Origin of the sequence: Streptomyces sp. NPDC051662 (genome assembly GCF_040681655.1) — a bacterium.
Lineage (GTDB): Bacteria > Actinomycetota > Actinomycetes > Streptomycetales > Streptomycetaceae > Streptomyces.
Genome location: NZ_JBFAZD010000017.1, coordinates 1 through 112883 on the forward strand (window position 1 = coordinate 1; position 112883 = coordinate 112883).

Annotated in this window: 106 protein-coding genes, 2 tRNA genes, 1 pseudogene and 1 riboswitch; of the genes and pseudogenes, 62 read left to right on the forward strand and 47 right to left on the reverse strand. The window is 69.9% G+C overall.

Going from position 1 to position 112883, the window contains the following annotated elements:
- Positions 1-90: 90 nt before the first annotated feature.
- On the reverse strand, positions 91-2829 hold the full coding sequence (locus AB0M67_RS26280; protein ID WP_365749253.1) for a lysylphosphatidylglycerol synthase domain-containing protein: 2739 nt from the start codon (positions 2827-2829) through the stop codon (positions 91-93).
- 251 nt (positions 2830-3080) lie between these two features.
- On the opposite strand from AB0M67_RS26280, the gene AB0M67_RS26285 reads away from it, so the two are divergent.
- From AB0M67_RS26285 to nudC, 7 genes are all read left to right on the forward strand, one after another.
- The gene (locus AB0M67_RS26285; protein ID WP_365749255.1) at positions 3081-3560 is read left to right on the forward strand and encodes an MGMT family protein; all 480 of its coding nucleotides are present in this window, start codon (positions 3081-3083) and stop codon (positions 3558-3560) included.
- A gap of 206 nt (positions 3561-3766) precedes the next feature.
- Complete coding sequence (locus AB0M67_RS26290; protein ID WP_365749257.1) at positions 3767-7207, forward strand: ATP-dependent DNA helicase; 3441 nt, start codon at positions 3767-3769, stop codon at positions 7205-7207.
- A gap of 93 nt (positions 7208-7300) precedes the next feature.
- A complete protein-coding gene (locus AB0M67_RS26295) occupies positions 7301-7573 on the forward strand; it encodes a type II toxin-antitoxin system Phd/YefM family antitoxin (protein WP_365749259.1) in 273 nt (90 codons plus the stop codon).
- On the forward strand, positions 7570-7821 hold the full coding sequence (locus tag AB0M67_RS26300; protein WP_365749261.1) for a type II toxin-antitoxin system RelE/ParE family toxin: 252 nt from the start codon (positions 7570-7572) through the stop codon (positions 7819-7821). The genes AB0M67_RS26295 and AB0M67_RS26300 overlap by 4 nt, the downstream gene beginning before the upstream one ends.
- A 59-nt stretch (positions 7822-7880) precedes the next feature.
- On the forward strand, positions 7881-11552 hold the full coding sequence (locus tag AB0M67_RS26305) for an ATP-dependent DNA helicase (protein WP_365749263.1): 3672 nt from the start codon (positions 7881-7883) through the stop codon (positions 11550-11552).
- A gap of 19 nt (positions 11553-11571) precedes the next feature.
- Positions 11572-12984, forward strand: coding sequence for a dipeptidase (locus AB0M67_RS26310; RefSeq protein ID WP_365749265.1), 1413 nt, complete (start codon positions 11572-11574; stop codon positions 12982-12984).
- A 59-nt stretch (positions 12985-13043) separates the two neighbouring features.
- A complete protein-coding gene (gene nudC, locus AB0M67_RS26315; protein ID WP_365749267.1) occupies positions 13044-14006 on the forward strand; it encodes an NAD(+) diphosphatase in 963 nt (320 codons plus the stop codon).
- A gap of 112 nt (positions 14007-14118) precedes the next feature.
- On the opposite strand, the gene AB0M67_RS26320 is transcribed toward nudC, so the two are convergent.
- The gene (locus tag AB0M67_RS26320) at positions 14119-14361 is read right to left on the reverse strand and encodes a mycoredoxin (RefSeq protein ID WP_249954276.1); all 243 of its coding nucleotides are present in this window, start codon (positions 14359-14361) and stop codon (positions 14119-14121) included.
- Between the two features lie 218 nt (positions 14362-14579).
- Here AB0M67_RS26320 and AB0M67_RS26325 point away from each other — a divergent pair, with 218 nt between their 5' ends.
- The 4 genes from AB0M67_RS26325 (at position 14580) to AB0M67_RS26340 (ending at position 18172) form a co-directional block, all read left to right on the forward strand.
- Positions 14580-16799: an ATP-dependent DNA helicase UvrD2 gene (locus tag AB0M67_RS26325; protein ID WP_365749269.1), complete on the forward strand. Its 2220-nt coding sequence runs from the start codon at positions 14580-14582 to the stop codon at positions 16797-16799.
- A 167-nt stretch (positions 16800-16966) separates the two neighbouring features.
- A complete protein-coding gene (locus AB0M67_RS26330) occupies positions 16967-17311 on the forward strand; it encodes a hypothetical protein (protein ID WP_365749271.1) in 345 nt (114 codons plus the stop codon).
- Between the two features lie 172 nt (positions 17312-17483).
- Positions 17484-17852 carry a WhiB family transcriptional regulator gene (locus AB0M67_RS26335; protein WP_365749272.1) on the forward strand — a complete coding sequence of 123 codons (369 nt, stop codon included), beginning with the start codon at positions 17484-17486 and terminating at the stop codon, positions 17850-17852.
- A complete protein-coding gene (locus tag AB0M67_RS26340) occupies positions 17849-18172 on the forward strand; it encodes a hypothetical protein (RefSeq protein ID WP_249954279.1) in 324 nt (107 codons plus the stop codon). Before AB0M67_RS26335 ends, AB0M67_RS26340 begins: the two co-directional genes overlap by 4 nt.
- 291 nt (positions 18173-18463) lie before the next feature.
- Here AB0M67_RS26340 and AB0M67_RS26345 read toward each other — a convergent pair whose 3' ends face one another.
- Together AB0M67_RS26345 and AB0M67_RS26350 are read right to left on the reverse strand one after the other, a co-directional pair.
- Positions 18464-19882, reverse strand: coding sequence for an AarF/ABC1/UbiB kinase family protein (locus tag AB0M67_RS26345; RefSeq protein ID WP_365749274.1), 1419 nt, complete (start codon positions 19880-19882; stop codon positions 18464-18466).
- A gap of 43 nt (positions 19883-19925) precedes the next feature.
- Entirely contained in the window at positions 19926-21074 is a 1149-nt protein-coding gene (locus AB0M67_RS26350; protein WP_365749276.1) for a TOMM precursor leader peptide-binding protein, read from the reverse strand.
- 226 nt (positions 21075-21300) lie between these two features.
- On the opposite strand from AB0M67_RS26350, the gene AB0M67_RS26355 reads away from it, so the two are divergent.
- The 4 genes from AB0M67_RS26355 to AB0M67_RS26370 all read left to right on the forward strand — a co-directional run bounded on the left by AB0M67_RS26355 (position 21301) and on the right by AB0M67_RS26370 (position 25121).
- Positions 21301-21924, forward strand: a complete 624-nt coding sequence (locus AB0M67_RS26355; RefSeq protein ID WP_365749278.1) for a M48 family metallopeptidase — start codon at positions 21301-21303, stop codon at positions 21922-21924.
- Between the two features lie 135 nt (positions 21925-22059).
- A complete protein-coding gene (locus tag AB0M67_RS26360; RefSeq protein ID WP_365749280.1) occupies positions 22060-23652 on the forward strand; it encodes a TerD family protein in 1593 nt (530 codons plus the stop codon).
- A gap of 13 nt (positions 23653-23665) precedes the next feature.
- Entirely contained in the window at positions 23666-24346 is a 681-nt protein-coding gene (locus AB0M67_RS26365; protein WP_365749282.1) for an AIM24 family protein, read from the forward strand.
- Positions 24347-24362: 16 nt separating this feature from the next.
- Positions 24363-25121 carry an AIM24 family protein gene (locus tag AB0M67_RS26370; RefSeq protein ID WP_365749284.1) on the forward strand — a complete coding sequence of 253 codons (759 nt, stop codon included), beginning with the start codon at positions 24363-24365 and terminating at the stop codon, positions 25119-25121.
- A gap of 100 nt (positions 25122-25221) precedes the next feature.
- Here AB0M67_RS26370 and AB0M67_RS26375 read toward each other — a convergent pair whose 3' ends face one another.
- Positions 25222-25749: an NUDIX hydrolase gene (locus AB0M67_RS26375; protein ID WP_365749286.1), complete on the reverse strand. Its 528-nt coding sequence runs from the start codon at positions 25747-25749 to the stop codon at positions 25222-25224.
- Entirely contained in the window at positions 25746-27206 is a 1461-nt protein-coding gene (locus AB0M67_RS26380) for a zinc-dependent metalloprotease (protein WP_365749288.1), read from the reverse strand. The genes AB0M67_RS26375 and AB0M67_RS26380 overlap by 4 nt, the downstream gene beginning before the upstream one ends.
- 309 nt (positions 27207-27515) lie before the next feature.
- Here AB0M67_RS26380 and AB0M67_RS26385 point away from each other — a divergent pair, with 309 nt between their 5' ends.
- From AB0M67_RS26385 to AB0M67_RS26400, 4 genes are all read left to right on the forward strand, one after another.
- Entirely contained in the window at positions 27516-28628 is a 1113-nt protein-coding gene (locus AB0M67_RS26385; protein ID WP_365749290.1) for an SDR family oxidoreductase, read from the forward strand.
- A gap of 110 nt (positions 28629-28738) precedes the next feature.
- Positions 28739-29197: a molybdenum cofactor biosynthesis protein MoaE gene (locus tag AB0M67_RS26390; protein WP_365749292.1), complete on the forward strand. Its 459-nt coding sequence runs from the start codon at positions 28739-28741 to the stop codon at positions 29195-29197.
- A gap of 166 nt (positions 29198-29363) precedes the next feature.
- Positions 29364-29552 (forward strand): hypothetical protein, encoded by a 189-nt coding sequence (locus AB0M67_RS26395; RefSeq protein WP_365749294.1) that lies wholly within the window; start codon positions 29364-29366, stop codon positions 29550-29552.
- A gap of 132 nt (positions 29553-29684) precedes the next feature.
- On the forward strand, positions 29685-30773 hold the full coding sequence (locus tag AB0M67_RS26400) for a PDZ domain-containing protein (RefSeq protein ID WP_365749296.1): 1089 nt from the start codon (positions 29685-29687) through the stop codon (positions 30771-30773).
- A 59-nt stretch (positions 30774-30832) separates the two neighbouring features.
- Here AB0M67_RS26400 and AB0M67_RS26405 read toward each other — a convergent pair whose 3' ends face one another.
- Entirely contained in the window at positions 30833-31390 is a 558-nt protein-coding gene (locus AB0M67_RS26405; protein ID WP_365749298.1) for a PPA1309 family protein, read from the reverse strand.
- Between the two features lie 150 nt (positions 31391-31540).
- Here AB0M67_RS26405 and AB0M67_RS26410 point away from each other — a divergent pair, with 150 nt between their 5' ends.
- The 4 genes from AB0M67_RS26410 (at position 31541) to AB0M67_RS26425 (ending at position 36891) form a co-directional block, all read left to right on the forward strand.
- Complete coding sequence (locus tag AB0M67_RS26410; RefSeq protein WP_365749568.1) at positions 31541-34462, forward strand: UPF0182 family protein; 2922 nt, start codon at positions 31541-31543, stop codon at positions 34460-34462.
- A gap of 42 nt (positions 34463-34504) precedes the next feature.
- Positions 34505-34578 (forward strand) — tRNA-Met (locus tag AB0M67_RS26415).
- Between the two features lie 201 nt (positions 34579-34779).
- Positions 34780-36729, forward strand: coding sequence for a tetratricopeptide repeat protein (locus tag AB0M67_RS26420; RefSeq protein ID WP_365749300.1), 1950 nt, complete (start codon positions 34780-34782; stop codon positions 36727-36729).
- An 88-nt stretch (positions 36730-36817) separates the two neighbouring features.
- A tRNA-Met gene (locus AB0M67_RS26425) sits at positions 36818-36891 on the forward strand.
- Positions 36892-37051: 160 nt separating this feature from the next.
- Here AB0M67_RS26425 and AB0M67_RS26430 read toward each other — a convergent pair.
- Positions 37052-37468 (reverse strand): Fur family transcriptional regulator, encoded by a 417-nt coding sequence (locus AB0M67_RS26430; protein WP_030352843.1) that lies wholly within the window; start codon positions 37466-37468, stop codon positions 37052-37054.
- 127 nt (positions 37469-37595) lie between these two features.
- On the opposite strand from AB0M67_RS26430, the gene AB0M67_RS26435 reads away from it, so the two are divergent.
- Positions 37596-39065, forward strand: coding sequence for a catalase (locus AB0M67_RS26435; protein ID WP_365749303.1), 1470 nt, complete (start codon positions 37596-37598; stop codon positions 39063-39065).
- Between the two features lie 96 nt (positions 39066-39161).
- Here AB0M67_RS26435 and AB0M67_RS26440 read toward each other — a convergent pair whose 3' ends face one another.
- Together AB0M67_RS26440 and hisN are read right to left on the reverse strand one after the other, a co-directional pair.
- The gene (locus AB0M67_RS26440; RefSeq protein WP_365749305.1) at positions 39162-39566 is read right to left on the reverse strand and encodes a CBS domain-containing protein; all 405 of its coding nucleotides are present in this window, start codon (positions 39564-39566) and stop codon (positions 39162-39164) included.
- Between the two features lie 210 nt (positions 39567-39776).
- Positions 39777-40577 carry a histidinol-phosphatase gene (gene hisN, locus AB0M67_RS26445; RefSeq protein ID WP_365749570.1) on the reverse strand — a complete coding sequence of 267 codons (801 nt, stop codon included), beginning with the start codon at positions 40575-40577 and terminating at the stop codon, positions 39777-39779.
- 132 nt (positions 40578-40709) lie between these two features.
- On the opposite strand from hisN, the gene AB0M67_RS26450 reads away from it, so the two are divergent.
- Positions 40710-41453, forward strand: a complete 744-nt coding sequence (locus tag AB0M67_RS26450; protein ID WP_365749307.1) for a TetR/AcrR family transcriptional regulator — start codon at positions 40710-40712, stop codon at positions 41451-41453.
- Here the strand turns inward: AB0M67_RS26450 and AB0M67_RS26455 are convergent.
- The 4 genes from AB0M67_RS26455 to AB0M67_RS26470 form a co-directional block, all read right to left on the reverse strand.
- A complete protein-coding gene (locus AB0M67_RS26455; protein ID WP_365749309.1) occupies positions 41419-41742 on the reverse strand; it encodes a multidrug efflux SMR transporter in 324 nt (107 codons plus the stop codon). The genes AB0M67_RS26450 and AB0M67_RS26455 overlap by 35 nt on opposite strands.
- Before the next feature lie 100 nt (positions 41743-41842).
- A complete protein-coding gene (rsgA, locus tag AB0M67_RS26460; RefSeq protein ID WP_365749311.1) occupies positions 41843-42853 on the reverse strand; it encodes a ribosome small subunit-dependent GTPase A in 1011 nt (336 codons plus the stop codon).
- Between the two features lie 4 nt (positions 42854-42857).
- Positions 42858-44222 (reverse strand): 3-phosphoshikimate 1-carboxyvinyltransferase, encoded by a 1365-nt coding sequence (gene aroA / locus AB0M67_RS26465; protein ID WP_365749313.1) that lies wholly within the window; start codon positions 44220-44222, stop codon positions 42858-42860.
- A gap of 161 nt (positions 44223-44383) precedes the next feature.
- Positions 44384-45097: a M50 family metallopeptidase gene (locus AB0M67_RS26470; RefSeq protein WP_365749571.1), complete on the reverse strand. Its 714-nt coding sequence runs from the start codon at positions 45095-45097 to the stop codon at positions 44384-44386.
- Between the two features lie 415 nt (positions 45098-45512).
- Between AB0M67_RS26470 and AB0M67_RS26475 the strand changes: the two genes are divergently transcribed.
- Positions 45513-46289 (forward strand): SDR family oxidoreductase, encoded by a 777-nt coding sequence (locus tag AB0M67_RS26475; RefSeq protein ID WP_365749315.1) that lies wholly within the window; start codon positions 45513-45515, stop codon positions 46287-46289.
- An 84-nt stretch (positions 46290-46373) separates the two neighbouring features.
- Here AB0M67_RS26475 and AB0M67_RS26480 read toward each other — a convergent pair whose 3' ends face one another.
- Complete coding sequence (locus tag AB0M67_RS26480) at positions 46374-47321, reverse strand: LysR family transcriptional regulator (protein ID WP_365749317.1); 948 nt, start codon at positions 47319-47321, stop codon at positions 46374-46376.
- 166 nt (positions 47322-47487) lie between these two features.
- On the opposite strand from AB0M67_RS26480, the gene AB0M67_RS26485 reads away from it, so the two are divergent.
- The gene (locus tag AB0M67_RS26485) at positions 47488-48135 is read left to right on the forward strand and encodes a methyltransferase domain-containing protein (protein WP_365749319.1); all 648 of its coding nucleotides are present in this window, start codon (positions 47488-47490) and stop codon (positions 48133-48135) included.
- On the opposite strand, the gene pcaB is transcribed toward AB0M67_RS26485, so the two are convergent.
- From pcaB to AB0M67_RS26510, 5 genes are read right to left on the reverse strand one after another with little or no spacing between them, the layout of a single operon-like run.
- Positions 48132-49568 (reverse strand): 3-carboxy-cis,cis-muconate cycloisomerase, encoded by a 1437-nt coding sequence (gene pcaB / locus AB0M67_RS26490; protein ID WP_365749321.1) that lies wholly within the window; start codon positions 49566-49568, stop codon positions 48132-48134. The genes AB0M67_RS26485 and pcaB overlap by 4 nt on opposite strands.
- Complete coding sequence (gene pcaG, locus AB0M67_RS26495) at positions 49555-50163, reverse strand: protocatechuate 3,4-dioxygenase subunit alpha (protein ID WP_365749323.1); 609 nt, start codon at positions 50161-50163, stop codon at positions 49555-49557. The genes pcaB and pcaG overlap by 14 nt, the downstream gene beginning before the upstream one ends.
- A complete protein-coding gene (pcaH, locus tag AB0M67_RS26500; RefSeq protein ID WP_365749325.1) occupies positions 50163-50930 on the reverse strand; it encodes a protocatechuate 3,4-dioxygenase subunit beta in 768 nt (255 codons plus the stop codon). Before pcaH ends, pcaG begins: the two co-directional genes overlap by 1 nt.
- Positions 50931-50934: 4 nt before the next feature.
- Positions 50935-51696: a CoA-transferase gene (locus AB0M67_RS26505; protein WP_365749327.1), complete on the reverse strand. Its 762-nt coding sequence runs from the start codon at positions 51694-51696 to the stop codon at positions 50935-50937.
- Positions 51693-52532, reverse strand: a complete 840-nt coding sequence (locus tag AB0M67_RS26510) for a CoA transferase subunit A (protein WP_365749329.1) — start codon at positions 52530-52532, stop codon at positions 51693-51695. Before AB0M67_RS26510 ends, AB0M67_RS26505 begins: the two co-directional genes overlap by 4 nt.
- A gap of 139 nt (positions 52533-52671) precedes the next feature.
- Between AB0M67_RS26510 and AB0M67_RS26515 the strand changes: the two genes are divergently transcribed.
- From AB0M67_RS26515 to def, 9 genes are all read left to right on the forward strand, one after another.
- Complete coding sequence (locus tag AB0M67_RS26515) at positions 52672-53112, forward strand: MarR family transcriptional regulator (protein WP_365749331.1); 441 nt, start codon at positions 52672-52674, stop codon at positions 53110-53112.
- A 67-nt stretch (positions 53113-53179) separates the two neighbouring features.
- Positions 53180-53995, forward strand: coding sequence for an SOS response-associated peptidase (locus tag AB0M67_RS26520; RefSeq protein WP_365749333.1), 816 nt, complete (start codon positions 53180-53182; stop codon positions 53993-53995).
- A gap of 110 nt (positions 53996-54105) precedes the next feature.
- Positions 54106-54789, forward strand: coding sequence for an alpha/beta family hydrolase (locus tag AB0M67_RS26525; RefSeq protein ID WP_365749335.1), 684 nt, complete (start codon positions 54106-54108; stop codon positions 54787-54789).
- 266 nt (positions 54790-55055) lie between these two features.
- Positions 55056-55715 (forward strand): sigma-70 family RNA polymerase sigma factor, encoded by a 660-nt coding sequence (locus AB0M67_RS26530; protein WP_249953940.1) that lies wholly within the window; start codon positions 55056-55058, stop codon positions 55713-55715.
- Entirely contained in the window at positions 55712-56032 is a 321-nt protein-coding gene (gene rsrA / locus AB0M67_RS26535) for a mycothiol system anti-sigma-R factor (RefSeq protein ID WP_249953939.1), read from the forward strand. The genes AB0M67_RS26530 and rsrA overlap by 4 nt, the downstream gene beginning before the upstream one ends.
- 288 nt (positions 56033-56320) lie before the next feature.
- Positions 56321-57832 (forward strand): HD-GYP domain-containing protein, encoded by a 1512-nt coding sequence (locus AB0M67_RS26540; RefSeq protein WP_365749338.1) that lies wholly within the window; start codon positions 56321-56323, stop codon positions 57830-57832.
- Positions 57829-59130 carry a metal-dependent phosphohydrolase gene (locus AB0M67_RS26545; protein WP_365749340.1) on the forward strand — a complete coding sequence of 434 codons (1302 nt, stop codon included), beginning with the start codon at positions 57829-57831 and terminating at the stop codon, positions 59128-59130. The genes AB0M67_RS26540 and AB0M67_RS26545 overlap by 4 nt, the downstream gene beginning before the upstream one ends.
- 93 nt (positions 59131-59223) lie before the next feature.
- Positions 59224-60228, forward strand: coding sequence for a hypothetical protein (locus AB0M67_RS26550; RefSeq protein ID WP_030352828.1), 1005 nt, complete (start codon positions 59224-59226; stop codon positions 60226-60228).
- A gap of 175 nt (positions 60229-60403) precedes the next feature.
- Positions 60404-61063 (forward strand): peptide deformylase, encoded by a 660-nt coding sequence (gene def, locus AB0M67_RS26555; RefSeq protein ID WP_365749342.1) that lies wholly within the window; start codon positions 60404-60406, stop codon positions 61061-61063.
- Here def and AB0M67_RS26560 read toward each other — a convergent pair.
- On the reverse strand, positions 61036-63048 hold the full coding sequence (locus tag AB0M67_RS26560) for a transglycosylase domain-containing protein (RefSeq protein WP_365749344.1): 2013 nt from the start codon (positions 63046-63048) through the stop codon (positions 61036-61038). The two genes, def and AB0M67_RS26560, sit on opposite strands and share 28 nt — an antisense overlap.
- A gap of 220 nt (positions 63049-63268) precedes the next feature.
- Between AB0M67_RS26560 and AB0M67_RS26565 the strand changes: the two genes are divergently transcribed.
- Positions 63269-64006 (forward strand): D-Ala-D-Ala carboxypeptidase family metallohydrolase, encoded by a 738-nt coding sequence (locus AB0M67_RS26565; RefSeq protein ID WP_365749346.1) that lies wholly within the window; start codon positions 63269-63271, stop codon positions 64004-64006.
- A gap of 42 nt (positions 64007-64048) precedes the next feature.
- On the opposite strand, the gene AB0M67_RS26570 is transcribed toward AB0M67_RS26565, so the two are convergent.
- The 3 genes from AB0M67_RS26570 to AB0M67_RS26580 form a co-directional block, all read right to left on the reverse strand.
- On the reverse strand, positions 64049-65014 hold the full coding sequence (locus tag AB0M67_RS26570; protein WP_365749348.1) for a helix-turn-helix domain-containing protein: 966 nt from the start codon (positions 65012-65014) through the stop codon (positions 64049-64051).
- Positions 65015-65171: 157 nt separating this feature from the next.
- A complete protein-coding gene (locus AB0M67_RS26575) occupies positions 65172-65666 on the reverse strand; it encodes a DUF2809 domain-containing protein (protein ID WP_365749350.1) in 495 nt (164 codons plus the stop codon).
- Positions 65667-65688: 22 nt separating this feature from the next.
- Positions 65689-66312, reverse strand: coding sequence for a TetR/AcrR family transcriptional regulator (locus AB0M67_RS26580; protein WP_365749352.1), 624 nt, complete (start codon positions 66310-66312; stop codon positions 65689-65691).
- Positions 66313-66425: 113 nt separating this feature from the next.
- Between AB0M67_RS26580 and AB0M67_RS26585 the strand changes: the two genes are divergently transcribed.
- The 4 genes and pseudogenes from AB0M67_RS26585 (at position 66426) to AB0M67_RS26600 (ending at position 69456) form a co-directional block, all read left to right on the forward strand.
- Positions 66426-67454, forward strand: a complete 1029-nt coding sequence (locus AB0M67_RS26585) for an aldo/keto reductase (RefSeq protein ID WP_365749354.1) — start codon at positions 66426-66428, stop codon at positions 67452-67454.
- Positions 67455-67547: 93 nt separating this feature from the next.
- The gene (locus tag AB0M67_RS26590) at positions 67548-67805 is read left to right on the forward strand and encodes a hypothetical protein (RefSeq protein WP_365749356.1); all 258 of its coding nucleotides are present in this window, start codon (positions 67548-67550) and stop codon (positions 67803-67805) included.
- A complete protein-coding gene (locus AB0M67_RS26595) occupies positions 67777-68301 on the forward strand; it encodes a DUF6879 family protein (protein ID WP_365749358.1) in 525 nt (174 codons plus the stop codon). The genes AB0M67_RS26590 and AB0M67_RS26595 overlap by 29 nt, the downstream gene beginning before the upstream one ends.
- Before the next feature lie 139 nt (positions 68302-68440).
- A pseudogene (locus AB0M67_RS26600) lies at positions 68441-69456 on the forward strand (IS630 family transposase).
- 153 nt (positions 69457-69609) lie between these two features.
- On the opposite strand, the gene AB0M67_RS26605 reads toward AB0M67_RS26600, so the two are convergent.
- The 4 genes from AB0M67_RS26605 to AB0M67_RS26620 all read right to left on the reverse strand — a co-directional run bounded on the left by AB0M67_RS26605 (position 69610) and on the right by AB0M67_RS26620 (position 71733).
- A complete protein-coding gene (locus tag AB0M67_RS26605) occupies positions 69610-69987 on the reverse strand; it encodes a nuclear transport factor 2 family protein (RefSeq protein ID WP_365749360.1) in 378 nt (125 codons plus the stop codon).
- Positions 69988-70105: 118 nt separating this feature from the next.
- On the reverse strand, positions 70106-70627 hold the full coding sequence (locus AB0M67_RS26610; RefSeq protein ID WP_365749362.1) for a DUF6879 family protein: 522 nt from the start codon (positions 70625-70627) through the stop codon (positions 70106-70108).
- Between the two features lie 48 nt (positions 70628-70675).
- Entirely contained in the window at positions 70676-70897 is a 222-nt protein-coding gene (locus AB0M67_RS26615) for a DUF397 domain-containing protein (protein WP_365749364.1), read from the reverse strand.
- Complete coding sequence (locus AB0M67_RS26620; protein ID WP_365749366.1) at positions 70894-71733, reverse strand: helix-turn-helix transcriptional regulator; 840 nt, start codon at positions 71731-71733, stop codon at positions 70894-70896. Before AB0M67_RS26620 ends, AB0M67_RS26615 begins: the two co-directional genes overlap by 4 nt.
- 175 nt (positions 71734-71908) lie before the next feature.
- On the opposite strand from AB0M67_RS26620, the gene AB0M67_RS26625 reads away from it, so the two are divergent.
- Positions 71909-72424, forward strand: a complete 516-nt coding sequence (locus AB0M67_RS26625) for an ATP-binding protein (RefSeq protein ID WP_365749368.1) — start codon at positions 71909-71911, stop codon at positions 72422-72424.
- Here AB0M67_RS26625 and AB0M67_RS26630 read toward each other — a convergent pair.
- From AB0M67_RS26630 to AB0M67_RS26660, 7 genes are all read right to left on the reverse strand, one after another.
- On the reverse strand, positions 72413-72763 hold the full coding sequence (locus AB0M67_RS26630) for a transcriptional regulator (protein ID WP_365749370.1): 351 nt from the start codon (positions 72761-72763) through the stop codon (positions 72413-72415). The genes AB0M67_RS26625 and AB0M67_RS26630 overlap by 12 nt on opposite strands.
- Complete coding sequence (locus AB0M67_RS26635; protein WP_365749372.1) at positions 72760-73194, reverse strand: hypothetical protein; 435 nt, start codon at positions 73192-73194, stop codon at positions 72760-72762. The genes AB0M67_RS26630 and AB0M67_RS26635 overlap by 4 nt, the downstream gene beginning before the upstream one ends.
- Before the next feature lie 241 nt (positions 73195-73435).
- Positions 73436-74464: a ribonucleotide-diphosphate reductase subunit beta gene (locus AB0M67_RS26640; RefSeq protein WP_365749374.1), complete on the reverse strand. Its 1029-nt coding sequence runs from the start codon at positions 74462-74464 to the stop codon at positions 73436-73438.
- Complete coding sequence (locus AB0M67_RS26645) at positions 74464-76854, reverse strand: ribonucleoside-diphosphate reductase subunit alpha (protein WP_365749376.1); 2391 nt, start codon at positions 76852-76854, stop codon at positions 74464-74466. Before AB0M67_RS26645 ends, AB0M67_RS26640 begins: the two co-directional genes overlap by 1 nt.
- A 151-nt stretch (positions 76855-77005) precedes the next feature.
- Positions 77006-77148: riboswitch (cobalamin riboswitch) on the reverse strand.
- A gap of 126 nt (positions 77149-77274) precedes the next feature.
- A complete protein-coding gene (gene mctP, locus AB0M67_RS26650) occupies positions 77275-78909 on the reverse strand; it encodes a monocarboxylate uptake permease MctP (RefSeq protein WP_365749378.1) in 1635 nt (544 codons plus the stop codon).
- The gene (locus AB0M67_RS26655) at positions 78906-79163 is read right to left on the reverse strand and encodes a DUF3311 domain-containing protein (RefSeq protein ID WP_365749380.1); all 258 of its coding nucleotides are present in this window, start codon (positions 79161-79163) and stop codon (positions 78906-78908) included. Before AB0M67_RS26655 ends, mctP begins: the two co-directional genes overlap by 4 nt.
- A 144-nt stretch (positions 79164-79307) precedes the next feature.
- Complete coding sequence (locus tag AB0M67_RS26660) at positions 79308-80072, reverse strand: GntR family transcriptional regulator (protein ID WP_365749573.1); 765 nt, start codon at positions 80070-80072, stop codon at positions 79308-79310.
- A gap of 289 nt (positions 80073-80361) precedes the next feature.
- Between AB0M67_RS26660 and AB0M67_RS26665 the strand changes: the two genes are divergently transcribed.
- The 4 genes from AB0M67_RS26665 to AB0M67_RS26680 all read left to right on the forward strand — a co-directional run bounded on the left by AB0M67_RS26665 (position 80362) and on the right by AB0M67_RS26680 (position 85287).
- Positions 80362-81660, forward strand: a complete 1299-nt coding sequence (locus tag AB0M67_RS26665; RefSeq protein WP_365749382.1) for a sugar ABC transporter substrate-binding protein — start codon at positions 80362-80364, stop codon at positions 81658-81660.
- Positions 81661-81791: 131 nt separating this feature from the next.
- Positions 81792-82787, forward strand: coding sequence for a sugar ABC transporter permease (locus tag AB0M67_RS26670; RefSeq protein ID WP_365749384.1), 996 nt, complete (start codon positions 81792-81794; stop codon positions 82785-82787).
- Positions 82784-83698 carry a carbohydrate ABC transporter permease gene (locus AB0M67_RS26675; RefSeq protein ID WP_365749386.1) on the forward strand — a complete coding sequence of 305 codons (915 nt, stop codon included), beginning with the start codon at positions 82784-82786 and terminating at the stop codon, positions 83696-83698. The genes AB0M67_RS26670 and AB0M67_RS26675 overlap by 4 nt, the downstream gene beginning before the upstream one ends.
- 8 nt (positions 83699-83706) lie before the next feature.
- Positions 83707-85287 (forward strand): glycoside hydrolase family 3 N-terminal domain-containing protein, encoded by a 1581-nt coding sequence (locus AB0M67_RS26680; RefSeq protein ID WP_365749389.1) that lies wholly within the window; start codon positions 83707-83709, stop codon positions 85285-85287.
- A gap of 85 nt (positions 85288-85372) precedes the next feature.
- On the opposite strand, the gene nagB is transcribed toward AB0M67_RS26680, so the two are convergent.
- Complete coding sequence (gene nagB, locus AB0M67_RS26685; protein WP_365749391.1) at positions 85373-86155, reverse strand: glucosamine-6-phosphate deaminase; 783 nt, start codon at positions 86153-86155, stop codon at positions 85373-85375.
- Between the two features lie 213 nt (positions 86156-86368).
- On the opposite strand from nagB, the gene AB0M67_RS26690 reads away from it, so the two are divergent.
- A complete protein-coding gene (locus AB0M67_RS26690) occupies positions 86369-87439 on the forward strand; it encodes an SIS domain-containing protein (protein ID WP_365749393.1) in 1071 nt (356 codons plus the stop codon).
- 350 nt (positions 87440-87789) lie between these two features.
- The gene (locus tag AB0M67_RS26695; protein ID WP_365749575.1) at positions 87790-89286 is read left to right on the forward strand and encodes a PAS domain-containing sensor histidine kinase; all 1497 of its coding nucleotides are present in this window, start codon (positions 87790-87792) and stop codon (positions 89284-89286) included.
- Positions 89287-89466: 180 nt separating this feature from the next.
- Here AB0M67_RS26695 and AB0M67_RS26700 read toward each other — a convergent pair whose 3' ends face one another.
- The gene (locus AB0M67_RS26700) at positions 89467-89724 is read right to left on the reverse strand and encodes a WhiB family transcriptional regulator (RefSeq protein ID WP_004937597.1); all 258 of its coding nucleotides are present in this window, start codon (positions 89722-89724) and stop codon (positions 89467-89469) included.
- A 317-nt stretch (positions 89725-90041) separates the two neighbouring features.
- Positions 90042-91010: a diacylglycerol kinase family protein gene (locus tag AB0M67_RS26705; RefSeq protein WP_365749395.1), complete on the reverse strand. Its 969-nt coding sequence runs from the start codon at positions 91008-91010 to the stop codon at positions 90042-90044.
- A gap of 103 nt (positions 91011-91113) precedes the next feature.
- Here AB0M67_RS26705 and AB0M67_RS26710 point away from each other — a divergent pair, with 103 nt between their 5' ends.
- On the forward strand, positions 91114-91551 hold the full coding sequence (locus AB0M67_RS26710; RefSeq protein WP_365749397.1) for a hypothetical protein: 438 nt from the start codon (positions 91114-91116) through the stop codon (positions 91549-91551).
- Between the two features lie 95 nt (positions 91552-91646).
- Here the strand turns inward: AB0M67_RS26710 and AB0M67_RS26715 are convergent, their stop codons facing one another.
- The 3 genes from AB0M67_RS26715 to AB0M67_RS26725 all read right to left on the reverse strand — a co-directional run bounded on the left by AB0M67_RS26715 (position 91647) and on the right by AB0M67_RS26725 (position 93561).
- On the reverse strand, positions 91647-92591 hold the full coding sequence (locus AB0M67_RS26715) for an RNA polymerase sigma factor SigF (protein WP_240045806.1): 945 nt from the start codon (positions 92589-92591) through the stop codon (positions 91647-91649).
- Between the two features lie 35 nt (positions 92592-92626).
- The gene (locus tag AB0M67_RS26720; protein WP_249953912.1) at positions 92627-93040 is read right to left on the reverse strand and encodes an anti-sigma regulatory factor; all 414 of its coding nucleotides are present in this window, start codon (positions 93038-93040) and stop codon (positions 92627-92629) included.
- Positions 93041-93300: 260 nt separating this feature from the next.
- Positions 93301-93561, reverse strand: a complete 261-nt coding sequence (locus AB0M67_RS26725; RefSeq protein WP_365749399.1) for a UBP-type zinc finger domain-containing protein — start codon at positions 93559-93561, stop codon at positions 93301-93303.
- A 35-nt stretch (positions 93562-93596) separates the two neighbouring features.
- Here AB0M67_RS26725 and AB0M67_RS26730 point away from each other — a divergent pair, with 35 nt between their 5' ends.
- Positions 93597-95192, forward strand: a complete 1596-nt coding sequence (locus AB0M67_RS26730; RefSeq protein ID WP_365749401.1) for a Na+/H+ antiporter — start codon at positions 93597-93599, stop codon at positions 95190-95192.
- Here the strand turns inward: AB0M67_RS26730 and AB0M67_RS26735 are convergent.
- Positions 95174-96184: a pyridoxal-phosphate dependent enzyme gene (locus AB0M67_RS26735; RefSeq protein WP_365749403.1), complete on the reverse strand. Its 1011-nt coding sequence runs from the start codon at positions 96182-96184 to the stop codon at positions 95174-95176. The two genes, AB0M67_RS26730 and AB0M67_RS26735, sit on opposite strands and share 19 nt — an antisense overlap.
- Before the next feature lie 47 nt (positions 96185-96231).
- The gene (locus AB0M67_RS26740) at positions 96232-96822 is read right to left on the reverse strand and encodes an N-acetylmuramoyl-L-alanine amidase (protein ID WP_365749405.1); all 591 of its coding nucleotides are present in this window, start codon (positions 96820-96822) and stop codon (positions 96232-96234) included.
- Between the two features lie 175 nt (positions 96823-96997).
- Here AB0M67_RS26740 and AB0M67_RS26745 point away from each other — a divergent pair, with 175 nt between their 5' ends.
- The 5 genes from AB0M67_RS26745 to AB0M67_RS26765 all read left to right on the forward strand — a co-directional run bounded on the left by AB0M67_RS26745 (position 96998) and on the right by AB0M67_RS26765 (position 101482).
- Complete coding sequence (locus tag AB0M67_RS26745) at positions 96998-98404, forward strand: family 2B encapsulin nanocompartment shell protein (RefSeq protein WP_365749407.1); 1407 nt, start codon at positions 96998-97000, stop codon at positions 98402-98404.
- A 117-nt stretch (positions 98405-98521) separates the two neighbouring features.
- Positions 98522-99562, forward strand: coding sequence for a family 2 encapsulin nanocompartment cargo protein polyprenyl transferase (locus tag AB0M67_RS26750; RefSeq protein WP_365749409.1), 1041 nt, complete (start codon positions 98522-98524; stop codon positions 99560-99562).
- A 117-nt stretch (positions 99563-99679) separates the two neighbouring features.
- Positions 99680-100276: a GNAT family N-acetyltransferase gene (locus AB0M67_RS26755; protein WP_365749410.1), complete on the forward strand. Its 597-nt coding sequence runs from the start codon at positions 99680-99682 to the stop codon at positions 100274-100276.
- Between the two features lie 134 nt (positions 100277-100410).
- Positions 100411-100995, forward strand: coding sequence for a dihydrofolate reductase family protein (locus AB0M67_RS26760; RefSeq protein WP_365749412.1), 585 nt, complete (start codon positions 100411-100413; stop codon positions 100993-100995).
- A gap of 43 nt (positions 100996-101038) precedes the next feature.
- Positions 101039-101482 carry a DUF6304 family protein gene (locus AB0M67_RS26765; protein WP_365749414.1) on the forward strand — a complete coding sequence of 148 codons (444 nt, stop codon included), beginning with the start codon at positions 101039-101041 and terminating at the stop codon, positions 101480-101482.
- 85 nt (positions 101483-101567) lie between these two features.
- Here AB0M67_RS26765 and snpA read toward each other — a convergent pair whose 3' ends face one another.
- Positions 101568-102224 (reverse strand): snapalysin, encoded by a 657-nt coding sequence (snpA, locus tag AB0M67_RS26770; RefSeq protein ID WP_365749415.1) that lies wholly within the window; start codon positions 102222-102224, stop codon positions 101568-101570.
- Between the two features lie 191 nt (positions 102225-102415).
- Here snpA and AB0M67_RS26775 point away from each other — a divergent pair, with 191 nt between their 5' ends.
- The 3 genes from AB0M67_RS26775 (at position 102416) to AB0M67_RS26785 (ending at position 104921) form a co-directional block, all read left to right on the forward strand.
- Positions 102416-103411, forward strand: coding sequence for a LysR family transcriptional regulator (locus AB0M67_RS26775; RefSeq protein WP_365749417.1), 996 nt, complete (start codon positions 102416-102418; stop codon positions 103409-103411).
- 142 nt (positions 103412-103553) lie between these two features.
- A complete protein-coding gene (locus tag AB0M67_RS26780; RefSeq protein WP_365749419.1) occupies positions 103554-103952 on the forward strand; it encodes a RidA family protein in 399 nt (132 codons plus the stop codon).
- Between the two features lie 153 nt (positions 103953-104105).
- Complete coding sequence (locus tag AB0M67_RS26785) at positions 104106-104921, forward strand: metallophosphoesterase family protein (RefSeq protein WP_365749421.1); 816 nt, start codon at positions 104106-104108, stop codon at positions 104919-104921.
- Between the two features lie 371 nt (positions 104922-105292).
- Here the strand turns inward: AB0M67_RS26785 and AB0M67_RS26790 are convergent, their stop codons facing one another.
- The 3 genes from AB0M67_RS26790 to AB0M67_RS26800 form a co-directional block, all read right to left on the reverse strand.
- Entirely contained in the window at positions 105293-107506 is a 2214-nt protein-coding gene (locus tag AB0M67_RS26790; protein ID WP_365749423.1) for an AAA family ATPase, read from the reverse strand.
- Between the two features lie 196 nt (positions 107507-107702).
- Positions 107703-108242 (reverse strand): NUDIX domain-containing protein, encoded by a 540-nt coding sequence (locus AB0M67_RS26795; protein WP_365749425.1) that lies wholly within the window; start codon positions 108240-108242, stop codon positions 107703-107705.
- Position 108243: 1 nt separating this feature from the next.
- Positions 108244-109599 (reverse strand): tetratricopeptide repeat protein, encoded by a 1356-nt coding sequence (locus tag AB0M67_RS26800; protein WP_365749427.1) that lies wholly within the window; start codon positions 109597-109599, stop codon positions 108244-108246.
- Positions 109600-109821: 222 nt separating this feature from the next.
- Here AB0M67_RS26800 and AB0M67_RS26805 point away from each other — a divergent pair, with 222 nt between their 5' ends.
- From AB0M67_RS26805 to AB0M67_RS26820, 4 genes are all read left to right on the forward strand, one after another.
- Positions 109822-110571, forward strand: a complete 750-nt coding sequence (locus AB0M67_RS26805) for a hypothetical protein (protein WP_365749429.1) — start codon at positions 109822-109824, stop codon at positions 110569-110571.
- 77 nt (positions 110572-110648) lie between these two features.
- Positions 110649-111560: an aminoglycoside phosphotransferase family protein gene (locus AB0M67_RS26810; RefSeq protein WP_365749431.1), complete on the forward strand. Its 912-nt coding sequence runs from the start codon at positions 110649-110651 to the stop codon at positions 111558-111560.
- 1 nt (position 111561) lies between these two features.
- Entirely contained in the window at positions 111562-112254 is a 693-nt protein-coding gene (locus AB0M67_RS26815) for a class I SAM-dependent methyltransferase (RefSeq protein WP_365749433.1), read from the forward strand.
- A 15-nt stretch (positions 112255-112269) separates the two neighbouring features.
- Complete coding sequence (locus AB0M67_RS26820; protein ID WP_365749435.1) at positions 112270-112836, forward strand: HAD domain-containing protein; 567 nt, start codon at positions 112270-112272, stop codon at positions 112834-112836.
- The last annotated feature ends 47 nt before the right edge of the window (positions 112837-112883 follow it).

The following is a 112883-nucleotide window of genomic DNA, read 5'->3' on the forward strand; positions in this document are numbered from 1 at the left end:
AAGTACGTCCAGTACGAGGCCGATCCTCCGCCTTGCGATGCACGGCACCAGACGCCGCGGGCTGATCCGCGAAGATCGACCGGACAGGACCTAGAGCGCTCCCTTGCGCGTGAGGTGGCTGAAGCTCAGCCAGCCGGGCAGCACGGGCAGCCACAGCGTCAGCAGCCGGTAGAGGAGCACGGCGGGCGCGGCGACCTCCTTCGGCAGCCCGACCGCCAGCAGACCCAGCGTCAGCGCGCCCTCGACCGCGCCCACACCGCCCGGCGTCGGCGCGGCCGAGCCCAGCGCGTTGCCCGCCAGGAAGACCACCGCGATGCTCGCGTAGCTGAGCTGCTGATTGCCGTTGTCGAACGCCCGGATCGAGGCGTCCAGACACATCACGAACACACCCGTCAGTAGCAGCATCCCGCCGATGCCGGTGAGCAGCTTCATCGGCCGCTGGAGTACGTCGAGCATGCGGGGCACCACCCCGGCGAACAGCGAGCGCAGCCGCGTCACCAGGAACTTCCGCAGGAACGGGATCGCGGTCACGACCAGCACCAGCACCGCGACCGTCAGCAGACCCGCGATCACCGTCCTGGACGGGGTGAGCGACGTCGACTTCTCCGTACCGGTGAGATAGCCGAAGGACAGCAGCAGCAGGATGTGCGCGCCGAGCCCGAAGAGCTGCGACGCGCCGACACTGGCGACGGCGAGCCCCGGGCGTACCCCCGCGCGCTGGAGGAAGCGCGTGTTCAGCGCCACGCCACCGACCGCCGCGGGTGTGACGATCTTGACGAAGGAGCCGGCGACCTGCGCGACGACCGTACGCCGGAAGGGCACCCGTTCCGGTACGAAGCCCAGCAGGCTCATCGCCGCCGCGACATAACTGAGCGCCGAGAACGCCACGGCCGCGGCCACCCAGCCCCAGTGCGCCCGGCTGATGACCGTGCCGAAGTCCACCTGCGTGATGGTGGTGAGCAGGAAGTACGCGGCGACGGCCCCGGCGATGAAGCTGAGCAGCGTACGGGGCTTGATGCGCTCCAGCCGGACCGGCTCGACCGGCGCCTGCGGCCGGATCCGCAGCACCTGCTTGCGCATCTGGGAGAGCAGATCCTCCTCGCGCGCCTCGTCGAGGGCCTCGTCTATGGCGCGCTTCTCCGCCTGCTTCTCCGCGCGCAGGGATCTTCGTACGGCCTTGCGGTCGCCGTCCACCGCGGCGGCCTCCGCCACCTTGGCGCGCTTGTTCGCCTCGGACGCCTCAAGTACGGCCTCGCGCTCGCGCTGCGACCGCTCACGGGCGAGCCGGCGCAGCGTCGCGCGCGTGGAGCGGCTGAGCGCGATCGGCTGGAGGAGCGGCAGACAGTCGGCGATGGCGTCGGGCCCGAGGACCTCGACCGCCGCGGCCACCGAGCGCTCCGCGCCCACTCGCAGCCCCATCGTCGTGAGCAGCTGGGCGGTGTCCATCCGCAGCACCAGATCGCCCGCGGCGATCTCGCCGCCGCGCAGCTCGGTGAGGATCACCTTGCCGGAACGGTCCACCAGCAGCGCGTCGCCGGTGAGCCTGCGGTGCGCGATCCGGCGCGACTGGAGCGCCTTGACCTGGCGCCAGGCACCCCGTACCAGCTCGTCGGTGATCTCCTCGTCCGGCAGCGAGTCAAGCGACCGGCCGCCCAGGTGCTCGTACACGAGCATGACGGCGTCGGGGCCCAGCTCCGAGGTGGCGATCAGCTTGGGGGCGTTGGCCCCGGCGGCGATGGCCGCGTACGCGAGCAGCGCTTCCTGTTCGAGCGCCTGGCGCAGGGAGGGGATGGACCGGCGGGTGGTGATGGAGCGCAGTGTCAGCTGCCGCCAGACCCGGTAGAAGAAGCCCTGCGCCTGCTGTTCGCGGTCGACGACGGTGACATCCAGCGGCGGACCGTCCTCCAGGGAGACCAGATAGCGGCGGCCCCGGTCGCCCTGCTCGGCGGAGTCGGCGACATCCTCGGCGCGCATCGCGTTGACCGGACGGAAGCCGACATGGCGCAGACCCGCCATCAGGGTCTGCCCGGTGGGGCGTACGTTGGGCGAGCCGACGGTGTAGAGCGTGCCGTACGCGACGCTCCAGCCGATCAGTACCGTCAGGATGATCGAGAACGGTGTGGTGTACCCCGCGACCAGCATCGCGAAGGCGTCGAGCAGCAGCACCACCCACAGCACGACCCGCCAGCGGGGTCTGCGTGCCATCCCGACGGCCGTCATATACGCGATGACGGGCGCCAGATAGCCATGGACGGGGTCGGTGAGCCCGGCGCCCGCCTGGGGGCGGGTCAGCGCGTCCTGGATCGACTCCGGGGCGGCTCTGGCGACCCAGAGATCGATGGCGAGGGTGACGCCGTGTGCCAGGACGGCGGCGAGCACCCCGTCCGCGATCCGCAGTCCGTCACGTTTGATCAGCCGTTCGATCGCGAAGGCGACCGGGACGAGCAGCACGGCGATGCTCGACACCAGGCCGGCCACCTTGACCATCAGGTCGGGTGCCTGGCCCGTGCCCTTGCTGATGTCCTGTTCCAGACCGGAGGTCGTGCCGTGGGCGAAGGCGGAGAGTCCGAGGACGAGGGCGATGGCGAGGACGCCGATGAGCAGACGCAGCAGATCGGAGGGGCGGTGGACGCGGGCCGAGAGCAGCGGCTCGTCGCCGGAGACCCGGTCGGCGCGGGTGGCGCCGGTGGCGCAGTGCTCGCCGTCGAATGCAAGGCTGTCGCCGGCGTCCGGCCCGGCGTCCGGCCCGGAGCCAGGACCGATGCCCGTGCCGTCCGCGTCAGGGCGCGACTCAGCGCCAGAGGTGGGCGTCGCCGCCTGAGGCCGCACGTCCCGCTCCTCTGTCGAATCCGTCTCTTCTTGATCTCGTATCACCAGTCACCGCCCGGATGATGGTGGCACGAGCCGCCGACAGACGGGGGCATCAGGGTGCATTGCGGGGACCGCGTGCGCGCGAGATGCGTCCCTTTGTGTGCGTACGTACATACGGTGACCACGCGTACGCGCTCCGATGCGGGGTCGGCGTGGCCCCTCGCGGCCGGGCGGGGCCGCTGTCGGTGGGGTGCGGCAGGATGGACCGGATGAGGAGCGAGGAGTCCCGGAAGCCGACCATGAACGCGAGCGGCGGAGTGAGCGCAGACGCGGAGGGCGACGCGAGCGCCGGAGTGAGCGCCGACGCGGAGGGCGAGGCGAGCACGGACGCGGAGGGCGAGGCGGCGCGGCTGCCCGACTACGCGGAGCGCGTGCTGGACGTGGCCGAGCTGATCCCGCCCGGCCGGGTCATGACCTACGGCGATATCGCGGAGTGGCTCGGCGAGGGCGGCCCGCGCCAGGTCGGCCGCGCCATGGCGCTCTACGGCGGGGCCGTGCCCTGGTGGCGCGTGGTCAGGTCCGACGGCGTACTGCTGCCGGGACACGAACTGAGCGCGCTGGACCACTACCGCGAGGAGGGCACACCCCTGCGCCTCGCCGCGCGGAGCGCCGAGGGGCATGTGCCGCGCCTGGACATGAAGCGGGCGCGCTGGGACGGCGCGGACACGGGCGAGGGGGCTCACATATGACAGCTTCCGCCATCCGGGCGTCCGACGGGCCGGGCGCCGCCTTCGTGGCCGCACATGAGGATGACGGAGCGGAGCGCATGCGTCCCGGCCGCCCGACGGCGTAGCGTCACCGGCACGCGCCACACGCGCCCCGGCCGGGGCACGGGCCACCGTCAGCGCCCCCGGCACCGTCACCACCAGCACCTCCTCCAGGACCGGCGAACCACGTGAGCTCCTCCTCTTCCACCGGGCGTACCCCGCACCGTCGGGTACGGCAGCGGACTCCGGGCGCGTACCGACTGGTGCGTACCCCGCCGGTCCCGGTGGACCCTCCTTGGCTGGACGCAGCGCAGCGCGGGGTGGTTGACCATGAGACCGGACCGTTGCTTGTGCTGGCCGGTCCCGGTACGGGCAAGACCACGACGCTCGTGGAGTCGGTCGCCGCACGGGTCGGCCGGGGCGTCGACCCCGAACGGATCCTGGTGCTGACGTTCAGCCGCAGGGCCGCCGTGGAACTGCGCGACCGGATGGCGGTCAGGCTCGGCGGCAGACGCGGCCCGCAGGCGACCACCTTCCACTCCTTCTGCTACGCCCTGATCCGCGCCCATCAGGAGGCCGAACTCTTCACCGAGCCGCTGCGGCTGCTCTCCGGTCCCGAGCAGGACGTCGCCGTACGCGATCTCCTCGCGGGCCAGCTCGACCTGGAGCGTGCGGGGCGCGGTCGCGTCCGGTGGCCGGACGAACTGCGGGCGTGCCTCACCACGCGCGGCTTCGCCGACGAGGTACGGGCCGTGCTCGCGCGCAGCAGGGAACTGGGGCTCGGCCCCGACGCGCTGGCCGTCTTCGCGCGGCGCACGGGCCGTCCCGACTGGTCGGCCGCGGCGGCCTTCCTCGCCGAATATCTGGACAACCTGGATATGCAGGGGGTGCTCGACTACGCGGAGCTGGTCCACCGGGCGGTACTGCTGGCGGCCCGCCCGGAGGTCGGGGCGCGGCTGATGGAGCGGTACGACGCGGTGTTCGTCGACGAGTACCAGGACACCGACCCGGCGCAGGTCCGGCTGTTGCGCGCGCTGGCGGGACAGGGGCGCACGCTGGTCGCCTTCGGCGATCCGGACCAGTCGATCTACGCCTTCCGCGGTGCCGATGTGAACGGCATCCTCGACTTCCCCTACGCCTTTCCGCGGCGGGACGGCCGGCCGGCGCCGGTGGAGGTCCTGATCACCTCCCGGCGCTCCGGTGCTCGACTGCTGGCGGCGACCCGGCTGCTGACCCGCCGTATGCCGCTTCCCCGGCTGCCCGCGGAGAAGGTACGGGTCCATCGCGAGCCGGCGACGGTGCGCGAGGGCGGCACGGTCGAGACGTACACGTTCCCGACGCCGTCGACGGAGCTGGACAACATCGCGGACATCCTGCGCCGCGCGCATCTGGAGGACGGCGTTCCGTGGCGCGACATGGCGGTGCTGGTGCGCGCGGGCGGCCGTACGATCCCGTCGATCCGGCGCGCCCTGACCTCGGCGGGCGTCCCCCTGGAGATAGACGGCGACGATCTTCCCCTGCGCCATGAACCGGCGGTGGCTCCGCTGCTGACGGCGCTGCGAGCGGTGGCGGAGGCGGCGGTCCGCCGGCCGCCGCGGGATGTGAAGGGCGGGGATACGGCGGTGGTTGCCGCGCAGGAGGCCGCGCCCGGCGCGCAGGGCGACGGCGGGGCCGGGGTGGCGGACGCGGCCGAGGCCCCTGGTCCCGTCGTTCCCGTCGTTCCCGTCGCTCCCGTCGTTCCCGTCACTCCTGTCACCTCCTGGCTCGATGTCGAGACGGCTCTCGTCCTCCTCACCTCTCCCCTCGGCGGTATGGACGCCGCCGATCTCCGTCGGCTCGGCCGGGCGTTGCGCGACGAGGAACGGGCCGGTGGCAACCGGCTGCCCGCCGCGTCGGACGCGCTGCTCGCGCGGGCGCTCGCCGAGCCCGAGCGGCTCGTGGCGCACGACCCCGCGTACGCCCGTGGCGCGCAGCGGCTCGGCGCGCTGCTGCGCAAGGCGCGCGAGCTGCTCGAAGGCGGCGGCACCGCCGAGGAGGCCCTGTGGGAGCTGTGGGACGGCACCCCCTGGCCGGGCCGGCTCGAACGCTCCGCGCTGCGCGGGGGCGCGGGCGGCCGTAACGCCGACCGCGATCTCGACGCCGTGTGCGCCCTCTTCGACGCCGCCGCGCGCGCAGAGGAACGCACCGGCGGCCGGGGCGCGCTGAACTTCCTGGAGGAGCTCGACGCCCAGGACATCGCCGCCGACACGCTCAGCCGCAGGGCCGTACGCCCCGACGCCGTACGGCTGATGACGGCGCACCGCTCGAAGGGGCTCGAATGGCGCCTTGTCGTCGTCGCCGGTGTGCAGGAGGGCCTCTGGCCCGATCTGCGGCGGCGCGGCTCCCTCCTGGAGGCGGACAGGATCGGCCGCGACGGACTGGCCGAGCCCCTTTCCCCCGGCGCGCTCCTCACGGAGGAGCGCAGGCTGTTCTATGTGGCGGCGACCCGCGCCCGCGACCGGCTGGTCGTGACCGCCGTCAAGGCCCCGGCCGACGACGGCGACCAGCCCTCCCGTTTCCTCACCGAACTCGGTGTGGAGCCCAGGGACATCACCGGCCGCCCCCGCCGCCCGCTCGCCGTCGCCGCGCTCGTCGCCGAACTGCGCGCCACCACGGTCGACCCGGAGGCGTCCCCGGCGCTCCGTGACGCCGCCGCCCGCCGGCTCGCCCGGCTCGCGGCGCTCAGCGACGAGGACGGCCAGGCGCTCGTCCCGGCCGCGCATCCGGACCGCTGGTGGGGCCTGTACCAGCCGACCCACAGCACGGTCCCGCTGCGCGACCGTGACCAGCCCGTCGCGCTCTCCGGCAGCGCCCTCGACCAACTGGCGAACACCTGCGCGCTCCAGTGGTTCCTGGGACGCGAGGTGAGGGCGGACGCGCCCGCCACCTCCGCCCAGGGCTTCGGCAACGTCGTCCATGTCCTGGCCGACGAGGTGGCGTCCGGCCGCACCCCCGCCGATCTCGATGTCCTGATGGAGCGGCTGGACTCCGTATGGGACGCGCTCGCCTTCGACGCACCCTGGAAGTCCCAGCAGGAGAAGACGCAGGCGAGGGTCGCGCTCGAACGCTTTCTGCGCTGGCACGTCATGGACCGCGGCCGTACGCCCGCCACCACGGAGCACGGATTCGACGTCACCCTCGAAGCGGGCGCGTACGAGGTGCGCATCCGGGGCTCCATGGACCGGGTCGAGCAGGACGCGGAAGGCCGCGCCTATGTCGTCGACTTCAAGACCGGGAAGCAGGCCCCGACCAAGGACGAGGTCGCCCGCCACCCCCAGCTCGCCGTCTATCAGCTGGCAGTACGCGAAGGCGCGCTGGACGAGATCTTCGACGGCCGCCGCCCGGAGCCGGGCGGCGCGGAACTCGTACAGCTGCGCCAGGCCGCGCCGAAGAAGGAGGGCGGCGAGGAACTCCCCAAGATCCAGGCCCAGGAGCCGTTGGCGGGGGAGTGGGTGGGCGAACTCCTGACGACCGCGGCCGGCCGCGTACTCGACGAACGCTTCACCCCGACCACGGGCCAGCACTGCGGCCACTGCGCGTTCCGCGCGTCGTGCAGCGCGCAGCCGGAGGGGCAGCAGGTCGTGGAATGAGGATAAGGTGACAAATTAACTCGCATGGGCGAATATCTCTGAGGTCGGACCGTTCTGGGGCTGGGCCCACCTGCCGGTCTGTACGGTTTCCGCATGGAGACATATCCCCTGGTCGAAGCCCGCAACCAGCTCGGGCAGCTCATCGGCCGAGTGCGGTACGGCCACGCGGAGATCGTGATCACCGAATACGGCCGGCCTGCGGCTGCCCTGGTGTCGATAGAGGAACTGGAAGAGCTGCGTCGCATCCGCGACGAGGTCGATATCGCGGAACTCAAGGCGCGCAAGGCCGAGCCCGGTGTGACGATGACGCATGACGAGTTCATGGCCCAACTGGAAGCCGAAGAGGCCCAGGCACTTGCGTCATGACGTACACCATGGTGTGGAAAGAACGTGCCATGGCCGAGTACCGCCGATTACAGCAGATCGACCCCATTGGAGCGAAGAACTGTGTGGTAGCGGTACGTGCACTGGCGGACGACCCGTGTCCTGAAGCGGCCCGGCAGATGGGCTCCTCGGGCTTCTGGCGGCTGCCGGTCGGTGACTGGCGTGTGCTCTACGAGGTGGACGGCGGGACCATCAGCGTCCTCGTCATAATGGTCGGCCGCGTCACCTGAGGCCGCGCCCGCGAGGCCGCCCCAGCCCACTGTCAGTGGTGCCGGATAGCCTCCCTCGGGTGTCCGTACATCTCACCGATCCCGAGCAGCTCAAGGAGCTTCTCGGCATCCCCTTCACCCCGGAGCAGACGGCCTGCATCACCGCGCCGCCCGCCCCGCAGGTCATCGTGGCCGGAGCCGGTTCCGGGAAGACGACGGTGATGGCCGCCCGGGTGGTGTGGCTGGTGGGCAGTGGACAGGTCGCCCCCGAGCAGGTCCTCGGGCTGACGTTCACCAACAAGGCGGCGGGTGAGCTGGCCGAGCGGGTGCGCAAGGCGCTCGTACGGGCCGGGGTCACCGACCCCGACGTCATCGACCCCGAGCACCCTCCCGGCGAGCCCAGCATCTCCACGTACCACGCCTTCGCGGGCCGGCTGCTCACCGACCACGGTCTGCGGATCGGTCTGGAGCCGACCGCCCGGCTGCTCGCGGACGCCACCCGCTTCCAGCTCGCCGCGCGGGTGCTGCGGGACGCGCCTGGACCGTATCCCGCGCTGACCAAGACGCTTCCCGCGCTGGTCAGCGATCTGCTCGCGCTCGACGCCGAGTTGGCCGAGCATCTTGTCGGGCCCGCTCGGCTCGGCGCGTACGACACCGACCTGCTGCGCACCCTGGAGGGCGCGCGGCTCAGCAACGCCGAGCTGCGCAAGGTCCCCGAGACCGCCGTCGCCCGCGCCGAACTGCTCGAACTGGTCGGGCGCTACCGCGCCGCCAAGCGCGCCCGCGACCTCCTCGACTTCGGCGACCAGATCGCCCTCTCCGCCCAACTCGCCACCACCAGGCCCGAGGTCGGCGCCCTCCTCCGGGAGGAGTTCCGGGTCGTCCTGCTCGACGAGTACCAGGACACGTCGGTCGCGCAGCGGCTCCTGCTCTCCGGGCTCTTCGGCGGCGGCACGGGACACGCGGTCACCGCGGTCGGCGACCCCTGTCAGGCGATCTATGGCTGGCGCGGCGCCTCCGTCGCCAATCTGGACGACTTCCCCGCGCACTTCCCGTACGCCGGCGGCCGCCCGGCGGCCCGCTTCTCCCTCAGCGAGAATCGCCGCAGCGGCGGCCGTCTCCTGGACCTCGCCAACGGCCTCGCGGCACCGCTGCGCGCGATGCACGAGGGCGTGGAGGCGCTGCGCCCGGCTCCCGGCGCCGAGCGCGACGGCGGGGTGCGCTGCGCGCTGCTGCGTACGCACGCGGAGGAGATCGACTGGCTCGCGGACTCGATCGCCCATCTGGTGCGTACGGGCAAGGAGCCCGCCGAGATCGCCGTGCTGTGCCGTACGGCCGGGGACTTCCCGCGGATCCAGGGCGCCCTGGTGGCCCGCGATGTGCCCGTCGAGGTCGTCGGCCTCTCCGGGCTGCTCCATCTCCCCGAGGTGGCCGACCTCGTGGCGATGTGCGAGGTCCTTCAGGACCCCGGAGCCAACGCCTCCCTCGTACGGCTGCTCACCGGACCTCGCTGGCGCATCGGCCCGCGCGATCTGGCGCTGCTCGGCCGCCGGGCCCGGCTGCTCGTCCACCGGGGTACCGGCGCGGACGGGGACGACGATCCCGACGCGCGGCTGGCCGCGGCGGTCGAGGGCACCGACCCCGCCGAGGTGATCTCGCTCGCCGACGCCCTGGACACCTTCCTGGAGTCGGCGGGCACGCCGGAGGACGGACTGCCCTTTTCCGCCGCCGCCCGGGTCCGGTTCGCCCGGCTCGCCACCGAACTGCGCGAGCTGCGCCGGTCGCTCGCGGACCCCCTGATGGACGTCCTGCACCGGGTCCTGGCCACGACCGGCCTTGAGGTCGAGCTCTCCGCCTCCCCGCACGCACTGGCCGCCCGCCGCCGGGAGACGCTGGGCAACTTCCTCGACATCGCCGCGTCGTTCGCCGCGCTGGACGGTGAGGCCGGGCTGCTGGCCTTCCTGGGATTCCTGCGTACGGCAGCGCAGTACGAGAAGGGTCTGGACAACGCGCTGCCCGGCGGCGAGAACACGGTGAAGGTCCTGACCGCCCACAAGTCCAAGGGCCTGGAGTGGGATGTCGTCGCCGTGCCGGGGCTGGTCGCCGGACAGTTCCCCAACGCCAAGGCGCGCGAGGCCTGGACCTCCCAGCCGAAGGTCCTTCCGCACGCGCTGCGCGGCGACGCGCCGACCCTGCCGGAGATCACGTCCTGGGACGCGAAGGGGCTCAAGTCCTTCAAGGAGGCGATGAAGGCGCATCAGCACACCGAAGAGCTGCGCCTCGGTTATGTCACCTTCACGCGCCCGCGCTCGCTGCTGCTCGGCTCGGGTCACTGGTGGGGGCCCACGCAGAAGCGCCCGAGGGGCCCGTCCGATTTCCTGCACGCGCTGTACGACCACTGCGCGGCGGGCTTCGGCGAGATCGAGGTGTGGGCGGACGAACCGGAGGAGTCGGAGGACAACCCCGCCCTGCGGACGGAGGGTGTCTCCCACGCCTGGCCGCTTCCGTTGGACGGGGCGTCCCTGACCCGCCGGCGCGCGGCGGCGGACACGGTGCTGGCGTATCTGGAGGAGCTGGGGAGCGACGTAGACGGGCCGGTCGGGCCGGTCGGGTCTGCCGGGTCTTCCGGGTCGGTCGGGTCGGCCGGGTCTTCCGGGTCGGCTGACTCGATCGATGAGCCCGACGTTCCGGAGCCGTACGTTCCGGAGCGGTACGTCGCTGACCTCGCCGACCCGTTCGACGGCGATCCGCCGGACGAGGACGCGGATGGGGATGAGGACGGGGACGGGGACGGGGATCTGTCCGACTGGGACGCCTGGACGGCCGCCCCCGCTGCCGCCGATCCCGCCGCCGACCCTTCCATCGCCGTCCCCGGCCCCCGGCGGGCCGGGGAGACGCCCTCCGACCCACCACCCTCCGACCGCCCCCACCTCACCCCGGAGGAGATCCGTACCCTCGCCTCCTGGGACCGCGATCTCGATGCCCTCGCCGGTGAGCTGCGCCGCGCCCGCACCACCGTCCGCGATGTCCCCGTACCGCCGTCACTCTCCGCCTCCCAGCTGCTGCGGCTCGCCGCCGACCCCGACGGCTTCGCCCATGAGCTTGCGCGGCCCATGCCGCGTCCGCCGCGGCCCGCCGCCCGCAGGGGCACGCGGTTCCACGCCTGGGTGGAGTCGCGGTTCGAGGAGCTGCCGCTTCCGATGCTCGGCCCCGACGAGCTGCCCGGCGGCGAGGACGACGAGCCGGAGATCGCGGACGAACGCGATCTGGCGGCGCTCAAGGAGGCGTTCGAGCTCACGCCGTACGCCCGGCGCACGCCGTACCGCGTGGAGGCATCGTTCCAGCTCACCCTCGCGGGCCGGGTGATCCGGGGCCGTATCGACGCCGTCTACCGCACTGCCCGGACCGACCCCGAGACCGGCGCGGAGACCTTCACCTACGAGATCGTCGACTGGAAGACCGGTCGCACCGGGACCGCCGACCCCCTCCAGCTCGCCATCTACCGGCTGGCCTGGGCCGAGCGGCACGGCCTCCCGCCGGCCGCGGTCACGGCGACCTTCCTGTATGTCAGGACAGGGGAGGTCGTCCGCCCCGAAGGCCTCCCCGGCCGCCCGGAGCTGGAGCGCCTGCTCACCGAAGCCCCGGACGGCCCGGACAGCCCCGCGGAGTCCGCCCCGGAAGGTATGCACGAGACCCGGGACACACCCACGGAAGAGCGATCCTCACAACCGGCAGACGGGACCGCGCTCTGAGCCCGTTAGGCTCGACATCATGAGCGACACTCCGGACAGCGTCGTCCGTACGTACATCCAGACCCACCGCGCCGCCTTCCTCGCCGACCTCGCCGACTGGCTGCGCATCCCCTCCGTATCCGCCCACCCCGACCACGACGCTGACGTGCGGCGCAGTGCCGACTGGCTCGCCGCGAAGCTCAAGGAGACCGGTTTTCCGGTCACCGAGATCTGGGACACCCCGGGCGCCCCCGCCGTTTTCGCGGAGTGGCCCTCCGAGGACCCGGACGCCCCGACCGTGCTGGTCTACGGCCACCACGACGTCCAGCCCGCCGCCCGCGAGGACGGCTGGCACACCGACCCCTTCGAGCCGGTCGTACGGGACGGCCGTCTGTACGCGCGCGGCGCCGCAGACGACAAGGGGCAGGTCTTCTTCCACACACTCGGCGTACGCGCGCATCTCGCCGCCACCGGCCGCACCACCCCCGCCGTCCACCTCAAGCTCCTCGTCGAGGGCGAGGAGGAATCGGGCTCCCCGCACTTCCGCGCACTGGCCGAGGAACGGGCCGGCCGCCTCGCCGCCGATGTCGTGATCGTCTCGGACACGGGCATGTGGTCGGAGGACACCCCGACCGTCTGCACCGGTATGCGCGGACTCGCCGACTGCGAGATCGAGCTGTACGGCCCCGACCAGGACATCCACTCCGGTTCCTTCGGCGGAGCCGTCCCGAACCCGGCCACCGTCGCCGCCCGCCTCGTCGCCGCCCTGCACGACGAGCACGAGCGCGTCACGGTCCCCGGCTTCTACGACGGTGTGGCCGAGCTGACCGAGGCCGAGCGCGCCCTGATCGCGGAGCTGCCGTTCGACGAGGAGGAATGGCTCCGTACGGCGAAGTCGCACGGCACCCTCGGCGAGGCGGGCTTCTCCACCCTGGAGCGCGTCTGGGCCCGCCCGACCGCCGAGGTCAACGGCATCGGCGGGGGCTACCAAGGCCCCGGCGGCAAGACGATCATTCCGTCCTCCGCGCAGCTGAAGCTCTCGTTCCGGCTGGTCGCGGGGCAGGACCCGGACCGTATCGAGCGGTCCGTACGCGACTGGGCGGAGGCCAGGATCCCGGCCGGCATCCGGCACAAGATCAGCTTCGGCGCGGCCACGCGTCCCTGTCTGACCCCGCTGGACCACCCCGCCCTCCAGTCGCTCGTCCGGGCCATGGGCCGCGCCTTCGGCCGGAAGATCCGCTTCACCCGGGAGGGCGGTTCAGGACCGGCCGCCGATCTCCAGGACGTGCTCGGTGCCCCGGTGCTCTTCCTGGGCATCTCCGTACCGTCCGACGGCTGGCACGCGCCGAACGAGAAGGTGGAACTCGACCTGCTTCTCAAAGGTGTGGAGACCACGGCCCACCTCTGGAGCGAGCTGGGCGCCCCCGAGCGGGACTCGCACCGCACGACCTAGGCCCGCCGCACACTCCGCTGATCAGAAACCCTATCCATCCGGGGGAGTTGGAAGTACCTGTGAGCACCATCAGCAGTGACGCCATCGCACACCGACCCATCGGCCTCACCGCTCCCAGCGGTATCGACCGCGCGGCCCACCACCGTCTCGACGAGGCCTGGCTGGCGGCTGCCTGGAGCCATCCCACGACCCGCGTCTTCGTGGTGTCGGGCGGCCAGGTGCTGATCGACGACACCCCTGACGGGCGTACCGAACTGGTCATGACCCCGTCCTTCGAGGCCCCCCTCACCGAGACCCACCGCTACTTCCTCGGTACGGACCAGGAGGGCGTCCGCTACTTCGCGCTCCAGAAGGACTCGCTCCCGGGACGGATGGACCAGTCGGCGCGGCCCGCGGGGCTGCGCGAGGCCGGGATGCTGCTCTCCCCGCGCGACGCGGGCCTGATGGTGCACGCGGTGGCGCTGGAGAACTGGCAGCGGCTGCACCGCTTCTGCTCCCGCTGCGGCGAGCGCACCGTGATCGCGGCGGCCGGCCATATCCGCCGCTGCCAGGCCTGCGGCGCCGAGCACTACCCCCGTACCGACCCCGCGGTGATCATGCTCGTCACCGACGAGAACGACCGCGCGCTGCTGGGCCGCCAGGTGCACTGGCCCGAGGGCCGCTTCTCCACGCTGGCGGGCTTCGTGGAGCCCGGCGAGTCGATCGAGACGTCGGTGGCCCGCGAGGTCTTCGAGGAGGCGGGGATCACCGTCGGCGAGGTCGAGTACATCGCCAGCCAGCCGTGGCCGTTCCCGTCGAGCCTGATGCTGGGCTTCATGGCCCGCGCCACATCGTCCGAGATCACGGTGGACGGCGAGGAGATCGAGGAGGCGCGCTGGTTCTCCCGGGAGGATCTGCGGACCGCGATCGAGACGGGCGAGATCCTTCCCCCGGTCGGCATCTCGATCGCCGCGCGCCTGGTGGAGCTCTGGTACGGCAAGCCTCTGCCGAAGCCGCTACCGAAGCCGCAGCCCCGGCCCTGAGCACCCCGCCTGTCGGTACCGCCGGTCAGTACGGCGGAGCTACGACAGAGCTACGACAGAGCCCCCGCGGACGGTGGTCCGGCGGGGGCTCGTGTCGTGCGGGGCCGTGTCCTCAGACCCCGACCTTCTGCTTGACCTGCGCCAGCGAGGGGTTCGTCAGCGTGGAGCCATCGGGGAACAGCACGGTCGGCACCGTCTGGTTGCCGCCGTTCGCCTTCTCGACGAAGGCCGCCGACTCCGGGTCCTGCTCGATGTTGATCTCGGTGTACGCGATGCCCTCACGGTCCATCTGGCCCTTGAGCCGACGGCAGTATCCGCACCACGTGGTGCTGTACATCGTCACAGTGCCCGGCATGTCCTTCGGCTCCTCTGCCTCGATATCTCGGAGGGTCCCGCTGAACGCGTCGCCCGCATTCTGTCGAACGCGCGTAACACGGCCACCATTCCCGTACGTCTCCCGTACGTCACGAGGCCATCCACAGGGCCGGGCGTACGAACGTATCGATACGACCGGTGCGGCACCCCTGTGGACAACCGCCGCACCTGTCCCGGGAGACCTGGCAGCATGGCGGGGTGACAGCAGCAACGCACTCCTCACTGTTCCCGCGGGAATCCGACGGCGGTCAGATCGTGACCCCGCCGCGCGACGCCGACGCGGTGCTCGACGGGCTCGACCCCGAGCAGCGCGAGGTGGCGACGGCCCTGCACGGTCCGGTGTGCGTGCTGGCCGGCGCCGGCACGGGCAAGACCCGCGCGATCACACACCGGATCGCGTACGGCGTGCGCGCGGGCATCCTCCAGCCCGCCAGCGTGCTGGCCGTCACCTTCACCAACCGCGCCGCGGGCGAGATGCGCGGCAGGCTGCGCCAGCTGGGCGCGGGCGGGGTGCAGGCGCGTACGTTCCACTCGGCGGCGCTGCGCCAGCTCCAGTTCTTCTGGCCCAAGGCGGTCGGCGGAGAGCTGCCGCGGCTGCTGGACCGCAAGGTGCAGCTGGTCGCCGAGTCCGCCGCCCGCTGCCGGATCCGGCTCGACCGCAATGAACTGCGTGATGTCACCGCCGAGATCGAGTGGGCGAAGGTCACCCAGACCGTGCCGGCCGACTATCCGGCCGCCGTGGCCAAGTCCTCCCGCGAGGCCCCGCGGGACGCGGCCGAGATCGGTCAGATCTACGGGATGTACGAGCAGCTGAAGCGTGAGCGCTCGGTGATCGACTTCGAGGATGTCCTGCTGCTCACGGTCGGCATCCTCCAGGACCGCCATGACATCGCCGACCAGATCCGCCGTCAGTACCAGCACTTCGTGGTGGACGAGTACCAGGACGTCAGCCCCCTCCAGCAGCGATTGCTCGATCTGTGGCTGGGGGACCGGGAGAGCCTCTGTGTGGTCGGTGACGCCAGCCAGACCATCTACTCCTTCACCGGCGCCACCCCCGACCATCTGCTGAACTTCCGTACGCGGCATCCGAGCGCCACCGTCGTGAAGCTGGTCCGTGACTACCGCTCCACCCCGCAGGTGGTGCATCTCGCCAACGGCCTGCTCAACCAGGCGCGCGGCCGGGCCGCCGAGCACCGTCTCGAACTGATCTCGCAGCGCGAGCCGGGCCCCGAGCCGGTCCGCACGGAGTACGCGGACGAGCCCGCCGAGGCCGAGGGCACCGCCCGCCGTATCCGCGATCTGATCGCCGCGGGCGTCCCGGCCGGCGAGATCGCGGTGCTGTACCGGATCAACGCCCAGTCGGAGGTCTTTGAACAGGCCCTCGCCGACGCGGGCGTGCCCTACCAGCTGCGTGGCGCCGAGCGATTCTTCGAGCGCCAGGAGGTACGGGAAGCGGGCGCCGCGCTGCGTGGCGCGGCCCGCTTCGGGGGCAACGACTCCTTGCTCGACGATGTGGTCGAGCTGCCGTCGCAGGTGCGGGCGGTGCTCTCCACGAAGGGCTGGACCACCGAACCTCCCGCGGGCTCGGGCGCGGTCCGTGACCGCTGGGAGTCGCTGGCCGCTCTCGTCCGGCTCGCCGAGGACTTCGTACGGGCCAAGCCGTCGGCGACGCTCGCCGATCTGGTGGCCGAGCTGGACGAGCGCGCGGCCGCCCAGCACGCGCCGACCGTGCAGGGCGTCACGCTCGCCTCGCTGCACGCGGCGAAGGGCCTGGAGTGGGACGCGGTGTTCCTGGTCGGTCTCACCGAAGGCATGATGCCGATCACCTACGCCAAGACCGACGAGCAGATCGAGGAGGAGCGCCGGCTTCTCTATGTCGGTGTCACCCGGGCGCGCTCGCATCTCTCCCTCTCCTGGGCGCTCTCCCGCTCTCCGGGCGGCCGGGCCTCCCGGCGGGTCACCCGTTTTCTCCATGGGCTGCGTCCGGGCTCGGTGGCCTCGGACGCCCGGGGCGCGAGGGCGGGGGCCGGCGGTGGCGCGGGTGGGACCGTGGAGCGCGCGGGCGCGACCCGGCGCAAGCGGCGTGGCCCGGTGCTGTGCCGGGTGTGCGGCAAGACGCTCACGGACGCCGGCGAGATGAAGCTGATGCGCTGCGAGGACTGTCCTTCGGACATGGACGAGGCGCTCTACGAGCGGCTGCGCGACTGGCGCGCGGGCCAGGCAGAGCGGCTGAGCCAGCCCGCCTTTTGCGTGTTCACCGACAAAACACTGATGGCGATCGCCGAGGCCGTGCCCGCGAGCGAGGGCGAGCTGGCCGGGATCTCCGGTGTCGGCAGCCGCAAGTTGGACCGGTTCGGAGCCGATGTGCTGGCCATCTGCGCAGGTGAGGAGCGCGCGGAAGCCGATCGGGACAGCTGAGGCAAACTCGACCCAAAAATAGTTTGCGCCCGCCCCGGGAATCCCCATAGGTTCTTAACCACGGAAACAACGGCTTCTCCGAAGCCCTGTTACCGTGCTCTACTTGTCCGCATACGTGTGACGGGCCTTCGGGCCGGTCCTTGAGACGCCGAGAGGAGGCGATTCCAGTGATCAGCATCAACGCCAGCTTTGTCAGCACCGCCAAAATGACCGATCTCTCGGTCGTCTCCGTCTGCCCGCTCGGCTTCTCCGGTTCCGAACTCATCGCCAGTGGTCTGTCCGGCGCCTCCGCCGTTCGTCCCGCAGGTACCTCGGCCCTTCCCGTCCGGGAGCGCGCCGGCGTTGTCCTGGAGCGCAATGAGCGACCGACCAAGGCACTGGAAGCAGGAGTAGCGGCGGCAGAGGCCAAGGCCTATGCCTTCGCGGCGACCGGTGCCGAAACCAAGAAGCAGACGCAGCACCACACGATGTGGGCCTTCCGTGGGCTCGAACCCTGGAGTGATCCAGCCTGATTCACCATCAGGCCGGCGCCTTCAGGGCCGCGGAACCCCACCCGGGATCCGCGGCCCTTCTGTTTGTCCCGAACGGGAGAGACGGAGCGAAGGGGCCTCGGGACACGCACCACCCGGTACCAGCCGACACCCGGCCAACAGGCCGGACCGACCAGACGAGGAACGACACCCCGTGCAACTCGAAGCGCACGCCCCGTCCGTACCGCCTTCCGAGACGATCCCCCCGCCCGGCCCCACGGAGGACTCCACCTTGACCCCGCTGACCGCGCTCACCGCGCTCGACGACGCCATCGAGAACCTCGGCGTACCCGTTCCCTGCCGTGCCTACGACCCGGAGGTCTTCTTCGCCGAGTCCCCGGCCGATGTCGAGTACGCCAAGGCGCTCTGCCGCACCTGCCCGCTGATCGAGGCCTGCCTCGCCGGCGCCAAGGAGCGGCGCGAGCCGTGGGGTGTCTGGGGTGGGGAGCTCTTCGTCCAGGGCGTCGTGGTTGCCCGCAAGCGGCCTCGTGGCCGTCCGCGCAAGAACCCGGTCACGGCATGAACGTCTCCGGAACCATCGACCGCCCCCTCACGCACGATCCCCAGAAGCAGGCTCCGATGACCTCTTCCCCGAGCGAGCCGTCCGGCTCCGCCACCCCAGTTGTCACCACCATGGGCGCGAACGACTCGCGTCAGAACAGGACCCGCGAGATGCAACTCATCCCAGAAGCCCTGGCACGCGCGCATATGAACGAGCGCATGCGGGAAGCCGACGCGGAACGCCGGGCCGTGCGCCTGGTCGCCGCTCGGCGGATGCAGCGCCGCGCCGAGCGCGTATCGATGCGCGCCCGCCGCGCGCTCGCCATGGCCGTTATGCAGTAGGCAACACCTCAGCCGACGCCAGTCGCGCTGTCACTGCGCGGGGGCCGGTCCCGACGGACCGGCCCCCGCGGTGCGTTCTCCCTCCAGCCGGGAGCCGGCCGGGGCTATCGTCGCCACGTGCTCAGTTCTCGCGGGGACGATCCCCGCACCCCGGAACGGCCTGATCGCCCCGAACCGCCGGGCGCCGAGCACGTGGTGTGCGCCCGGTGCGGTGCGAAGGACGAGGGCCCACCGGTCACCTGGAGCTGCTCGGTCGAGGACGGGAGCCGCCAGTACCACTGCGGTGACTGCTCACGCGCCCATATCAGAGCGATCGAGGGCAGGCTCGGCTCCGACCGGTGGTGAGGGCGCCTCTTCCTCCTTGCCCGGCTCGGGCAGGAACCCGGGCAGCCATGCCTCCAGCTCCTCCCGGAGCCGTACCGTCGCGCTCAGCTGACAGAGCACACCGATGGTGCTCAGCGTCACACGGTGGATCAGCAGATACGACGGCGGCAGATTCAGCTGCTTGCCCAATTGATTGGCGGGGGAGCGCGGGTCGGCGATCCGTGCCGCCTGGGCGCGCATCCAGGCGCGGGTGAAGGTGAACTCCTCCACCACCGCGGGCTCGATGATCGGCAGCAGATAGTCGAGCACCGCGTCCGGGTCGAGATCGATGGAGTCCTTGACGAACCCCTCGTCCCGCAGCAGCCCGTACACCGCCTGGGCGTCACCCTCCAGCGCCAACCGCAGCGCCTCACCGATGGTGTCGGGCAGCCCGCCGGGCAGCCGGTCCACCGTGCCGAAGTCCAGCACCCCGAGCCGCAGTTCACCGCTCGGGCCGTCCTCCTCATCCGACCCGGGCAGCAGCCGGAAGTTCCCCGGATGCGGATCCGCGTGCAGCAGACCCGTACGCGCCGGGCCCGAGAAGAGGAACCGCGCCAGCAACTGCCCCGCCCGGTCGCGCTCCTCGGGCGTGCCGTCGGAGATCACCTCCGCCAGCGGTGTCCCGTCGATCCACTCCGTGACCAGCACCTGATCGCCCTGGTGCACCACATCGGGCACCACCACATCCGGATCGTCCGCGAACTCCTCCGCGTGCGCCCGCTGAGCCTCGGCCTCCAGGCCATAGTCCAGCTCCTCGGACACCCGCTCGCGCAACTCGTTGATCAGCGGCTTGATGTCCACGCCCGGGATGAGCGGTCCCAGCAACTTGGCAAAACGGCTCAATTGGGTCAAATCCGACAGCAGTGCCTCACCCGCCCCCGGATACTGCACCTTGACCGCGACCTCGCGCCCGTCGTGCCACACCGCCCGGTGCACCTGGCCGATCGAGGCCGCGGCCGACGGCTTGTCCTCGAACTCCAGGAACAGCTCACGCCACTCCTCGCCCAGCCGCTCCGCCAGCACCGCGTGGACCGTGCGGGTCGGCATCGGCGGCGCCGCTTCCTGGAGCTTGGTGAGCGCCGCCCGATAGGGGCCCGCGATCTCCTCGGGCAGTGCGGACTCGAAGACCGACAGAGCCTGCCCGAACTTCATCGCCCCGCCCTTCAGCTCCCCGAGCACCTTGAAGAGCTGGTCGGCCGTGCGCTGTTGCAGCTCCCGCGCGACGATCTCCGCGGACTTCCCGCCGATGCGCTTGCCGAGCCCCCAGGTGGCCCGGCCTGCGAAGCCCAGCGGCAGCGTGGCCAGCTTCGCGGTACGGGTGACCGCCTTCCGGGGAAGATCAGACATTGAGCCCCTCCTACATCCCAGACAGCCATGCCGCGTACGGCGATTACCCCGCCATTGTGTCCTGCGACGCCCCCGCCCCGGCCATGCGCTCCCCCACTCTTTGGCCCGCCGCTCCGCAGGGGCATTCCGGATGTGGCGCGATCCGCTCCGATCGCCAGTCCAGCAGCGGCAGTGACGCCTCCCATCGCGCACCCGTACTGGCCGGCAGCTCCCCGTCCAGGAACGACAGGGCATGGGCCGCCGCCAGCCCCGCCACCGCCGTGGCCAGCGCCAGATCACAGGCGGGTACGGCGTCGGCGCCGCGCCCCGAGCGCCACTGCGCCAGCATCCTCGGCCATCCCGGATCGCGGTCCGCGCGCTCCCCGGCGATACAGCCCGCGCAGGCCGTGCCGCCCGGCAGCACCAGCGGGCCGACCACACCTGTGGCCTCGATCACTCCCGTATAGAGATGGGGGGTGCCGGTGGAGATCCAGGGCTCGGCCGACGCCGGATCGGGGGCGTAGGCCGCGAGCCCGTCCCGCGGGGCGACGATCACCAGGGAGAGACCCGGCTCACCCTCACCGGCCGACTCCGCCAACTCCGCGGCCCGCGGCGCGCGTCCCGGCGCCGATTTCCGTACCAACTGCCGGGCCGCCGTGTCCCGGCGCTCGCCCACGGAACGCGCGGGCAGCCCGCCGGGTGACACATCCCACACCTGGGCGCACCCGCTGTCCAGCACATCGACCCGCCCGACCCCGGAGGCCGAGAGCACCGCCGCGAGGGCCGCCCCCACCCGCCCGGCGCCCCGGACCCGCACCCGCATCGTGCGACGCGCCGCCAGCCGTCGCGCCCCCGCCCCCGGCTCCGGATGGACGACGGAGAGCGATGCCAGATCGGGCCGCATCCGGTCGAGCACCGCTGTCCGCTTCCGCAGCGCGTCGGCCGCGCCACCGCCCGCGTCCTGATCGTCGATCAGCCCCGCCCTGGTCAGCCGCGTCACCAGTGAATCCGCCAGGCCGTCCGGCAGCCCCATCGCACGGGCCTCCTCCCGCAGCAGTGGCAGCCCGCGAGTCCCGTCCAGCAACTCCAGAAAGCTGCCCGTGGCCGTATCGACCGGACCTACCAGCACCGCGTGCGCGGGGGTGATCCCGAACTGCACGGTCTGCCGCTCCCGCCACGCGCGACGCAGCGCGGGCTTCACCGTCGGATGCATATCGGCCTCCCCGTTCTTCCTTCTTCTCTCGTGCTCTCTGATCACTCCGAAATGTCCAGGGCCCCCGGATTCGTGTTCCCAGAATGCAAGACACCGGTCGACGGTGCGGAAAGTTATCCACAGCGGCCGGCATTAGTCGTTCAAATCCCCTCGCGCAAGAAGTGGATCACGTGAGAACCCTCGCGGAGGCGGGACTTCCTCCACACACAGCGGGTAACGTCGTGGCGTGTCCGCCGATCCCTCCCCTCGCCTCGCGGGGGAGCCCCCATCGCACAGCGCCGGAAGTGACGAGCGGCGCGTGCCGGGCCGCCCGCCCCGCGGCCCGGGGGCCAGCGCTGTCGAGGTCCGCAGGAGCACCCGCCGCAGCAGAACGGTCTCGGCCTACCGGGAGGGCGACCGGACCATCGTGCTCATCCCCGCCCGGATGTCCGAGGCGGAGGAGCGGCGCTGGGTGACGGTGATGCTCGACAAGCTCGCCGCGCAGGAGAGCAAGCGCGTCCTCGGCGACAGCGAGCTGACGGAGCGGGCCGAGCGGCTGTCGGACCAGTACTTCGGCGGCAGGGCCCGGCCCGCCTCGGTCAGATGGGTCACCAATCAGAACACCCGCTGGGGCTCCTGCACCCCCGCCGAGGGCAGCATCCGGTTGTCGCACCGGCTGCAGGGCATGCCGGAGTACGTCGTCGACTACGTACTCGTCCACGAGCTGGCCCATCTGCTCGTGCCCGGACACGGCCCGCGTTTCTGGCGTCTGCTGGAGGCCTACCCCCGTACCGAGCGGGCCCGCGGCTATCTCGAAGGCGTGGTCGCGGCCGACCGGCTGCCCTATCTGCCTGTCGCACGCGGGGAATGACGGCCGCCGACCGCCGGGACCTCTGTCCCATTCGGCGATCCTGTACCGAGTGTGTACCGACTTGGCCGATTGTCAGCCTCAGCCGTTAGCCTGACGCGACGCAATCACCATCCGGATGGGGGACGGTCGTTACGCATGGCCAGGGAATTCCAGCGCGGCCACAAGGCCAAGATCAGTGATCTCACGGCGGGGACGGATCTGTACGTAGGTGTGCAGATCGCCGGCCCCGGGCTGAGCTTCGACATCAGCTGTTTCGGCCTCGACGCCAACGAGCAGCTCTCGGACGACCGTTACTTCATCTTCTTCAATCAGCCGAAGTCACCGGAGGAATCCCTTCAGTTGCTGGGCGCGCAGGCCGGCGACACCGAATCGTTCCGGGTGACCCTGGACCGTATTCCGGCGAATATCCACAAGCTCTCGTTCACCGCCACCCTTGACGGCGCCGGACAGATGTCCCAGGTCGGCCCCGGATACATCCGTATCGTCGCGGGCGGCGAGGAAGTCGTCCGATACGCCTTCACCGGCGCGGAGTTCACCACCGAGCGTGCCGTGATGCTCGGTGACTTCTATCTCAAGGACGTATGGCGGTTCGCCGCCGTCGGCCAGGGCTTCGACGGCGGTCTCGACGCGCTGCTGAAGAACTTCGGCGGCGAGGTCGCCGAGGAGGAGCCGGCCGCGCCGGAGCCGGAGGCCGGTGGGGCGCCGCCCGCCTTCGCACCTCCCGCCTTCGCGCCACCCGCGCAGAACACCCCGCCTCCCGCCTTCGGCGCTCCGGCCGGACCGCCGGCGCCCGCCCCGGTACCGCCGCCTGCCCCAGCCCCCGCCCCGGCGCCCGTGCACAGCGCGCCGACCATCGTGGCGCCGATGACCCCGCCGGGCGGCGCGGTTCCTCCGCCGGCGCCCGCACCGTCCCCGTACGGCCAGCCCGCGCCCGTCCCTGCCCCCGCGCCCTACGGTCAGCCCGCCGCCCCGTTCGGCCAGCCGGCCCCGGCGCCCTACGGTCAGCAGCCGCCGGGACCGCCCCCAGGCGCCCCTCAAGGTGTCCCGCAGGGCGTGCCTCCCGGTGGCGCCGGTCTCCAGGCGGCTCTTCAGCCGTACAGGGAACTGCCCACAGGCCAGCGCTGGACCCCGCAGAACGGCCAGCTGATGCGCGTCGACCTCGGCGAGGGCGGCAGTCCCGTCCTCGCCCGCCAGGGCAGCATGGTGATGTATCAGGGCAAGGTCGACTTCGGCTACAAGGGCGCCGGTTTCGCCGGCCGTCTCGTCGGCAACGCCACCGGCCAGGAGATGCAGCTGATGCGCTGCACCGGCAAGGGACAGGTCTTCCTCGCCGAAGAGGGCGCGCATCTGCACCCGGTCGAGCTCCAGGGCGACGGCATCTGCGTCTCCGCCGAGAACGTCCTCGCCTTCGACGAGAGCCTTCAGTACGAGGTCCGTCGTATCGAGGGCCATGGCATCCCCGGCGGGGCGCTGTTCACCATGCTGTTCCAGGGGACGGGCACGGTGGTGGTGAAGACCCATGGCATCCCGGTGGTCCTGCCCGTCACGCCCACCACCTTCGCCGATTCCAACGCGGTCGTCGCCTGGTCGGCCGCGTCCCAGGTGATCATCTCCAGCCAGGTCAGACTGCGCCGCAACGCGTATCCCGGCCACAGCGGCGAGACCGTGAACCTCCAGTTCCGGGGAGCCCCCGGGAACTTCATCGTCGTCCAGCCGTACGAGGTCTGAGGGAGCCCGGACAATGAACCAGCAGCTCGCGGGCTTTGCCCCCACCCCTGTCGCGGCCCGGATGGAGAACCACGGCCGCGCCATGCTCAAGGTCGCGATGGCCTCGGGCCAGGACCTGTTCGCACGCACCGGCTCGATGATCGCCTACGAGGGCTTCATCCAGTACGAGCCGAACCCGCCCGCCATCCGTCAGCTCGCCTCCCAGTGGGTGACCGGCGAGGGCACGCCCCTGATGAAGTGCTCGGGTGACGGTCTGCTCTATCTCGCCGACTACGGCGCGGATGTCGTGGTCATCAATCTCGACAACGACGCGCTCTCGGTCAACGGCACCAATCTGCTGGCCTTCGACGCGCACCTTCAGTTGGGCGTCGAGCGGGTGAAGGGGCTGGCCAAGTTCGCCGGCCAGGGGCTGTGGAACGTACAGATCTCCGGCACCGGCTGGGTCGCCCTGACCTCGCGCGGTACCCCGATCGTCGTCGACTGCGGCCGGGGCGAGGACGAGACCTATGTGGACCCGGACGCCCTCGTCGCCTGGTCACCGGCTCTGAAGGTGAAGGGCAAGCGCAGCTTCAAGGCATCGGCGCTGATCGGCCGCGGCAGCGGGGAGGCCTACCAGATGGCCTTCTCCGGCTCGGGAATCGTGGTCGTACAGCCCAGCGAGGACAGCACCGACCGCCTGCGGGTCCAGGGCTGAGGGGGGAGAACACACCATGCAGAGTCCGCTTTTCGCCTATACCGAGCAGCAGTCCCAGGACCGCTACGCGGTACAGAACCCGCAGCTGCTGCGGGTCGTGCTCACCGGGCAGGACGATGTCCTCGCCCGCAAGGGCGCGATGGTCGCCTACCAGGGGCTGATCGACTTCGACGGGGAGTATCAGTCGCAGAGCCGGCGCCAGTCCCACGCGCACACCGGTGAGGGACTGGAGCTGATGCGCTGCACCGGACAGGGCACGGTCTTCCTGGCCAATCTCGCCCAGTACATCCATGTGGTGGACGTCGACCACGAGGGAATGACGGTGGACAGCGCCTATGTGCTCGCGCTCGACTCCACGCTGCACACCGAAGTGATCGCGGTGGACAGTCAGTACGGGATCTCCGGCTCGGGCAAGTACCAGCTGAGCATCTCCGGCCGGGGCAAGGTCGCGCTGATGACCTCGGGCCAGCCGCTGATGATGCGGGTCACGCCGGAGACATACGTCAACGCGGACGCCGACGCGGTCGTCGCGTGGTCCTCCGGCCTGCGGGTGCAGATGCAGGCGCAGACGCACTCCTCGGGGGTGCTGCGACGACGCGGCAACACCGGCGAGGGCTGGGAGCTGAGCTTCCTCGGCCAGGGGTACGCGCTGGTCCAGCCCAGCGAGGTCATGCCCCCGCAGCACGCGGTGATCGGGCAGGGCCTCGGGGCTCAGTACGGGGTCGGCCAGCAGGGCGTCCACGGCCAGAACCAGAACAACGTCTGGAGCCGTTGACGCGGGTGAGACGGGACCGGCGGAAGGGGCCGCCCTCATGGGGCCGCCCCTTCTCAGCCGTTCTCCAGTCCTCCAGCTCTCACCGAGCGCTCTCCCGCTCTCAGCGGTGGAGCGCGGCCAGGCCGCGCTCCACCAGCCGTACGACCGAACCGTCGGCCACCGCCGCGGCCTCGTCGTAGGAGAACCAGCGCAGATCCAGTGACTCCTCGCTGATCGCCTCGACCGAACCGGACGGCGCCAGCGCCACGTACTGGACATCGAGATGCCAGTGGCACGGCGCCGGGATCGCGTGCCGGTCCAGCTGTACGGGACCGCCCGCCAGCAGCGTCAGCCCCTCGATCCCGGACTCCTCCGTGGCCTCGCGCAGCGCCGCCCGCTCCAGCGAGGTGTCACCCGGCTCGCAGTGCCCGCCCATCTGGAGCCACATGCGGAGCTTCTTGTGCAGGGTCAGCAGGACCCGGCCGCGCTCCGGATCGATCACCAGCGCGCTGGCCGTCAGATGCCCGGCCTCGCAGGACTTCCACATCGCGTCGGGATGAGCGGCCAGCTGGTCCAGATAGAGCTCGCGCAGCTCATGCTGGTCCTCGTAGCCCTTCAGCACGAGGACCGCGTCGTCGTGCAGGCTCACTTCTCGCTGTCACCCTTGTCGTCGTCGTGCTTCTCGCCGTCATCCTTGGCGCCGTCGCCCTTGCGCAGGTCCGGCTTGCCGTCCGCGGCCTCGCCGAGCATCTTGTCCAGCTCGGAGAAGTCCAGCTGCTCGTGGTGGACGAAGCCGTCCGGATCGTCCAGGTCGGAGGCGGTCGGCAGCATGTCCGGGTGCTCCCACAGACGGTCGCGGCCGTCGACGCCCCGCGCGTCCGTGAGCGAGGCCCACAGCCGCGAGGCGTCCCGCAGCCGGCGCGGGCGCAGCTGGAGACCGATGAGGGTGGCGAAGGTCTGCTCCGCCGGACCACCGGAGGCGCGCCGCCTGCGCAGCGTCTCGCGCAGCGCGTCGGCGCCCGTGAGCCTGGACTTCGCGGCCTCGTGCACCACCGCGTCCACCCAGCCCTCGACCAGCGCGAGCGCCGTTTCGAGACGGGCCAGCGCGGCCTTCTGCTCGGGTGTGTCCTCGGGCTGGAACATGCCCTGCTGGAGAGCTTCCTGAAGCTCCTCGGGATGGGTCGGGTCGAACTGGCCGACCACGTCCTCCAGCTTGGTCGTGTCGACCTTGATCCCCCGGGCATAGCCCTCGACCGCGCCGAACATATGCGACCGCAGCCAGGGCACATGGGCGAAGAGCCGCTGATGGGCGGCCTCGCGCAGCGCCAGATACAGCCGGATCTCGTCCTTGGGCACTCCGAGGTCCTTGCTGAACGCCTCGATGTTCAGCGGCAGCAGCGCGGCCCTGTTCGCCGGGCCGAGCGGGAGCCCGATGTCCGTCGAACCGACCACCTCGCCCGCGAGCACGCCCACGGCCTGTCCGATCTGCTGGCCGAACATGGCGCCGCCCATGGAGCGCATCATGCCGATCAGCGGACCCGCCACGGACTGCATCTCCTCGGGCAGCACCTCGCCCATGGCCGTACCGACCCGCTCCGCCACCGGATCGACGAGCTGCTGCCATGCGGGCAGCGTCGCCTCGACCCACTCGGCGCGGCTCCACGCCACCGCCGTACTGGCACCGGAGGGCAGGGATGTCACGCCGTCGAGCCAGATGTCGGCCAGCCGTACGGCCTCCTCGACGGCGGCGCGCTCTGAGGGCCCGACGCTCGCGTCCTTCGTGCCGTCCGGGGTGCCCTGGGCGACCGTCTGGCGGGCGATCTGCTTGGCCATGTCCCAGTTCACGGGACCGCCCTCATAGCTCAGCATCTGGCCGAGCTGCTGGAAGGCCGCGCCCAGGTCGTTGGGGTTGAGCGAGCCGAACATCGCGGCGAACGGATTGTCCCCGCCGCCCGCGCCGCCCGGCAGCCCGAACCCCGCGAAGGGGTTCACGGGACCGCCACCGGCACCCTGTCCCTGACCACCTCCGGCGGGGTCCTTCTTCTTGCCGTCGCCGTCCTCCGGCTCCTCCGGCGGAAGGCCGAATCCGAATGGGGTGTCACTCACGGGGTTCCTCGGCTCGTAGGGCCACCGGCTTGCTGCCGGCGGCGGCTGCCCGACTACACCACCCAGCCTAAGCGGCACCGGGCGGGTGAGGCTGGCTTCGCGGGCCGCGGGCCGCGCCCGGCCGTACTCCCCGGGAACCTGCCTTCGACCTGCTGTGTCTCCCGCCTCCGACGGCCGCATACCATTTCGACACCCGGGCGGCTTCCGGGCTCGCTGCTCCGCCGGACCATGGCCTGCGGCAGGATGGACATCACCTGGTACGTACGCGTCGTTCACGTACGTACTGAAGACAACCGCTGGAGACGCCCGGTGAGTTCCCCAGATCCGCAGGTTCGCGCAGCGCGAAACCGCTCAACCACGCCCCCGTCCCGGGGCCCCGTCGTCGCGGTCACCGGCGCCGCCTCCGGGGTGGGTGACCTGCTCACCCGCCGTCTGGCGGCGTCCGAGGAGATCAAGCAGGTCATCGCCATCGACGAGCGCAGGGGCGAGGTCTCCGAGGTTCAGTGGCATGTCCTCGATGTCCGCGACCCGGCGATCGCGGAGAAGTTGCGCGGGGCGGATGTGGTGGTACACCTCGCGCTCGATCTCGATCTGGAGACCGACGCGACCGCGCGTACGGCGTACAACGTGCGCGGCACGCAGACCGTGCTCACGGCCGCCGCCGCCGTGGGGGTGCACCGCGTCGTGCTCTGCACCTCCGCCATGGTCTACGGCGCGCTGCCCGACAACGACATCCCGCTCTCCGAGGACGCGGAGCTGCGTGCGACCGCCGAGGCGACCGGCGTCGGTGATCTGCTGGAGATCGAACGTCTCGGCCGCCGCGCGCCCCGCGCGCACCCCGGCCTCAATGTGACGGTCGTACGCCCCACCGTCCTGGTCGGCGGCACGGACACGGCGCTCACCCGTTACTTCGAGTCGCCGCGGCTGCTCGTGGTCGCGGGATCCCGCCCCACCTGGCAGTTCTGCCATGTCGACGATCTGGTCGGCGCACTGGAGTACGCCGCGCTGGAGAAGGTCGACGGGGAGTTCGCGGTCGGCTGTGACGGCTGGCTTGAGCAGGAGGAGGTCGAGGAGCTGAGCGGTATCCGCCGGATGGAACTGCCGTCGGCGGTCGCCCTGGGGGCCGCGGCCCGGCTGCACCGGATCGGTCTCACCCCCTCGCCCGCCGGCGACCTCGCCTACACCATGCATCCCTGGGTGGTCAGCGTCAGCAGGCTGCACGACGCGGGCTGGCGGCCACGCTGGACCAACGAGGAGGTCCTCGCCGCGCTCCTGGAGGAGGTGGAGGGCCGCCACACGGTCGTCGGCCGACGGCTCGGCCGCAAGGACGCCACCGCGGCGGGCGCGGCGGGCGCGACGGTGGCACTGCTCGGTACGGCCGCGCTGGTACGCCGGGCTCGCAAGGCACGGCGCAGGCTCTAGAACCCGTCGTCCCGCGAGGATCCGCCGGACAGGCTCCGGACCCGGACAGGCTCCGGACCCTTCTCCGGCCGCCGTTCCGCGATGTCGGTGCCGTACGGCACGATGGGGCCATGGCGAGCACGCATTCCCACCCCGGCGAGCGGGCGGCGCAGGATCCGATCCGGCTGCTGGCGATACGCGACACCCCGCTGAGCGTCGACGAGGTCTTCCGCGCGGTCGGCGACGACGCGGCCGGCGGCACGGCGCTCTTCGTCGGCACGGTGCGTAACCACGACGGCGGCGCCGATGTCGACACCCTCGGCTACTCCAGCCATCCCACGGCCGAGACCGAGCTGCGTCGCGTCGCGGAGAAGATCGTCGCCGAGTATCCCGTGCGCGCGCTGGCCGCTGTCCACCGTGTGGGTGATCTGGCGGTCGGAGATCTGGCGGTCGTCGTGGCGGTCTCCTGCCCGCATCGGGGGGAGGCGTTCGAGGCCTGCCGGAAGCTGATCGACAACCTCAAAAACGAGGTCCCGATCTGGAAGCACCAGAAATTCTCGGACGGCACGGAGGAGTGGGTCGGCGTCTGAGGCAGGTCCTCACGCGCGCTTCGCACGACCGGCGCCGTCTGAAACCCGGTCAGTACACCTACGGTCCGATTTGCGTAACCGTCCCCAGGCCAGCAGCGTTGTCTCAGCAGATGGTTATCTGCTGATCGGGCAGTGACAGACGCTCACTTGAGGTCGGGAGATGGTAATGGCCGCACTGGTTTGGCTCTTGATTCCGCTCTTCGCCGCGATAGGCGCGGGCATATGGGGAAGTTGGGTCTCCAGGGACCGCACGATCGGAGACATAGCCGAGCTCAACGGCTACGCCCGGTTCCGTGACGCGATGGAGAAGGCGCCCTCCGGCACGGCTTCCGCCGGATCCGACGCTGTCGTCTGACGTCGTCGCGGTCCGTACGCCGTCGCCCCGGCTCCGCCGCCCGTGACCCCGTACGGACCGGCCCCAGGGGTGCCGCCTCGTACGGACCGGCCCCAGGGGTGCACTGACAGACCCTTCCCGTACTGTCGTTCCATGCCACGCCGCACCGCGACGATGCTCGCCTCCACCCTCGTCCTCATCGCGCTGCTCTGCGCAGGCGTGCTGATCAAAGTGCCGTATTCGGAGATGAGCCCCGGGCCGACGGTGAACACACTCGGCGACGCGGGCGGTGAGCCCGTACTCCAGATCTCCGGCCGCAAGACGTATCCGACCTCGGGTCATCTCAATATGACGACGGTCAGGGTCACCGGCGCGGACTACAACATGAATATCGTCGAAGCGGTCTACGGCTGGCTGGCCCATGACAATGTGGTAGTGCCGCACGACACCCTGTATCCGGACGGCAAGACGGAAGAGCAGTCCACGCAGGAGAACGCGGAAGAGTTCAGCCAGTCCCAGGAGAGCGCCAAGGTCGCGGCCCTGCGGCAGCTGAACATCCCGGTGTCGTCGCGGATCATCGTCTCGTCCGTGATCAAGGGCAGCCCCTCGGAGGGCAGGCTGCACGCCGGCGATGTGATCAAGGCCGTGGACGGTACGACGGTCGAGGAACCCCAGGACGTCGCCAAGCTTGTCACCAAGCACCAGCCCGGCGAGGACGTCTCCTTCACCATCATCCCCGCCGACGCGGCGAAGGCGGCGGAGAAGGCCGGCAAGGAGCCCGAGGGCGGCGAGAAGGTCACGGTCACCACGGCGAAGTCTCCCGAGGGCGACCGGGCGATCGTCGGCATCCAGGCCGGGACCGACCACACGTTCCCGTTCACCATGGACATCAAGCTGGCGGATGTGGGCGGTCCGAGCGCCGGGCTGATGTTCTCCCTCGGCCTCGTCGACAAGCTCACCCCCGGCTCTCTGACGGGCGGCAAATTCGTCGCCGGTACGGGCACGATCGACGACAAGGGCGCGGTCGGCCCGATCGGCGGTATCGAGATGAAGCTCGTCGGCGCGCGCGCCGCGGGCGCCGAGTACTTCCTCACACCGGACCAGAACTGCGCCTCGGCGGTCTCCGACATCCCGAGCGGCCTCACGCTGGTCAGGGTGAAGACCATCGCGGACGCCACGAAGTCCCTGGACAAGATCCGCACCGGGGACACGGCCGGCCTGCCGAGCTGTTCGGCGAGCTGACCGGCCGCGCCCCGGGCACGAGCGGGGGACAGGGATCGCTAGCGGCGGACAGGGATCGCTTACGCCTCGAACGTGGCGGAGAGCGCCTCGGCGAGCCCCGGGACCAGACCGGAGCCGGTGAGGACCTCACTGGGCGAGTCCTTCTCGCGCAGCCGCAGCGCCGACTCCCTGGCGCCGTCACGCAGCACGGCCACGGTCATCCGTACCTCCTGACGCTCCGGGTGGGCGGAGACCCAGGAGGCGAGTCCGGCCTCGTCGAGACCTTCCGGTACGGACGCCTCCGCGGACGGCGGCAGCATCAGCCGCTCGACCGTCATCGCGCAGCCCGCCACCGCCCCGGGCCACGCGATGGTGGCGAGGAACTCGTCCAGCGGGGTGCCGGACGGGATCTCGTCCTGCTCGATAGGGGTGAGGGGCGCGACCGACCCGGCGTCGTCGAGACCCAGCTGGGCCGCGAGCTCCGGTTCGTCGGTGCGCAGCCGCGCGGTGTCGACGAGCGCGAAAAGCCTGGCCGGCTGGTCCCAGCCGAGCCCGGACGCGTACTCGTCGATTTCGAGCACCGCACGGGTCAGCGGGCTCGCGGCCATGGGTGTGCCTGAGGGAGAGACGTTGGACATGGTCAATATCCTGCCTCCTTCGGACCCGGGTGCGGGAACTAGGTAAAGCCTCAGTAAGTTGCATCAGTGGGCTCTACGATCGCGGGGCCCGCTTTTCACACGCTGAATCACACGACCGCGAACTTAGAGGTGCGCACGTTGGCTTTCCAGATGCCGGACCGCGGCGGAGGCCCAGCCGGGCCACGGATGAGAGTGGGCCGGCCCTCTCGGCGGGTCCGGACCCTGCTCATGACCTTGGGCGTGCTGGCCGTACTGGCCATGCTCTTCGTCATGTTCGCGGGGTTCTGGACCGACTGGCTCTGGTACCGCTCGGTGAAGTACTCCTCGGTCTTCACCACCACGCTCTGGACCAAAGTCGGCCTGTTCGCCGTCTTCGGGCTGCTGATGGGCGGCGCCGTCGGCCTCAACATCTGGCTGGCACACCGGCTGCGTCCGCCGCTCAGCGCGATGTCGATGGAGCAGCAGAACCTCGACCGGTACCGCATGGGGATCGCCCCGTACAAGAAGTGGGTGCTGCTGGCGATCACCGCGCTGGTCGGGCTGATCTCCGGGGCGTCCGCCGCGGGACAGTGGCGTACGTGGCTGATGTGGGTGAACGGGGTGGCCTTCGGCCAGAAGGATCCCCAGTTCAAGATGGACGTGTCGTTCTACGCGTTCGATCTTCCCTGGTACCGCTTCATGCTGGCCTTCGGCTTCGCGGCCACGGTGCTGTCGCTGATCGCCGCCGCGCTGACCCACTATCTGTACGGCGGGCTGCGGATCACCAGCCCCGGCGCGCGGGCCACCGCCGCGGCCACCGGCCATCTGTCGGTGCTGCTCGGTGTCTTCGTCTCGCTGAAGGCCGTGGCGTACTGGCTCGACCGGTACGGGCTGGCCGTGAAGTCCAGTGACTTCAAGGCGGCGGGCAACTGGACGGGCCTGCGGTACGTCGACGCCAACGCCTATCTCCCGGCGAAGACGATCCTCTTCTGCATCGCCGTCATCTGCGCCCTGCTGTTCTTCGCGACGCTCTGGCGCCGTACGTGGCAGCTGCCGGTGATCGGCTTCGGTCTGATGGTGCTGTCGGCGATCCTCATCGGCGGCCTCTACCCGGCGATCGTGCAGAAGTTCCAGGTCCAGCCGAACGAGCAGGCCAAGGAAGCGCCGTACATCAAGAAGAACATCGACGCCACGCGTGAGGCGTACGGCATCGATGACGCCGATGTGCAGAACTACGGCGGCAAGGGCGACCCCGACAAGAAGGCCGAGCAGCGCAAGGCGGCCGACACCGCCGCCAGTTACCGGCTGGTCGACCCCAATGTGGTCTCGCCCGCGTTCCAGCAGCTCCAGCAGGAGCGTAAGTACTACCAGTTCCCCGCCACGCTGGACGTCGACCGGTACACCGGCCCCGACGGAAAGCCGCAGGACACGGTCGTCGGTCTGCGCGAGCTGAACATCACCGGTATCCCCAAGCGCAACTGGATCAACGATCACTTCACGTACACGCATGGGTACGGCGTGATCGCGGCCAAGGGTACGAACACGGTGACGGACGAGAACAACGGCACCGTCGGCGCCCCGGACTTCACCGAGTCCGGCCTGCCGACCACCGGTCAGCTCCCCACGTACGAACAGCGCGTCTACTACGGCGAGAAGACCGAGCAGTACTCGATCGTGGGCGGCCCCCAGAAGGAGCTGGACTACGAGAAGAACGGCGAGCGGACGACGAGCTACAAGGGCAAGAGCGGAGTCGATCTCTCCAACCCGCTGAACCGCGCGGCGTACGCCGTGGCCTTCAGCGAGCCCCAGATGATCTACTCCGGCGCCATCGGCGACGGCTCGCGGATTCTCTACAACCGCACGCCCAAGGAGCGCGTCGAGGCCGTCGCGCCCTGGCTGACGATCGACGGCGACGCCTATCCCGCCGTGGTCGGCGGCCGTATCCAGTGGATCGTCGACGCGTACACCACGACGAACGGCTATCCGTACGCGTCCCGTACGACGCTCGGCGACACCACGGCCGACTCGCTGACCGACAGCCAGCGCGCGGTCGTCGCGCAGCAGAACCAGGTCAACTACATCCGGAACTCGGTGAAGGCCACCGTCGACGCGTACGACGGCACGGTCAAGCTGTACGAGTGGGACACCACGGACCCGGTGCTCAAGACCTGGATGAAGGCGTTCCCGGACACGGTCCAGCCGAAGTCCGAGATCAAGCCCGATCTGCTGTCCCATCTGCGCTACCCGCAGGACATGTTCAAGGTGCAGCGCGAGCTGCTCACCCGCTATCACGTCGAGGACCCCGCGCAGTTCTACAGCGGCAGTGACGCGTGGCAGGTGCCGGACGATCCGACCAACAAGGACAGCAACTCCGTCCCGCCGTACTACCTGAGCCTGAAGATGCCCGGTCAGGACGAGCAGAAGTTCTCGCTGACCACCACCTTCACGCCCAACGGACGCCCCAACCTGGGGGCGTTCATGGCGGTGGACGCCGATGCGACCAGTTCGGACTTCGGCAAGATCAGAGTCCTGAGAGTGACGTCCACCGTGCAGGGCCCGCAACAGGTGCAGAGCGAGCTGAACGGTGTGCCGGAAGTCGCCGAGTTCGTCAGAAACCTGAGAGGCACCGACTCGGACATCGAGTACGGCAACCTCCTGACGGTGCCGCTCGACGGAGGCTTCCTGTACATCGAGCCGGTGTACGCGCGCGGTGGCAGCGCGAACTATCCGCTGCTGAAGAAGGTGGCTGTCTCGTACGGCGGCAAGCCCGTCTTCAAGGACAGCCTCCCCGAGGCGCTCAACGCGGTGTTCGGGGCGGAGGGTTCGACACAGCCCACGACCCCGCCGCCACCGGGCGAGACCACCAAGCCGCCGGCCACCGGTGACAAGGCGCTGCAACAGGCCATCGCGGACGCCCAGAAGGCGTACGAGGACGGTGAGGCCGCGTTGGCGAAGCAGGACTGGACGGCGTACGGCAAGGCCCAGAAGGACCTTCAGGACGCGCTCCAGCGGGCCGCCGACGCGGAGGCCGGATCCGGCTCGACCAGCGGAAACAGCGGCGACAGCGGGACGGGCGGCGACAACAGCGGCTGAGTAGAAGGCACTCCACCCCGTGGTACGGTTGGGACACAACGACGCGGGGTGGAGCAGCTCGGTAGCTCGCTGGGCTCATAACCCAGAGGTCGCAGGTTCAAATCCTGTCCCCGCTACGCGAAGTCGAGGGCCCGGATCCATACAAGGATCCGGGCCCTCGCCATGCGCGCCGCGCCACATGTGCCAACTGTGTCTCAGGTCCCCTGAGTTGGCGGCGAGCGTGTTTGACTTGTCTCTCTGTGGGCATGTCGACAAAACGCTGAAGTGACCACCGGCCGCTGTATACCGGCTGTACGCGGGTGGTCAGTGGTGCGACGATGGAAAATATGGGGGATAGGACAACTCTGTTGGAGACAGGGCGGTATGTGCAGCGACAGGTAGAGGATGGCGCCCGGGCCGAGAGCGGCACGGCGGGATCCGCCGAGAGCGCCGCCGACGCCGAGACCGAGGAGCGCCACCGGCGCGCCGCCGACGCGGGCGACACGGCGTCGATGAGCGTCCTGGGCGCCATGCTGCTGCGCCGCGGCGATCTCGACGCCGCCGAGCCCTATCTGCGTGCCGCGACGAGCGCGGGTGAGCGCGCCGCCGCCAACAACCTCGGTGTCCTGCTCCACCAGCGCGGCTATCTCGACGAGGCGGCCGGCTGGTGGCGGGTCGCCGCTGTCGCCGGATCCGCCGCCGCGGCCCACGCGCTGGGGCGGCACTACCGCGAGCTGGGCGACGAGCCCGCCGCCGAGTACTGGCTGCGCCAGTCCGCCGAGCAGGGCCACGCCCTGGGCGCGTACGCCCTCGCCGATCTGCTGGAGCACCGCAGCGATGTCGGGGCCGAACGCTGGCTACGCGCCGCCGCGGAGCAGGGGCACCGCGAGGCGGCGTACCGGCTCGCCCGCGCCCTGGAGGACCGGGCGCGCGAGACAGCGCATCCGGGAGCCGACGCGGTCTACCGCAGCGGTACGGGCCCCCCGACCTCGGGTGGCCGCCGGCGCCCGGTCACCGACGCGATCCCGCGCCGCGACAGCGGCGGGAGCGGTGGAGAGGGAACCCCCGCCGGGCCGTCGCTGATCAGCGAGGCCGCGCAGTGGTACCGGCAGGCCGCGGCCCGCGGCCACCGCCGGGCCGCGCTGTACCTCGGCGCGATCCTGGAGAAGCGGGGTGAACTCAAGGAGGCCGGCCGCTGGTATCTGACCTCCGCCAAGGACGGCGAGGCACGGGCCGCCTGCGCCCTCGGCTTCCTGCTGCGCGACGCCGGTGACGAGGAGAGCGCCGCCATCTGGTGGCTGCGCGCCGCGCAGGAGGGCGACGGGAACGCGGCCAACGCCCTCGGCGCGCTGCACGCCGCGCGCGGTGAGCAGCAGACCGCCGAGCGCTGGTACCGCGCCGCCATGGACGCGGGCGATGTCAACGGGGCGTACAACCTGGGGCTGCTCTGCGCCGCCCAGGACCGCACCGTCCAGGCCGAGCAGTGGTACCGCCGTGCCGCCTACGCGGGCCACCGCGAGGCCGCCAACGCCCTCGCCGTCCTGCTGCTCCAGGCCGACGACCCGACCGGCGCCGAGCCGTGGTTCTCCAAGGCCGCCGAGGCGGGCAGTGTGGACGCCGCGTTCAATCTCGGCATCCTCTACGCGGGACGCGACGACGACGGTACGGCCCTGCGCTGGTACGAGCGCGCGGCGGCGGCCGGTCATACGGAAGCGGCCCTCCAGGTCGGTATCGCCTGCCTCAGGGACGGCGACGAGCGGTCGGCCGAGCGCCATCTGCGCTGTGCCGCCGGTGGTGGCAGCGCCGAGGCGGCCTTCCGGCTGGCCACGGTCCTGGACTCGCGCCTGCCGCCGCCGGGACCGCCCGCGCTCGGTGAGCCGCACGGCGTGAAGACCGAGTGCGAGCAGTGGTACGAGCGCGCTGCCGAGCAGGGGCACCGGCGCGCCCAGGTACGGGTCGGCATGCTCGCCGCAGGACGCGGTGATATCGCGGACGCGGCGCGCTGGTACCGGGAGGCGGCGGAGGCGGGCAGCCGCAACGGCGCCTTCAACCTCGGGCTGCTGCTCGCGCGCGAGGGCGGCGAGCGGGAGGCCGCGCTGTGGTGGACGAGAGCCGCGCAGGCCGGGCACGGCCGGGCCGCGCTGCGCCTGGCGCTGCTCGCCGCGCGCCGGGGCGAGCTGACCGAGGGCCAGCGGTGGTGCGCGCGCGCCGTCGAGCTGGGCCCCGCCGAGGTCACGGAGCGCGCGGCGCGGCTGCGCGAGGCGCTGCACCAGGAGCTCACCGCGTAGGTCGGAAGCCCACCTCGTAAGTCCGCGCGGGGCGCGCGGAAAGGGATTTGCTCTGGTCGGTGGCGTGACGTAATGTTGCGTTCATCGACGCGGGGTGGAGCAGCTCGGTAGCTCGCTGGGCTCATAACCCAGAGGTCGCAGGTTCAAATCCTGTCCCCGCTACTGAAACCGGAGGCCCGGATCTCGAAAGAGGTCCGGGCCTCCGGCGTGTGTGCGTCAAAGCAACGAGCGTCAAAGCGACAACGAGCGTCACAGCTACGAGGAAGGGCCCCGGCGGCGGTCTGCCGCTGGAGCCCTTGCCAAGCGATGACGTGAGAAGTGGTTACGCGGACGCGCAGTTCGGGCAGGTCCCTCGGTACGTCACCTCGACACCCGAGATGGTGAACCCGAAGCGCTCCCCGTCCGGTAGATCGGCCAGCGGATCGCCCGACGGATGGACATCGCGTATGGCACCGCACTGCGCACACACCAGGTGGTGGTGCGGCCTGTGCGCGTTCGGGTCGTACCGCTTGGCCCTGCGGTCCGTGGACACCTCGATCACTTCACCGAGCGTCACCATCTCACCCAGGGTGTTGTAGACGGTGGCCCGGGAGATCTCCGGAAGTCTGGCGACGGCGCGCGCGTGCACCTCGTCGGCGGTCAGATGCACATGCTCCCCGTCGAGGACCTCGGCCACAACGCGCCGCTGGGCCGTCATGCGCCAGCCGCGTTCGCGAAGTCGTTCCAACAGGTCACTCATGGCACCAGCCTAACAGTGAAGGGGCCCAGGTCCCGAACGTGTGTGACTTTGGATGGCTGCTTGACTTAGACAAAGTCCATCGTAGGATCGGAATCGGCACCCGCCAAGGGACCAGGACCGAGCAGTAATGACGCAGGAGGCGCACGTGACGCAGGGACCGCTCACCACGGAGGCCGGAGCTCCGGTCGCCGACAACCAGAACAGCGAGACCGCGGGCGTCGGTGGTCCCGTTCTGGTCCAGGACCAGGCACTGCTGGAGAAGCTGGCGCACTTCAACCGTGAGCGCATCCCGGAGCGCATCGTGCACGCGCGCGGCGCCGGCGCGTACGGCACGTTCACGCTGACCCGCGATGTCTCGGAGTGGACGCGGGCGAAGTTCCTCTCCGAGGTCGGCAAGCAGACGGAGACGTTCCTGCGCTTCTCCACCGTCGCCGGCAACCTCGGCTCGGCGGACGCGGTGCGCGACCCGCGCGGCTTCGCGCTCAAGTTCTACACCGAAGAGGGCAATTACGACCTCGTCGGCAACAACACCCCGGTGTTCTTCATCAAGGACGCCATCAAGTTCCCCGACTTCATCCACACCCAGAAGCGTGACCCGTACACCGGCTCGCAGGAGGCGGACAACGTCTGGGACTTCTGGGGTCTGTCGCCCGAGTCCACCCACCAGGTGACCTGGCTCTTCGGTGACCGCGGTATCCCGGCCACGCTCCGTCATATGAACGGGTACGGCTCGCACACGTACCAGTGGAACAACGAGGCCGGCGAGGTCTTCTGGGTCAAGTACCACTTCAAGACCGACCAGGGCATCAAGAACCTCACCTCGGAAGAGGCCGCGGTGCTGGCGGGCCAGGACCCGGACAGCCACCAGCGTGATCTGCGCGAGGCCATCGAGCGCGGTGACTTCCCGTCCTGGACGGTGCAGATCCAGGTCATGCCGGCGGCCGAGGCGGCCACGTACCGCTTCAACCCGTTCGACCTGACCAAGGTCTGGCCGCACGAGGACTACCCGCCGATCGAGATCGGCAAGCTGGAGCTCAACCGCAACCCGGAGAACATCTTCGCGGAGGTCGAGCAGTCCATCTTCTCGCCGGCGCACTTCGTGCCGGGCATCGGTCCCTCCCCGGACAAGATGCTCCAGGGCCGGCTGTTCGCGTACGGCGACGCCCACCGCTACCGCGTCGGCATCAACGCCGACCACCTGCCGGTGAACCGTCCGCACGCCACCGAGGCGCGTACGAACAGCCGGGACGGCTTCCTGTACGACGGCCGGCACAAGGGCGCCAAGAACTACGAGCCGAACAGCTTCGGCGGCCCCTTCCAGACGGACAAGCCGCTGTGGCAGTCCGTCGCGGTGACCGGTGCCTCCGGCAATCACGAGGCCCCGAGCCACGCCGAGGACACCGACTTCGTCCAGGCGGGCAATCTGTACCGGCTGATGTCCGAGGACGAGAAGGGCCGGCTGATCGAGAACCTCGCCGGGTTCATCTCCAAGGTCTCGCGCGACGACATCGCCGAGCGCGCGGTGAACAACTTCCGTCAGGCGGACGGTGACTTCGGCAAGCGGCTGGAGGCCGCGGTCCAGGCCCTTCGCGGCTGACAGCCTCTCGCGCCGAGACGTCAGGGGCCGGGTCCTTCGGGATCCGGCCCCTGACGCCGTCCCGGGGTCCGAGGGCCGGCGGAGGGCTCCAGCGGCTCAGGCCCCGGCCAGTACCGCCGCCTCCCGCCGGGCCGGAGCCCAGCAGCGGATGATGTCGCGTACGGAGACGATGCCGACCGGTTCGTGCTCATCGAGCACGATCAGATGGCGGAACCCGCCGCTGGACATCGCCGCCGCGGCTTCCTCCAGCGTCCAGGCGGGCGAGGCGAAGACGACGGACGTCGTGGTGTGGGTGCAGGCGGTCTCGGCATCGGGGCTCTCGCCCGCACCGAGCGAGTTCAGGATGTCGCGCTCGGTGAGAATCCCGATGCCGCAGTGGTCGGGATCGAGGACGACGGCGGCGCCGACGCGGCGTGCCGACATCAGCCGGGCCGCCTGGCGGAGCGTATGCGTGGGTCCGATGGTCAGGACCACCGAACTCATCGCGTCACGGACGAGCATGGATGGAGTCACCTCCTCGGTGAACCGGTTCCCGGGGTCCCTTGGGGGTCGAGTGGGGACCGAGCGGATCAGGAGGACCCTAGAGAAACGATTCACAAGTTCACAAGTGGGGGGACTCTTAGAGTGACACTGTTGCGCGGAGCGAACAAGGGGGCGCCTGGCGCACAGCGCGGGGCGCGCGAAAAAATCAATAGCGCTGGTTGAGAAAGATCAATAGCGCTGGTTGAGATAGCCGAGCAGCTCTTCGTGGAGGATTCCGTTGGAGGCCGCCGCGTTGCCGCTGTGCGGACCCGGGCGGCCGTCGAGACCGGTGAAGCTGCCGCCCGCCTCCTGGACGACGATCGCCGTCGCCGCCATGTCCCAGATGGACAGCTCGGGCTCCGCGCAGATGTCCACCGAGCCCTCGGCGACCATCATGTACGGCCAGAAGTCGCCATAGCCGCGCGTGCGCCAGCAGGCGCGGGTCAGGTCAAGGAAGCCGTCCAGCCGGCCCTGCTCCTCCCAGCCGGTCAGTGAGGAGTACGCGAACGACGCGTCCCGGACGCGGGAGACGTCCGAGACCCGCAGCCGCGTCGCGGAGGAGAGGCTCCGGCCCGTATACGCGCCGCCGCCCTTCGCCGCCCACCAGCGTCGGCCGAGCGCGGGCGCTGACACCACGCCGACGACCGGTTCGTAACCGCCTTCCGCGGCCACCATCAGGGAGATCAGCGTGGCCCAGACGGGCACCCCGCGGACATAGTTCTTGGTGCCGTCGATGGGGTCGATGACCCAGCGGCGCGGGCCCGTGCCCTCGACGCCGTACTCCTCACCCAGGATCGCGTCACGCGGCCTCGCCCGCTGGAGATTGCCACGGACCAGTTCCTCGGCCGCCCGGTCGGCCTCGCTCACCGGAGTCATGTCCGGTTTGGTCTCGACCTTGAGGTCCAGAGCCTTGAACCGGTCCATCGTCGCGGCGTCGGCGGCGTCCGCGAGGACATGGGCGAGACGCAGATCATCGTGGTAATCGGGCATGGTCATCACAGTATCCATCGTGAAGGATGCCTGGCCACGGGGTCCGGTCGGCGAGAAGGCGCCCGGCGGCCTTGACAGTGCGCGAGGGCCCGTCAACTCTGTGCACAGAGCCGCACGGCCCCGGAGGCGACGATGCCTACAGCGCGTGAAGCCCTGCTCAGATCCGCTCTCTCGGCGCTCGCCGAGCTGCCCTGGCCCGCGATCAGAATGGTCGACGTGGCGTCGGGCGCCGGGGTGTCCCGGCAGACCCTCTACAACGAGTTCGGCAGCAAGGACGGTCTCGCCCGCGCGCTGACGCGGCGTGAGGCCGATCGCTATCTGCACGGTGTGGAACGGCTGTTGGGCGAGCGGGCGGACGCCGTCGACCGGCTGGTCGCCGTCGCCGAGTGGACGGTCGGCGAGGCACGGGCCAGACCGCTGCTGCGCGCGCTGCTCACCGGCTGCTGGGGGGAGTGGCTCCCGGCGCCGTCGCCCGCGCGGGCGGCCACCGCCACGTCCGCCGTCCCGGCGCAGCGCCGCGCGGACATGGGGCCGCCGGGGACCGCGGAGCTGGTGGCGCTGGTACGGGACAGATCGGCGGCGGCGCTGCGCCAGGACCTACGCGATTCCGGTCCGCGCGATTCCGGCTTCCGGGAGTCCGGTCCGCGCGACCCCGGCCCTCGTGACCCCGGCTCCCGGGATCGCGACCGGCTCGATCATGACCGTGACGAGTTGCTGTACCGCTGTGAGCTGGCCGTCCGGCTCGCGCTCGCGCATGTCGTCGCGCCCGGCGCCGAGTCCGTGGGGCCGCTGGTCCGTACGGCCGTCACCGCGTCGATACGCGCACCCCTCCGCGCTCCGCTCAGTGCGCCGAGCCCGAGAGCTGGAGCCCGATGACCCCGATGATCACCAGCGAGATCGAGACAAGCTTCAGCACGGACACGAGATCGCCGAGGAAGACCATCCCGTAGATCGCGGTGCCCGCCGCGCCGATGCCCGTCCACACCGCGTACGCGGGACCCACATCGAGCTTCCTCAGCGCCAGCGTCAGCAGACCGAAGCTGCCGAGCGCGAAGGCCGCGAACGCGATCGTCGGCCAGAGCCTGGTGAATCCGTGCGAGAGCTTCAGGCAGACGGCGAAGCCCGTCTCCAGAATCCCGGCGACCACAACCAGCAGCCACGCCATGGTGTAAAAGCCTCCCCGCGTCAATGACTGCTCGGTACCGCCCGGTGTCCGGTGTGATTATGCCCCTTACCGGAGCCGACAGGCGGCAAACGTGTACGAGTCAGTCACCTTCGCGCCGCTCCCGCGTGGCGAGAAGTCGACGGAGGGAGTAGAGCCGGGCCGGATCGGCGTGGCCCTCGGCCACCCAGGCGTCCAGCGCGCACTCGGGTTCGTCGTGGCTGCACGCGCGCGGGCAGCCCTCCGTACCCGGCACCAGATCGGGGAAGGCCAGGATGACCCGGGACGGATCGACATGGTGGAGTCCGAAGGACCGGATCCCGGGGGTGTCGATCACCCAGCCGTCCGCCTTCGCCAGCGGCAGCGCCAGCGCCGAGGTGGTGGTGTGCCGGCCGCGGCCGGTGACCGCGTTGACATCTCCGGTGATCCGCTGACGGTCCTCCGGGACCAGGGCGTTGACCAGTGTCGTCTTGCCGACACCTGAGTGGCCCACGAAGGCGGTGACCCGGCCGTCGAGATACTCGCGTACGAGGTCCGCCGCGTGACCGCTCGCCAGTTCGTCGCGCCGGGTGACGACATGGCGGATGCCCAGCGCCCGGTAGGTCTCCAGGAGTTCGTCCGGTGAGGCCAGATCCGACTTCGTCAGGACGAGCAGCGGTTCGAGTCCGCCGTCGTACGCCGCGACCAGACAGCGGTCGATCAGCCGGGGGCGCGGCTCCGGGTCGGCGAGGGCGGTGACCACGGCCAACTGGTCGGCGTTGGCGACGACCACTCGCTCGTACGGGTCGTCGTCGTCCGCCGTACGCCGCAGCACCGAGCGGCGCTTCTCGATCCGTACGATGCGCGCCAGCGTGTCCTTCTTGCCCGACAGATCGCCCACCAGGAAGACCTGGTCACCCACCACGGCGGCCTTGCGGCCCAGTTCGCGCGCCTTCATCGCCAGCACGACACGATCCTCGACGAGACAGGTCAGCCGGCCCCGGTCGACGGTCAGGACCATGCCCTCCGACGCGTCCTCGTGCTTGGGCCGGATATGCGTACGCGGCCGGTTGCCCTTGGGGTTGGGGCGATGGCGGATGTCGTCCTCGTCGGGGTTCTTGCCGTAGCGGCGCATGGCGTCAGGCTCCCGCTCCCGCGAGCATGTCCGTCCACATCCGTGGGAAGTCCGGCAGCGTCTTGGCGGTCGTCCCGACGTTCTCGATCTCCACGCCCTCGACGGCGAGGCCGATGATCGAACCCGCCGTGGCCATGCGGTGGTCGTCGTAGGTGTGGAACACCCCGCCGTGCAGCGGGCGCGGACGGATGTGCAGTCCGTCGGCGGTCTCGGTGACATCGCCGCCCAGCTCGTTGATCTCCTTGGTGAGCGCGGCCAGCCGGTCCGTCTCATGGAGCCGCAGATGGGCCACGCCCCGCAGGGTGGAGGGCGAGTCGGCGAGCGCGGCGACCGCGGCGATGCCCGGGGTCAGCTCCCCGACCTCGCTCAGATCGAGATCGACCCCATGGATCCGGCCGGTGCCCGTGAACGTGAGGCTGGTCCCCTCGGCCGTCTCGGCGAACTCGCAGGAACCGCCCATCCCGGTGAAGATCTCGCGCAGCGCGTCACCCGGCTGAGTGGTTCGCTCGGGCCAGTCGGGGACGGTGACCCGGCCGCCGGTGACCAGCGCGGCGGCCAGGAACGGCTGGGCGTTGGAGAGATCGGGCTCCACCGTCAGATCGCGGCCGAGCAGCGCGCCCGCCGAGACCCGCCAGACATTCGGCTCACCACCGGTCTCGGGCTCGTCGACCTGGGCGCCGACCCCGCGCAGCATGTCGACCGTCATCCTGATGTGCGGCAGGGAGGGCAGTACGGAGCCCACGTGCCGTACCTCCACGCCCTGGTTGAAGCGCGCTCCCGAGAGCAGCAGCGCCGAGACGAACTGGGAGGACGCGGAGGCGTCGATCTCCACCGCACCGCCCTCCAGGGCGCCGCCGCCGTGCACGGTCAGCGGCAGCGCGCCGCGTCCGTCGTCGTCGATACGGGCGCCCAGCGCGCGCAGGGCGTCGATGACGCTGTGCAGCGGACGCTGATAGGAACGGGGGTCGCCGTCGAAGCGGACGGCGCCGTCGGCGAGCGTCGCGACGGGCGGCAGGAAGCGCATGACCGTGCCGGCGTTGCCGACATCGACGGAGGCCGGGCCGTGCAGCCCGGAGGGGATCACCCGCCAGGCCTCGCCGCTCGGACCCGGGATGGCCCCGGCGGCGGAGCTGGACGACGAGACGGTCTCCTCGATGCCGACGCCCATGGCCCGCAGCGCGTCGGCCATCAGCAGGGTGTCGCGGGAGCGCAGCGGGCGGCGCAGCCAGCCGGGCTCGGCGGCCAGCGCGGCGAGGACCAGACCGCGGTTGGTGACCGATTTCGAACCGGGCACGGTGACCGTCGCTTCGACGGCCCCGTTTGCGTAGGGGGCGGGCCAGAGGTCGGGCTGCACGGAGCTTTCGGTCATGGCCAACACTTTAGTGGTTCTTGAGGGACCTCGATCCTGATCAAATACGGAGAAACCAGGGCGTAATCAGAGGGTGATAAGCGGGCTGGAGGATGAGCGGGCGAATTGTCCGTGACCGTCGGTGTCAGCGGCCCGACAGCGGCCGTCGGTGTCAGTCGGTGTCAGAGGTCCAACAGCCAGCGCCCGCCGCCGACCAGGGAGCAGAGCGAGACGGCGTGGAAGAGGAACAGCCACATCGCGGGCGGCGCGTGCGTCAGCCGGCCCAGCTGGTCCGCGTCGGAGTCCCCGGCGTCGCCGTACCGGCGCTTCGCCTGGAGTTCGAAGGCGGGACGTACGCCGCCGAGGAGCAGAAACCAGACGGCGGTGTACGCGAACGCCGACTGGACGTCCGGGCCGGTCAGCCCCGAGATGAGCAGGAAGGCCGCCCCGGTGACGATCACCGTGAGCGCGCCGTAGGCGTTGCGGATCATCACCAGCATCGCGAGCAGCAGAGCCGTCGCCAGCCAGAGCAGCAGGGTGATGTGGTGCGCGGAGAGCAGCCAGGCGCCGCCGAGACCGAGCAGCGGCGGGGCGGTGTAGCCCGCGGCGGCGGTGAGGATCATGCCCGGGCCGGTCGGCCTGCCCCGGCTGACGGTCAGGCCCGAGGTGTCCGAGTGCAGCCGGATGCCGTCGAGCCGGCGTCCGGTGAGCAGGGCTATCAGCCCGTGGCCGCCTTCGTGCGCGATGGTTATCGCGTTACGGGAGAGCCGCCAGAGCGGACGCGGTACGACGGTGGCGAGCGCGACGACGGCCGTCACGACCACCAGCCAGTCGTCAGGGGCGGGCTGGGTGCCGAAGACGCGATCCCACAGATCGCCGATGGAGGCGGAGTCGATACTGGCCATTGCTCGGGCGGCTCCTCAGCTCGGTGACGGCGTGGCGGTGTCGTGGAAGTGTGGCACCGACCTGCCATACGTAGGAAAACGCCCGCACGCCTCACGTCGGTTCCACCGGAAACCTGTGTGCCGGAAACCTGTGCGTCGTCAAGCCGTGCGTCGTCGACCCGTGCGTCGTAGACCTGTGCGTCGTCAACCGGTGAGTCGTCCCGCTCCGAAGGCGGGCCGACGTGCCATAGGAATTCCCTATGGCACCTGCTGGCATTTCGTCTTTGCCTTTCATTCTTTTCCGGCCGTACCGTGAAAACCCGCTCGGCGAGGTGCTCACCGCGAATTCTCCGGGGATTCGCGCCCGACGCACTTCGATCCTTTTTACGTCGAGCGGATCAACGCGCGAATCGAGAGGACCGGTGGCATGACCACAATCGAGGACGGATCGGGAACGCGGGAATTCACGGGAAAGCGGGCCCTGGTCACGGGCGGTTCTCGCGGAATCGGAGAGGCGATCGTGCGCCGGCTCCTGGACGCCGGCGCCGAGGTGCTCACGACCGCCAGGTCGGCGACGAGCACGGTGCCCGAGGGGGCCACCTTCGTGGCGGCCGACGTGCGGACACGCGCCGGCGCGGAGGCGCTCGCCGGGGCCGCGCGTGAGGTACTGGGCGGGGTGGACATCCTGGTCCACAACGCGGGTGGCGCGGTACCGCACGAGAACGGCTTGGCCATCCCCGACGAGGAGTGGCAGGACGCGCTGGACCTGAACTACCTGGCGTCGGTGCGGCTGGACTCGCTGCTGGCACCGGGGATGCGGGAACGGCGTTCGGGGGCGATCGTGCACGTCTCCTCGGCCGCGGTCCTCACCCCGGTGGGCCCCTTCCTGCACTACGTGGCGGCGAAGGCGGCGCTGGAGACCTACAGCCGGGGACTGGCCCTGGAATTGGCCCCGTTCGGGGTCCGGGTCAACACCGTGACTCCCGGCAGGGTCGCCACCCCCGGCGGTGAAGCGACGCGTGAGCAGTGGGCGCGTCTGGACCCGACGCCGGGCCGGCCCGGCGCCGAAAGCGCCGTGCCGCTGGGGCGCGACGGCCGGCCCGACGACATCGCCCACGCTGTGCTGTTCCTCCTGTCCGACCGGGCGAGCTGGCTGACCGGGAGCGGTCTTGTCGTGGACGGCGGGGAATTCCCCAGGGGCTGATCCCGACGGAATTCCGGAATTCCGGAATTCCGGTTTCGGCGGAAGAATTCATTGATGTGCGCCTGGGCCCGCCTTCGACGCCACCTACACCACCGGCGCGGAGTTCGCCGTGGACGGTGGCCTCACCCAGCTCTGATCCGGTCCCAGGTCCTGCCCGGCGGACTCCGACCAGATCTCCTTGCGCAGGAGTGCGAGCAGGGCCGTCTCCGCCGGGCCCGCGCTCTGCCGGAGCACGGCGATGACGGGCTGGGACACGACCGGGGACACGGGGCGAACGAGGTGCCCGTAACCGTGGGGCACCGCGGAGGCCGGGACGAGCGTCACCCCCAGCCCGTGGGCGGCCCAGCGCACGGCCGTCGCCGTCTGGGACACGCGGGCGGCCGTGACCGGGGTCGGATCGTTGTCCCGCAGCACATTCAGCAGCACGCCGTCGAGCGCGCTGTCGCGGTCGAACCTCACCCACGGCTCCCCGGCCAGCTCGCGCGGCTCGACCCGGTCCGCGGTGAGCAGCCGGTGCCCGGCGCCCAGCACCACGACGAACTCCTCGTCGCCGAGGTGGTGGGCGTCGGCGGGGCTGCGCTCGCACGCCGCCATCAGGGCGAGGTCCAGCACGCCCCGGCGGCACAGCCGGTCCAGCTCGGCGGAGCTCGTCTCCTCGAAGACGGTGACCTCCAGCCGTGGGAAGCGGTCGCGCAGCGCGCCCAGCGCGCCCGGCAACTGCCGTGTGCCGAACCCCAGCTGCACCGCGACCACCAGCTCGCCCACCAGCTCATCGGCGCCTGCCCGCGCCGTCGCCCTCGCCCGCCGCGACGCGCTCACCGCGACCTCCGCCTCCCGCAGGAACGCGCGGCCGACCACGGTGGGCACCAGTCCGGTCGGCGTACGGGCGAACAGTTCCACGCCGAGCTCCCGCTCCAGGCCGCGGATCTGCTGGGACACCGATGGTTGCGCGACGTGCAGCAGCTCCGCCGCCGCCGTCACGGAGCCCACCTCGGCAACGGCCAGGGCGTACTCGAACTGGCGAAGGCTCATCGGGTCCCGTCCCCATTCCGGCGATGGCCCGCGGACCACGCCGTTGTCATCGTTGTGACTGTGAGCAACCCGGTTCCGTCGGCGGAGATTCCCCGGGCGAGGCCGCGTGGCCACATCCTCGATATCTTCCCGGCATGCCTCCGGGCCGGGAACTACTCTCGCGAGCATGGTCGAACACGATGCCCTCACCGCCACCCGCCAGGCTTACGACGAAGCCGCCTCCCTGTACGCACAGCTGTTCCACGACGAGCTGCGCGACCTGCCTCTGGACCGCGCGATCTTGAGTGCCTTCGCCGAGGTCGTGTGTGCGAGTGGGGACGGTCAGGTCGCGGACCTGGGCTGTGGGCCCGGCCATATCACGGCGCATCTGGGCGAGTTGGGGCCGACGGTGTTCGGTGTCGATGCCTCCTCGGAGATGATCGAGGTGGCTCGGCGGACGTATCCGGCCCTGCGGTTCGACGTGGGTTCGATGGCCGCGCTGGACATCGCCGACGGCGTGCTGGGCGGCGTGCTCTCGCGCTGGTCCATCATCCACACTCCGCCGCGAGAACTGCCCGCCGTCCTGGCGGAGTTCCATCGTGTGCTGGCGCCCGGCGGCCACCTGCTGGTCGGCTTCTGGGCCACCGATGATCCGTCTCATCCCACGCAGGTCTTCGATCACCGGGTCGCGCAGGCGTATCGGTGGTCGCCCGATCACCTCGCCGCGATGCTGCGCGAGTCCGGGTTGGCCGAGGTGGCGCGGATGGTGCGCCAGCCTCAGCCCACCGACCAGCGTCAGTTCCAGGGGATATATCTGCTCGCCCGTAAAGCCTAGGTCCCGTCCGGCCCGGTCTCCGCGGTCTCTGCTGTCTCCGGGGTCTCTGCGGTCTCTGTGGTCTCCGGGGCCGTCTCGGCGGCTCCGGACGTACGGCGCAGCGCGCGGTCCACGAGCAGGGCCGCGGAACCGGTGTAGCGCGTGGGGTCGGTGAGGTCGTTGAGCCGCCGTTTGGAGAGCACTCCGGCCATCTCCGGCAGATCGACGAGGGCGTCCGCCAGCGCCTCGGCCAAGGTGATCCCCTCGGCGGTGACCCGCCGGGAGGCGGCCGTGAGCAGCCGCTTCGCCCGGTCGCGCCCGACGGTCGGTTCCAGTTCCGCGATGAACCGCTCGCTGACGATCAGTCCTTCGGTCAGATCCAGATGTTCCCGCATCCGGTAGGGGAAGACCCGCAGCCCTTCCGCCAGTTCGGCCGCGTGGGCCGCCGCCCCACCGGTGAGCCGGAGCAGTTCGCGCAGGGGCGTCCACTCCGCGTGCCAGGCCCCGGCCGGGCGTTCGTCCTCGGCGGCGAGCGAGAGAAGCAGTGTGGCGGTGAGCGCGGGCGCCTGCCGGGCCGCCGCGGTGATGAGCGTCGCCCGTACCGGGTTGGACTTGTGCGGCATGGCGGAGGACCCGCCGCCGCTGCCCTCCGCGACCTCGCCGATCTCCGTACGCGTCAGGACCAGGACGTCCGCGGCGAGCTTGCCGAGCGCTCCGCAGCCGAAGCCGAGGGCCAGGGCGAGATCGGCGACAGGGGTACGCAGGGTGTGCCACGGCAGGAGCGGTTCGGCGAGACCCAGCTCGCGCGCGTACGCCCCCAGCAGCGCGGGACCGTTCTCCCCGAAAGCCGCCAAGGTGCCCGCCGCGCCGCCCAGTTGGGCCGGGAGCGACAGGGCCGCCAGCCGGTCGCGCGCGTCCAGGACCAGGCTGCGCCAGCCCGCCGCCTTCAGCCCGAAGGTCGTCGGGACGGCGTGCTGGGTGAGGGTACGGCCGGGCAGCGCCGTGTCGCGGTGCGCCGCCGCGAGCCGGGCCAGGGCCCCCGCCGTACGGTCCAGATCGGCCAGGACCAGCGGAACGGTGCGCGCGGCGAGCAGCATCAGAGCCGTGTCCAGGATGTCCTGGCTGGTCGCGCCCCGGTGCACATAGGGCGCGGCCTCGGCGCCCGCGGCGGCGGTGAGGTCCGCGACCAGCGCGATCACCGGATTGCCGCCGTCGCGCGCCCGCAGCGCCAGATCCCGTACGTCGTACCGTTCGGCCCGCGCGGCGGCGGTGACGGCCTCGGCCGCCGCGGCGGGTACGCCGCCCAGGCCGCACGCGGCGCGGGTCAGCGCGGCCTCGGCGTCCAGCATGGCCTGGAGTACGGCGCGGTCGCCCGTCGCGCGCTCGGCCGGGGACCCGGCGCGCCCGGGTGCGAGCAGGCCCTCGTCGTCGTACGAGCCGTCATATGAAGTCAAGGAACACCGTCTCTCCGTCGCCCTGGAGCCGGATGTCGAAGCGATAGGTGCGGGGGTTGTCCGCCTCGGGCCTGGCCATCAGCGTCTCGCGCCGGTCCGTCGGCAGCGAGGCGAGCAGCGCGTCCGGCTCCAGTCCCCCGGCGCCCTCGGCAGGCTTGGCACCCGCGGCGCCCCCGGCGAGATACGCCCGGGTGAAGAGGTGGTGCGTGAGCCCGCGGGCGAAGACGCACACACTCAGATACGGCACGGCGGGGGCGCCCGGCGGCAGCGTACGCAGCGTGTAATGGCCGTCCGCGTCCGTCGCGACGCGGCCGAACCCGGTGAAGTCGACCCCATTGCGCCCGGCGAAGCCCCCGGTCACCGGATCGCGCCGCATCGACCCGGCCGCCCCCGCGAGCGAGCCGTCGGGGCCCGCCTGCCAGAACTCCAGCAGCGCGTCAGGGACGGCGGCGCCGGCTCCGTCGTACACCCGCCCGTGCACGGTGACCGTGTCCGGGTGGCCGGCCGGGGCGATGTCGCCGCCGTCGGGGAAGGGCAGCGCGTACCCGTAGAAGGGGCCGATGGTGTGCGAGGGGGTGGGCGGGAGTGCCGGCATCAGCGGCCCTCCTCGATCCAGGTGGCGGACGGCCCGTCGAGGACGATGTCCCAGCGGTACCCCAGCGACCATTCGGGCCGGGACAGACCGGGGTCGTACGTCGCGACCAGCCGCTCCCTGGCCGCCCGGTCCGGCACCGACTGGAGGATCGGGTCGTGGGCGAGGAGCGGGTCGCCCGGGAAGTACATCTGCGTGATGAGCCGCTGGGTGAAGGCGGTTCCGAAGAGCGAGAAGTGCAGATGCGCGGGGCGCCAGGCGTTCTCGTGATTGCGCCACGGATAGGCGCCGGGCCTGATGGTCGTGAAGCCGTACGAGCCGTCCTCGCCGGTCAGTACGCGCCCCACGCCGGTGAAGTTCGGATCGAGCGGCGCCGAGTGCTGGTCGCGCAGATGCGCGTACCGGCCCGACGCGTTGGCCTGCCACAGCTCGATCAGCTGCCCGCGCACCGGCCTGCCCCGGCTGTCGAGAAGCCTGCCGGAGACGGTGATGCGCTCGCCCAGCGGCTCCCCGGCGTGCTGCCGGGTCAGATCATGGTCGGTCCCGGTGATGTCGGTGAGGCCGAAGACGGGGCCGGACAGCTCGACCGACTCGGGGTCCCCGGTCACCGCGACGAGCGGCCGCTTCGGGTGGCGCAGCACGCTGCTCCGGTACGGGGCGAAGTCGCGCGGCGGATGGTGGGCGGGCGGCGCGCCCTCGGCGAGCGAGGTCTCGTACGCCATGCGGTGGGCGGTCAGTTCGCGGTCGATGTCGGACTGGGTGGGAGCCATGGGGTTACCGCCTCCCGGCGGACTTGAGGGCGCGCAGCGCGGTGAGTTCGGCCGCAGACGGCGGCTCGGTGGTGGCCGGGGTGCCCGCGGTCCTCAGTTCCCAGCCGGTGGCGGCCCGTACCTGTTCGACGGAGACACCCGGGTGCACGTCGGTCAGTACCAGTTCCGCGGTGGCCGGATCGGGGCGCAGGATCCCCAGATCGGTGATGACGGCGACGGGCCCGGCACCGGGCATCCCGAGCCGTGCGCGGTCGCCCGGCCCCGACCCATGACCGAGCGTGGTGACGAAGTCCAGCTTCCGTACGAAGCCGCGGAGGGAGTGGCGGAGCACCATGAGAACCCGGCCGCAGTTGGCGGCGATCTCCGGTGCGCCGCCGGCGCCGGGCAGTCGGGCCGCCGGGCGGCCGGCGCCGCGCTCCACGGCCGTGGTGTTGATATTGGCGAAGCGGTCGATCTGGGCGGCGCCGAGGAATCCGACGTCGATACGGCCGCCCTGGAGCCAGTAGTTGAACATCTCGGGGACCGACACCACCGCGTCGGCGGTCTCGGCGAGTTCGCCGTCGCCGATGGAGAGCGGCAGCCGGGTCGGCCTTGAGCCGATGGTGCCGGACTCGTAGAGCAGGACGAGCCCCGGCTCGACGGTGCGGCGGGCGAGGTTGGCGGCGGTGCTCGGCAGTCCGATACCGACGAAACAGGTCCTGGCACCGGCCAGCGCGCGGGCGGCGTTGACCTCCATCAGCTCGTCCCGACTGTAGGTCTCGGTCATCGGACGGGGGCCCCTTCGTCCTCGTTCTCGTTCTCGTTCCGTACCTGTGTGTCGAGCCAGTGGATGAAGGTGTCGCGGTCCCTGGCGATCGGATCCCAGGCCCGGTAGAAGTCGTTGTCGCGCACCGAGTAGCCGGTGGCGTACGAGGGGTGGGCGCCGCCCGGCACCACGCAGACGGCGTCGATCACCCAGTGGGGCAGCACCACGCCGCCGGGGCGCGGCGCCAGCGCGTCGACGGTCTCCTCGACGGTGACGAGCACCCGGTCCGCGGCGAGCGCGGCCTCCTTCTGCACCCCCGCCAGGCCCCAGAGCTGGACATTGCCCTCCCGGTCGGCCTGCTGGGCGTGGATCACGGTGACATCGGGGTTGAGCGCGGCCACCGCCGCCAACTCCTCGCCGGTGAAGGGACAGACGACGGTGGAGACGGTCTCCGTACGGGTCGCGAGGCCGGAGCCGCGGTAGCCGCGCAGCACGGCGAACGGCAGCCCGGAGGCGCCGGCCACATAGCGGTTGGCCATGCCCGCGTGGCTGTGCTCGTCCAGTTCGAGCGGGCGCGGCCAGCCGTTCTCCACGGCGTCACGGAAGCGGTGCAGCGAGCCGACGCCGGGATTCCCGCCCCAGGAGAAGATCAGCTTCCGCACCAGTCCCGCGCCGATGAGCTGGTCGTAGACGACATCGGGGGTCATCCGCGCGAGGGTGAGGTCGGTGATGCCCTGGCGGATGACCTCGTGCGCGGCGGCGAACGGGATCAGATGGGTGAAGCCCTCCATCGCGACGGTGTCCCCGTCGTGGACGAGCTCCGCCACGGCATCGCGCAGGGTGCGTACGTCGGCCATCGTCGCTCCGTGATGAATGCTCAGTGTACTGATTGAATTCTCGATGAGGCCGTACAATTCCACCGAGTTACCCAGGCGTCAATAGGTCAGTGTGCTTACGGAATCAGTGAACTCACGAGGACTTGAAGAGGGGCAGCGCGTGGCCGCGGTCGATCTCAGCACCCACCCCGGGCACCTGGCCCGGCGGCTTCAGCAGACCCACACTCTGCTGTGGAGCGCGATGGTCTCGGAGGAGACCACCTCGCCGCAGTTCGCGGTGCTCAACGCGCTCGTCGACGAACCGGACATCGACCAGCGCACGCTGAGCGAGCGGGTCCGTCTTGACCGCTCCACCATCGCCGATGTGGTGGCGCGGCTGGCCCGGCGCGGACTGCTTGAGCGGGTGCGCGATCCGCGGGACGGCCGCCGCAATGTCCTCAAGCTCACCGCCGAGGGCGTAGGTCTGCACCGGAAGCTGGTGTCCCGTACCGCCGTGATGAACCGGGTCTTCCTCGCGCCGCTCGACGAGTCCGAGCGGGACGCGCTGCTGCGGCTCATCGCCCGGGTCGCGGACGCCGCGGAGGAGCTACGAGTCCCCTGAGGCGCCCGCGAACCCCTCCCTGTTCGGCGTAACCTGGCGCCATCGCAGGCCAGAGGAGCGGTTGAGGATGTGCGGCAGGTACGCGGCGAGCCGTCGGCCCGAGGACCTTCAGGGAGTCTTCGGCATCGAGAAGTGGGAGCCCGAGGAGACCCTCGCCCCCGACTGGAACGTGGCTCCGACCAAAGAGGTCTACGCGGTTCTGGAACGCCCCGTGAAGGAGGCGGCGGACCCCGGTCCGGTCCGTCAGCTGCGGAAACTCAAGTGGGGACTCGTACCGTCCTGGGCCAAGACGCCCGAGGGCGGGGCGCGGATGATCAACGCGCGCGCCGAGACCGTGCACGAGAAGCCCTCTTTCCGGCGGCCCTTCGTCTCACGGCGCTGCATCCTCCCGGCCGACGGCTACTACGAGTGGGTCACCGGATCCGACGAGCGACAGCTGGAGGAGCGGGGCAAGAAGAAGCGACCGCGCAAGCAGCCGTACTTCGTCACCCCGGCCGACGGCTCGGTCATGGCGATGGCCGGACTGTACGAGTTCTGGCGGGACCGCACGCTGCCGGACGATCATCCGTCGGCCTGGTGGGTGACCTGCTCGGTGATCACCACCGAGGCGGAGACGACCCCGCTGGCGGTGGCTCCGGCCGAAGGCCCCGGAACGCTGGCGGAGATCCACCCCCGGATGCCGCTGATGCTGACGCCGGACCGCTGGGACGCCTGGCTGGACCCGGCCCGTACGGACCCCGACGAGCTGCGGGAGCTGCTTGCCCCGCCGCCGGCCGGGCTGATGCGGGCGTATCCGGTCACGACGGCGGTCAGCAATGTCCGTAACAACGGTCCGGAACTGCTGGAGGAGCTGCCGGCACCGGAGGAGAGCACGCTCTTCTGACTTCTGACTTCTGACGTCTGACTTCTGACGCGCTTCTTGCGCGCTTCTGACGTGCTTCTGCCGCGTCGGCCTCCGCGCGGCGGAGTGGCTGTGTGACGGAGGATGGCCCTGTGACAAGCGACACGACAGCCGAGCCGGACCAGCAGATCGTCGAGACCCCTGCCGGGGACGCCCGGATCACCTGGCATCCCGCGAAGCGCCCCCGCCGCGTCCTCGCCCTCGGCCATGGCGCCGGTGGCGGGATCGAGGCGCGCGACCTCCGGGCCCTGGCCGCCGCGCTGCCCCCGCTCGGGGTCACCGTCGCTCTGGTGGAGCAGCCCTGGCGGGTGGCGGGCAAGAGGCTGGCGCCCGCGCCGAAGACCCTCGACACCGGCTGGCGCGCGCTCTGGCCCGCGCTGGAGAAGCCGGGTGTGCCGGTCGTCGCGGGCGGGCGCAGCGCCGGGGCGCGGGTCGCCTGCCGTACGGCGCGCGAGCTGGGCGCGCACGCCGTGCTGGCCCTGAGCTTCCCGCTGCACCCGCCGGGCAGGCCGGAGAAGTCCCGCGCCGCCGAGCTGCTGGGATCGGGCGTGCCCACCCTGGTCGTCCAGGGCGGGAACGACCCCTTCGGGAAGCCCGCCGAGTACGCCGGGCTGCCGGGGGGCGCTCCGGGGGGCGCGTACGAGCTGCTTGAGGTGCCGGGCGCCGACCATGGGTTCGCCGTGCCCAAGCGGGCGCCCCTGTCGCAGGACGAGGCCCTGGACATCATCACCGGGGGCGTCGCCGCCTGGCTCGCCGTGCCGGACGGGACGCGGTGACACCTCCGGGGGGAATGACTGGCGCGAGGTCGCTGTTGTGAGGGACATCGGTAGACAGAGCACGAAAGGGAGTCCGTCGTATGGGTTCGACCATCTGCCCGCGCCGCTCAGACGCCACTGACCTGGAGTGGACGGTGCTTTCCGCGGCCAAGACCGCTTCTGTTCGGTCGGCCGGCGGGGCGGACCGGCAGGCCCCGTCGCATCAAGGTCGACTATTCTCCGATTCGAGTGGGTCCGCATTCGGCCCCGCCACATCGTTGGAGGAGGTGGGTCCGGTCACTGGGACCGACGGAGCGACCGACGACGGCCACATCGAAGAGACCACCGCCGAGCGCAATGCCCGTTTCGAGAGGGATGCTCTGGGCTACCTCGACCAGATGTACTCGGCCGCCCTGCGCATGACACGCAACCCGGCCGATGCCGAGGATCTGGTGCAGGAGACCTATGCCAAGGCGTACGGCTCCTTCCACCAGTTCCGTGAGGGAACGAACCTCAAGGCGTGGATGTACCGCATCCTCACGAACACATTCATCAACTCGTACCGCAAGAAGCAGCGCGAGCCCCAGCGCAGTGCCGCCGAGGAGATCGAGGACTGGCAGCTGGCGCGCGCGGAGTCGCACATGTCGACGGGTCTGCGCTCAGCCGAGTCGCAGGCGCTCGACCATCTTCCGGACTCCGACGTGAAGTCCGCGCTCCAGGCGATTCCCGAAGAGTTCCGGATCGCCGTGTATCTCGCCGACGTAGAGGGCTTTGCGTACAAGGAGATCGCGGACATCATGGGAACCCCCATCGGTACGGTCATGTCACGACTGCACCGGGGCCGCCGTCAGCTGCGGGGCATGCTGGAGGACTACGCCCGTGAGCGCGGGCTCGTCCCGGCGGGTGTCGGAGAGTCGTTGGACGATCGGAAAGGTTCGGACTCATGAGCTGCGGAGAGCCGCATGAGACGGATTGCGCCGAGGTCCTCGATCATCTCTACGAGTTCCTCGACCATGAGATGCCCGACAGCGACTGCACCAAGTTCGAGGTGCACTTCGAGGAGTGCTCCCCGTGCCTGGAGAAGTACGGCCTTGAGCAGGCCGTGAAGAAGCTGGTCAAACGGTGCTGCGGGCAGGACGACGTACCGGCCGATCTACGGGCCAAGGTCATGGGGCGGATCGATCTGATCAGGTCGGGACAGGCCGTGCCCGAGCATGAGGTGTCGGCGGCGGGAGCGGATCTTCCGGGCGTCGCCAAGGAGTAGGGCCCAGGCCCTGTCCGGAAAGACGAGAGGGCGTATCGCGCGGGGCGCGGTACGCCTTCGCGCGTTCCCGCGTACGCGTAGTACCCGCGTTCCCGCGTACGCGTAGTACCCGCGTACGCGTAGTACGTGCGCCCGCGCATGAGTGTCGCCCGCGTACCCACCGTATGTCCGCGTATATCACCGCTGTCACCCGAAGGTGCTAATCGGCGGCAAGCGCCGGATGGTCGCCCTCCAACTCGCTAGCCTGACCCTCTGTTTGGGCCGGGGCCGAGAAGGGGGGAATACGCCGTGAGGGCCATTCCGGTGGCGGCGCGCGTCTACATTCTGGGGATCGCGCTCTGCGCCGCCCTCTGTGTCCGTCCCGCGCTGCGCCCGGACACCTCCTGGGGAGCGGTGGCGCTGCTCGCGGGGCTCTACGCCTGCTGTGAACTGCCCGCACGGTGCCGCTGTCCGGGACGCTCGGTGAGCGGTTCCGCACCGGTTGTGGCCGGATCGTTCTTTCCCGTGCTGCTCGCCGCCGCCCTGCTGCTGCCGCCCGCCGCCGCCGCGCTGGTCGCCGTACCGGGCGCGCTGCTCGGCCGGATCGAGCAGCGTCCCAGCGGGGCGCGACGGATCTGGCGCGCGGCGCAGCTCACCGTCGCCACCTGGGCGGCGGCCCGTGCGCAGCTGCTCTTCGGCGGCCCCGTCGCGCTCGGCGGCGGGGGGTACGGGCTCACGACGCCCGACTTCCCCTATGTGCTGCTGCCCACGGGCGCCGCGGCCGTCGCCTTCTGTCTGGTGCTCTCGGCGCTGGACGGCGGCATCCTGGCCACCGCCGAGCGGCTGCCGCTGCGCGGCGCCTGGCACGGGCTGCTGGCGCGCTCGCTCGCCCCGCTCGGCGCGCACGGGCTCGCCGGGCTGATGATGGCCGTCCTGTGGCGCAGTCCCTTCGGACCGCTCTCCGCGCTCTTCGTCCTGCTGCCGATGTACATCTCCTGCTGGGTTTTCGCCCAGTACCACCGCGAGCGCGCCGCCCACCAGGCCACCATCCGAGCGCTCGTGCAGGCCGTCGACATCAAGGACCGGTACACCCGCGGACACAGTGAGCGGGTGGGGCACGCCTCCGTGATGATCGCCCATGAGCTGGGCATGGAGAGGGAACGGATCGAAGTGCTCCGGTTCGCCGGGATCCTGCACGACGTCGGCAAACTGGGCGTCCCGACCCGGGTACTGCGCAAGGACGGCCCGTTGACGCCCGAGGAGCGCCGGGTGATCGAACTGCACCCCGAGTACGGGCACGAGATGGTGCGCGGCATCGGGTTCCTGGGCGAGGCGCGGTCCGCGATCCTGCACCACCACGAACGGCTCGACGGCACCGGCTATCCGTGCGGACTCGCCGGGCAGCGGATCCCCGAGTTCGCCCGGGTGGTGGCCGTGGCCGACGCCTTCGACGCGATGACCTCGACCCGTTCGTACCGGCGGGGGCGTCCGGTGCCCACCGCGCTGGCGGAGCTGGAGCGGTGCGCGGGGACGCAGTTCGATCCGCGGGTGGTGCGGGCTCTGGTACGGGCGCTCGACCGGCACGGCTGGCAGACGGTGGTGACGGCGGACGAGGCCGCGCCGCCCCCTGTCCCGGCCGTCCTTCCCGTGCCTGCCACGGCCGGGCGCGGAAACGTCCCTCCTGTCCGGACCAGCGGTGTCGGCGGCGCGCCCCAGGCCGGCCGCCCCGCCGGTACGGGCCGCCCCGCCGGGACAGGCCGGAGCGGTGGCAGCGGCAGGAGTGGCGGCAGTGGCCGCAGCGGCGGGAGTGGCGGGAGATGACCTCGGCCGCGGTCGGGGCGTCGGCCGCCGGGCGCCGTCCCGTCTCCCGCACCGTCGTCGCCGTGTACGGCGCGGCGGCGCTGCTGACCGCCGCCGGGCTCGGCTCCACCTTCTGGCACGGCCTCGCCGATCCCCGGATCGCGCTCGCCTTCGGCGTACTCATCGCCGTCGGTGAGCTGGCCCGCTGGGGCGCGCCGCCCGGTGAGCGGGAGCCCGCGCCGGTCGCCGCCGCCGGGGCCCTCGCGTACGCGCTGCTCGGCGAGAACGCCGGACAGCCGGTCGGCCACGGCGTGCTCCAGACCGTCACCGTCGTGCTCATCGCCGCGCTCGTCGGGGCCGTACCGCATGTCGTCCGGGGGCGCGGGCCCGCGCTCGACCACATGGTGAGACGCGTTCTCACCGTCGGCTTCGCCGCGTTCTGCTTCCAGCCGCTCTATGACTCGGCCGAGCTGCGGGAACGGTTCGGCGCGGGCCCCGGCTACGCGCTGCTGCTGCTCCTGCTGCTGGTGCTCACCGCGCTCTGCGACGCCGTACTGGCCGCGCTCGTCCTGCGGGCCCGCACCCGCCACCCTTTCGGGCCCCTGCTCCAGGACGAGCTGCGCGCCCTGCTGCACATCGGCTCCGCCGTCTGTGCCACCGGCGCGGTGATCGCGCTCGGGGTCGCCGTCGCCGGGCTGTGGGCGCTGCCGGTGTTCTGTGTGCCGCTGCTGCTGACCCAGCTGTCCTTCCGGCGGTACGCCGCGGTGCGTACGACATACCGGCAGACGATCGCCTCCCTCGCCCGCGCCACCGAGATCGCCGGATACACCCCCCAGGGCCATGCCCGCAGGGTCGCCGAGCTGAGCCTGGCCGTCGGCCGTGAGCTGGGGCTCTCCGGCCCCGAACTGACCGTGCTGGAATATGCCGCCCTGATGCACGACATCGGCCAGCTGTCCCTCGTCGACCCGGTGCCCGCCGGTGCCACCGCCCTGCTGCCGGTCGCCGAACAGCGGCGGATCGCCCTGCTCGGCGGCGCGGTCGTCCGCCAGACCGGCGTGCCCGCCGCCGTCGCGGTGGTGGTGGAGCGGCAGGCGGACCCGTACCGGGAACAGCCGATGTCCGCCCGGATTGTCCGTGCCGTCAATGCGTACGACGATCTGACAGGGGAATGTGCCACTGCGAGTGGACCGCTCGGTGCGCTGGAGCGGCTCCGGCTCGGGACGGCGTACGACTACCAGCCCGAGGTGGTGGAATCCCTGGCGCGTGTGCTCTCCCGAGGGCGGTCGGGACCTTGGTCCCACGGGGTAACCCATGGGTAATGAGCGGGCGTCCGACCGAGCATGGTTGGATGCGAAGGAGAGCAAGATGTGGTGTCCGGGGGCACTGACCCGAACGACCGGCAGGCGGGAATCGTGAGGATCTTCGGGAAGGTACGGCATCGGCCCTCCGCCTCGTGGCGGCAGGCCACCGACCGCGCGTTCACGCTGATCGGTGACGGCCGGTACGAGGACGCGGGGGCGCTGCTGACGCGCGCGGCCGATCTGGAGCCCTGGCTCTCCGAGTCCTGGTTCAATCTGGCGCTGCTGCACAAGTTCCGGCATGACTGGGAGCAGGCGCGCGCCGCCGGGCTGCGCGCCGTCGCCCTGCTGGACAAGGAGACCGGTGCGCCCGACTGGTGGAACGTCGGGATCGCCGCCACCGCGCTCCAGGACTGGCCGCTGGCCCGCCGTGCCTGGCAGGCCTACGGACTGCGGGTGCCGGGCAATCCGCACACCGTCGAGGCCAATGGCGAGCCCGACGGCATGGAGCTGGGCAGCGCCGCCGTCAGGCTCTCGCCGGAGGGCGAGGCCGAGGTGGTCTGGGGCCGCCGGCTCGACCCGGCCAGAATAGAAGTGCTCTCGATCCCGCTGCCGTCGTCGGGCAGGCGCTGGGGCGAGGTGGTCCTGCACGACGGCGTACCGAACGGTGAGCGTACGACGGCGTCGAGCCCGGACGGCACCACCCGCGCCTACCCGGTCTTCGACGAGATCGAGCTGTGGGCCCCCTCGCCCGTGCCCACCTGGGTGGTGCTGCTGGAGGCGGCGACCGAGGAGGACAGGGACGCCCTGGAGCGGCTGGCCGCCGACGCGGGATTCGCCGCCGAGGACTGGTCGTCGTCCGTACGGCTCCTGTGCCGGGCCTGCTCCGAGTCCCGGATGCCGAGCGCCGAGGGCGACGGCGAGCATCTCGATCCGCACGACCACAGCGAGCCGGGCCATCCGGGGCCGCTGGGCCACCGTACGGCCGGCGATCTGTGGGCCCCCGAGCGCGAGTGCGGGATCGCGGCCCCGGCGGCGCTGGTACGGGGCCTGCTGGACGGCTGGGTCGCGGACAGCCCTGACACCCGTGAGTGGCGCGATCTCGAAGAGGTCTGCTGAAGGTTTCGCCCCCGACTCTCCCGGACACCTGCCGGACACCGTCGGCGGGGGAGATCCGCCGGGTCCGTCTGCCGAGAACGTGCTGAGACTCCCCGAGGGCTGCCCTTAGGCTGTATGGGCACATCGCACGGATCGTGCAGGCAGCATCGGGTACCGAGGAAGGCGTACTGCGGACATGGCGCAGCAGGAGACGGACCAGCGGATCGACAGTGGGACCCCGGTGGCGGAGCCGGGGGACGGGTTCGTCGTGGACACGGAGGACGCCGAGGCGCGCGAGCTGGCGCACCGCGAGCGCGGGACGTCCCGCCCGATCACCGTCGTCGGGAACCCGGTGCTCCACAAGGAGTGCGGGGATGTCACGGAGTTCGGTGACGAGCTGGCCGCGCTGATCGACGACATGTTCGCCAGCCAGCACACCGCCGAGGGCGTGGGCCTGGCCGCCAACCAGATCGGTGTGGACCTGAAGGTCTTCGTCTACGACTGCCCGGACGACGACGGCGTGCGGCATGTCGGCGCCATCTGCAACCCGGTGCTGGAGGAGCTGCCGCCCGCGGAGCGCCATCTCGACGACTCCAACGAGGGCTGCCTCTCCGTACCGACGGCGTACGCCGCGCTCCCGCGCCCCGACTACGCGGTGGTGCGCGGCCAGGACGCTCAGGGCAAGCCCGTCAGGGTGCGGGGCACGGGCTACTTCGCCCGCTGCCTCCAGCACGAGACGGACCATCTCTACGGATACCTGTACATCGACCGTCTCTCGAAGCGCGACCGCAAGGACGCGCTCCGGCAGATGGCGGAGAACACCCCGCGCTACGAGACCGTTCCCAACCCCTCCTGAGGAAGCGGATCCGCGTAGGGCGGCGGGGGCACCACCGCGTGCTGGTACTCCTCCCAGATCAGCGGCGGGAACGCGCTGCCCCGCTCGGAGTCGGGGCCGCCCACGCCCTGCATGGGAAGCAGGTGCGGGACGTCGGGCTTCGTACGGAACATCGTGACCGACGTGCTCAGTTCTCTGGTGGTGCCGATGAACCAGGCTGATTTCATCCGGTCGTTGGGACCGGTCTTGGCGGCCCGGACCGAGTAGTAGACCACTCCGTTCTTCGGCGGTCCGAGGGCGCTCCAGCCCACTTGCTGGAGCGCCCCGCCGACGATCGCGGCCACCTTCGGGTCCATCGCGCGCCGCGGCCTGGGCTGCTCGAAGCCGTCGACCGCGACACCGTCCCGCTCGACCTTGGTCACCGAGTACGGCTCGGTCGCCCGGCCCTCGTTGATGAATGTCGTATAGGCGCTGGCCAGCCGGACGGCGCTGGGGGTCGAGGTGCCGATCGAGAACGTCGGTTCCAGCTTCGCCATGCTCTCCTCGCGCAGCCCGGAGGCGATCGCCAGCTTCTTGACCGTTTTCAGCCCGATCTTCTTGCCCGTCCGCACGAACGGGGTGTTGTCCGAGTCCACCAGGGACTGGTCGAGGTTCATGGTCATCATCGGTTCCTCCGTCGGTACGAGCCCCGCCTTCCCGCTTCGGGCGGCCCGGGCGGCCTCCTGCTGCCGGGCGCTGCCCTGCTCCAGGGCGGCGGCGTACACGAAGGGCTTGAACGCCGAGCCCGCGGGCACGCCCGAGGTGTCCGCGTTGTTGCTGAAGTGCTCGATGGCGTCGGAGCCGCCGTACACCGCGACGATCGCCCCGTCCTCGGGCCGTACGGAGGCCGCGCCGACCTGCACATGCCGGTCGGCCGCGCGCTTCTTCGGATCGAGGCGTTCCGCGCGTACCTTCTCGACGGCCTTCGTCAGCGCGCGCACCTTGTCCTTCTCGAAGGTGGTGTGGACGCGGTAGCCGCCACCGGCGAGATCCTTGTCCGTGAGCCCGCTGCGGCTCTTGAGGTACTTGTTGGCGATGTCGATGAGATAGCCGATCTGCCCCGCCTGGCTGGTCGGTTTGACGGGCGGCTTCGGCTCGGGGAACTTCTTGTACTTCGCGCGTTCCCCGGCGCTCATCGAGCCGGTCTCGACCTGACGGTCCAGGATCCAGCTCCAGCGCTCCACGGCCCGCTTGTGGTTGGCGGGGCTGAGCGCCGGGTCGAAGCTGTCGGCGCCCTTGAGGAGCGAGGCGAGAACCGCGCCCTGACTGGGGTTCAGATCCTTGGCGGGCACGCCGTAATACGCGTACGAGGCGGCCTGGACGCCGTACGAGTCGCGGCCGAACCACGAGGTGTTCAGATAGCCCTGAAGGATCTTCGACTTGGGCTGCTGATTGCTCACCTTCAGCGAGAGGAAGAGCTCCTTGACCTTGCGGCTGACGGTCTGGTCCTGACTCAGATAGGTGTTCTTCACATACTGCTGGGTGATCGTGGAACCGCCCTGGGTCTCCTTGCCCTTGACGATATTCATGGCGGCGCGGGCGATGCCTGTCACCGAGACGCCCGAGTCGCTGTAGAAGTCCGCGTTCTCCGCCGCGATGACGGCGCCGCGGAGGGACGTGGGCACCTGCGCGAGGGTGATGTCCTGCCGGTTCATATCGCCCACGCTCACCATCCGGCTGCCGTCCGCCCAGTAGTAGACGGTGGCCTGCCGGCGCGCGGAGTCGTGCTCGTCCGGGATCTCGACGTTCATGTAGATGGCCACGAAGAGCCCCGTGAGCGTGCCGACGGAGAGCAGGGACAGGCCGGAGACAAGTTTCCAGGAGGGGACCCAGCGCCGAAAGCCGCGCCGGTCGCGCCGGGGGAAGTCGATCCAACGGCGGCGCCGTTTGTGATGGTTGACCGGTGCGTCGCCGCTGTCGGACCGGGTCTCCGGGTGATTCGCGCGACGTATACGGGGCAGCCTCATAGAGGGTGGGACCTCCTCGATCACGAGCCGCCTTCAGGGGGGTTGGCGAGCTCGAAAGGTAGACCTTCTGGGCAGTGATCCCGGTTGGTTCGCCTGCGGAATCTCCACATCCGGACGAATGCTCTTCCACTTCCGTTCCGCCGTGCCGGGGACCGGTTGACGCGCGTCGACCGGTACGCCAATCTCTGCGTACAACTCCGCCCCGGCACAGGGAGATCCGATGCTCAGACGCACCGCCCGACTGTTGCTCAGTCTTGTCATGACCATGTCCTTCGCATGGGCGGGGGCGCTCGCCACGGCCGGTACGGCACACGCCGACGGCTGCTACACGTGGTCCCGCACCCTCTCCCAGGGCGCCTCGGGCGCCGATGTCACCCAGCTCCAGATCCGGGTGGCCGGCTATCCGGGCACCGGCGCCGTGCTCGCCGTCGACGGCTCGTACGGCCCGGCGACCACCGCCGCGGTGAAGCGCTTCCAGTCCGCGTACGGGCTGGCGGCCGACGGGGTCGCGGGCCCCGCGACCTTCACCAAGCTCTACGCGCTCCAGGACGACGACTGCACCCCGATCCACTTCACCTACGCCGAGCTGAACAACTGCAACAGCACATGGGCGGGCGGCGCGGTGGACGCGGCCACCGCCAAGTCCAACGCCCTGCGCACGATGTGGAAGCTGGAGGCGATGCGCCACGCGCTGGGCGACCAGCCGCTCCGGGTCACCAGCGGCTTCCGCTCACAGGCGTGCAACAACGCGGTCGGCGGGGCGGCGAGCAGCCGCCATCTCTACGGGGACGCCGCCGACATCGGCGCCGGGCCGCACTCGCTCTGCACGCTGGCGCAGACGGCCCGTAACCACGGCTTCAACGGGATCCTCGGCCCCGGCTACCCGGGCCACGACGACCACGCGCATGTCGACCACCGGCCGAGCCGCTACTGGTCGGCGCCGAGCTGCGGGATCTGACGGAGTGTCACATCCCGTGACCGCGCGCCGCGTTCCGGGGCCTCACGCCGCGTGCGAGGGGCCCCGGAACGTACGGCGGTACGCGTTCGGGGTCGTCCCGAGCGTCCGCAGGAAGTGATGGCGCAGCCCGGCCGCGTTCCCGAACCCGGCCCGGCCGGCGACGCTGTCCACCGTCTCGTCCGTCGCCTCCAGCAACTCCTGCGCCAGCAGCACCCGCTGACGCAGCAGCCAGCGGTACGGGGTGGTCCCCGTCTCCTGCTGGAAGCGGCGGGCGAACGTGCGCGGTGACATATGGGCACGCTCGGCCAGCTGCTCGACGGTGATCTCACGGTCCAGATGCCGTTCCATCCAGCCGAGGACGTCGCCGACCGTGTCACAGCGGCTGCGGGGCAGCGGGCGCTCGATGAACTGGGCCTGGCCGCCGTCGCGGTGCGGCGGTACGACCATCCGGCGCGCGATCGCGTTGGCGACCTCGGGGCCGTGCTCCGTCCGTACGAGATGGATGCAGGCGTCGATCCCGGCGGCGGTACCGGCCGAGGTGATCACCGGCCCCTCGTCCACGTACAGCACATCCGGCTCGACGACGGCCCGCGGATAGGTGCGGGCCAGCTCAGCCGCGTTCCGCCAGTGCGCGGCGCACCGGCGCCCGTCCAGCAGCCCGGCGGCACCGAGCACGAAGACCCCGGAACACACGCTCAGCACCCGCGAGCCCCGTTCCACGGCCCGGCGCAGGGCGGCGAGCAGCTCGGGCGGGTAGTCGCGGCCGATGTACGACTCGCCGGCCGGTACGGCGATCAGATCGGCCTCGTCGAGCCGGTCCATGCCGTGCAGGGAGCCGATCGTGAACCCCGCGTGGGTCCGCAGTACGGGCCCCTCGGCCGACACCACCGCGAAATCGTGCACGGGAAGACCCTCGTCGCTCCGGTCGAGGCCGAATACCTCACAGAGGACGCCGAGTTCAAAGGGATGTACTCCGTCCAGCAGGACGGCGGCCACATTGTTCAGCATGGTTCAAGTGTGGCAGTAATTCGATGGTTGATGACAGTCCTGCCACTGCTTTCCGTGCCGGGAACCGGCGACAGTGGGGGCATGGACACTTTCCTGACAGTTCTCGCCCTTATCGGCCTGTTTGTACTGCTGGGTCTGCCGCCGATGATCTGGCATCTCAAGGACCGGGCGATCGACCGCCAGCTACGCCGCGCGGAACGCGGGGAGCCTCCGGAGCGCCCTGGGCGCCCTGTGCGCCCTGAGGCCGCTCCGCGCCCCGCCGCCGCGCCACGGTCTTTCGTACGAGCTGATGCCCGAGCCCCGCGACCAGCGCACCGACCGCGTACCACAGCAGGTCAGGGGCGTTGAAGGTGGAGCCGAGCACGAGCCGCGCGAGCACACTGCGCGCGGCCAGCTCGGCGGGCACGGAGGTGAGCTGGAGCAGCTCCACGGCCCAGCTGAACCCGAGCGCGACACCCCCGGCGACGAGGGGCCGCACCCGGGGGGCGACGAGCACCACCAAGGTGTACACGAGTACGGTATAGAGCGCGTCCCCGCCGTACTTGGCGACCGCGCCGGTCCCCGCGCCAACGCCCCTGATCCCGAGCCCGGCCCCCACGGTCAGCAGCGCCGCACCACCCGCAACCAGGCGCGTACGCACGAGAGTTCCCATGGGGCGAAACCTTATGCGGTCGTCAACGGGCTTCCGGGGTGTGGGCGCCGTAGCGGAGTCCGTCGATGAGCAGTGCGACCATCCGTCGCGTGTGGCCGTGGTCGTCCGGGGCGGGAAGGGTCAGATTGGCTGTGGCGCGCAGCAGGTCCTCGGGGTCGGCATCGGAGCGGATCTCGCCCGCTTTCGCCGCGGTGCCGAGGAGCGCGCCGAGGACGGGCACGAAGCGCTGCTGGAAGTAGGCGGGCAAGGTGTCGTACGCCGGGTCCCCCGAGTGCAGGGCGGCGCTGAGCCCGCGTTTCGTGCCGATGAAGACCGCGAAGCGCTGCAACCACCCGGCGAGCGCTTCGACCGGTGCGTGCCGCGCCGCGAGGGCCGACGCGGCGTCGGCGCAGGCGTCGACTTCGTGGCGGAAGACCGCGGCGATGAGGTCCGAGCGTTGCGGGAAGTGGCGGTAGAGGGTGCCGGCTCCCACCCCCGCCTTCGCGGTGATCTGACGTACGGGCGCGTCCACCCCCGAGGTCATGAAGACTTCCGCGGCGGCCGTGAGCAGGGCGTCGGTGCTGCGCCGCGCGTCGGCGCGTATGCGTTTGGGGGGCTGTCCTTCCACCGCGCCGGCATCGGCTTCCCGAGTCGTGTCCTCGCCCACGATGCTTCCCCTTGCTAAACGGAACACTGTTCCGTATTGTCTAAGTCGAACGCTGTTCCGCTTGCTCAGCGTAGCGCCCCGAACGGGGCGTCGGCCAACGCGCAAGGAGATCCATGAAGTACCGCACACTGGGCCGAACCGGTATCAAGGTCAGCCCGTACTGTCTGGGCGCGATGATGTTCGGCGCCATAGGCAACCCCGACCACGACGACTCCGTCCGGATCATCCACAAGGCGCTGGACGCCGGCATCAACTTCATCGACACCGCCGACGCCTACTCACGCGGTGAGTCCGAGGAGATCGTCGGAAAAGCCCTCAAGGGTCGCCGGGACAATGTCGTACTGGCCACCAAGGCTCACCTCCCGATGGGCGACGACCCCAACCAGCAGGGCAACTCCCGGCGCTGGGTGATCCGCGCGCTGGAGGACTCCCTGCGCCGCCTGGGGACCGACCACGTCGATCTGTTCCAGATCCACAGGCCCGCGCCGGACACCGATGTGGAGGAGACCCTCTCGGCGCTCACCGACCTCGTACGCGCCGGGAAGGTCCGGACCATCGGCGCCTCCACGTTCCCCGCCTCCGACATCGTCGAGGCGCAGTGGGTCTCCGAGCGCCGGGGCCTGGAGCGGTTCCGTACCGAGCAGCCGCCGTACTCGATCCTCAACCGCGGCGTCGAGCGCGAGGTACTGCCCGTCTGCGAGCGTTACGGCATGGGCACCCTGGTCTGGAGCCCCCTCGCGGGCGGTCTGCTCACCGGCCGCTACCGCAAGGGCCTGCAGCCCGACACCCACCGCGCCGCCTTCGGCTTCAAGCACATGAGCGACGAGCGCCGGCTCGACGCGGTCGAAGAGCTCATCCCCGTCGCCGAGGAGGCCGGGATGTCCCTGACGCATCTGGCGACGGCTTTCGTCATCGCCCACCCCGGCGTCACCTCCGCGATCATCGGCCCGCGCACCATGGACCACCTCGACGACCTCCTCGCGGGCGCGGAGATCACGCTGAACGACGAGATCCTCGACCGGATCGACGCCATCGCGCCTCCCGGCGCCGATATCGGGGCACTCGACATGGCCTACAAGTCACCCGCCGTCGAACAGGCCCGCCTGCGCCGCCGCCTCCCCGACGAGCGCTCCGCCGCGTGATCTGACGTCGGATCGACGGACGGGGCGCGGCGCGGACCGGCGGACGCGGACGCCGGACCGCCGATCGGTGGGGACCGGCCGGGTCACTCTGCCGTGGAGGTACCCACGGAGCTGTTCGAGCATCTGGTCAAGGACGGTGCGTCCACTGGAAAGATCAACAAGTTCACAGACCCGATCATGCTCGTGACCGAGCAGGGAACGTGCATCGTCCAGGGTTCGCAGATGTGTGACGCGGAGGCTCTGAGCCAGCTGCGGATGCCCGACTACGAGACCTGCGTCGAGGTTCCCAAGGCCTCGATCCTGGCCCTGTTGGAGGAGAACGGTGGATCTGATCAGCAGCGCCCAGCGTGATGAACTCTTCAACAGCGTCACGCACGACGCCTTTCATCTGGAGCTGAGGGACGACTACGGTTCGCCCATCGAGGACACGCCCTACGCCCGCTGGCAGAGGGGAGAACCGGACGACTTCGCGTGGCTCGGCCCGTGGATGGCGCTCATGAAGCGCGTCATCGGGGACGGTAAGACGGTCCGGAGGGTGCGAGTCGTGTCCGAACCGCACTCCCAGTACGTCGGTTGGGAGCACTCCCTCACCCGACTGAACCTGGAGGCCGGAGAGGACATTCGCTGGTTGCCTCGGCACCGGCTCCCCGAAGGCGCGTCCCTCCCCGTGGCGGGGAACGACTGGTGGCTCTTCGACGACCGTCTCCTGGCCGTGGGCCACTTCGACGGCGAGGGCCGGGTACTCGGCTCCGAACTGATCGAGGACCCGGAGACCGTGGCGGAGTGTGTCCGGGTGAGGGATCAACTGTGGGCCGTCGCTATCCCGCACGATGAGTACAGGCCATGATTCATCAGTGAACAACGAAGCACAAGGGCTCCGTGAGTCGTTGGGTGCCCGGTTGCGAGGACTGACCGACCAGGAGGGGCAGCGGCTGCAGCAGATCGTGCGCCGGGGCAGCACCAACTCAGTGCGCTATCGGCGCGCGATGATGCTGCTGGCCTCGGCCGGCGGGAATCGGGTGCCGGTGATCGCCCAGCTGGTGGCGGCCGACGAGGACACCGTGCGCGATGTGATCCACCGGTTCAACGAGATCGGCCTGGCCTGCCTGGACCCTCGGTGGGCGGGAGGCCGTCCCCGCCTGCTCAGCGATGACGACGAGGACTTCGTCGTCCAGACGGCCACCACCCGCCCCACCAGGCTCGGCCAGCCATTCACTCGCTGGTCGCTACGCAAACTCGTCGCCTACCTGCGCACAGTCCACGGCCGAGTGATCCGTATCGGCCGTGGAGCGTTACGCGGCCTGCTCGCCCGCCGTGGAGTCACCTTCCAGCGCACCAAGACCTGGAAGGAATCCACCGACCCCGACCGCGAGGCGAAGCTGGACCGGATCGAGCACGTCCTGGACCGTTTCCCCGACCGGGTCTTCGCGTTCGACGAGTTCGGCCCACTCGGGATCCGGCCCACCGCAGGCTCGGGCTGGGCCGAACGGAAACACTCCGACCGGGTGCCGGCCACCTACCACCGCACCCATGGAGTCCGGTACTTCCACGGCTGCTACTCGGTCGGCGACGACATGTTGTGGGGCGTCAACCGCCGCAAGAAAGGTGCCGCGAACACGCTGGCCGCGCTCAAGTCGATCCGCGCCGCCCGGCCCGACGGCGCCCCCATCTACGTGATCCTGGACAACCTGTCCGCCACAAAGGCACCGACATCCGCCGCTGGGCTACAAAGCACAAGGCCGAGCTGTGCTTCACCCCGACCTACGCCTCTTGGGCCAACCCCATCGAGGCCCACTTCGGACCGCTGAGGCAGTTCACCATCGCCAACTCCAACCACCCCAACCACACCGTGCAGACACGAGCCCTGCACGCCTGTCTACGCTGGCGCAACGCCAACGCCTGCCACCGCGACGTCCTGGCCGCCGAACGCAAGGAACGCGCCCGCATCCGAAGCGAGAAGGGCATCCGTTGGGGCGGACGCCCCCTCAGCACCGCAGCCTGACCAACCGCGAACTTACACAGCCACAGCGCATCATCGGTCCGCTCGTGGCCAAGCGCGGACGACCGAAGCGTTGTGAAGATGATCTCGGCTGGGCAGACCCGGAGCCCCGAACGGGGCCGGTTCAGGAGAAGGACGGCGCCAGCGGAGAATGACTCAGGAGGCGGACGGCTCGATCTCCCCCGCGAAGACGATGACCTGGTCGATGAGGCTCCGCCGCAGATGGACGACGTCCGTTCCCGCCAGGCGGGGGCCTCCATCCGGCGTCGTGAAGACCCACTGGTACCGGGCCCACTCGTCCGGCATGTCCACCGCCGAACAGCGCACCATCGTGCCGGTCCCCGCGGGGTGGCGCCGGATGTCCAGCACGAACCGCTCGACCGCCTCGATCCCCTCACTGCGGCCCAACGGTCCCCAGAAGACCACGTCCGAGGTTAGGGCCTGGGGGAGCAGCGCAGTCACATAGCTGTCGTCCGAGGCGTTGAACGCGGAGATGAACGTGTCGATCGCGGACCGCGCGGTCTCTTTCTGCATACACCAGTAATACCAGTCGCCTTGCGGACCGCGCTCGTCCCGTGAGCCGTCTCCCGACCACGGTGAACCATCCCGGTCACAGCACTAGCCAGCGCCTGCCGCCTCGATCTGTACCGAGTCAGATCTTGTACTCGTCGTGCGGGACGGCCCTTTCCCACACCGCTTCGAAGGCCGAAGCGCACAAGCCGGCCACGGCCGGATCGTCGGACATCTCGGGTTCGGCGGCCTCGCCGATGCCGGAGAAGTGGTTGAAGCGCACGAGCCTGCCGTCGATGAGCCAGAAGTCGTTGGCGGGCAAGGCGATACCCAAAGCCTGACGGCGGGGCAGCCAGCGGACCTGTTCCCCGGCCTCGATGTTCAGAGGCGTGGTGAAATGCTCGAACCGGATGTAATCCGCTACCGGCTCGGACACGATGCGCGCTCTGCGGAACACGACCCCACGGGCCGCGGTCGTGGAAACCAGTGCCAGCCATCCGGCGAGCGAACGCCGTCCGTCCTCCACCGTCCACTGCCCGCCGGACCAGCGGGCCACGTCCTCGCGCTCCTCGGCGACGGCGTAGGCGTCCCGCATCTCAAGGTGGACGGCGGTGTGCTCTGCGGAGCTGAGGAGTTCCTCGAAGCTGGGAACCTTCGGCCTCATCGCCTGCCCCTCTCAGGATCGACCCCGTGCGCGCTGGTGGGTGCGGGGTCAGGCGGGTACGGGGGGCTCGGTGGTTGTGAAGGAGAGGAAGGCGGTCCAGGGGGCGGCGGGGATGTGAAGTATGGGGCCTTGGGTGTTCTTCGAGTCGCGGACGTGGACGGCGGTGGGGGCGACGGCCACCTCTACGCAGTCCCCGCCGTCCGAACCGCTGTAGCTGCTCTTGAACCAGGCCAGTTGGGCGAGGCGGGCGTCAACCTGCTCACTGCTCATGCTTCCCCTGCCAAGCGCTCGATCCGTTGCGCAGACTCCTCCGCGTTCAGGGCCTGCGTTCGCAGCTTGCCATAGCGCAGGCTGAAGCCACTGACCTGTGCGGCGTCGGTGATCACCAGCCCAACTCCCTGGGACTCGATGTAGCCGACGTGGCGGTGCTCCAAGGTCTCCATGAGGACCACGGGCCCGTTCAATCCCGGGTGGAAACCCCGGTCCGCGGGCATGACTTGGATCTCGACGTTGCGCAGCTCGCCTTGCTTCAGGAGGTGCTGAAGCTGCCCTCGCACGACCTCCGGGCTGCCCGCCATACTCATCAAGGCTGTTTCGCCGATGATGAAGCACGTCTCCACCATGGGTGTTCGCGTCAGCAGCTTCTGTCGGCTGAGCCTGGCTTCAGTGTGCTGTTCGATCATCTCCTCGCTGAGTGGTGGGCAATGCGTCGAGAACAAGGCTCGCGCGTAGTCCTCGGTCTGGAGCAATCCAGGGATGAGCAAAGGTTCGTAGCACGTTCGACTGATTGCTTCCGCCTCAATCAGGGCGAAGTCCTGGAAGAACAACGGGAGTTTCGCGAGGTCCACATCGTCTTGCAGGACCGCCAGCGCCCCCTGCGCGTTCAACGCCAGTTCCGCTCTCTCCGTGAACATTGCCTTGGCCGGCCGTCGGCCCTGTTCGATGGACGCGACCTGTTCGTACGAGTAGCCCACCACCTCGGCGAACGCCTCCTGGGTCAGCCCGGCCCTGGTCCGGAAGAGCTTGACCAATTTGCCGTAGCCGACCCAGATGCTCGGTCGGTCGTCGGTGTGGGATCGTTGTTTCTTCGTGCGGCCGGTTCCCATACGTCTCACACTCCAACGTGTGTGCCATTTGCGAATGCCTCTTACCAGCCAACGCCCGGTACTGCGCGAACGGCACGGCTGGCGACCCGTACAAAAACGCACCCGCCCCGTACACGCTGTACAGGTACGCCCGTCCGCCCTGGTCAGGCTATCCGCGTAACGGGACCGTTACTCTATGAAGTCGGAAATTGCCTCCCTCATCGCCCCGACGGAGCCGGCCGCCCCCGCTCAACTCGCCGCCCCACCGCCGCTTTCGCCCCTGTATCCGCCCTCTCGGATCAGGCTCAGTTCCAGCCATCGCGGTGCCCGTCTCGCGCGGTTGCTTGTCGCGCAGCAGTTGGACGAGTGGGGGATTCCGCGTACGACGTCCACCGCCGCCGTGGTCGTCGCCGTACTCGCCGAGCTGGCCGCGAACGCCGTGACCCATGGCCGTACCCCCGGGCGGGACTTCGAGGTGCGGTTGGCTCTCGCGTCCGCCGTCGTTCGGATCGAGGTTCTCGATACCCGGCCCGACCGGTTTCCCCAGGTGCCCGGCCTCGCCTGCCCGCCCCCACCGGACGCGACCAACGGGCGCGGGCTGCTGCTCGTCGCCGCGTATGCCGACCGGTGGGGGTGGAGTGTTCGTGACGCGTTTACCACCAAGACCGTCTGGGCCGAGGTGGACTACCGTCCGGCCGCGTCAGTCGGATGACGACGCCGCCGGGGCGACCGCCCTTCTCGCCGCCGTGGCCACGATGTCCTGCAACGCCGTGATGTGCCTGGCCAGAGCTTCCTGGCCCTCGGGGGTGAGGGACAGCCAGGTCCGGGGGCGCTTGCCCACATGGCCTTTGCGGACGTTCACGTATCCGGCGGCCTCCAGTGCGGACGCGGTCTTGCTGAGGACCGAGTCGGACACCTGGCAGCCGTCGCGAACGGCGGCGAACTCGGCCTCGTCGCAGGCGGAGAGGAAGGCGACCACGGTCAGCCGGGTCGGATGCTGGATGATCTCGTCCAGCACCGCCCTCACCGGTTCCGGCGGGCCGCCGGTCACGCGAGCTCTCGCAGCGCGCGGTTGATCGCCACGTTGCGGACGACGCACGCGCACCAGACGCCGAGTCCCCATACGGTGAAGCCCACGATCTGGATCGCGGCCTCCCCCGCTCCGAGTCCCCAGCACAGCGCTCCCGCCAGCGGGCCCGCCGTGAGGACGACCGGCAGCATCACCCGGCTCCGCCGCAGACGCGCGGGCCAGGACCGGGTCACCAGCACCCCCGTCCTCCTCCGCGCGACCGCGACGAGCGCGAGGGTCACGGCGAGCCCCGCGAACGATACGAAGAGCGCCATCAGAGCCGCCGGGCCGACCTTGTCCTGGCTCCAGGCCCGCACCAGGGCCGGCGCCACCAGTGACGCCGCCACGGCCGGCCCGTACCACGCCGGAGCCAGGCCGGCCTTGAGGCGGGCCCGCGCCCTGGCCGTTTCCACGTCCCTCAGAGCGTCCGCGGCGTGCGCCCACGACCCGCCATCGGGTTTCGGGTGTAGGGACGTGTTCTCCCGCGGCTTCTCCCGCGGCTTTGCCTGCGGCTTCTCCTGCGACGGCATGGGGGGCACCGGATCCTTGCTGAGGGGGCCCACGAACCGGCCCGACGCTTGCCATCATGGCATTAACTTTCCAATCGGGAAAGTACTTGCCCGCTCGTCGGCCCCTCCGCCGCGCAAGGTCGGCCTAGAACTCGTCGTCGAACCCGACCGTGCCCTCGACCGCGACCTGATACGCCGACGGGCGGCGCTCGAAGAAGTTCGTCAGCTCCTGGACGCCCTGAAGCTCCATGAACGAGAACGGGTTCTGGGAGCCGTAGACCGCCGGGAAGCCCAGCCGCTGGAGGCGCTGGTCCGCGACGCACTCCAGGTACTCGCGCATCGACTCGGTGTTCATGCCCGGCAGACCGTCGCCGCACAGGTCCCGGCCGAATTGCAGCTCCGCGTCGACAGCCTCCTTCAGCATGTCCGTGACCTGCTGTTCAAGGGCGTCGTCGAAGAGGTCGGGCTCCTCCTTGCGGACCGTGTCCACGACCTCGAACGCGAAGTTCATATGCATCGTCTCGTCACGGAACACCCAGTTGGTGCCGGTGGCCAGGCCGTGCAGCAGACCGCGCGAGCGGAACCAGTAGACGTACGCGAACGCGCCGTAGAAGAACAGCCCCTCGATACAGGCCGCGAAGCAGATCAGATTCAGCAGGAAGCGGCGGCGGTCCGCCTTCGACTCCAGGCGGTCGATCGTCTCGACGGAGTCCATCCACTTGAAGCAGAACCGCGCCTTCTCACGGATCGACGGGATCTCCTCCACCGCGTCGAAGGCCGCCGCGCGGTCCTCCGGATCGGGCAGATAGGTGTCGAGCAGCGTCAGATAGAACTGGACGTGTACGGCCTCCTCGAAGAGCTGGCGGGAGAGATAGAGCCGCGCCTCGGGGGAGTTGATGTGCTTGTACAGCGTCAGCACCAGGTTGTTGGACACGATCGAGTCGCCCGTCGCGAAGAACGCGACCAGCCGGCCGATCATGTGCTGCTCGCCGGGGGAGAGCTTGGCGAGGTCGGCGACGTCGGAGTGCAGATCGACCTCCTCCACCGTCCAGGTGTTCTTGATCGCGTCGCGGTAGCGCTCGTAGAAGTCCGGGTAGCGCATGGGCCGCAGCGTCAGCTCGAAGCCCGGGTCCAGGAGGTTCTTGGCGTTCGTCACGGTCGTCTCGGTGGTCATTACTGGCAGGCCTCGCAGGACTCGGGGTTTTCCAGGGAGCAGGCGATCGCCTCTTCGGAGACCGCCTGCGCGGGTACGGGCACGGACGCCGGCCGGGTCTCCGACGATCCCCGCGCCGCCCGCGCGATCCGTGTCGCCGGGCGCGAGCGCAGGTAGTACGTCGTCTTGAGGCCCTTCTTCCAGGCGTACGCGTACATCGAGCTGAGCTTCCCGATGGTCGGCGTCTCCAGGAACAGGTTCAGCGACTGGCTCTGGTCGAGGAACGGCGTACGGGCCGCCGCCATGTCGATCAGACCGCGCTGCGGGATCTCCCACGCCGTACGGAACAGCTCACGCACCTCCGCCGGGATCCAGTCGAAGCCCGCCACCGAGCCACTCGACTCGCGCAGCGCCTCGCGCGTCTGCGCGTCCCAGACGCCGAGCCGCTTCAACTCGTCCACCAGGTACGAGTTGACCTGGAGGAACTCCCCGGAGAGCGTCTCGCGCTTGAAGAGGTTGGAGACCTGCGGCTCGATGCACTCGTAGACGCCCGCGATCGAGGCGATCGTCGCCGTCGGGGCGATCGCGAGGAGCAGGGAGTTCCGCATACCGCTCGTGGCGATCCGGGCGCGCAGCGCGTCCCAGCGCTCCGGCCAGTTCAGCTCCACGTCGTAGTGGTCGGGGTGCAGCACCCCGCGCGCGGCGCGCGTCTCGGACCAGGCGGGGAGCGGGCCGTTGCGTTCGGCGAGCGCGCAGGACGCCTCGTACGCGGCGAGCATGATCCGCTCGGCGATCTTCGTGGAGAGGGCCGCGGCCTCGGCGGAGTCGAAGGGCAGCCGCTTCTTGAAGAAGACGTCCTGGAGGCCCATCGCGCCCAGGCCCACCGGGCGCCACTTCGCGTTGGAGGCGCCGGCCTGCTCGGTCGGGTAGAAGTTGATGTCCACGACCCGGTCGAGGAAGGTCACGGCCGTACGGACGGTCTCGTCCAGCCGCTCCCAGTCGAGGTCGCCCGAGGCCAGTACGAACGAACCGAGGTTGATGGAACCGAGGTTGCAGACGGCGGTCTCCCCGTCGTCCGTCACCTCCAGGATCTCCGTGCAGAGATTGGACGAGTGGACGACGCGGCCGGGCTCGGCGGTCTGGTTCGCCGTACGGTTCGAGGCGTCCTTGAAGGTCATCCAGCCGTTGCCGGTCTGGGCGAGGGTACGCATCATCCGGCCGTAGAGCTCGCGGGCCGGGATCGTCCTGCGCGCCAGGCCGGCGGCCTCCGCCTCGCGGTACCGCGTGTCGAACGCGTCGCCCCACAGGTCGACCAGCTCCGGCACATCGACGGGGGAGAACAGGGACCAGACGCCGTCCGACTCGACCCGGCGCATGAACTCGTCCGGGATCCAGTGCGCGAGATTCAGATTGTGCGTACGGCGCGCGTCCTCGCCGGTGTTGTCGCGCAGCTCCAGGAACTCCTCCAGATCCGCGTGCCAGGTCTCCAGATACACACAGGCCGCGCCCTTGCGCCGGCCGCCCTGGTTGACGGCGGCGACCGAGGAGTCGAGGGTGCGCAGGAACGGGACGATGCCGTTGGAGTGTCCGTTGGTGCCCCGGATCAGTGAACCGCGCGAACGGATACGGGAGTACGAGAGGCCGATGCCGCCCGCGTGCTTCGAGAGCCGCGCCACCTGGTGGTACCGGTCGTAGATCGAGTCCAGTTCGTCCAGCGGGGAGTCCAGCAGGTAGCAGGAGGACATCTGCGGGTGGCGCGTACCGGAGTTGAAGAGGGTGGGGGAGGAGGGGAGGTAGTCCAGCCGGCTCATCAGCCGGTAGAGCGCGGCGACTTCGTCGAGCGCGCGGAGGCTCTCGTCCTCGGCCAGTCCGGCGGCCACGCGCAGCATGAAGTGCTGCGGGGTCTCGATGACCTGGCGGGTGATCGGATGGCGGAGCAGATAGCGGCTGTAGAGGGTCCGCAGCCCGAAGTAGCCGAAGAGGTCGTCGGCTTCCTGGTCGATGAGCGCGTCGAGGGAGTCGGCGTGCAGCGTGACGAAGGCGGCCGTACGGTCCGCGATCAGGCCCTCGCGGTGGCCGACGGCGACCGACGCGGAGAACGCCACGGCGCCCTGGCCCGCGGCCTCGTCGGCGATGGTGCGGGTCAGCAGCCTGGCCGCGAGCCGGGAGTAGGCGGGGTCCTCGGAGATGAGCCCCGCGGCCGACTCGGTGGCGAGCTCGCGCAGCTCGGCCTCGTCCGACCGGGCGTTACGGCCGCGCAGCGCCGCGGCGGCGACTCTTCCGGGGTCGGTGTCGGGCAGATCGGCGGTCAGGTCCGTCAGGGTCCGCAGCAGTGCGGTCCCGGGTCCGTCGGCCGCCCGCGCGGCGGCCTCGGAGATGCCTGAAGCCGGATCGGCTGGCGCGATGGTCACGTGGTGCTCTCCCTCGCTCGGCTCTGGACCGTCGGGAGGGGAGCGGGCTGTTTCTCGCGGTACGGACCGTACGACCCGGATCCGGGCGGCACGGCGTACGGCGCCCACCGGCCCATCCACGAGGCCCGGACGTCTCGGCGTCCGATTCGGTCGAACCGGACGCACTGTCGGCAGGTGTTCGGACTCGTGGGTATGGCAAAGCACACCACATCACACCGTTGCGGGACAGTTCCGGATTCGCACCGGATTCCCCTGCGTCGACAGCGAGGTCGAGCATACATGTGGGGGCTGGCTCGGGAACCACCCCCCAGATGTTGTGTCGTGCGTCATTACGTTCGGGCCCGCGCGGACAGCGAAAAGGCCGCCGGATCCCTGTCTTTCCCAGGGATCCGACGGCCCGTCGAGCCGGGCGCCGGCCGTTCAGTGGCCGCCGGGGCCGCCCGATGTCGCTGCCGGGAGCTCGGCCTTCACGCCCGGGTCGCCCGCGTCCGCCGTGTAGTCGGACGGGCTCGTCTCGTCCGTGCCCTCCGGAGCCTTGGCCGCGCGCAGGACGAAGGTGAGCGCCACCGTCACCACCAGGTTGAGCACGAACGCGGTGAGGCCGATGTAGCCGATCTCACCCAGCCCGGGGATCTCCTTGGAGGAGCCGCCGAAGTGCGCCTGGGTCGGGCTGGCCACGCCGTACGCCGCGGCCGTGCCGTAGACCATGCCGACCGCCCAGCCCGCGAGCAGCGCCCAGCGGTGGAACCAGCGGGTGAAGAGACCGCCGACCAGCGCCGGCATCGTCTGGAGGATCCAGATCCCGCCCAGCAGCTGGAAGTTGATCGCGACGGTCTTGTCCATGGTCAGGACGAAGGCCAGCGCGCCCACCTTCACCAGCAGCGAGACCAGCTTCGAGACCTTGGTCTCCTGCGCGGGGGTCGCGTCCGGCTTGATGAAGTCCTTGTAGATATTGCGGGTGAAGAGATTCGCCGCGGCGATCGACATGATCGCGGCCGGCACCAGCGCGCCGATGCCGATGGCCGCGAAGGCCACCCCCGCGAACCAGTCGGGGAACATCGTCTCGAAGAGCTGCGGGATCGCCAGCTGTCCGTTCTCCACCTTGACTCCGGCGGCGATCGCCATGAAGCCGAGCAGCGCGAGCAGGCCCAGCATCAGTGAGTACAGCGGCAGGATCGTGGTGTTGCGCCGGATCACCTCGCGGCTGCGGCTGGAGAGCGTCGCCGTGATGGAGTGCGGATACATGAAGAGCGCGAGCGCGGAACCGAGCGCCAGCGTGGCATAGCCCCAATGCCCGGCCTCGCCCGGCGCCAGGGCGCCGCGTGGCTGGCCGGTCGCCGGGTTGGTCTGCGCGAAGGCGTCGCCCGCCTTGGCGAAGATGTCGTCGAACCCGCCCAGTTTGATGGGGATGTAGATGATCGCCACGACGATCACGATGTAGATCAGCGTGTCCTTGACGAAGGCGATCAGCGCGGGCGCCCGCAGCCCCGACGAGTAGGTGTACGCGGCGAGCACACCGAAGGCGATCAGCAGCGGCAGGTCCTTGATGAACCAGTGGGTGTTCTCGCCGCCGCCGACGCCCATCACGTCCAGCACCGCCTGGATACCGACGAGTTGGAGCGCGATGTACGGCATCGTGGCCAGGATGCCGGTGACGGCGACCGCCAGCGACAGGCCCTTCGATCCGAACCGGCCCCGCACGAAGTCCGAGGTGGTCACGTATCCGTGCTTGTGCGACACCGACCAGAGCCGGGGCAGGAAGGTGAAGATCAGCGGGTAGACCAGGATCGTGTAGGGCACGGCGAAGAAGCCGGCCGCGCCCGCCGCGTAGATCGCCGCCGGTACGGCCACGAAGGTGTACGCCGTATAGAGGTCGCCGCCGAGCAGGAACCAGGTGACCCAGGTGCCGAACGACCGTCCGCCGAGGCCCCATTCGTCGAGGCTGTTCTCATTGGCGGCCTTGCGCCAGCGAGCCGCCAGGAACCCCATGACGGTAACGGCCACGAAGAAGAAGATGAAGACGGCGAGTGCGACGCCGTTCACGCCGTCCTTCATTTCGACGCACCTCCCTCGCGGGAGCGCTGGTCACGCTTCCACAGCTGGTAGGCGGTCATCGTGAGCACCGCCGAGACCGGGACCCAGAGCATCTGGTACCAGTAGAAGAAGGGGATGCCGATGAATGTCGGCTCGATCTTCGCGTAGGACCCGACCCAGAGCATCGCCACGAAGGGCGCGAGGAGGCAGAGAGCGATGATCACCCGCGCCGGGGTGACCGTGGGGGGCGGTTTCTCTTCCGGAACTTCTGACACCGCGGCTCCGTTCCCTCGTTGATCGCCTGTGGTAATGAGCAGGAAATCTAAGCGAAGGCGCTGGTCAGCGTAAGCCCCTGTCCGAATGTCGTTACATCAACGGTATGCGAACAGGGGTGCGCGGGCGGTCGCCGGCGGCGGCCGTCAGTGGGCCGGGCGCTTCAGCCTGGCCACGAACTTGTAGCGGTCGCCGCGGTAGACGGACCGTACCCACTCCACCGGTTCACCGGCCGCGTCCAGTGAGTGCCGCGAGAGCATCAGCATCGGCAGCCCGACATCCGTACCGAGCAGCCCGGCCTCGCGCGGGGTGGCCAGCGAGGTCTCGATGGTCTCCTCGGCCTCGGCCAGACGTACGTCGTACACCTCCGCCAACGCCGTGTAGAGCGAGGTGTACTTGACGAGCGAACGGCGCAGCGCGGGGAAGCGCTTGGCCGAAAGATGCGTGGTCTCGATGGCCATCGGCTCGCCGCTGGCCAGCCGCAGCCGCTCGATCCGCAGCACGCGCCCGCCGGTGGTGATGTCCAGCAGCCCCGCCAGGGTGTCGTCGGCGGTGACATAGCCGATGTCCAGCAGCTGCGAGGTGGGCTCCAGGCCCTGGGCCCGCATGTCCTCGGTGTACGAGGTGAGCTGGAGCGCCTGCGAGACCTTGGGCTTGGCGACGAACGTGCCCTTGCCCTGGATGCGTTCGAGCCGGCCCTCGACCACCAGCTCCTGGAGCGCCTGCCGCACGGTGGTGCGCGAGGTGTCGAACTCGGCGGCGAGCGTGCGCTCCGGAGGCACCGGTGTACCCGGCGGCAGCGTCTCCGTCATATCGAGCAAGTGGCGCTTCAACCGGTAGTACTTGGGTACGCGTGCGGTACGGGTGGCGGGGCCGCTCTCGGTCTCCGTACCGCCCCCGTCCGTGGCCATGGTCTGCCTTCCCGACTCCTGTGCTGCTGCCGTCACCGGCTCCTCCGTCTGTCGCGGCTCACATGGTGGCACGGTCCGGCCACGGGTCGTCGCCCTGCCTCAGGTGTCGGTCCGATAACGGACACGACTGCCCTTCTTATACACCCTTGACACCCCTAAAGGTCTAGGCCAAGCTCCCCGTACTGGTCTAAACCATTAAAGACCAGGTCCCAGCCCCAGCAGTACTCGTCGTAAGTCTTCGCGGTCTTCGCGGTGGGCAGGGGTTGCAGGCATCCCTGAGGAGGGTGGCGTGAAGCGCAAGCTCATCGCGACGGTCGGCGTCGCGGGCATGATGGTCGGTATTGCCGCGTGTGGTTCGGATGAAGGCTCGGCGTCCAAGGATCCCAAGGACCGTAAGGAGACGCTGACCGTCTGGCTCATGTCGGACGCGCAGAGCACCTGGCCGGAGCTGGTCAAGGATGTCAACGCGCAGTTCAAGACGAAGTATCCGAACGTGACGGTCAAGGTCCAGTACCAGCAGTGGGCGGACAAGGCCAAGAAGCTCGACGCGGCGCTGGCCGGCGACAAGTACCCCGATGTCGTCGAGCTCGGCAACACCGAGACCATGACGTACATCCTCAACGGTGCGCTCGGCGAGATCGACCCCAAGAAGTACGAGAACTCGGACACCTGGATCAAGGGTCTGAAGGACACCTGCTCCTTCGAGGGCAAGCAGTACTGCGTGCCCTACTACGCCGGTGCGCGTGTGGCCATTTACAACAAGGACATGTTCAAGGCCGGTACCGGCTCGGACCAGCTGCCCACCACCGAGGCCGAGCTCACCACGGCGCTCGACAAGGTCGGCGCCAAGTACGGCAAGGACAAGGCGTTCTCGCCGCTCTATCTGCCGGGCCGTTACTGGTACGCGGCGATGTCCTACGTAGCGGCGTACGGCGGTCAGATAGCCAAGTACGACGAGGGCGCGAAGGAGTGGAAGGCCACCCTTTCCACCCCGGAGGCCCAGAAGGGCATCCAGCACTTCGTCGACCTGGTGAAGAAGTACAACCACGGCGACACGACCAAGGACGAGGCGGATCACGCCAACGTCATGGCCAACGAGAAGACCGCGCTTCTCTACGGCAACGGCTGGGAGGCCGGCAGCGTCGTCGACTCCGCCGCGAACGGCAACCCGAAGCTGAAGGACAAGATCCTCACCGCCGGTATGCCCGGCCCCGACGGCAAGGCCCTGCCGTCCTTCATCGGCGGCTCCGACCTCGCCACCATCTCCAAGTCCAAGGTCCAGGACCTCGGCGAGGAGTGGATCGCGGCCTTCACCAGCGGCAAGTCGCAGGAGGTCCTCGCCTCCAAGAACATCCTGCCCAACAACACCAAGCAGCTGGAGCCGCTGAAGGCGAAGCCGGAGACCGCGCCGATCGCCAACGCCGTTCCCGACGCCTGGTTCACCCCGATCGCCCCGGGCTGGACGGCCATCGAGAAGAAGGAAGTCCTTGAGGTGATGCTGCTCGACATCATCAAGGGCAAGTCGGTCGCCGACGCCACGAAGGCCGCCGACGCGGAGATCAACCAGCTGATCAACGAAGAGTCCTGAGTCCGCCGAGCTTCTGAGTCTCCGACTCCTTTGTCTCCGACTCTGTTGATCGCCTACGGGGGGTGGCGGGCCCGCGAGGGCTCCGCCGCCCCCCGTACTCCGGTACCAGGTCCGAACGGAAGGCCAGCACAGTGAGTGCCGCCGACATGAAAGCAGCCGACCCTCCGGTAGCCGTCGCACGCGTCCCCGAGAGATCCGGCTCCCAGCCGCCCGCGGGCGGGCAGCGCAAGCGGCGCAAGGCCGGCGCGCTGCTGCCGTACCTCCTGATAGCCCCCGCGTTCGTCGCGATCGCCGCAGTCTTCGTCTGGCCGCTCATCAAGACGATCCTCATGTCCTTCCAGGACGTCGGCCGCCGTGAGCTGTGGACCGGGGAGGCCGCCCCCTGGGTGGGCTTCGAGCAGTTCACCAATATCCTCGGCGACGGCGAGTTCTGGGCCGTCGTCTGGCGGACCATCATCTTCATGGTCGCCTGTGTGGTGGCCACGATGGGGATCGGGCTCGGCATCTCCATGCTGATGCAGCGCATGGACACCTGGGTACGTCTGCTGCTCACCGGCGCGCTGGTGGCCGCCTGGTCGATGCCGCTGCTGGTGGCGACCTCCATCTTCCGCTGGTTCGCCGACTCCGACTACGGCGTCCTGAACATGGTGCTGACCAAGTACCTCGGGATCGACGCCCAGGGCCACAACTGGTTCCTCGACCCCAAGCAGGGCTTCCTCATCATCGGAGCCGTCGTCGTCTGGGGCGCCATCCCCTTCGTCGCCGTCACGCTCTACGCGGCGCTCACTCAGGTCCCCCGGGAACTGGAGGAGGCCGCGGCCCTCGACGGCGCGGGCGTCGCCGGGGTCTTCCGCTTTGTCACCTGGCCGGTCATCAAGCCGGTGTTCCAGATGGTGGCCACCCTGTCCGTCCTGTGGGACTTCAATATCTTCGGCCAGATCTTCCTGATCCGCGGCAACAAGCCGGAGCCGGAGTACTCGGTCCTCGGGATCTACTCGTTCGAGAAGGCCTTCGAGTCCAACTCGTTCAGCCAGGGTGCGGCCATCTCCCTCATCACGGTCCTGCTGCTCTCCGGTGTCGCCGTGTACTACCTGCGTCAGCTGCTCAAGATCGGAGAGGTCGAATGAGCGCCTCCACCGCCTCCACCTCCGGGGCCCTCCGCCCGGACACCGAGCGGGACACCGGCCCGGGCGGCCGGCAGGTCCTGCGCCGGGACCGCAAGAAGAACCGGCTCGTCTACAACATCGTGGGCCTGGCCGTGTTCGTCCTCATGGCCTTCCCGGTGTACTGGCTGGTCATCAGCGCCCTGCGGCCGAACCACGAGATCCGCAGTTACGACCAGACCCTCTGGCCCTCGTCGATCTCCTGGGACAACTTCCAGCGGGCCATCGACCAGCCGAACTTCGGCACGGCCATCCAGTCCAGCCTGATCATCTGCGGTGTCGCGGTCGTCGGCGGCATGCTGCTCGCCACCATCGCCGCCTTCGCCATCGGCCGCTTCCGCTTCCGCGGCCGCAAGTTCTTCATGATCGTGCTGCTCGTCGTGCAGCTGCTGCCGCCGACCGCGATGCTGATCCCCATCTACATCCAGCTCAACGACCTGGGCGGGCTGAACGAGTACTGGGGCGTCATCGTCATCTATCTGGTCTCGACGCTCCCCTTCGCGACCTGGATGATCCGCGGCTTCATCGTCAACATCCCGCCGGAGCTGGAGGAGTCCGCGATGGTGGACGGCTGCAGCCGGATGGGTGCCTTCTGGCGGGTGACCTTCCCGCTGCTCGCCCCCGGTCTCGCCGCGGCGGCGATCTTCTCCCTGATCACGGCGTGGAACGAGTACCTCCTCGCCTACGTCGTGCTCCAGGACAACGACAAGTACACGCTGAACGTGTGGCTGATGAACTTCACCACCTCGCGCGGTATCGACTACGGAGCCCTGATGGCCGCCTCGACCCTGATCGCCATCCCGGTCGTGGCCTTCTTCCTCCTGGTGCAGAAGTACATGGCAACTGGCCTCACCTCAGGCGCAGTGAAGGGTTAGGACCGCCGATGACGACACTCGTAAGCAGTACGGACACCCTCACCCGCGACGCACTCGCCGTGCTCCAGCCCGGATTCCTCGGCACCACCGCCCCCGACTGGCTGCTGCGGCGCCTCGGCGAGGGCCTCTCCTCCGTCGGACTCTTCGGCCGCAACATCGCCTCGCCCGAGCAGCTCACCGCGCTCACCGCGCGGCTGCGGGCGGAACGGGACGACGTCCTCGTCGCGATCGACGAGGAGGGCGGCGATGTCACCCGTCTGGAGGTCAAGCAGGGCTCCTCCTTCCCCGGCAACTACGCCCTGGGCACCGTCGACGACGTGGACCTCACCCGGGCCGTCGCCCGCGAGCTGGGCCGGCGCCTCGCCGAGTGCGGGGTCAACCTCAACTGGGCCCCCTCGGCCGATGTGAACTCCAACCAGGACAACCCCGTCATCGGCGTACGGTCCTTCGGCGCCGACACGGCACTGGTGGCCCGGCACACCGCCGCGTATGTGGAGGGTCTGCAGAGCGCCGGGGTCGCCGCCTGCACCAAGCACTTCCCCGGCCATGGCGACACCTCCGTCGACTCGCACCACGCGATGCCCCGTATCGACGTGGACCTGGCCACAGTGCACGCCCGCGATCTGCTGCCCTTCCGCGCGGCCATCGCGGCGGGTTCCAAATCGGTCATGAGCGCGCATATCCTGCTTCCCGCGCTCGACCCGGACCACCCGGCGACCCTCAGCCCGCAGATCCTCATCGGTCTGCTCCGTGAGGAGCTGGGCTTCCAGGGCCCGATCGTCACCGATGGCATAGAGATGCGGGCCATCGTCTCGACGTACGGGATCGAGCGTGGCTCCGTCCTCGCGATCGCCGCGGGCGCCGACGCCATCTGTGTCGGCGGCGGCCTGGCGGACGAGGAGACCGTACTGCGGCTGCGCGACGCGCTGGTGACGGCGGTACGGAACGGCGAACTGCCCGAGGAGCGACTGGCCGACGCCGCCGCGCGGGTGCGCGGACTCGCCGACTGGACGCTGCGGGTCAGGGGGGCTTCGGAGCCGGGCGCGGATTCGCAGGAGGGGACCGCGCCCGGCACCGCGTCGGGCAGCGCGTCCGGCGTCGGGACCGGCGTCGAGTCCCGTACGGAGATCGGCCTGGTCGCGGCCCGCCGCGCCGTGCGGGTGACGGGCAGCGCGGGGCCCCTCACGCAAGCGCCCTACGTCGCCGCGTTCACCCCCGTCGCGAACATCGCCGTCGGGGACGAGACCCCGTGGGGCGTCGCGGCCGAGCTGGAGCGGCTGCTTCCCGGTACGGAGACGGGCTCGTACAGCGGCGCGGAAGCGGCCGGGACGGACCCGGCCGCGATGGCCGGCGAGCTGCTCGCCGCGGCCGGCGACCGTACGATCGTCGCCGTCGTACGCGACGCGCACCGCCACCGCTGGATGTCCGACGCGCTGGACGCCGTGCTGGCCGCCCGGCCGGAGACGATCGTGGTGGAGATGGGCGTGAACGAGGCCGAGCCCCGGGGCGCGCTGCACATCGCGACCCACGGCGCCGCGCGGGTCTGCGGACGGGCCGCCGCGGAGGTCATCACGGGCCGCCGGGAGTGACCGCCCGGGAAAGCCGCTGAAACGACGGTGCCGGGCCGCCCCTTCGCGGGGGCGGCCCGGCACCGTCGTGTCGTGCGGGTGATGCTCAGATGCCCTGCCAGTCGGGCTTGGACGCGAACGTGGCGCGGAAGTAGTCGGCGAGCTTCAGCCGGGACGCCGCCGCCTCGTCCACGACGACCGTGGCGTGCGGGTGGAGCTGGAGCGCGGAGGCCGGTACGAGCGCGGCGACCGGGCCCTCGACGGCCTGCGCGACCGCCTCCGCCTTGCCCTCGCCGGTGGCGAGCAGCACCAGATGGCGGGCTTCCAGGATGGTGCCGATGCCCTGCGTGATGACATGGTGCGGCACCTCCTCCGGGCTGTCGAAGAAGCGCGCGTTGTCCTCGCGGGTCTGCCGGGTCAGCGTCTTGATGCGGGTGCGCGAGGCGAGCGAGGAGCAGGGCTCGTTGAAGCCGATGTGCCCGTCCGTACCGATGCCGAGCAGCTGGAGGTCCACCCCGCCGGCCTCGGCCAGCGCGCGGTCGTACGCCTCGCACGCCGCCTGGACGTCCTCGGCGGCGCCGTCCGGTCCCATGAAGGCGCTCTCGCTCAGCCCCAGCGGCTCGACGACCTCGCGCAGGACCACCGAGCGGTACGACTCGGGGTGGCCCGCGGGCAGCCCCACGTACTCGTCCAGCTGGGCTATCCGCGCGCGCGACGCGTCCACCTCGCCGGAGCGCACCTTGGCCGTCAGCGCCTGGTAGATGGGCAGGGGGGTCGAGCCGGTGGCCACACCGAGCAGGGCGTCGGGCGTGCGGCGCAGCAGGCCGGCGATGCTGTCCGCGATGAGCTCGCCACCTGCCGCGGCGTTCTGGACGATGACAACTTCCACGCTGGACCCTGCCAATCTGGAATGGAGACTTTTGTGGTATAGACCAATTCTATCAGAGGGTGCCGGACCGTCCCCAACGTGGGGGAAAAGGCCGGAGACGGGCGGGGGATGGGCGGGGAACGATACGGGTGGCGGCCCGGTGGCGGGGGCACGGCGGCCCATGGTCGACTGGGAAGGGCCGAGGGGCACGACCGACTTTGGAGGGCACCCAGCATGTCTGCCGCGCTGTCGGGCGAGTCGTGCGAGCGGGCCGGCGCCCTCATGTACGCGGAGGTCGCCGAGCAGCCGACCGTACTGCGGCGGATCCTCCGGGACGGCGCGCCCGCCGTCCGCGAAGTGGCGGCGGCCATCGCCGCGCGCGAGCCGCGCTTCGTCCTGCTCACCGCCCGCGGTACGTCCGACCACGCCGCGCTCTACGCGAAGTATCTGCTGGAGATCCTGTGCGGACTGCCCTGCGGACTGGCCTCCATGTCCACCACGACGGCGTACGGCGCGAAGCCGGACCTCACCGATGTGCTGGTCATTGGGGTCAGCCAGTGGGGCGGCTCGCCCGATCTGGTGGCCTCCACCTGGGCCGCGCGGGAGGCCGGCGCGACCACGCTCGCGGTGACCAACAACCCCGACTCGGCGCTGACCGCCGTGGCGGAGTTCCATCTCGACGTCCTGGCGGGCCCGGAGCGGGCGCTGCCCGCCACCAAGTCGTACACCGCCTCGCTGCTCGCCCTCTACCTCTTCGCCGAGGCGCTCGGCGGCCGTGACGGCGCGGCGGCCCGCGCGCTGCCGGACCTCGCGGAACGGGTGCTGGCCCGCACGGACGAGGTACGGACGCTCGCCTCGCGCTACCGCTTCGCCGAGCGGATGGTGATCATCTCCCGGGGCTACGGCTATCCGACGGCGAAGGAGGCGGCGCTCAAGCTCATGGAGACCTGCTACATCCCCGCGCTCTCCTACTCCGGCGCCGATCTGCTGCACGGGCCGCTCGCGATGGTCGACAACATCTCGCCGGTGATCGCGATCGTCCCCGAGGGCAAGGGGGGTGAGGCCCTTCAGCCGGTCCTCGCCCGACTGCGGGCGCGGGGAGCCGACCTGTTCGTCGTGGGGTCCCGGCCGGAGGTCGAGGCCGCGTCCGCGGGGTTCGTGCTGCCGACGGACGGGGTTCCTGAGGAGCTTCAGCCGATCCTGCAGATCCTGCCGTTGCAGGTGCTGGCCCACGAGGTCGCCATCGCCAGGGGCCAGGATCCGGACGCACCGCGCACGATGGCGAAAACTCCGGAGAGCGGCTGACCGCGACTCCGGAGACCGGCTGACCGCCTTCCGGATGGGCACCGTACCCGCGGGCCGCGGCGCCGCGACGGGACCCTCAACCCGTCCGGCACCGCAGCCCGGAGTTGCTACGGCCGGCAGGTGTGCGGTCCCGCGCGGCCGTTGGGAGAGGTCCCGTCGCAGTCAGGGCAGAGAGCGCCGGTACCTCGGTCCACCCTCCTGTGCGGGGAGGGCGGAGGCTCATACAGCATTGTGGACTAGACCATTCTGGCTGTCCATGCGTGTACCGAGCCTATTTCCCGCGAACCCTCCAGTACAGACCACGGTTCGTCCGGGTTCGCGCCGCGAGTACGCTCGCCTGTGTGCCCTCCATGAACGACCTCGTACGCCAGCACACAGCCCTCAGTGAGTCCGACCTTGAGTGGCTCCATCTGCTGGTCTCGGAGTGGCAGCTGCTCTCCGATCTCTCCTTCGCGGATCTCGTGCTCTGGGTCCCCACCCGCGACGGCACCCGCTATGTGTCCGTCGCCCAGATGCGGCCCAACACCGGACCCACCTCCTACCAGGACGACATGGTCGGCCATCTCGTTCCGCGTGGCCGCCGGCCGCTGCTGGACGCGGCGCTCGACGAGGGGCGGATCGTCCGGGAGGGCGACCCGGAGTGGCGTGAGGAGGTGCCGGTACGGGTCGAGTCCATCCCCGTACGGCGCGACGGCCGCGTCCTCGGGGTCATCGCGCGCAACACCAATCTGCTCACGGTCCGCACCCCCAGCCGGCTGGAGCTCACCTATCTCCAGTCCGCCTCCGATCTGGCCCAGATGATCGCCGCCGGGTCCTTCCCCTTCCCCGGCCAGCAGGTCGACATGGACGCCTCCCCACGCGTCGGTGACGGGCTGATCCGGCTGGACGCGGACGGGGTCGTCCAGTACGCGAGCCCCAACGCCCTCTCCGCGTATCACCGATTGGGACTCGCGTCCGACCTGGTGGGACACCATCTCGGCCGCACCACCGACGAACTGGCTCCCGCGCGCGGCCCGGTGGACGAGGCCATGGTCAAACTGGCCAGCGGCTACGCGCCCCGTGAGACCGAGGTGGAGGGCAGCGGTGGCGTCATCCAACTGCGCGCCATCCCCCTCAAGCCCAAGGGCACCCGGATCGGCTCTCTGGTGCTGCTTCGCGATGTGACGGAACTGCGGCGCCGCGAGCGCGAGTTGATCACCAAGGACGCCACCATCCGGGAGATCCACCACCGGGTGAAGAACAACCTCCAGACGGTCGCCGCGCTTCTCAGGCTCCAGTCCAGGCGGATGGACTCGGCGCAGGGCAGGGAGGCGCTCAACGAGGCCGTACGGCGCGTCGGTTCGATCGCCATCGTGCACGAGACGCTGTCTCAGAATCTGGACGAGCGCGTCGAATTCGACGAGATCGCCGACCGGGTGCTGGCCATGGTCGCCGAGATCTCGCCCGGCAAGGTCGTCTGCCGCCGTACCGGGAAGTTCGGTGTGCTCGACGCCGAAGTGGCCACGCCTCTCTCGATGGTGCTCACCGAGATTCTCCAGAACGCGCTGGAGCACGCCTTCGCACCGGGGGAGGAGGGCCGCGTCGATGTCTCGGCGGTCCGCAGCGGCGACTCGCCGGGGACCAAGCGCGGCGACGGCGCGCGCTCGGACGCCCGTCTCATGATCACCGTTCAGGACGACGGGCGCGGGCTGCCCGAGGGGTTCGATCCGCAGCGCGCCGGAAATCTGGGGCTCCAGATCGTACGGACCCTGGTGGAAGGCGAGTTGGGCGGCGGCTTCGACATGGTGCCGGCGCCGGTGCGCGGTACGCGCGTGATGCTGGACATCCCGGTGGAGCCCCAGAAGTAGGGCGTGTCTTCAAAGTACCGCCCGGCACAGCAGCGAGCCCCGGACCGTGGTGACGGTCCGGGGCTCGGCTCGAAGCTCACTTTGCGATGCGCATCGGGGGGTACTGCGCGCTGCGTTTCGGGGGCGGGGCTATGCGTACACGCTGTACGCTCCGCCGGCCAGGGCTCGTGGCGGGGTGCTTCAGGCGGTCGCGTTACGCGCCCGGTTACGAGCGGCGCGGCGCTTCATAGCGCGGCGCTCGTCCTCGCTGAGGCCACCCCAGACACCCGAGTCCTGGCCGGACTCAAGTGCCCACTGCAGGCACTGCTCCATGACGGGGCAGCGACGGCAGACGGCCTTGGCTTCCTCGATCTGCAGCAGCGCAGGACCGGTGTTGCCGATGGGGAAGAACAGCTCGGGGTCTTCCTCGCGGCAAACGGCGTTGTGACGCCAGTCCATGGCTGCTACCTCTCTTGGTATTACATGCAGATTGCTTGTGAATGTGAACGCTTTCACGAATCCCTCGACAAGGGAAGGGCCGACCGCCAGCAGAAACTGGTGGGGTCCTTGGTTTGAGGAGGGGTTCTGGTTCTCAGGGAGGCCGATGTTGCGGGCCGTCCCGAGCGCCATGTAGAGATTCGCAAACCTCGGCGGCGGATACAACCCCTTCTGGAAAGTTTTTTTTGATTCCTCGGTGTCGACTAGGTCACAGCCGTACTTCCATGGGGTGGATGCCAGCCTAAACGTTCGAGTGAAAGGACTTTGGCCCCTTCCACTCACACAATCACACGCAGTGCACGGCGTACGCCTGTGAACGTCACGCTCGTGCGCAGTCCAAGGTGGTCGCCGTCCATCTGGAACGGGAGGGGCGCCTTGGAATGCAAGGTGAAGTCGGTCAGGTCATGAAGAGACACCGCATGGCGTCCGCGGGGGCCCCGATCGGGGGTCGAAGTGAGCAATTGGGTCGCATATCTGGCCACCGCGGGGGTCGACATTCTGCTCAACCCGAGGACATCGAGAGCCAGATCGAAAGAGGCCGCGGGAGACGCGTACACCGGACGATTGCCCAGGTAGGTCCAGGGGGCGGTGTTGCAGATTATGGAGAGAACAAGATCTTTCACCGGATCCTCACCGGGGCGTTCCAGTGTGATCAGCCCGCCTCGCCGGTGGGGCTCCTCCAGGAACTGCCGTACCACCTGGCGCACATAGAGGGCGTGCGTCGAGCGTTTCCCGCGCTCCCGCTGTTGTTCGACCCGCCCGATCACCCCCGCGTCGAAGCCGAAGCCGGCGCAGAAGGTGAACCAGCGCGACGGCACGGACTCGTCCTCGGTGCCCGGTGTCCCGGCCGCCAGTCCCAGACCGACCGTACGTTCGCTCCGCAGGGCGAGCGCGTCCAGGATCGCGCCGGTCGCCTCGACCGCGTCATTGGGCAGTCCGAGCGCACGGGCGAAGACATTGGTCGAACCGCCGGGGACCACCGCGAGACGCGGCAGCCGCTCCGGATCGGGGCCGTTGTGCAGCAGTCCGTTGACGACCTCGTTGACGGTGCCGTCACCGCCGAGGGCGACGACCAGCTCGATGTCGTCCGAGTCGGCGGCGCGTCTGCCCAGGTCACGGGCGTGTCCGCGGTACTCGGTGGTCACCGCTTCCAGCTTCATCTCGCTGGCGAGCGCGTGGATCAGTACGTCTCGTGTGCGGGCACTGGTGGTGGTTGCTGCCGGATTGACCACAAGGAGTGCGCGCATGCCGAGCAGATTACCGGCCGGGCGCCGAAGGCCCGTCCCCGGGAGCCCGGGGCGGCGGGGCCTGTCGGGGGGTGAGAGGCGGCCGTGTGGTTACCCTGCAGGGGTGAGCAGCAGCAGCGAGCAGACCTCCCCCGCGTCCTCCCCTCGCCCCACGCGCCTGACCGCGGCGGCCGGCGCCTGTGGGCTCGAAGCCCTGGCACTGATCGTCGGCGGTGTGTATCTGCTGGTGATGGGGTTGCTCGGGAAACCCGACAGCCCGGAGCAGGCGGAGATGGGCGGGGTCACCCTGATCGCGCTCGGTGTCATTCCGCTGATCGCCGCGCGCGGGCTGCTGCTGCGGCGCGCCTGGAGCCGGGGGCCCGCGCTGATCACCCAGATCATGGCGCTGCCCGTCGCCTATACGCTGCTGACCGCCACCGGGGGCATGATCCCGGCCGGGATCGCGCTCGCGGTGGTCGCGGTGACGGGGCTGGTCCTGCTGGTCAACCCGACGACCACGGAAGCCCTCGGCATCCACGGCCCGGCCGACTCCCAGCGATAGGGCTCCCCGTAGCCCGTAGCCCGTAGCCCGTAGCTCAGGGCCCGTGGTCGCGGAGCGACAACCCGTGGCGGGCCCCCGCGCCCGCCCCGGTCGCTCTACTCCTCCACCAACAGCCGTTCGCGCAACTGCGCGAGCGTGCGGGCCAGCAGTCGCGACACATGCATCTGCGAGATGCCGACCTCCTGCGCGATCTGCGACTGCGTCATATTGCCGAAGAATCGGAGCAGAAGAATCCGCTTCTCTCGTGGCGGCAGATCCTCCAGCAGCGGCTTGAGCGACTCGCGGTACTCGACGCCCTCCAGCGCCTCGTCCTCCGCGCCCAGTGTGTCCGCGACCGCCGGGGACTCGTCGTCCGTGTCCGGGACGTCCAGCGACAGTGTGGAGTACGCGTTGGCGGACTCCAGACCCTCCAGGACCTCTTCCTCCGAGATACCGAGCCGCTCCGCCAGCTCATGGACCGTGGGCGAACGGCCGTGCTGCTGGGAGAGTTCGGCGGTGGCCGTCGTCAGGGCGAGCCGCAGTTCCTGGAGGCGGCGCGGCACCCGGACCGCCCAGCCCTTGTCCCGGAAGTGCCGCTTGATCTCCCCGACGACCGTCGGCGTCGCATAGGTCGAGAACTCGACACCACGCTCCGGATCGAACCGGTCGACGGACTTGATCAGACCGATGGTGGCGACCTGCGTCAGATCGTCCAGCGGCTCGCCGCGATTGCGGAACCGTCTCGCCAGATGCTCGACCAGCGGCAGATGCATCCGCACCAGCTGATTGCGGAGATCCGCCTTCTCGGGCGAGCCGTCAGGCAGCTTGCGCAGCTCGATGAACATCGCCCGCGCCCCGCTGCGGTCATGTGGATCGTGGTGCTTGTCGTTGTGCTGCTCGCTCATAGTGGCCGCCCGCTCTGCCTGCGCCTGCTCCGCCGCGGCCGTCTGGCCGTCAAGTCCGTCCTCCGGGTGGGGTCGGGCCTGCTGCTCCGGGATGCCCGCGGGGGCGGGCGCCGGCTCCGACGGAGCTTCGTGCCCTTCCCGCGGCTCCCGTGGGATGCGCCCCTCGTCACGCACCGGACCGTCCCCGTTCCTCACGCCGGCCCGGGTCCCGCGCCGCGCTGTTTGTAGAGGCTGATGGTGACCGTACGGTCCTCCGCGACCGTCGAGTCGACCTTGCCGGCCAGCGCGGAGAGCACTGTCCAGGCGAAGGTGTCGCGCTCCGGCGCGCGCCCGTCGGTGGTGGGCGCCGACACGGTCACTTCGAGCGCGTCCTCGATGAGCCGGAAGACGCAGCTGAGTACGGAGCCCGGTACGGCCTGCTGGAGCAGGATCGCGCAGGCCTCGTCCACCGCGATGCGGAGGTCCTCGATCTCGTCGAGGGTGAAGTCCAAGCGCGCCGCGAGGCCGGCCGTGGCCGTACGCAGCACGGACAGGTAGGCACCCGCAGCGGGCAGCCGGACTTCCACGAAGTCCTCGGTCCCGGGCTCGCCTGCGATCTGGGACACCCTCACCTCCAAGGTGGCACAAGCTCTTCTGGGCTCAGGGACAAGGGGTGTCCAGGAGCCTTGCGGTACGTAGTCGGTACGTAGCCGGTCGGTACGTAGCCGCTCTGGAGTGGCGACGCTATCGCGATCCATGGTGCTGTGTCGCCGGGACCCCCACCCAGTGACTGTCACTCATGGTAAGCATATGAACACAGAAAGTGGCTAGGGGTTTCCTGGCGTCCAATTACGAAGAACCGGCGGAGGGTTGACGTACCCAGTCGTCAGACGATCGAACCGTCCACGAAGCACCACCGCCAGCTCTCCCCGGGCTCGAAACTCCGCATCACGGCATGACCCGTGTCCTTGAAGTGTTGTGTCGCGTGTTGGTACGGCGAGGAGTCACAGCAGCCGACCTCGCCGCAGACGAGACAGATCCGCAGCTGCACGGGGTGGCTGTCGGCCGCGACGCACTCGCGGCAGGTGTCGGCGCGCGGCGCGGGCTCGGGGCGCGGCAGTTCCGCGATGTGGGGGCACTCGCTCATGATGACCAGGTTACGACGGGTGCAGAGGACGTGGAATGGACGTATTGCCGCTGATCGCGCTGGTGGCGGGGAGCGCGGCTATCGCCGGCGCGGCGCGCAGGACGCCGGTGGCCGCGCCGTTGCTGTTGGTCGCCGTGGGGCTGGGCGCCTCGTACGTGCCGGGCGTACCGGACTACACACTGAATCCGCATATCGTGCTGCCGCTGGTGCTGCCGCCGCTGTTGTACACGGCCGCGGTGGAGAGTTCGTATCTCGATCTGCGGGCCAACATCAGACCGGTCGCGCTGCTCTCGGTGGGGTATGTCCTGTTCGCGACGGTCGCGGTGGGCTGGCTGGTGTTCCTGCTGGTGCCCGATCTCCCGTTGACCGCCGCGCTGGTGCTGGGCGCGGTGATCGCACCCCCCGACGCGGTCGCGGCCACGGCCATCGCGCGCAAACTGGGGCTGCCGAACCGGATCACCACCATCCTCCAGGGTGAGTCCCTGGTGAACGACGCGACGGCCATCACCGCGTTCAAGGTGGCGCTGGCCGCCGCGGTCGGCGCGGGCGCGAGCTGGGCGGGCGGGATCGGGGAGTTCGCGCTGGCGTCGCTCGGCGGCATCGGTGTGGGGCTGGTCCTGATGGTGCCACTGCACTGGCTGCGCACCCATCTGACCGAGGCGCTGCTGCAGAACACCCTCTCGCTGCTCATCCCGTTCCTCGCCTACGCGCTGGCCGAACACGTGGGCGCGTCCGGGGTGCTGGCCGTCGTCGTGGTCGCGCTGTATCTCGGACACCGTTCCTGGCAGGTGGACTTCGAGACCCGGCTCCAGGAAGCGGCGGTATGGAAGATGATCGCGTTCGTGCTGGAGTCGGCGGTGTTCGCGCTGATCGGGCTCCAGCTGCCCCATGTGCTCAAGGGGCTGGGAGAGTACGGGGTCGGGGAATCGTTGCTGTACGCGGTGGGTGTCTTCGTGGTGGTGGTGGCGATCAGATTCGTCTGGGTCTATCCGGCGACCTTCCTGCCGCGCGCGCTGTCCCGGAGGATCAGGGAGCGTGAACCGGACACCAATTGGACCGCGCCGCTGATCGTCGGCTGGGCCGGGATGCGCGGAGTGGTGTCGCTGGCGATCGCGTTCTCGATCCCGCTCACGCTGGAGAACGGACAGCCGTTCCCCGGGCGCAATCTCGTCCTGTTCCTGACTTTCACGACCGTGATCGGCACCCTGGTCGTGCAGGGCCTCACGCTGCCTCCGCTGATCCGGCTGCTGAGGATCCCGGGGCGCGACCGGCAGGCCGAGACCCTCGCCGAGGCGCAGGCGCAGAGCGAGGCGTCGGGCGCTGCGGAACGGCGGCTGGACGCCCTGCTGACCGATGAGCGCAACGCGCTGCCGCCGCCGCTGGCCGAACGGCTCCGGCATGTCCTGGAGCGCCGCCGCAACGCCGTCTGGGAGCGGCTCGGGGCGGTCAACGAGGTGACGGGGGAGTCGGCGGACGACACCTACCGGCGGCTGTCGCGGGAGATGATCGAGGCGGAGCGCGCGGTGTTCGTGGAGCTGCGGGACCGGCGGCGGATCGACGACGAGATGATGCGGACGCTGCTGCGCAGACTGGACCTGGAGGAGGCGGCGGCCTATCGCGAGGAGGCCTGAGACGGCTCCGGCCGCTCCGGCTCGGACGGCTCGGCGCCGGACGGCTCGGCGCCGGACGGCTCGGCGCCGGACGGCTCCGGTTGGCCCGTGATGACGGCGGCGACGGTCGTGCCCGGCCGGAACGCGCCCTCCTCGGCCAGTGTGGTCAGTCCGTACAGCATTTTGGCGACATAGAGACGTTCCACCCGCAGTCCGTGCCGCTCCCCGAACTCCTCGGCGAACGCGTCGAGCGCGGGGGTGGTACGGGCGAAGCCGCCGAAGTGGAAGCGTCCGTCGAGCCGCCAGTCGCCGACGGGGCCGCCGAACGCGGCCTGTTGGAGCTCCCGTATCTCCCGCTCCAGGAAGTCGCCCCTGAGCACCGGGAATCCCAGGGCCCGCTGACCGCTCCCGAGCCCGGCGGCGAGCCCCGCGAGCGTCCCGCCGGTGCCGCAGGCCACGGCGACGGTCCCGGCCGCGCCGCGCAGCTCCCGGCCCAGCTCGGCGCAGCCCCGGGCCGCGAGCGCGTTGCTGCCGCCTTCCGGTACGACGTACACGTCGTCGCGCTCCAGCCCCGCCCGGCCGAGGACGGCGGCCACCACCTCGGGCTCCGTCTTGCGCCGGTAGGCCGCGCGGTCCACGAAACACAGCCGCATCCCGTCGGCGGCACACCGGGCGAGCGACGGATTGAGCGGCTGTCCCGCCAGTTCCTCGCCCCGTACGACACCGACGGTGGCGAAGCCGAGGAGCCGGCCGGCGGCGGCGGTCGCGCGCAGATGGTTGGAGTACGCGCCGCCGAAGGTCAGCAGGGTGTGCCGGCCGCTCGCGGCGGCGGCCCGCAGATTGGGCGCCAGTTTCCGCCACTTGTTGCCGGCCAGTTCGGGGTGGATCAGATCGTCACGTTTGAGCAGCAGCCGTACGCCGTGGCGCGCGAAGCGCTCGTCGTCGACGGGCACCAGCGGCGAGGGCAGCCGGGGCCGCAGAGCGGCGAGGTCGGGCGCGTCTTGGCTGGGCACCCCTTCATTGTGGCGCCACCCCGGGCGGGACGTGTTCCCGGGCGCGGTCACTTCAGACGGTCTCGGACGCGCTCCCGCAGCGAGTCCATCGTGAAGCCGCGCGGGTCGACCTTGCCCGGCTGCCACTCCAGATGCCCGATCACCGATCCGGCGCCCCAGCCGTGGCGCCGGCAGACCGCCGCCGCGGCCTTCTCGATGGCCGCCAACTGGACTTCGGGCCAGGGGTCCTCGCCATCGCCCAGGTTCTCGCACTCGAAACCGTAGAAGTGCCGGTTCCCGTCGGTGTCGGCGTCCCTGTCGGGCGGCAGGCGCTTCTCCGCGATCACGGCCTTCAGGACGTCGCCGTCGCCCGACCCCGCGTGATTGGCGCGTCCGTAGCCGACCAGATGGACCGTGCCGTCCTTGGCGATCACGCCGTGGCACAGCGGCCCCGGCAGCGTGTCGCGGCCGTCCCTGCACAGCCGCACCGTCGCGTCCGTACCCCGGGTGACGGTGTGATGGATCACCACGCCGTGTACGGGCCCCCAGGGGCCATGGCGGTCGCGATTGTGGGTGCGCCAGTCGCCGACCTCGACGACGCTCAGACCTTCACTCTTGAGGGTGTCGAGGAACTGGGCCGCGGACATGGGTGGGGCCATGGGGGACTCCTTGCCGTTCGATGTGCCGTGTGGTGTGTCCCGGATATGACGAATGTGCGCGTGTGATTCCCCGTTCTGGGTGATCCAGTCCCACTCATATGTGTAATGGCGAATGCACGCCACGTGATGGAACCATTCTTCTCGCAGGTCGGTACATGATCGAAGGGGAGACTTCATGTCGGTTGGTAACGAGGTTCTGGCAGCACAGCCGCCGTCCCAGCAGAGTCTGGGAACGGCCGCCGCCCGGAACCTGGCGACCACCACCAAGTCGGTACCGCAGATGCAGGAGATCACCTCACGGTGGCTGCTGCGGATGCTGCCTTGGGTGCAGATTCAGGGCGGTACGTACCGGGTGAACCGCAGGCTCAGCTACGCGGTCGGCGACGGACGTGTGACGTTCGTGCAGACGGGGGACCGGGTGACGGTCGTCCCCGCGGAGCTCGGCGAACTGCCGGCGCTGCGCGCGTACGACGACGACGGCGTGCTGTCCGAGCTGGCACGCCGCTGTGAGCAGCGGGAGTTCGCGGCGGGCCAGGTCATGGTGGCCTCCGGCGACGCGGCGGACGAGGTCTTCCTCCTGGCGCACGGCCGGGTCGAGAAGGTGGGCGCCGGTCCCTACGGGGGCGACGCGGTGCTCGAAGTGCTCGCCGACGGGGCGTACTTCGGCGAGCAGGCCCTGGTGGACGGGGAGGCCACCTGGACCTACAGCGCGAGGGCGGCCACGGCCTGCACGGTGCTGGTGCTGAGCCGGCGGGACGTCCTCGGCCTCGCGGAGCGCGAGGAGTCGCTGCGCGACCATCTGGCGGCGGTGGTGTCCGTACCGCACCAGCGCACCAACAAGCACGGCGAGGCCGAGATCGACCTCTCCGCGGGTCATGTCGGCGAGAGCGTCGTGCCCCATACGTTCGTGGACTACGAGGTGGCGCCGCGCGAGTACGAACTGAGCGTCGCGCAGACCGTCCTGAAGGTGCACAGCCGGGTCGCCGACCTCTACAACCAGCCCATGAACCAGACCGAGCAGCAGTTGCGGCTCACGGTCGAGGCGCTGCGGGAGCGCCAGGAGCACGAGCTGATCAACAACCGTGAGTTCGGTCTGCTCAACAACTGCGACTACGGACAGCGGTTCCAGCCGCACGACGGCGGCCCGAGCCCGGACGACATGGACGAGCTGCTCTCGCGCCGCCGCGGCTCGAAGATGTTCCTCGCGCATCCGCGGGCCATCGCCGCGTTCGGACGTGAGTGCAACAAGCGGGGACTCTATCCGGCCAGTGGGGAGGTGGCGGGCGAGCATGTGCCCGCCTGGCGCGGGGTGCCGATCTTCCCGTGCGACAAGATCCCGATCTCTGACGCCCGGACGACCTCGATCATCTGTATGCGTACGGGCGAGTCCGAGCAGGGTGTGATCGGCCTCCAGCAGAGCGGGATCCCGGACGAGATCGAGCCGGGCCTGTCGGTCCGCTTCATGGGCATCGACGAGCAGGCGATCATCTCGTACCTGGTCACGGCGTACTACTCGGCCGCCATTCTGGTGCCGGACGCCGTCGGTGTGCTGGAGAACGTGGAAGTGGGCCGCTGGGGGTGAGCCGACCGACCCGGGTGGGCCGGCCGTGCCGTCCGTACGGCCGCCCCTCCCGGCACCCGGGCACCGGCATCCGGTGCCCGTCAGCCGGTCTCCACCGCAGAGGAAGTGGCCGTGACCATGACCAGCACGGATGCCGTCCCCGGGGGCCACGAGGCCGTGGCACTCCTGGAGCGCACCCGCACCGCCGTCCAACCCGAACTCCGCTCCAGCGTCGAGTCATTGCCCGGCTCCCTGCGCCGGGTCGCGATGTACCACTTCGGCTGGGAGCACGCCGACGGCACCCCGGCCTCGGGCCGGACGGGCAAGGCGATCAGACCCGCGCTCGTCCTCGCCGCGGCGCGTTCGCTCGGCGGGGATCCGCACCACGCCGTACGGGCCGCCGTCGCCGTCGAGCTGGCCCACAACTTCACGCTGCTCCACGACGATGTGATCGACGAGGACCCGACCCGGCGCAATCGCGCCACCGCCTGGACGGTCTTCGGCACCCCCGACGCCATCATCGCGGGCGACGCCATGATGTCCCTCGCGCTGCGACTGCTCGCCGAGGACCCGCACCCGGCGTCGGCCGCCGCCTCGGCCAGGCTCGCGGCCTGTGTCATCGAGCTGTGCGCGGGCCAGCAGGCGGACTGCGCCTTCGAGCTGCGCGATCCGCACGAGGTCTCGCTGGACGAGTGCGTCGCCATGGCGACGGCCAAGACCGGTGCCCTGCTGGGCGCTTCGTGTGCGCTCGGCGCGCTCTACGCGGGCGCGCGGGAGGAGCAGGTCGCCGCACTCGACGCCTTCGGCAGGGAGGCGGGGCTCGCCTTCCAGCTGATCGACGACCTGATCGGGATCTGGGGCGACCCCGACCGTACGGGCAAACCGGCGGGTGCCGATCTGGCCGCACACAAGAAGTCCCTGCCGGTGGTCGCGGCCCTGGCCTCGGGTACCCCGGCGGCCGAGGAACTGGCCGAGCTCTACCGGGGACCGCTGGACGCGGAAGCCGTGGTGCGCGCGGCAGCCGCGGTCGAACGGGCGGGCGGGCGCGACTGGGCGCAGCTCCAGGCGGCCGAGCGGATGGCCCGGGCCGTGCAGGAACTGTCCCGGGCGGTCCCCGACTTGTCGGCGGCGGACGATCTGCTGGCCCTGGCGGAGTTCGTGACGCGCCGTACCCGCTGAGGCGGGCGTAGGGCCCCGCTCCGCCCAACTCTAGGATCACTTCGTCGTATTGACGTGACGCGAGTGACGCCACGCGATACGCGGTCACGGTGTGGCGATCCGGAGGAGGGCCAGCGGATGGGTGCGGGGATCAGACGGGCGGGGGAGAGCGACCGGCCGACATTGATACGGCTGCTCGAAGAGGCCTTCGACGACGACCCGGTGAGCTGCTGGGTCTTCCCCGAGAAGGCCCACCGCCACCGGGTGCACGGTCTCTTCCTCGGGGTGTTCGCCGATGTCGCGCTCGCCGACGGGTGGGTGGACATCCTGGAGGACGGGACGGCCATGGCGCTGTGGCTCTCGGTGCCGGCGGGACCCCCGGACGAGGACGACGACACCCCGGCCCGGATGCGGGCGATCGCCGATCCGGACAACGAGCGGGCCGAACTGGTCGGCCGGCTGACGGGCGCGGTCCATCCGCACGACCGCGCGCACGCGTATCTGCTGATGATCGCCGTGTCCCCGGAGCACCAGGGCCGGGGAGTGGGCCGGGCGCTGATCGAATCCGTACTGGAGCGCTGTGACCGCGAGGGGCTTCCGGCCTATCTGGAGGCGAGCAGCGAGCGGAGCCGGCGGCTGTACGAAAGGCTCGGGTTCACCTTCATGGGCAGCACCGTCGATCTGCCGGACGGGCCGCATATGTGGCCCATGTGGCGCGAACCGGGGGCCGGTTGAGGAGAGCGCACGGGATACGGGCTTGCGTAACCACTACAGGCAAAGCACTATGAGTGCAGTGGTTGAGCGGGCCTCTCCGAGGTGCGCTCGGCACTTCCTGTCCTCGTGCCTTCCAGTGACCCGGAGGAACCGGTTTGCGCAAGCTCACCTACTTCATCGCCGTATCGATCGACGGCTTCATCGGCACGCCCTCGGGCGACGCCACCGCGTTCGTGTCCTTCGTGGACGAGGAGCTCTTCCCGTTCCTGACGGAGGAGTACCCGGAGACCATGCCCACCCATGGCCGTCAGCCCCTCGGTATCGACGACCTGGAGAACCGGAAGTTCGACACCATCATCCAGGGCAGGGCCAGTTACGACCTCGCGCTGGCGACCGGGCACACCAGTCCGTACGCCCATATGCGGCAGTACGTGGTGTCGCGCAGCATCAAGGAGAGCCCGGATCCCGCGGTCGAGATCATCTCCGGCGACGTGGTGGCGAAGGTGCGGGAGCTGAAGGCCGAGGAGGGTCCGCTCGGGATCTATCTCTGCGGCGGCGCCGATCTGGCCGGGCAGTTGGTCGATGAGATCGACGAGCTGGTCATCAAGACGTATCCGCTGGTCCTCGGCTCGGGGTTGCCGATGTTCGCGGCGGATTTCGCCCTCACCGAGTTCACCTTGGAGTCCGTAAGGACGTTCGGGAGCGGTGTGCTCGTGAGGAAGTATGACCGGAAGCCGTGACCCGTGCTGCGACGGAAGATCCGGTACCGCTACAGTCCGCGCCATGACAGCGGAGTCGACGGATTCATGGGCGGGTTGGTACCGGGACCGCCTGGGCGCGGAAGCGATCACCCTGAGTGTGGGTGGGCGGCACGTACGCACTCACATCAGGGGAGTCGCGTACGAAGGGGCGGATTTCGCCGACCTGGAAACGGTGGGGGCGGGCGAGCTTCTGTCGTCCTGCGTCATGGAATGGGACATACCGTTGCCCGTCAGTTCGGCCGGCGCGGTCCAGCAGGCCACGCTCAGCTGTCTGCTGACGCTCGGTGACCGAGCGGCCGAAGGGCCGGTCGGCCGGGCGGAGCTGAGCCTGACGCTGCACTGCGACGGGGCGGCCTACGCGTCGGGGATCGCCGGGGGCGGCTTCGAGGAGGCGCTGGGCCGGATCCGGCGCCAGCTGCCGAGCGGTACGGAACTGGGCGATCGGCCGCTGGTGGGAGCTTCCTGACGAACGGAAAGGGGCGCCCCGGGTGGGTACGGGGCGCCCCTTCGTCACACGAGGGAGGTCGGGCGTGTGTTCTCCGTGCGGGAGGTCAGGAGACCTTGGCCATCGCGGCGGCGAGGCCGTTCGCCCACAGGGCGTTGACCCGGGAACGCTCGGCCGCGTTCGGCTGGGCGTTCTGGCAGGAGGTGCCGGGGCCGCCGCCGGACATCAGCTCGCTGCACGGGCCTGAGTAGTTGTCGGGGAGACCGAGGACATGACCGGTCTCATGAGCGGTGACGCGGGTGGAGTTGTACTGCTGGTTCTGCCGGTAGTCCAGGAAGATGTAGCCACGGCCGTGACCGTCGGTGCTCGCGTACGAGCCACGCGGGTCATTGCCCTCGCGGTATGTGAAGTCCGCGGCGCTGCCCGCCTGGAGCTTCACATTGGCGACGGCGCTGTTCCATATCGAGGTGGAGCTGGCTATCTGACCGGCGAACGTGGGCGCGCTCGACGCGTTGTAGATCACGGTGACGGCCTGGGCACCGGGGTTCGCGGCACGCTTCTCGGCGACCGACTTCAGGACGGCGTCGAAGAACGCCTTGGTGCCCGCGGCCTCGGCCTTCGAGCCCTCGTAGGCGGCGTACGAGGAGGTGGCGGCCTCGCCGACCGGGGCCGGGGCGGCGGTGGCGGTGGGCGCGACACCGAGTGTCGCGAAGGCCAGACCGATACCGGCGATGGCGGAAATGGCGGTCTTGGGGTGTCTCATGTGGGGGGCTCCTACTCGTTCCGTTGAACGGATTCGGTACCGCAGAGTCTCGGGGAGACCGCCCTTGTGCGGATGATGTCAAAGACCGATAACACGAGCGCATCACCCTGGCCGTAAATCTTCGAATGCGCCTCCAATTACAGGGATTTGGACATCTGGTGTGGTGCGGGAGGCCGCTCTACCCTCGGGGCATGGAGCTGGAGGTGAGACATCTGCGTGCCCTGTGTGCCATTGCCGATGCCGGCAGTCTGCACAAGGCGGCGCGACAGCTGGGGATGAGCCAGCCATCCCTGACCACGCAACTGCGCCGCATCGAGAACGCGTTGGGCGCGGAGCTGTTCTCCCGGGAACGTACCGGCTGCCGGCCCACCCCCCTCGGCCGCTCGGTACTGAGCCGGGCCCGCCCGCTCGTCTCCGGGATGGCCGCGCTCGTCGCCGAGGCGCGGGTGGTCGCCGGCCTGGTCGACGGGCCGAGGCTACGGATCGGCTCCACCGCGAGCCGCGCGCTGGTGGGGTGGCTGCGCCGGCTCAGAAACCGGCTGCCCGGTACGGATATCTCGCTCTACATGGATGTCTCCGCCAGTGTGCTGCTGCGGATGCTCGCCGCGGGCCAGCTCGACGTGGCCTTCGTGCATGAGGTGGAGGGATGCCCGCTGCCCGTTCCCGAGGGCCTGGAGCGGCGCGTTCTGGTGGAGCGGGAACCGCAGTTCATCTCCATGGCCCGGGACCATCCGGCGGCCGGCAGCCCGGTGGTGGAGCTCGCGGATCTCGCCGAGGACCGCTGGATGGTCGATCCCACGGTGGACGGTGAATGGGACGGGGTACGGCGGGTATTGGGCGCGGCCGGGCTCAACCCGCCCGTGCTGCACGGGGATTACCTCACGGCGGCCTCCCTGATAGCGGTCGGCGAGGCGGTCGCCCCCTGCCAGCCGACCTCGGGCCCGCGCGACGACATGGCGATCCGGCCACTGAGGGACGATCCGCTGGCGGTACGGCTGCTGCTGTTCTCGCGGCCGGACGCGGAGGCGGTGGGCATGGACCGGGCGGGCGGCGCGGGGCGCTCCAGCGGCGACGAGGTGTTCGCGGACCTGGAGGCGTCGTACCGGGAGGCGGCGCTGCGCGCGGTCGACTACCGCAGATGGCTGACCGTCCACAAGAGCCCACTGCTGCACGCGCGGGCGGCCTGACGCCGGGCCGCTCCGACGGGGGAGGCCGGCAGGAAAACCGGTTGATCCGACCTGGCCCGGCCGAGTAGGCAGGAGGCCCTGCCCGCGACCGTATCCGTGCCCGTCCTCGTATCCGACGGGCACGGCCCCCCGAGGAGTGACGATGGCTCACCGCATGACCGTGCCCGCCCTGTTCCCGCCGCCCGACTACGCGCACACGGCGATCGTCGACACGGACCGCCGCCTCGCCTTCCTCGCCGGCTCGGTACCGCTCGACGCCGACGGCACGCTCGTCGGCCCCGGCGATTTCGTGGCCCAGACAGAGCAGGTTCTCGCCAATCTGGAGACCGCCCTGCGCGCGATCGGTTGCGGTCTGTCCGATGTCGTCGCGACCACGGTGTATGTGGCCGCGACGGATCCGGCCGATCTCAGCCGGGTCTGGGAGGTCGTCCGCGAGGGCGGCCTCGCCCTGGGCCCGCACACCTCCACGTTGCTCGGGGTCACCTGCCTGGGATACACGGGACAGTTGGTGGAGATCACGGCGGTGGCCGAGGTTCCCTGAGGCCGAGGTTCCCTGAGGCCGGGCTTCCGCGCGGAGCGAACGGAGGGGCACCCGGCGTCGGCCGGCAGGACAGTGGAAGACATGCCACCCATGCCACCCATGCCACCCATGCCACCCATGCCACCCAGGTCACCCAGGTCACCCAGGTCACCCATGCCGGCCGTGCCACCCGCGCCGGCCGTGCCACCCAGGCCACCGTCCGGCCGGGTAGCCGTCCTCTCCGACATCCATGGCGTCCTCCCGGCACTGGAGGCCGTGCTCGCCGAGCCGGAGGTCTCCGCCGCCGAACGCATTGTGATCACCGGCGACATCGCGGCGGGCCCACAGCCGGCCGAGGTACTCGACCTGCTGACGGACCTGGGCGACCGAGCCGTACTGATCGGCGGCAACGCCGACCGCGAACTGGTCGAATCGCGCCACGGGAAGAGCCCCGAGCCGCCCGACGCCCTCACCACCTGGGCGGCCGGCCGGTTGCGCGACGACCAGATCGCCCTGCTGGCCGCTCTGCCGCGCACCCGATGCCTGGCCGTGGCGGGCCTGGGCGACGTCCTGTTCTGCCACGCGACCCCGCGCGACGACGAAGAGGTCGTCCTCGTCGACTCCCGGCTCACCCGCTGGACCGAGGTCTTCGAAGGGCTCGGCGAGCACATCCGTACGGTCGTCTGCGGCCACACCCACATGCCCTTCGTACGCCTCGCCCACGGCCGCCAGGTCATCAACCCGGGCAGCGTCGGCATGCCCTACGGCCGCCCCGGCGCACACTGGGCGCTCCTGGGCCCCGGCGTCGAACTGCGCGTCACGCACTACGACATCGACGCCGCGATCGCCCGGCTCACGGCGGAATCCGGCTACCCGGACATCGAGGAGTGGGCGGACTACTACCTCCACGCCCGCGCCACCGACGCCGAAGCACTCACAACCTTCGGCCCACGCGACGGCCGCACGGCGCCGGTTGCCGGACCCCTCTGAGATGCCGCCCCCATCGGTACGCGACCGCGCGGAACGCTCCCGGTCTCATCTCACCGGGTGCCCGAGCACGCGAGAGGGCCCGGCGGTCCAGCCGCCGAGCCCCCTTCATACCGCTGTGAACCGCAGGTTTGTCCCCCATCCATAGGCAGGGGGTGCGGTTCACTACGCCTTCTTCGTCTCCTAGTAATGGGCCGGGTCGGTGACCTGCGGGGATCTTCTCTGCGGGCCGCTGACCTGGTCTCTTACGGTTGGCCAGCGATGGGTCCCGACGGTCCTAATCGGCTGTCCTGCGGACTGTGTGCGGACCGCAGAGGTCTGATGACCCGCACTACACACCGTCGATGCTGCTCAACCGAACGGAGCGCTCGCTGTCAGTCGATCCCGGCGACTTCGTCTGCTGCTGCGATCTGCGTGACTCGTGCTTGTGACGGAATTACAGCATCAGGGCGTTGCGGCGGAGGCGTCCCGAAGAATGCTTCGAAAAGTAGGTCGAATTCGCACCCGGATCGGTCCTTGAAGACGGGCAGGCCACGAATGGCGTCCGCAGTTACATACCGCTCACAGAAGTGGCGAGCTCTAACATTCTTGTTGTTCGACTCATTGGGCTCGAGCGGCGGGTAGTACGCCTCGATGGCTCCCAGCTCCCAAACGTAGATGTCCTCCTGTCGAAGCATCTCCAAGAGCCTCAGCTTTTCCTCCTTCAACTGGTCATCCTTCGCCTCCGCGAGGATTCGTCGCGCTGTGCCGGACGCTGGACGGTCGAAGAAGGCGGAGACGGCTGCGTCAAGCTCTTCCCAGTCGCACAGGCCCTCTGCATGCGCCTGTCGTTTGACTTGCGCCTGCTGCCATAGCTCTCGAGCAGACCCGCTGGTACGCAGACCTTTGAGGGTTCGACTCGATACCTCAACGTCCTCATCTGCCGCCAGTCTCTGGACCCTAGAGATGACCTGATCGCGGAGCTTGCAGCACTCCTTGCTGGCTCCTAGTTTATCGAATCCGTCAAAAAGTGCGTCCAGGTCGGCGAGGACTGCAACTCTCATCTCGAAGCGGCTAAAGAAGTTTCGGTATCGTGCGATACTGCCCTTGCCCTCGACCCTCGCGATGGTCGCTCCGTTCTTTTCGAAGTCCCATCGAGGGCTCAGAGTTCGTGAGATGTGAGGGACTAGGGCTTGGTCGCTTGGGCCTTCTACGAGCAATACGGAGTTGGCAAAGAAGGCGGCTTCGTTGTTTTCGTAGGTGATGATCTCGAACTGATCGCGAGCGTCGATTTCCGACAAATCGATGACGCATGTTCGGCTGGTCGGTGGATTCATTGTATGGTCTTTCACCACCTTTACGAACGTTCCAGTTGCTCCCGGTGCGTAGAAGGCGGAAGAATGTGTGCTCACCAGCACGTCGTTGTACTCAGAGAAGAAGGTCAGGGCTTCGAAAAGCTTGCGCTGAGCCTGCGGGTGAAGAAATACCTCCGGTTCCTCAAACAGCAGCAGGCATGGCTGCTGTGCACTGTCAGCTGTGGACGGCCTGGCGATCTTCAGATCCACATACGCTCGCAAGATGGCGAACGCCACCGACCTTCGAAGGCCATCGCCTTTGGTCTTGAAGGGGCCGGCAATTCCGTCATCTACGGCGATCTGTGCTTCTTCAAGCAGGCTACGCAAGCGAGGCGGAGGGATCTCCAGGCGTACGCGCGCGCGGGGGAAGGACTCCTGAAGATTGCGCTGGATGTGCGCTTCAATCTGGCGCACCTCCGGAAGTCGTTCATCCGACTCCTTCCCGTCCTCGTCCGTCACAACGTTTAGCTGGTTGCGCAGCTGGTCGAAGGAAGCTTCCAGGGCGGGCAGCTGATGCCCAATGTCCTCGAATAGGATAGAAAGAAGTCGTCCGAAAGTGGCCGTAGAGGTTGTCTTCACCTCTTCATTAAGTTCTTTCACCGCCGGAATGTAGATGGGCTCGGGCAGGAGAGCAGCTACCGACTTGTCCAGACCTGTAGGCAGTGGCTCATCTCCAATGACCAGTTCGTCGGGTGATAGGTTCGCAACGATTTCAGCCCAAGACTTTCTGACCGCTGTGCGAGCGATCCGGCCCGTCGGCAATTCTGCGTAGATATTCGGGAAACTGACTCTGATGCCTTCTCGAAGCTCCGCGTCGCTCTTGATCTTCAAAATTTCATCGAGGGCCTTTTGGTGGTATCTGCCGTCCTTCGGTACTTTCTTGACCAAGCGCATTGTCCCCTTTCCGGGACTCGCGTAGATTCGAGCAAGCGAGAGTTGCCCGTTATGGATCTCGCGCTCGATCCGGACTCGGTGGCTTTCTTCCAGGCGCAGCAAGTCTACGTCTCTGATGCCGCCGAAAGTGAGCTGGATTCGCACAGGTTGAGCCAGGGACAAGAAGTCCGTTTCGGTCGTCGAGCCCGACCTCAGGAACAGGTTAAGAGCCTGAAACACCGAAGATTTTCCGGCATTGTTCTCACCGATGAGACAGCCGAATTGCGAGAAGGGCATGTCTACTTGCCCCAAGCCGCGAAAGTTGTTAATCCTGATGTGTTCGAGGCGCATGGTGCTCCAGAGGAAGTTCAAGGCGTGCAAACATCCTAGGGTGCGGAGTGACCGGTGTGCTGATGTTTCATGACAAGAGGTCAGTTAGCTATCCTCGGAACTGAGTTCAGTCTGAAGCTGCGGCAAGCGTTGGCGAGCGGTCGGCAGGACCCACCAAAGTCCTAGAGCCGTGTGGTTGATTAAAGTGCCGCCGGCGCGAAGGGCGGCCTACTTCTTGCGAGCGGGGTCAGCGCGTGTCGCCCCAGCCGTTGAGGGAGACCTCCGCACCTTCCGCGAGGTACTGACGAAGGGCGCTTGAGGTGGTGTCCACGAAGCTTCTGGGGAGGGTGTCGGCGTCGACCCAGCGAACCTGGGCGTGCTTGCGGGGTTCGCGGTTCTCGGGCTCGCCGACCCACTCGTGGGCCACGAAGACGACCGTGAGGAAGCCGTTGGGAGCTTCGACGCCCCAGGCGCCGTGGATGATGTGGGCGACCTTGAGAGACTCGGGCTTCACCGTGAGGCCGGTCTCCTCGTAGAGCTCGCGGACCGCGGTCTCCGTGATGGGTTCGCCCGGTTCGCTCTTGCCGACGGGGAGGTCCCACATGCCCTGGGCGAACTTGGCGTTCTCGCTGCGCTGGAGGAGGACGACGCGATTGGTGGCCTTGTCGTGGACGATGACGGCGGCGACCAGCAGGGTCATGGATTCCAGGGCTGGCTTGAGGGCCTTCGGCTGGTCGTCGGTCTGCTGGGCCACGGGGTTCCCTTCGTCGGGCGGGTTGTTGGGCATGTTAGGCGAGGGCTTCACGGGCTCGGCGCGCGAGATCGGCTGCGCCAGGGACTTGACGGCGTTGGTAGACCGCGAGGGTGGAGCGGATCGAGGAGATGGCCTTGCGGGTCCGGTCGGAGGTCATGCCCTCCATGAGGACCAGGGCCTGGGTCCAGGCGGCGACGGCTTCGTCGGCGCGGGCTTGTGCTGCGAGGCTGTCGCCTAGGTCGGCGTGGGTGAGGGCGTGGACGCGTTTGTACTTCTGGGGGTCCCAGCGGGTGAGGGCGTCACGGTGCTGCTGTTCGGTGCCGACGTGGTCGGCGAGGTCGGTCAGGGTGCGGGCGGTGTGGCTGGCCACGGTGCCGGCGGCAGGGCCGCTCACGCGGGAGTAGCTGGGTTGAGGGCCGTCCTCCCGCAGGAGGGCGTCTTCGGCAGCGAGGAGGGCACGCGCGGCCAGGGGGTGCTCGTTGACGGCTGCGTAGGCGCGGGCGTGGGTGATGTGGAGGAGGGCCTGTGTCTGGCCGTCGACCCGGCCGAGGCCGCGCTGCAGGGCGCCTTCGACGAGGTCGACGCAGTGGTGGGGCTGCTTGAGGCTCAGGGCCTGGTGGGCGAGGGCGCGCATCATCCAGGCGGCGTGGCCGTGGGGGTCGGCTTCGCAGGCGAGCTGGTAGCCGACCTGGTAGTAGCGCTGGGCGGCGCCTTCCTGGCCGAGATCGTGGTGTTTCCAGCCTGCGAGGTAGGCGAGTTCGGCGACGGCGCCGAAGGCGGCCCGGCGTAAGGCTTGGCTGGGGAAGCGTCCGCGCAGCATGGGGGCGGCTGTGTCGGCGAGGTACGCGGTGACCGTGGTCAGGCCGTGCCCGCCGCCGAGGCGCTCGTCGGCGGCGCTGAAGGCCGCAGTGATCTGCCGTACGACGTCCACGTCCTCTACACCGACCAGGGACGTGCCGGTGCGGGCGCGCAGCATGCGGGCTGTAGCTTCGTGGTCGTATCCGAGAGGCATGGCGACGCCGGCGGTGGTGAAGGCCGCGATGGCGAGGAAGCGGCGGCGCTCGACGTCGGCGCGGCCGAGGTCGGTGACGGCGAGGACCGGATCGGGTTCCGCCTGCTGTTCGGCCTCATCGGAACGGAGGCCGATCTCGGTCTGGGTGACCGTGCGTCCCACTCGGCGGGACAGCGCCTCGGCCAGGTACTGGCCTACCCGGCCCGACGGGGCACGGGTGCCGTTCGCCCAGTGCGAGATGGCCGACTTGTTGGTCTGGAGGATCTCGCCGTTCTCGGCGGCGATACGTCGCACGTCTCTGGCGAGAGCCTCGTAGGTGCAGTCAGCCGCGTCGATGGCGTCACGCAGGTGGGAGTTGGGTTCTCGCTGCGCCGCCACGATCGCCTCCGCCCTGGAGCTGTAAACCGCGTATACCGCTTCAACTGCCCTCCACGGTACCCACTGAGCGTAGCCACCTGTTCACTTATCAGCAGCCGCCCGGCACGGCGCGACCGTGATCCAGGCCCCCCTTGGCCCGGGCGGCACCCCGAAGTTCCGTACGCCCAAACCTGCTTCGGGCATTCCTGTGCCCGAATCCGGCCGAACAGAGACGGAGACACGGTGACCACCATCGACACCACGGCCATCACGGTCGAGCTGCCCGAGGCGTTCGACCCGCGCTGGAGCCGCCTGCGCGGCATCCAGGTCGACGGCCGGCGCATCACCATCGACCCGGCCGAGTACTTCTTCCGCTTCGAGTCCCACACCTGGCTCGTCGCCGACTGGGAACTGGTCAAGTCCCAGCTCCTCGGTGTGGACGAGACGACCGAGAGCGCGGTCGAGCAGCTCGCGCTCGACTTCATCAAGAACCACGGCGAGTCCACCTCGGACGCCGCCCGCGTGCTGACCACCGCGTACGAGGTGTACGCGTACCTCTTCCGCGACGAGCACCTCGCCAGCCTCGCCCTCGCCCAGATCACCGCCGACCACCTGCGGATACTCCGCGAGGCAGCCACGCTCATGGCGCTCAACAAGGTCGAGCTGGACGGGCACATCTCCAACGTCGGCCCGTGCTGGTTCTTCCCCGCCGCCACATCCGTCGTCTTCGACCTGGACGACGAGATGGGCGGGATGCTCGACGAGGTCTACCACGGCGGCTGGTTCAACGAGCATCGCCGCATCGAGTCCATCAAGGCCCACGCCGCGCTCGGCGGGCGGCTCGTGCACGGCTGCCAGTCCGTGCCGGACCAGTCCGGCGGCGTCGTCGCGCCCTACGGTGCATCGATGGCGAACTTCCGTGACGACCTCGCCGCGTTCAAGGCGGGCTGGATCGAGCAGGTCTACGCCCACCGCGTGAACCCCGCCGCGTAACCCACCTCCCGACCAGGCTCCGGGGCGAGCCGGTATCTCTCGCCCGCCCCGGATGCCTCCAACCGACCGGAGCCCCCATGAGCCCGAATCCCAGCGCCGAACTCCTCGACAACCTGCTCACCGTGGCCGGCCAGTCCACCGCCGCACGGGAGGAGGTGCGCGTGTGGTCCATGTCCGGAGTCGAGCGCGTCACCTTCCCCGACGGCTCCACGGCCATCTTCAAGTACGCCAAGAGGCCCTTCGACAGTGAGGACCAGGCCCTCCGCCTGGCCCGCACCCTCGGCGTCCCCGTCCCTCAGCTCCACGCCTCCGCCGTCCTGGACGGCTGGCTCGGCATGCTCATGGAGGACCTGGGGCCATCTGTCCGCGAGGCCGATGACCTGGACGGTGTCGCCGCGGCTGTGGTCCTGCACAGCACCCGTACGGCTTCCGCCCTGCCGGTTCTCGACCGGGAGCGACTGCGTACACTGCCCGCCGGAGCGTTGGAGCATCTCGAACGGCTGCGCAAGGCCGACCGGTGGCAGGACGCCGACGACATCGAGGACGCGCTTGACCGGATCATCCAGGCCGCCGAGGCCCGCTCGGCCGGAACGATTCTGGCGCCCTCCGGCTGGGTGCACTCGGAGTTCCACCCCACCAGCCTCCACATCGGCGAGAGCGGGTGGCGACTGCTCGACTTCGCGCGCGCCTTCACCGGCCCCGGCCTGCTCGACCTCGCCAGCTGGCACGGCACCATCGAGCCCCCGCACCCCGTGCGCCTGCGCGTCTTTCTGGAGCAGTACGTCACCGCCGGCGGTACCCCCGACGCCCTCGCCCCGCGTGGCGGGCTCACCGCTGAGAACTGGGCCCTGGGTTGGCACCGTATGTGGGCCGTCGAGTGGTTCATGGAGCAGGCGGTGCGTTGGATCAACGACCCGGCCACCGACCCCGGTTACATCAAGGTCGTCCGTCGTCACCTCACCGATGTCCTCCACCTCCTGGAGATCTGACGTGCTCGCCCAGGCGTCGCCGTGGCACGCCCACGCCCTACAACGCACCATCGCCGGACTCGCGGAACCCCCGGCCGTACCCGCCCGGATGGAGTGGACCACGAGACCCGGCCAGGGCCCCACCGCCGAAATCCTCGGCCTCGACCTGCGCGGCAAGCGAGTCCTGGAACTCGGTTGCGGCCCCGGACACAACGCCGCCCACCTCGCCACCCGCCACGGTGCTCACGTCACCGGCGTCGACTTCGTCGGCCTCCAGGTCCGCCGCGCCCGCTCCCACTACGGACGGTTGAACGACCTCACTTTCGTTGCCGGGCACGCTCTGCACTACCTGCACGTCTCCGACGAGCAGTTCGACGCGATCTACTCCGTCTTCGGCGCGGTGGGGCTCGTCGCTCCCGAGCTCCTGCTGCCGGCCATCGCCCAACGCCTCAAGCCCGGTCGGGTGCTCGCCTTCTCCGTTCCGCACCCGCAGCGTGGTGGCCGCGGCGCTTCCGGCGACGACCGGCCTCGCCGCGACTTCGTCACGCTGCCCGACCGCACCCGTCTCCCCATCGCCCGCTGGGAGTTCGACGCCGACCGCTGGGAGCGGCACCTCAGCCGGGCCGGTTTCCGCCTCACCTCCGCACAGGAATTCCACGACCTTCGCATGGGCCGCTCGCCCGCCACCTTGCTGATCCGCGCCCACAAACTGTGACCGCTGGAGAAACCGATGCGCCCGCCCTACCTGCTCCTCGATGTCGACGGCGTCCTCATACCCTTCCCCGCCGCGGATGGCTCGACCCCGGCCACCCACACTGGCCACGACGTCGTCCCCGAAGGCCGGAGCGCCGGCAACCCGGTCACTGTCTGGCTCGATCCTGAGCACGGCCGCCTGCTCCTGGACATCATCCGTACCGGCCTGTTCACCCCGGTTTGGTGCACAAGCTGGCGGCAGGACGCCGCCACTCTCATCGGCCCCCTCCTGGGTCTGCCAGACCTGCCGTACGTCGACCTGCCGCGCCCCCAAATCACCACCAGCCACCCCAACGGCTACCTGTGGAAGCGCGACCACGTCGATGCCTGGCTGGACGACGCGCCCGCCGTCTGGATCGACGACGACTTCACCGGCCTCGACCACGCCTGGGCCGCTGAGCGCACTGCCCGTGGCGCACCGACCTTGCTGGTACAGCCTGATCCCCGTGTCGGGCTTCAAGCTGAACACTTGGCCAATGCCCGAGCGTGGATGGAGCGGCTCTCCATGGGGACCGGTGCGGCGAGCGGAACTGAGGCAGCCTGACGGGCACCCCGCCAGAAGGCCCGTTGCCCTCGTCATGACGCATGGCG

Bases quoted from the DNA above. Each gene is read 5' to 3' on its own strand.
- AB0M67_RS26285 (WP_365749255.1), top strand. From the start codon at position 3,081: ATGAGGAGCGAGGAGTCCCGGAAGCCGACCATGAACGCGAGCGGCGGA.
- AB0M67_RS26295 (WP_365749259.1), top strand. From the start codon at position 7,301: ATGGAGACATATCCCCTGGTCGAAGCCCGCAACCAGCTCGGGCAGCTC.
- AB0M67_RS26300 (WP_365749261.1), top strand. From the start codon at position 7,570: ATGACGTACACCATGGTGTGGAAAGAACGTGCCATGGCCGAGTACCGC.
- AB0M67_RS26310 (WP_365749265.1), top strand. From the start codon at position 11,572: ATGAGCGACACTCCGGACAGCGTCGTCCGTACGTACATCCAGACCCAC.
- AB0M67_RS26320 (WP_249954276.1), bottom strand. From the start codon at position 14,361: ATGCCGGGCACTGTGACGATGTACAGCACCACGTGGTGCGGATACTGC.
- AB0M67_RS26340 (WP_249954279.1), top strand. From the start codon at position 17,849: ATGAACGTCTCCGGAACCATCGACCGCCCCCTCACGCACGATCCCCAG.
- AB0M67_RS26345 (WP_365749274.1), bottom strand. From the start codon at position 19,882: ATGTCTGATCTTCCCCGGAAGGCGGTCACCCGTACCGCGAAGCTGGCC.
- AB0M67_RS26350 (WP_365749276.1), bottom strand. From the start codon at position 21,074: ATGCATCCGACGGTGAAGCCCGCGCTGCGTCGCGCGTGGCGGGAGCGG.
- AB0M67_RS26360 (WP_365749280.1), top strand. From the start codon at position 22,060: ATGGCCAGGGAATTCCAGCGCGGCCACAAGGCCAAGATCAGTGATCTC.
- AB0M67_RS26365 (WP_365749282.1), top strand. From the start codon at position 23,666: ATGAACCAGCAGCTCGCGGGCTTTGCCCCCACCCCTGTCGCGGCCCGG.
- AB0M67_RS26370 (WP_365749284.1), top strand. From the start codon at position 24,363: ATGCAGAGTCCGCTTTTCGCCTATACCGAGCAGCAGTCCCAGGACCGC.
- AB0M67_RS26390 (WP_365749292.1), top strand. From the start codon at position 28,739: ATGGCGAGCACGCATTCCCACCCCGGCGAGCGGGCGGCGCAGGATCCG.
- AB0M67_RS26395 (WP_365749294.1), top strand. From the start codon at position 29,364: ATGGCCGCACTGGTTTGGCTCTTGATTCCGCTCTTCGCCGCGATAGGC.
- AB0M67_RS26400 (WP_365749296.1), top strand. From the start codon at position 29,685: ATGCCACGCCGCACCGCGACGATGCTCGCCTCCACCCTCGTCCTCATC.
- AB0M67_RS26405 (WP_365749298.1), bottom strand. From the start codon at position 31,390: ATGTCCAACGTCTCTCCCTCAGGCACACCCATGGCCGCGAGCCCGCTG.
- AB0M67_RS26410 (WP_365749568.1), top strand. From the start codon at position 31,541: ATGCCGGACCGCGGCGGAGGCCCAGCCGGGCCACGGATGAGAGTGGGC.
- AB0M67_RS26420 (WP_365749300.1), top strand. From the start codon at position 34,780: ATGGAAAATATGGGGGATAGGACAACTCTGTTGGAGACAGGGCGGTAT.
- AB0M67_RS26430 (WP_030352843.1), bottom strand. From the start codon at position 37,468: ATGAGTGACCTGTTGGAACGACTTCGCGAACGCGGCTGGCGCATGACG.
- AB0M67_RS26435 (WP_365749303.1), top strand. From the start codon at position 37,596: ATGACGCAGGAGGCGCACGTGACGCAGGGACCGCTCACCACGGAGGCC.
- AB0M67_RS26440 (WP_365749305.1), bottom strand. From the start codon at position 39,566: ATGCTCGTCCGTGACGCGATGAGTTCGGTGGTCCTGACCATCGGACCC.
- hisN (WP_365749570.1), bottom strand. From the start codon at position 40,577: ATGCCCGATTACCACGATGATCTGCGTCTCGCCCATGTCCTCGCGGAC.
- AB0M67_RS26450 (WP_365749307.1), top strand. From the start codon at position 40,710: ATGCCTACAGCGCGTGAAGCCCTGCTCAGATCCGCTCTCTCGGCGCTC.
- AB0M67_RS26455 (WP_365749309.1), bottom strand. From the start codon at position 41,742: ATGGCGTGGCTGCTGGTTGTGGTCGCCGGGATTCTGGAGACGGGCTTC.
- rsgA (WP_365749311.1), bottom strand. From the start codon at position 42,853: ATGCGCCGCTACGGCAAGAACCCCGACGAGGACGACATCCGCCATCGC.
- aroA (WP_365749313.1), bottom strand. From the start codon at position 44,222: ATGACCGAAAGCTCCGTGCAGCCCGACCTCTGGCCCGCCCCCTACGCA.
- AB0M67_RS26475 (WP_365749315.1), top strand. From the start codon at position 45,513: ATGACCACAATCGAGGACGGATCGGGAACGCGGGAATTCACGGGAAAG.
- AB0M67_RS26480 (WP_365749317.1), bottom strand. From the start codon at position 47,321: ATGAGCCTTCGCCAGTTCGAGTACGCCCTGGCCGTTGCCGAGGTGGGC.
- AB0M67_RS26485 (WP_365749319.1), top strand. From the start codon at position 47,488: ATGGTCGAACACGATGCCCTCACCGCCACCCGCCAGGCTTACGACGAA.
- pcaG (WP_365749323.1), bottom strand. From the start codon at position 50,163: ATGCCGGCACTCCCGCCCACCCCCTCGCACACCATCGGCCCCTTCTAC.
- pcaH (WP_365749325.1), bottom strand. From the start codon at position 50,930: ATGGCTCCCACCCAGTCCGACATCGACCGCGAACTGACCGCCCACCGC.
- AB0M67_RS26505 (WP_365749327.1), bottom strand. From the start codon at position 51,696: ATGACCGAGACCTACAGTCGGGACGAGCTGATGGAGGTCAACGCCGCC.
- AB0M67_RS26510 (WP_365749329.1), bottom strand. From the start codon at position 52,532: ATGGCCGACGTACGCACCCTGCGCGATGCCGTGGCGGAGCTCGTCCAC.
- AB0M67_RS26520 (WP_365749333.1), top strand. From the start codon at position 53,180: ATGTGCGGCAGGTACGCGGCGAGCCGTCGGCCCGAGGACCTTCAGGGA.
- rsrA (WP_249953939.1), top strand. From the start codon at position 55,712: ATGAGCTGCGGAGAGCCGCATGAGACGGATTGCGCCGAGGTCCTCGAT.
- AB0M67_RS26545 (WP_365749340.1), top strand. From the start codon at position 57,829: ATGACCTCGGCCGCGGTCGGGGCGTCGGCCGCCGGGCGCCGTCCCGTC.
- def (WP_365749342.1), top strand. From the start codon at position 60,404: ATGGCGCAGCAGGAGACGGACCAGCGGATCGACAGTGGGACCCCGGTG.
- AB0M67_RS26560 (WP_365749344.1), bottom strand. From the start codon at position 63,048: ATGAGGCTGCCCCGTATACGTCGCGCGAATCACCCGGAGACCCGGTCC.
- AB0M67_RS26565 (WP_365749346.1), top strand. From the start codon at position 63,269: ATGCTCAGACGCACCGCCCGACTGTTGCTCAGTCTTGTCATGACCATG.
- AB0M67_RS26570 (WP_365749348.1), bottom strand. From the start codon at position 65,014: ATGCTGAACAATGTGGCCGCCGTCCTGCTGGACGGAGTACATCCCTTT.
- AB0M67_RS26575 (WP_365749350.1), bottom strand. From the start codon at position 65,666: ATGGGAACTCTCGTGCGTACGCGCCTGGTTGCGGGTGGTGCGGCGCTG.
- AB0M67_RS26585 (WP_365749354.1), top strand. From the start codon at position 66,426: ATGAAGTACCGCACACTGGGCCGAACCGGTATCAAGGTCAGCCCGTAC.
- AB0M67_RS26605 (WP_365749360.1), bottom strand. From the start codon at position 69,987: ATGCAGAAAGAGACCGCGCGGTCCGCGATCGACACGTTCATCTCCGCG.
- AB0M67_RS26610 (WP_365749362.1), bottom strand. From the start codon at position 70,627: ATGAGGCCGAAGGTTCCCAGCTTCGAGGAACTCCTCAGCTCCGCAGAG.
- AB0M67_RS26615 (WP_365749364.1), bottom strand. From the start codon at position 70,897: ATGAGCAGTGAGCAGGTTGACGCCCGCCTCGCCCAACTGGCCTGGTTC.
- AB0M67_RS26620 (WP_365749366.1), bottom strand. From the start codon at position 71,733: ATGGGAACCGGCCGCACGAAGAAACAACGATCCCACACCGACGACCGA.
- AB0M67_RS26625 (WP_365749368.1), top strand. From the start codon at position 71,909: ATGAAGTCGGAAATTGCCTCCCTCATCGCCCCGACGGAGCCGGCCGCC.
- AB0M67_RS26640 (WP_365749374.1), bottom strand. From the start codon at position 74,464: ATGACCACCGAGACGACCGTGACGAACGCCAAGAACCTCCTGGACCCG.
- mctP (WP_365749378.1), bottom strand. From the start codon at position 78,909: ATGAAGGACGGCGTGAACGGCGTCGCACTCGCCGTCTTCATCTTCTTC.
- AB0M67_RS26660 (WP_365749573.1), bottom strand. From the start codon at position 80,072: ATGGCCACGGACGGGGGCGGTACGGAGACCGAGAGCGGCCCCGCCACC.
- AB0M67_RS26675 (WP_365749386.1), top strand. From the start codon at position 82,784: ATGAGCGCCTCCACCGCCTCCACCTCCGGGGCCCTCCGCCCGGACACC.
- AB0M67_RS26680 (WP_365749389.1), top strand. From the start codon at position 83,707: ATGACGACACTCGTAAGCAGTACGGACACCCTCACCCGCGACGCACTC.
- AB0M67_RS26690 (WP_365749393.1), top strand. From the start codon at position 86,369: ATGTCTGCCGCGCTGTCGGGCGAGTCGTGCGAGCGGGCCGGCGCCCTC.
- AB0M67_RS26695 (WP_365749575.1), top strand. From the start codon at position 87,790: ATGAACGACCTCGTACGCCAGCACACAGCCCTCAGTGAGTCCGACCTT.
- AB0M67_RS26700 (WP_004937597.1), bottom strand. From the start codon at position 89,724: ATGGACTGGCGTCACAACGCCGTTTGCCGCGAGGAAGACCCCGAGCTG.
- AB0M67_RS26705 (WP_365749395.1), bottom strand. From the start codon at position 91,010: ATGCGCGCACTCCTTGTGGTCAATCCGGCAGCAACCACCACCAGTGCC.
- AB0M67_RS26725 (WP_365749399.1), bottom strand. From the start codon at position 93,561: ATGAGCGAGTGCCCCCACATCGCGGAACTGCCGCGCCCCGAGCCCGCG.
- AB0M67_RS26730 (WP_365749401.1), top strand. From the start codon at position 93,597: ATGGACGTATTGCCGCTGATCGCGCTGGTGGCGGGGAGCGCGGCTATC.
- AB0M67_RS26740 (WP_365749405.1), bottom strand. From the start codon at position 96,822: ATGGCCCCACCCATGTCCGCGGCCCAGTTCCTCGACACCCTCAAGAGT.
- AB0M67_RS26745 (WP_365749407.1), top strand. From the start codon at position 96,998: ATGTCGGTTGGTAACGAGGTTCTGGCAGCACAGCCGCCGTCCCAGCAG.
- AB0M67_RS26750 (WP_365749409.1), top strand. From the start codon at position 98,522: ATGACCAGCACGGATGCCGTCCCCGGGGGCCACGAGGCCGTGGCACTC.
- AB0M67_RS26755 (WP_365749410.1), top strand. From the start codon at position 99,680: ATGGGTGCGGGGATCAGACGGGCGGGGGAGAGCGACCGGCCGACATTG.
- AB0M67_RS26765 (WP_365749414.1), top strand. From the start codon at position 101,039: ATGACAGCGGAGTCGACGGATTCATGGGCGGGTTGGTACCGGGACCGC.
- snpA (WP_365749415.1), bottom strand. From the start codon at position 102,224: ATGAGACACCCCAAGACCGCCATTTCCGCCATCGCCGGTATCGGTCTG.
- AB0M67_RS26775 (WP_365749417.1), top strand. From the start codon at position 102,416: ATGGAGCTGGAGGTGAGACATCTGCGTGCCCTGTGTGCCATTGCCGAT.
- AB0M67_RS26780 (WP_365749419.1), top strand. From the start codon at position 103,554: ATGGCTCACCGCATGACCGTGCCCGCCCTGTTCCCGCCGCCCGACTAC.
- AB0M67_RS26785 (WP_365749421.1), top strand. From the start codon at position 104,106: ATGCCGGCCGTGCCACCCGCGCCGGCCGTGCCACCCAGGCCACCGTCC.
- AB0M67_RS26795 (WP_365749425.1), bottom strand. From the start codon at position 108,242: ATGCCCAACAACCCGCCCGACGAAGGGAACCCCGTGGCCCAGCAGACC.
- AB0M67_RS26810 (WP_365749431.1), top strand. From the start codon at position 110,649: ATGAGCCCGAATCCCAGCGCCGAACTCCTCGACAACCTGCTCACCGTG.
- AB0M67_RS26820 (WP_365749435.1), top strand. From the start codon at position 112,270: ATGCGCCCGCCCTACCTGCTCCTCGATGTCGACGGCGTCCTCATACCC.